We start from the raw sequence: 115,343 nt of genomic DNA, 5'->3' as shown, positions 1-115,343 counted from the left end.
CCTGATAGCGGCGGAGAACTGCTTTCACGCGGGCCACCAGCTCTTTGGAATCGAAGGGCTTTATGATATAGTCGTCGGCGCCCAGCTCCAGCCCAAGGACTTTGTCGAAGATTTCGCCCTTTGCGGACAGCATGATGATGGGCACCTGGGAGCTGGTCCGAAGCTCCCGGCAGACCTGGTAGCCGTCCATGCCGGGAAGCATCAGGTCGAGAAGGATCAGGTTGGGTTTAAAAGAATGAAATTCCCTGAGAGCCGCCTCTCCGTCCCCTACGATTTTTGTGTCATAGCATTCTTTCATCAGGTACAGAGAGATCAGTTCAGCAATATTCGCATCGTCGTCTACAATTAAGATTCTCTGTTTGTCAGCCATGGATAAACCTCCTGTCTTTGCCGGCTGTTATTTGAAGGTTACGATTGTTACACCAGTGTCGCCTTCGCCGAAGTCGCCGAGGCGGAATTCCTGGACATATTTGAGTTTCTTTAAATGCCTGTGGACGCCGGCCTTTAAGGCGCCGGTGCCGCGGCCGTGGACAACACGGACTTTGGGCAGGTGCGCCAGGTAGGCGTCGTCCAGGTACTTGTCGAGAACCGGGATGGCCTCGTCCACGGTCATGCCGATCAGGTTGATTTCCGGCGATACGGAGAAGGACTTGGACATCTTGATTTTTCCGCTTCCCGTGTTCTTCTTGGCGGAATCCAGGCCCGGGCCGGAAACAGACGGCTCGTCCAAAAGCTCCAGATCCTTGATATTTACGAGGGAGCGCAGGATTCCCATCTGTACATAGAGATCGCCCTTGGCGTTGGGAAGTGTGCTGACCGTTCCCTTTAAGTTCATGGAGAGCACTTTCACGCCGTCCCCGATTTTGATCTTTTTCGGGGAAATCATTTTTTTCGGGCCTTTTTCGTTTTTGATGCTTAAATTTTTGTCGACTTTATCAAGCTTTTCCCGAAGCTTGCTGCGTTCTGCCTCCAGTTCTTTTCCGACACCGGAGGACTGTGCTAACTTGTTGATGTTCCGGATGGTCTGGTCGGCCGTTTCCTTCGCTTCCCGGAGAATGCGCTGTGCTTCCTCGTTGGCGTTTCTTAAGAGCTTTTCCTTCCGCTCATCCAGCCGCTCTTCTTTCTGTTCCAGCCGCTTTTTTAAGCCGTTGATCTCTGCTTTATACCGCTCGATTTCCGCCCGCTCGTTTTCAATGGTGACGCGGCTCTGTTCCAGGTTGGCCAAGAGATCCTCGAAGGCCTCATCGTTGGTCTCCAGATGGGTTCTGGCGTCGTCGATGATGTAGTCGGGAAGGCCGAGCTTTTTGGAAATGGCAAAGGCGTTGCTCTTTCCCGGGATGCCGATCAAAAGCCGGTAGGTGGGGCGGAGCGTCTCCACGCTGAACTCACAGCAGGCGTTTTCCACGCCTTCCGTCGTCAGGGCAAAGACCTTTAATTCGCTGTAATGGGTCGTCGCCATGGTACGGCATTTCATGTTGTGCAAAAACGACAGGATGGCGATGGCAAGGGCCGCGCCTTCCGTCGGGTCCGTGCCGGCGCCCAGCTCGTCGAAGAGGCAGAGGGAGCGGCTGTCAGCCTTTTCCAGGATGGAGACGATGTTCGTCATGTGGGCGGAAAAGGTACTGAGGCTCTGCTCGATGCTCTGTTCGTCACCGATGTCGGCAAAAACCTCTTCAAAAACGGCTAACTCCGACCCGTCAAAGGCCGGGATATGGAGGCCGGACTGCCCCATGAGGGTAAACAGGCCGACAGTCTTTAAGGACACGGTCTTTCCGCCGGTGTTGGGGCCGGTGACGATTAGAAGGTCAAAATCCTTTCCAAGGTAGATGTTAATGGGCACCACGGTTTTCGGGTCAAGAAGCGGATGGCGCCCGTCCTTGATGTTGATATAGCCGCGGTTGTTGAACTTCGGGGCGGTGCAGTTATAATGCCTCGAAAGGGCAGCCTTGGCGAAAATAAAGTCTAATTTTGTCAGGACTTCCTGGTTCGTTGCCAGCGGTTCGATATACGGCACCAGCTCCATGCTTAAAGCAGCTAACACCATCTCGATTTCCTTCTGTTCACGGATTTCCAGTTCCCGCAGTTCGTTGTTCAGTTTCACCACGGCCATGGGCTCGATGAACAGCGTGGAGCCGGTGGAGGACTGGTCGTGAACCATGCCGGGGAACTGCCCTTTGTGCTCAGACTTTACCGGCAGGCAGTAGCGGCCGTCGCGCATGGTGATGACGGCGTCCTGAAGGAGCGTGCGGCTGGAATTTAAAATGGCGTTTAACTGGCTGTGGACGCGGTCGGCCGTCAGCTTCATCTGGCGTCTCACATGGCGAAGACCGGGGCTTGCGTCGTCGGCCACCTCGTCCTCGGAGAGGATGCAGCGGGTGATTTCCGCGTTGACGTTTGTGAGGGGCTCTAACATCCGGAACATGCCGTCTAAGGAGTCATCCGGCAGCTCCGATTCGGGATGGCGGCCGTAGTTTTTGGCCCTGGCCGCGCAGGTCAAAAGGCCGCTTACGGAAAGCAGCTCATGGATACTGAGGGAGCTTCCGACCTCCAGCCGTTTTAAGGAATCGCGGATGTCGCGGACACCGGCGAAGGAGAGGCTGCCCTTCTGGCGGACGCGGGTCGCGGCGTCGGAGGTTTCCTGGAGGTTTTCCCGGATCTCGTGCAGGTCGCAGGACGGTACAAGTTCGCGGCACATCTGCTTTCCCGGCTCCGAATGGGCGTATTCCGTAAGTTTCTCAATAATTTTATAAAATTCAAGTGTTTTCAGCACTTTCTGATTCATGCAAATATCCTTTCTGAAAATCCAAAAGTTCCGGCATGCTTGAAGTATAACACATTCCGCAGGAATATCATAGCCATATTTTTGTTGCATAATAGCGGTGGAAACTTTATAATAAAGGATAGTTACCGGCTCCGCCGGTAACTATCCGCTACGCAAACGAAGCGAAGCGGAGTTCGCGGTTCCCGTGGCGTAGCAAACGAAGCGAAGCGGAGTTCGCGTTTCCCGTGGCGCAGCAAACGGAGCGGTGAGGGGTTCGCGTTTCCCGTGGCGGAGCAAACGGAGCGGGAGCGGAGTCCGCCGTTTACGCGGCCGGCCGTGCAGGAAGCCTGCACCGGAAACGCCGTACAGAAAACGAGTGATATGTCCCTGCAAAGGAGAAGCAGTATGACGGATTCACCCAATGAAAAGAAATTTATGAGGGAAAAAATCGTAAAGCCGCCGACGAATTGGCGCAGGATCGCAAGACGGATTCTGGGCCTGGTTCTCATTGCCGCTATTTTCGGCGCAGTGGCGGCGGCGAGTTTTGTGTTTTCCAGGCCCTTTGCGGAGAAGTTTCTCGGAAAAGAGCCGCAGGAAACGAGTATCCCGATTACCATAGAAAAAGACAACGAACCAACGGCCCCGCCTCCCACGGAGACCATGGAGGTCACGACGGAGGCGCCCTCCCAGTCCGCAGCAGAGCGGGAGGAGGTCGAGGAGATTGTTGAGAATGCCATGGCGAAGTTTGCATGGACGCCGGAGAATATCGGAAGACTGAACCAGGCGCTCCGGGAGATCGGCCAGAATGCCGACAAATGCATTGTCACAGTGTCGCCGGTGAAAACACAGGTGGACTGGTTCGACAATCCCGTGGAGACGGCCGGTCAGTATGCCGGCGTCATTTTAGCAGTGAATCCCGGCGAGATTACGATTTTAACCGGGACGGCCGCCCTTGACGAAGCAGATTCCATCCGGGTTATTTTCGGGGACGGAAATGTGGCTGACGGGCAGGTAAAGCAGAGGGACACGGTGGCTGACATGGCGACCATAAGCGTCGCTGCGTCGGGGCTTTCGGAATCCACGAAAAACTGGATCTGCGCCGTGGAACTTGGAAATTCCTATTCGGTCAAGACCGGGGACATGGTGATTGCCGTCGGCTGTCCGGCCGGGCGCGTCCATTCGGTGAAGTACGGTTTCGTTTCTTATGTGGCGAAGGGCGTCCAGGTGGCTGACGGCCTGACGAGGATTCTCTGCGCGGATATTGACTGCAACGCCGGGCAGGGGACATTCCTTTTGAATCTTTCCGGCCAGCTGATCGGATGGGCAACCGAGGAATTTGAGAGCGATGAGAGCCCGGGAACTGCCATGATTGTGCCGATTTCCGAATACAAGGGGACGCTCCAGAAGTTAAGCAACGGGATTTCCATGCCGTATTTTGGAATCATGGGCCAGGATGTCAATGAAACCATGCAGGAAGAGGGACTTCCCGAGGGAATTTACATTACCGAATCCATCGCAGAGGGGCCGGCGTACCGGGCCGGGATCCAGAACGGCGATATCCTTACGAAAATACAGGGAGAAGAGATCGGCTCCATGCAGGCGTTCCAGACATGTTTGGAAGGTCTGGAGAGCGGTGAGACGGTCTCGGTTGTGATCCAGAGAAAAGGGATCGAAGAATATAAAGAAATTGAATATCAGGTTGTCATTGGGGCCAGGTAGCATGCCTGGCTCGGGCCTTGAAGGGAGAATAGTATGAAATTTATTGAAACACTCCGCGAGGGGATGCATGTGTCCGGCGTCTATCTCTGCAAAACAAGACAGATTGCGCTGACGAAGACGGGAAAGGAATACGGTTCCCTGACGCTTCAGGATAAAACGGGAACGGCGGATGCAAAGATATGGGAGCTTGGTTCTCCGGGAATCAGCGATTTTAACGCCATGGACTACGTGTTTGTGGATGCCGACGTTACCGTGTTTCAGGGAAATATCCAGCTCAATGTAAAGCGGATCCGCAGGGCCGACGAGGGGGAATATGTCCCGGCCGATTATCTGCCGGTGACAGGCAAGGACATTAAGCAGATGTACCATGAGCTTAACCAGTACATTACGACGATCCGGAATGAACATCTTAGAAAGCTGGCGGCCGGATTTTTTGTCCAGGACGCGGCGTTTGCCAAGGTGTTTGCCAGCCATTCGGCAGCCAAAAGTGTCCATCACAGCTTTGTGGGCGGGCTTTTGGAGCATACTTTAAGCGTGGTGAAGCTCTGTGACTTTTTCTGTAAGCAGTATCCGCTTTTAAACCGTGATCTGCTTCTTGTGGCGGCCATGTTTCATGACATTGGAAAGACGAAGGAGCTGTCGGTATTTCCGGAAAACGACTATACGGACGAGGGACAGCTCATCGGACATATCATCATCGGCGCCCAGATGGTGCAGGAGAAAATAAACGCCATGCCCGGCTTCCCGAAAAAGCTGGAAAATGAGCTGATCCACTGCATCCTGGCCCATCACGGGGAGCTGGAATACGGCTCGCCGAAGAAGCCGGCCCTCATCGAGGCGCTGGCACTCAATCTGGCGGACAATGCAGACGCGAAGATGGAGACTATGACGGAAATTTTGAAAGGCGCCGGGGACAACGGCGGCTGGCTCGGGTATAACCGGTTTATGGAGAGCAATGTGAGGAAAACCGGGGAATAGAAGCTGAAATAAGGATACGGCAGTTCTTTTTTGGAGAGCGTCGTGTCCTTAAATTTTAGGGAGCGTTTTTTGCGACGGGAAAGTGATGGGAGAACCGGAGAAAAGGGGGATGAAGGATGGAGAAAAAGGAGAAGAGCACATATATCAAGGGCGCCGGTGCATGCATCGTTACAAAATCCATTCTTGACGGGACTTCAAGGCTAAAGTGGATGTTCCGGGAAGACAATGGCATCGGGAACGGCTGGTGTGCCCTCGGTGATTCGGATTCGCAGGCGTATGTGGATGACGCAAAAAATCTTGCGGTTGTGGATTTCAATACGCTTGCCGGGATTGAGCCGGTCGTTTGGGATATCTATTTTATGCCGTATGGAGCCGATCTGGAATTCCGTTCGGATGCGGGCGGCAAATATTTTGTCGATGTGAAGACCGGGGCGGAAATCCGGGAGCCGGTGAAGCATCCGATGGAAGCGGCGTTTGAGAAGAATCTGAAGTTCCTCAATCAAAAGGAGTATCCGCCGGAGTTTTTTACGGGACTGTTCCGGGAAAACGGACGGCTCAGGACGGTGGCCGCGGGTGAGGCTGATTTCCCGTCGGGAACGGTGGTTCTTGCGGATCCGTTGGCGTATCTGGGGACGAAATACCAGACGGTGCTGAAGCGCCGGATCCCTGCCGGAAGTTATCCGGTGGTTCTTTCTGTGATGGAGTCGGAAATTGCAGGCTCCCGGGTGGCCGCAGCGAAGTTTAGGATCAGCGGCAGGGATGTGAAGGCATATGAGATTGCCGAGGCGGAAGGTGTGCCTGGAAAAGCCGCATATACATTTTTCGGCGTAGATACCGGGACGGCCTGCTTTGCGGATGAGGCGGCGTCAGAGGAATTTTGCCGCTTTCTTGAGAAATGGCGTGGGGAAAATCCGGGAAAGAACCTTTATGCGGATTATTTTGAGGAACGGTTCCGGGAGAGACGAGAGGACAAGCCGGGGGATGCGCTAAGAAGATGGGATTTGCTGTGCTGGGCGATCCCGGAAAGCGGGAGACGGCTCGTGATGTTTTCCAGCGGCGTTGGCGATGGCATTTACAGCGGATACTGGGGTTTAGACGCTGATGGGGAACCGGCGGAGCTGATTGTGCCGTTTTTGAATCCGGAGTATTTTTAGCAGGCGGGATGGCATGGAAGAGGGAAGCCGGTGCGTTTGACTTGGCGGCGGCGGACTGTTATACTGGTAAAAAATCGGGCCTGGCCCGGAACATGGAGATTGGTATGGAAATCAGGAAAAACGATAGATTTACGCTGGAAATTGAAGACATGAGCGAGGACGGCGCGGGAATAGGAAAGCTTGACGGGTATATCTGGTTTGTGAAGGACGCGCTGATCGGCGATGTGATCGAGGCATCGGCGATGAAAATGAAGAAAAACTATGGATTTGCCAGGCTTATTAAGGTTTTGAAGGCGGCGCCGGGGCGTGTTCCGGCGCGCTGTGCCGTGGCGAGGCAGTGCGGCGGCTGTCAGCTTCAGGAGCTTTCTTATGAAGAACAGCTTAAATTTAAGGAGCGGAAGGTGTACAACCATTTAAAGCGGATTGGCGGGCTGTCTAATCTGTTTCTGCCGGAAGAGGCGGAAGCGGCAAAAGACGTGCCGGGGGCCGTTTTGATGGAGCCGATCATCGGCATGGAAAATCCGTGGAGATACCGGAATAAAGCCCAGTATCCCATCGGCTATGACAAAAACGGCGAGCTTACGGCAGGATTTTATGCGGGCCGGACGCATACGCTGATTCCCGTGCCGGACTGTGACTGCCTGTTGGGATGCGAGGAAAACCAGGGGCTTTTGCGGGCGATTCTGGATTTCATGAAGGAATATGGGATTTTGGCGTATGATGAGACGTCCCACAGCGGGTTGGTGCGCCATGTGCTTTTGAGAAAGGGCTTTGCCAGCGGGGAGCTGATGGTCTGCATCGTCATCAACGGGGAGCGGCTGCCCCATGCCGAGGCGCTTGTAAAGTGGCTTTCTGCCATGGGCGTGCAGAGTATCTCCTGCTCGGTGAACCGGGAGAAGACGAATGTTATCATGGGAACGCGGATTCTTAACCTGTACGGGCCGGGCTATATTACGGATTCCATCGGGAACGTGAGTTATCGGATCTCGCCGCTTTCTTTTTATCAGGTGAATCCCGTGCAGACGGAGCGGCTTTACGGGACGGCGTTGGAGTTTGCGGGGCTTACGGGCGAGGAGACGGTCTGGGATCTTTACTGCGGCATCGGGACGATTTCATCGTTCCTGGCGCAGAAGGCAAAGAAGGTTTACGGGGTGGAGATCATTCCGCAGGCCATCGAGGACGCCAGGGAGAACGCGAAGCGGAACGGGCTTTCCAATGTGGAATTTTTTGTGGGAAAGGCCGAGGAGGTTCTGCCGGAGCAGTATGAGAAGAACCATATTTACGCCGATGTGATCGTGGTGGATCCGCCGAGAAAGGGCTGCGATTCTGTCTGCCTGGATACGATTGTGAAAATGGCGCCGAAGCGGGTGGTGTATGTGAGCTGCGACTCGGCGACGTTGGCGCGGGATTTGAAGTATTTGGGGGAGAGAGGGTATGAGGTGAGGAGAGTTCGGGCGGTGGATATGTTTCCGGGGACCGGGCATTGCGAGGCCTGTGTCGAAATTCACCGAGCTTAGGAAATGAAAGACAGGGAGCCGGGCAAACTGCGAATGCGTCTGCAAAAAGGGGACAAAAGATGGAATACAGGTATTCACAACTGGACAATGATAACAAAAAATGGTTTCAATCTGATTATTCGGCCAGAAGCTTAGTCGAAATTTACCTGCAAAGCGGCAGTCTGAGAGGGTTATATCCTTTTCAGATAGAATTTGAATATCCTATTTCAGCGATCCTGGGGAAAAATGGGTCAGGGAAATCAACGCTGCTGGCGATGGCATGCTGTGCATATCATAATGGAAAAAACGGCTATACGCCCAGTGACAGGAACAAAAATTATTATACATTCAGTGATTTCTTCATACAGACGGCAGACGAAGTAAAAGTCGAGGGGCTTAATATCTATTACAAAATCTGTCATGAAAGATGGAGAGATCCAGAAAAGAAAACTTTATATGCTGGTATGGGATACCAGCGGAGGTATAAAAACAAAGGAGGGAAGTGGAATAAATATGAAAAAAGAGTTTCGAGAAATGTCGTATTTCTCGGAATCCAGAGAATTGTGCCGCCAAGTGAAAGAAAAACGGAAAAGAACTATTCGGGGAGATTTCAATCTGTAAATTTTCCGCAGGAGACAAAAGAAAAAATTTTGAAAATTGCAAGTACAATTTTGGGAAAAACTTATACCTCCCTGGATATTAGAACCGTGGACAAAAGAAGGCTGTTCGTCGTAGACAGGAAAAATAAGCATTACTCAGGATTTAACATGGGCGCAGGCGAAAATGCGATTTTTTCTTTGCTGATTGAACTATTTGCAGCCGGGAAAAACGCCCTCATTGTCGTTGATGAAATTGAACTGGGTCTGCATGAAGAAGCGCAGAGAAAATTTATATTGGAGCTAAAGAAGCTGTGCAAAGAACTGCACTGCCAGATTATTTGTTCTACACATTCTGGAGCAATATTGGATTTGGTTCCCCCGGAAGGAAGATTTTATATCGAAACGCATGATGAAAAAACAGAGATATATAAAGGGATCTCGACCGGCTTTGCAATGAACCGATTAAGCGGTGGTATGCGGAAAGAGGCGACGGTTTATACGGAAGACCCTGTGGGTCAGGCGGTGCTTGAAGGATGCCTGCCGCAGTCGCTCAGGGAAAGGATCAGCATTCTTCCAATCGGCTCGGATCAAGCTGTTTTAAAGCAGTTAAGCGCGCAGTATCGGGAAAAGAACCATAAATGCATTGCATTTCTTGACGGCGACAAGCGAGTCCTGGATGCTCAGGCGAAGAAACAGGTAATCAATCATTTGGAAGCGAGGGTTGGTTCCGACTTTGATGAGTGGATCAGCAAGAGGCTTTGCTATCTACCGGGAAAGGTCTGGCCGGAAAAGTATTTGTTAGAACTGGCGCTCAATAACACCACTGCCGAGCTGCAAAAGATATGGAAGCTTGGCGATGAATCAGAAGTTGTCGAACAGATTGAACGTGCGCTGCTGGCGGGAAAGCATGAAGAGTTTTTCAGCTTATCAACAGGAATCTCACAAGATATTAACGCCGTGAGACTGGATATCATACGATGTCTGGCTGATAAATGTGAGAATATTTTTCAGTATATCTCTGACAGCATATCGCAGATATTGGATCCATAGGAAGATTGAAATAAAAAGGAGGGGCATCTTTTATTCCATAGCCGCTCGATTTAGGGGAAATAAAAAGGCAGCGGGAACGGCGTTTCACCCCAGAAAACCTACCGCATCAAGCGCATCGACAGCGACTATTTTTCTGAAAATTAAAACGGTATTGCTTGGTATTCCAATTTCATAGGTGCTAAAATAAAGGCGGAAACCGAAATAAAAGCAGATTGTCTCATAGGAATTCTCTCCGTTCTCCTTCAAAAGGAAAAGGTAACGGCGCCGTAGCAGGCAGAGAGATTTGAAGTTATTATGAAGGCGGTGTGAGAGAAGTAGTTCCTAGCAAATTGAAAGAGCTTACAATCCCTTATCAAAAAATAGATGTAGATGATATTGGCATACTAAAAATGGCTGTTTTATGAAAAAGCGCCCACAGAAACGGCTGTGCAAAATAGTCAAGCGATCAAGCAGAGCCTTTCTGAAGGAGAAATTCACGAATTTGCATGTATTCGTGTAAAACCGGCGAAACGAAGGGGAATATAACCCGGAAACATTTCGACTAATCGAAACTAGAGGAAAAACTTCAAAGCCAAAGGAGGCCCATATGAAAGGAATACCCATCACAAACTTTGAAAACCTAAAAATAGGAAGCACAGAAAACACCAAGGCGGGAACGGGCTGCACGGTATTTATCTTTGAAAAAGGAGCGGCCGTGGGTCTTGACGTGAGAGGGGGTGGCCCGGCGTCAGTGGAAAGCGAGCTTTTAAAGCCCATGGCGGCGGCTGAGAAGATTCATGCAATTCTTCTCTCAGGAGGAAGCGCCTTCGGCCTTGAAGCGTCCTGCGGCGTCAGAGAGTACCTGGAAGAAAGGGGCATAGGCTTTGACGTAGGGGTCACAAAGGTTCCCCTTGTGTGCCAGTCCTGTCTGTTTGACCTTGCCGTGGGGGAGATCGGTACGCGCCCTGATAAGGCCATGGGCTATGAGGCATGTAAAAATGCGGAAACAGGCAACTATAAGGACGGCAGCTACGGGGCGGGCACAGGAGCTACCGTAGGGAAAGTGAAAGGAATGGATTTCTGCATGAAATCAGGCATAGGAAGCTATGCCGTAAAGACAGGCGAACTGATGGTGGGAGCCGTGGTTGCGGTAAACGCCCTGGGAGATATCTTCGATTGGAAGACAGGAAAGAAGGCGGCAGGGCTCTTAGGAGAGGACAGAAAGACCTTCTTAGATTCCGAGGAGGAGATGCTTAAGATAAACCAGGTGATTGAGAATAAGTTTGCAGGAAACACAACCATCGGGGCAGTCTTTACAAATGCAGAGTTTAACAAGACAAAGCTCTGCAAGATTGCGGGCATGGCCCATGACGGATACGCCCGCTCCATACGCCCCGTTCACACCAGCGCCGATGGGGATAGTATTTACGCGGTATCCCTGGGAGATGTAAAAGCCGATCAGGATATGGTGGGAACTTTGGCGGCAAGAGTAGTTTCTCAGGCGATCTTAAGAGCGGTGGAGCATGCGGAAAGTGCTTATGGCTTTCCGGCGGCAAAGGAATTAAAAAAGGCCCTGGACGAAAAGCAGGCATGAACCCAAAACAGCATGGGGCCGTCCTGAAAACGGAATATACACAGTATGCTTTTCCGGGAACAGTGATCCGTTGAACCAATGGCGAGGGCATGCCAGGGATAGGGCTGGAGCTGCTATCGAATTTTCAAATCTTAGTGTACGGTCTTTTAGAGCCATTTATGTGTGCCGCCAACTAAAAGGCGGCAGAATGGAGATTAACATGAGCTTACCAAAATACTACGAACTATACATTCCGTTTTTATCTGCCATAAGCGACGGAAAAACTTATTCCCTAAAGGAAATAAAGGAATCCATCACCAGTCAGCTTAAACTCGGGGAAACGGAGCTTTTAGAGCGGCTTCCAAGCGGAAACCAGACAGTTTACGATAACCGAATCGGATGGGCGAGGACGTATTTGAAGAAAGCAGGGTTGATTCAGGCGCCGTCGCGGGCTCATTTTCAGATTACGGAGGAAGGGAAAAAGCTGTTTGAAAGCGGCGCCGTCATCACGGACAAGCTTCTGGCAGAGAAATACCCATCCTTTGCAGAATTCAGGGGAAACAAAAAGACAGCGGGATCGGTTTCTGACGATACAGAACAGGATACGGCCGAAACGCCGCAGGAGACCTTTGAGCGGGTGTATCAAAGCATTAACGGGCAGCTGGCCGATGAACTGCTGACAGAAATCATGGGTCAGTCTCCTGTATTTTTTGAAAATCTCGTGGTAGATTTGATGAAGTCCATGGGATACGGGGACGGATTTGTGACAAAAGCCAGCGGGGACGGCGGCATCGACGGCGTTATCCACGAGGATAAGCTTGGGTTTAACCTGATTTACATACAGGCAAAGCGATGGGATCCCAGCACAACGGTTGGAAAACCGGATATCCAAAAGTTTGCAGGGGCGATGATGGGGCCGCCAAGAGTAGAGAAAGGCCTGTTCATCACAACCGCAAAATATTCCCAGGGAGCGAAAGACTTTGCAGATGCCCAGCATATCATCCTCGTCGACGGCCAGAAGCTTACGGAGCTTATGATCGAATATGGGATCGGTGTATCGACTCAGAAAACCTATCGCATCAAGCGCATCGACAGTGACTATTTTTCCGAAAATTAAAGCCGCATTTCCTGGCCTTCCAACTTCACCTATGCTAAAATAAACATGACACACTGCTGTCATGTTTATTTTGTTATGATAAAGGCGGAAACCGAAATGAAAACAGACCGACTGATAGGAATTCTCTCCGTTCTTCTTCAGAAGGAGAAGATAACGGCGCCGGAGCTGGCGGAGAGATTTGAAGTATCGCGCAGAACCATAAACCGGGACATTGACGCGCTTTGCAGGGCGGGGATCCCAATCTGCACGGCACAGGGTGCAGGAGGCGGAATCCGTATCATGGAGGGCTACCGGATGGATCGGACGCTTCTCACTTCAAAGGAGATGCAGATGATTCTGGCAGGCCTCCGCAGCCTCGACAGCGTAAACGGGAGCCGGTACTGCGAACGGCTGATGGAAAAACTGAAGCCGGGGGCGTCGGAATTAGTATGCGGCAGGGACTCGATCCTGATCGACCTGTCTTCCTGGTATAAGGAGTCTCTGGCGCCCAAGATCGCCCTGATTCAGGAAGCCGTAGAAGAACGGAAACATCTGTCCTTTCACTATTATGCCCCGGGCGGCGACAGCGTGCGGAACATAGAGCCGTATTATCTGGTGTTCAAGTGGTCGAGCTGGTACGTGTGGGGCTGGTGCCTTAAGAGGGAGGACTTCCGCCTGTTTAAGCTGAACCGGATGGACATGCCAAAGAAAGAGGAGAGCGGTTTTGAACCGAGGCAGGTTCCCATGCCGGATCTCTCCAACGAACGGATTTTTCCGGCCAATATCCGTGTGAAGGCGCTGTTTGAGCCGGAGATGAAGTGGCGGCTTATGGAGGAGTTTGGCCCGGGCTGCTTTGAAGTGCAGAAGGACGGGCGTCTTTTGTTCCGGATGGACTATGCAGACGAAGACGCGCTGACGGGGTGGCTTCTAACCTTCGGAGACAGGGCAGAGGTTTTGGAGCCGGTTTCCGTGAAGAAACGGCTTCTGGAAACGGCAAAACGGCTGGTTTCGGTTTACTCGGAATAAAGGAAGGGAGGAATCTATATGGCCCAGAAGGAATTGGCAAAGTATGTGGCAGAGCAGTTGGCACCGTTAGGGGATATCCGGTACATCCCTATGATGGGCGGCTGGCTGTTTTATTATCAGGACAAGCTGATCGGCGGAATATATGGAGACGGCTTTGCCGTGAAAGATACGGCTGCATCCAGGCGGTTCATGCCGGACTGCCGGGAAGAGGTGTGGGAACATACGCCGCCTGCGCTGCTGCCATGTACGATTTTGGAGGACAGGGAGAAACTCTGCGAGATGGTGGCGGCCATGTATCCGGAGCTTCCGGAGCAAAAGAAAAAGAGGAGAAAAAAAGATGGCATTTGATTACAAAAAGGAATACAAGGAGTTTTATCTTCCGGAGAAGACGCCGCAGCTTGTACGAATTCCGAAGATGAATTTTATTGCCGTGAGGGGAGATGGCGATCCCAACGAGGCGGACGGCGACTATAAAAAGGCCATCGGGCTTTTATACGGCATTGCTTTTACCATTAAAATGAGCAGGAAGTCCGGACGTGAAATCCAGGGCTTTTTTGATTATGTGGTTCCTCCGTTAGAGGGTTTTTGGAGCAATATGAATACAGCCCTTATACGAAAGGAAGATTTTCGCTGGATTTCCGTGATCCGGCTTCCGGATTTTGTGGAAAAAGAAGACTTTGAATGGGCGGTTTTAGAGGCATCCAGGAAGAAAAAACAGGATTTTTCCGGGGTGGAATTTCTGACGATAGAAGAGGGGCTTTGTGTCCAGTGCATGCATATCGGGCCCTTTGATATGGAGCCGGAAACGATAGAACGGATGAATCAGTTTATACGGGAACATGGATATGAACCGGATTTTTCAGAAGAACGGATGCACCATGAGATTTACCTCTCGGATGTCAGGCGCGTGCCAAAAGAACGGTGGCGGACGGTGATACGGCATCCGGTAAAAGAAGCAGGAAAAAGATAAAAGAACGCCTCCGGCGCCAGCACATGCCGCATCACACACCCTTTTGTCCATAAAATTCCCGAAAAAAATCCTTGCATCTTCGCTAAGACAGTGCTAAAATCCTAACTGTTTTTATAAAAATTTTATAAACTAAGTATCCCGCATACGGAATTTTCCACGTGGAAGCATACTGCGCAGGCAGCCTTTTTTGCCGCACAAGCCCGGCAAGCGGCACCATGCCTGCATGAAGTGCCAGTTTCCGCCGCAGTGCAATTCTGTCCTGAGGGATTACAGGTTCATAGAACGCTCTTACTTTAACGCGTTAATTCGCCGAGCGCTTTTCTATGGAATTAAGAAATTTATGAGGAACAGGAGGGATCCGCATGGATCAGGCGAGGAACCGCAGCGAACTTTTGGAACGCCTGTTAAAAGGCTACGAGACGTATTTCGACACGGAACGGTTCCCGGCCAGGGAAGACGGCCTGCCGCTTGCGGCGCGGTGCAGCTTCCATGTGCATTCCGAAAAATATGTGCTGGTGAAAAAAGCGCAGCTCTGGGCCGCGGACAGCAATGAATACGTCTTCATTTTTTCCGTGCCGGTCTTAACGGAGGAGATCTTCTCCCGGTGCCTGGACTTTGCTGTCCGGGAGGGCATGAAGGAGATCCACCCGGGCCCGGGCCATATGTACAGCTGCATCAGCCCTGTGTTCCTTTGTGACTCCTCGGAAAAAGAGGGGGAAAAGGCACTGAAACGGTGCCGGATCTACAAAAGCTTTCGTTTTTCGTGGTATGGATGGATGAATGTCCATACGGCCGCCCTGATCCGGGAAGGGAACAGGGTCATTACCAACCGAATGGGCCGCGGCAGCGCGAAGTTTATGAAAGATATATTAAAGTCATAACTCTCAAAGGAGGACATAAGAAAATGAATGCAGTCGTAATTCTTGTAGTTGGAATCGCTGTGCTGGCGCTTGGCTACATTTTCTACGGAAAATGGCTTTCCGAGCAGTGGGGCGTCGATCCGAAGCGGACGACACCGGCTCACGAGCTGGAGGACGGCAACGATTATGTGCCGGCCAAAGCCCCGGTGCTCATGGGACACCATTTTTCATCCATCGCAGGCGCAGGCCCCATCAACGGCCCGATCCAGGCAGCCGTATTCGGATGGGTTCCGGTCATGCTCTGGGTTTTAATTGGAGGAATCTTCTTCGGTGCCGTCCATGACTACGGCGCCCTGTTTGCTTCCATCCGCAACAAAGGCCAGTCCATCGGCGAAGTTATTGCCGAGAGTATCGGCTCCCGGGCAAAGAAGCTGTTTTTAACCTTTTCCTACCTGACCCTGATCCTGGTTGTGGCAGCCTTTGCTTCCATCGTAGCCAACACCTTTAAGGCAACCTACGACGCAAACGGCGCCGTTGATCTGGCAGCCAGCTCTGCCAATGCCACCACGGCCATGATTTCCATCCTGTTTATCGTGATCGCCATCATCTTCGGCATCATGGTTTACCGCAGGAACGCCTCTCTGGTGGTTTCCACCGTCCTGGGCGTTGCAGCCATCATCCTCTGCATGGTGATCGGCTACAACTGGCACCCGCTGTATCTAGACGGAACCGTATGGATGATTATCGTGGGCATTTATATTGCGGTGGCTTCCGTAACACCGGTCTGGATCCTGCTCCAGCCGAGGGATTATTTGAGCTCCTTCCTGCTTTACGGCATGATGATCGTAGCCGTCGTCGGTATTCTGGGCGCACATCCGACCCTGGAAATCCCGGCCTTCACGTCCTTTGTGGACACGGCTGAGTACGGCTCCGGCGTATCCCTCGGAAGCATGTTCCCGGCCCTGTTCGTCACCATCGCCTGCGGTGCAATCTCCGGCTTCCACTCCCTGGTGGGCTCCGGTACGACGGCGAAGCAGCTTGACAAAGAGGCAGACGCCCGCCCCATCGCATACGGCGGCATGCTGATCGAGTGTGTGCTGGCGTTAATTTCCCTCTGCGCCGTCGGATACATCTGGAGCGATTACGTTCCCACAGGAATCAACACGCCTACGGCCGTGTTCGCAACGGGAATTTCCCGCATGTGTGCGACGATCCCGTTCTTAGCCGGTGCAGAAAACGTCATTTACTCCATGTTAATTCTGGCAGTATCCGCCTTTTGCCTGACATCCCTGGATACGGCGACCCGTCTGGCCCGCTACATGTTCCAGGAGTTCTGGCTGGAGCCGGGACAGACCTATAAGGACGCATCCGGCTTCAAAGCCGTACTGACAAACCCCTATGTCTCCACTGGCATTACAGTGGTTCTCGGAATCGCCCTGGGCATGACCGGATACGCAAAAATCTGGGCTTTGTTCGGCGCTGCAAACCAGCTTCTGGCCGCCCTGGGCCTTTTGGCTGTCGCCGCATGGCTCGGCTGCATGGGAAAGAACAACAAAATGTTCCTGTTCCCCATGGCGTTCATGCTGGTTGTCACCATCGTGTCCCTGTGCCAGACCATCATGACAAACTTCGGTGCCATCACCTCCGGCACCATGACCGACGCGGCCATCTGGTACTGGATCCGCTCCGGCCTTGGCCTGCTTCTGGTGATCCTTTCCATCGTGCTTGCGGTGGAGGGCGTCCGCACCATCATGGGACAGAAAAAGACCGCAAAATAAAAAAGAATGGCAAAAACACTGCCGCCGCCGGAACCCGGGCATATCCCGGAAGCCGGCGGCGGCATTTTATATTCTATATGGCATGCAGATAATACCACGGCAGGAACAGCCGGCCGATCCATCCCGCCTCCGGAAAGAACCTCGCCGCATCGGCAAAGACCGGACAGAACAGGAGACTGCCCATCAGGAAAAACGGAAGCAGAGAACCGATCAGGCCAGGCCGTCTGAAAATCAGGCAGAGGAGCCAGGAAAAAAGAAGGACGGCAGCCGCGTAAAACGCCATGGAGAAAATCTCCTCTGCCGGATTCTCCAACTCCCCGCCGGCTGCCAAGGAAAAAAGCCCGGAAAGCGCCGCGAGAACCACAGGCGCCGCCATGGAAGCAATCCGGCATGCCGCGCGGTTCTGCCAGGGAACCGGGACAAAAAGGCCGCGCTTTTGATCGGAAGCCCCGACGGCGGCCGCGTAAATCCCCGTGACATAGACAAAAACGGCCGCCAGCCCTCGGACAGGGAACACGCCGGAACCGGCGTCTGGCGTGACGACCTCGGCATCCACCGTTTCATAGGAAAACCGGAAGGTGCTGCCGTTTTCTGCCCACCTGTCATAAAGCCCGGCCGCTTCTTTGGCCAGCGCCTTCCGTTCCTCACTTCCCGGCTCTCCGGCGAAGTCATAGGCGCTCCCGGATTCCACGTACTGCGAAAAAAGCTCCGGGTCATAGAGGGAGATCAGTTCGGCAAACACCACCTCCTGCGAAAGCTCGGCCGTCACGGTCGTGGGGGCTGAAAACACCCGGATGGCACGCTTATAATCTTTTTTCTCCATTCGCTCCCCCAGGTCAGCCGCGATGACATAGCCGCATTCCGCCCGTCTGGAGGCCACGTCTTCTTTCACCTGCTTTGCGTCCTCACAGGCATAAAACGAAAACATGCCTTCCGCGTCCGTGAGCGCCGCAAGAAGCCGGAAGGAGAGCGCTGTCTGCGCGGATCCGGCCGGCTCCGTGCAGACGGCAATCCGGATCCGATTATCGCCGCTTTTGTCTGCAAGATTTAAGAGAAAAGCCGCCGCCGGAAGAGCCAGAAGAACCGCCAGAAAAGAAAGCCGCTTTAAGTACCTGCGGCAGGAAAGAAAAAACCAGGACACAGCCTGTCTCATCGGTTCCTCACCTCCATCAGCCGGCATCCGCCAAAAAGGATCACCCCAAGGAAAAAGAGCCTGACTAAGACACCCCAGTCCCAGGCGCCCGTTAGAAACACCTTCCCCGCGTCCATCCAGACGGCAGACGGCATATATGGCGCCGCCTTCCGCAGGGCCTCCGGGAGAAAAATCACAGGAAGGAATCCGCCCGCCAGAATATGCTGGCCGATTCCCGCCAGAAAAAGGAGCATGACGCCGCCTAAAAGCGTCCCGGCAAATTCAAATAAAAACACGGCAAATGCCGCCGCCGTCCAGCAGAAGAGCAGGAACAGAAGGAGCGCGGCCGCCGCCGAAAAAAACGTACTGCCGCCAAAATCCGAAAGTGCGGCAAACGGCCCCGCCTGCATGCCGCCTGCCGCGCGGCCAAAATCTCCAAAGTCCGCCGGGAACGGCCGCCCCGCCCACAGGAAGTACGCAGCCCACGAAAGACCGACGACGGCCATATAAAGGCTCCCAAGCCCCAAAATTCTTCCGGCGCAGCGGGCAGACGGCCCGATGCCCGTCCGGGAGAGCTGCTGCTTCATGGCCCGCCCCCATGGAAGCAGGAAGTCGGCCGCCGGAATCGCCAGAAGAAGAAGCGCCAGCACGAACATGCTGATCCCGTAATAAGCGGCAAGCCCCACCTCCCCGGTGGCCGTCACCTCCTGGGAAAAGAAATAGTCCTCCCGCGGCAGGCTGTAAGACAAAAAGATCTCGTTCAGATCCCGCTCCAGCGCCGAAACGGCCTCACGGCGGGCTTCCTCAGAGATCCCGACCGCCTCTCCGGCCGTCCGTATCAGCTCATCCCCCGCGTAAATCCCAGCCTGGGCGGCCCCCAGGGTTTTTGCTCCGGCATCGGTCAGTTCCTTAAAAATCAGGCTTTCCGTCCCGGAATTTTCCGGAAAAATCACCCGGACGGGGATGTTGCTGCCGTCCATGATGCCTTCCACCATCCCCTCAGGGATTTCCATGACGGCAAACAAATTCCCTGCCTCCAGCTCGTTTATGGCATCCTCCCGCTCCATGTAGTGAAAGTCGCAGAGGCTTTTTACGTTGTCGAGGGAAGTAATCATGGAGAGTACCTGTTTGGCAAACGCGTCCCCCTCCGGCATGACGGCGCCGATTTGGATCCGCCTGCTGACAGCGTCCCCATAGAGAAGCTTTCCGAAAAGAAAACCGGCCGTGCCCGCCAGAAAAAGAAGCAGGAGGGCGCCGAAAAGAAGGCGCCCGGCCCGCTTCCAGGCCCGTTTGATTTCCAGAATCCAGAATGTCCCGCAGGGTTTCATGTCTGTCTCAGTCCTTTGCTGTTAAGATAAGTCCGCAGTGCCCACGATCAGGGAGATGAACTTGAAGTAAAGGGATACGAGCAGATTGTTCCAGTCGTCCTCGGTGGCCGCCAGCACATCCATCGTCTCGCCTGCCGGTGCCGTGACTTCCGAAGTGAGCGGGCCGTATGCGAAGTCGCCGCTCACGGTGACGCTCTCTTCCCCGGCGTTCAGAGTCAGCTCGTCAAAGACGCATGTGATCGAAGTCCCTTTTTCGAGCTCTGTGACAATGCCCTTTCCGGCGATGGAAACGGGTGCATCTTCGGGGGATTCCAGCGCAAAATTCAGGTCAAAGTCCCCGGAAGAAGAATCATAGGAGCCGCTCCATACAATCTGAAGGGCGGCGGTGCCTGCCTCCTCAACCTTTAAGACGGATTCGGAAGCCGCCAGAGAGCCGTCATAGCTTCCTGTTTTTTGGAACGTGATGGCCACAGACTCGCCAGCCTGGGAAATCAAAAGCTCCCCGTTCCAGTTTTCCATTAGATAGCTTCCGCCTTCTGCTGTCACACGGAAGGAAAGGTCAGAATTTGCCTCTCCGGACTCCGGCTCCGGAAGAATTGTCGTGGTGCCTTCAAACTGTGCAAGGCGTCCTTTGGAGTCCACATAAACGGTCATATCCACATCCGTGAGCTGGCTGTCGAAAAGCGCGATGAGCTCGTCAACCTCAGCCCTGACGTCGCCGTAATCCTCTTCCAAAAGTTCCTCAGCCGTGAGCACTTCCCCAAGGCTTGAGTCAAGCGTTTCTTCCATTAAAAGGGCGCTCAGCCGGAGCTGTTCCAGATACTGACTGCGGAATTCCTCGTCGTTTAAGAAAAAGTCGGCGGAAGTCCGAAGAAATTCGATCATGGAATCCTTGCTCACATGTACCTGGTAGCCGTCGCAGGACACCTCCTGCCCATCCAGGGTAAACGTGCCTTTTTCGCCCCGTTCCACGGTCAGAGCTGCTTTAAAGCTCTCCTGGGCCTTGCAGCCCGCCTGATACCGCTCGATCAGAGCAGCAAAATCCAACGGGTTCTGGGACACCTGTTCCGCCTGGTCGAAAAATTGATCCACCTGTGCGGCAACTTCTTCGGCATCCTGCCCCTGTTCCGCAAGCATCGGCCCGATGGTCGGGGACGCCGCCAGGCGGTCAGCCAGCCCCTCGCCCAGATCCAGATAAAGCACCGGATCTATTAACTCCGGCGACGCAAACATCAGCTCCCGGCCGCCGAAGTAAAGATTCATGCCAAGAAAATCCATGCCGCCGTAAACGGCCGTCAGATCCATGCCAAGCTTCTGGTTTTCCAAATCAGACTTTGTCTCCAGCCGGAGGGCAGCGCCATTGATGGCGGATGTGTCGATGCCGGTGGAGCCGTCCATCCGGAGCGTCATGCTGGTCTCCGAGTTTTTTGTGCCAAGCTCATTGGCAAACTGGCGGAAACCAAAAATTTTCTCCGACGGGCTTTCCTCACCGGCGTTCATCCACTGGGAAAAGGCCGCAATCACCGTCTCTTTCGGATCCTTTCTGGACGATATCACGGCCGCAGCCGCGCAGACGGCGATGACAGCGACGGCAATCATCGCCAAAAGGATGGTTTTCTTCTTTTTGCCGCCGCCGTCCTGTTCGGGCGTCTCCGGCTCTTTCACCGTCACAGACAGCCCGCAGTTTGGACAAGTCCGTTCCTGATCGTTAAATTCTGTTCCGCATCTCTCACATTTCATCCGCAATTCCTCCCTTTCGTCTCAGATTTTGCTTTTGTAAGCCAATAGAACCGTTCTCTAAAAACAGGAAATCAGCCGTTCCTCCGAAATCCCGGGGTCTTCCCGGTTCAGGATCCCGTCTCTCAGAATAAATAACTTCGTACAGAGTGCCAGCTCTTCCATATCATGAGAGGTCAGGATCACCGTGCCGCCGCCCGCCAGATAGTGCTTTAAATACGCGCGGATATCGGCGCGGCACTTCAAATCCAGGGCGGCCCCCGGCTCGTCGAGAATCAAAACGGGCGCCTGGTTGGAGAGGGCACAGGCGATGCTCAGGCGCTTTTTCATGCCGCCGGAAAGCTTTCCCGCCTGCTTTTTTGCCATGGCATCGACGCCAAGCATGACGGCCGCATCGGACTTCATGGCCGCCTTTAGGCTCCCATGGCCGCCGCGGTACCAGAGGCGAAAATTGTCGCGCACCGTCAGCTCCTCGATGAGCGGATTTTCCTGAGGCACATAGGCCGCACTGTCCGCAAAGACCTTCGGATGGCCGACGGCCTCTTTTCCGTCAAAGCGGATGCTGCCGCCGTCTGCCCTCAAAGCACCGGCCAACACCGATAAAAGCGTGGTTTTCCCGCAGCCGTTCCCGCCGGCAATGCCCACGCATTCGCCGGGTTCGGCCGTAAACGAAATATCCTTTAAAATCCTGGCCCGTCCATAGGATTTTTTGATGCCCTGTACCTCCAGCATACGCACGTCCTCCTGCGTTCCGTTTCCTGTTCCTAACCCTACTATACCGTTTTTATGGAGCGGACGCAAGCGCAGGAGACAAAAAAGTGCGTTTCCCTGCGCGGAGCGGATTTCCGTCTCGGACAGCCTGAAAGGCAATAAAAAAGACGGCCTTCTTTAAGAAGAAAGCCGCCTGCTTTTCAGGGCCCGCTCAAACACGCCGCAGAGCAGTCCGCCGAGGACGATTCCGGCGCAGGACTGAGCCGTCAGGGTGAACAGTTCTCCGAAGGCCACAGCCGTTCCATAGAGCGGGATTTTCACGAGCGTGTACCCGGCCACGTGAAGAATGCCGCCGCATACGGCCCCGACAAGCCAGCCGTATTTATATTTTGGAAGAAGCCGGTACATGATAACGCCCATGACGAGGGCCCAGAGGCCTTTTAATACCATGGTCGGCAGAACCCAGACGGCGTATCCGCCGAGGAAATCCGCGATTCCGGCGCCGAGGCTTCCGGCAAGGACGCCGCGTTTTGTGCCGAAGAGGCAGACCGTCAGGATAATCATGCAGTCGCCCAGGTGGGTGTACCCGAAAGGCGACGGGATTTTGAAGCAATACGTTCCGATGAACACGAGAGCGGCCATGACCCCTGTGTAGGCCAGCTCAGAAGCAGAGTATTTCATGCTGTTTTCTATCCTTTCTATAATAAATTAAAGCCCCATAAAGGCCGCCGCATTCTTATAGAAAATCCGCTCCAGCCCTTCTTCATCGACGCCGCAGGCCAAAATTTTCTGGATTTCGACAGTCGGATGGTGGAACGGCGAGTCAATGCCGAACATGACGCGGTCATGCCCAACAGTCTCGTAGGCATTTTTGATCTGGCAGCTCATGGAGGTGCCGGAGGTCTCTAACCAGATATTCTCATACTTTTTCGCCATGGTGATGGCCGCGTCCACGTAGACGCCGTGGGCATGTCCCATGTGGATCATGACGATAGGAAGGTGCGGATGGCGCTCGGCGAGAAGGCCAATCTGCCACGGGAGCGAAAACGGCGGGTGCCCCGAGTGGATGAACAGGGGCTTTCCGTACTGCTCGCAGAGCTCGGCCGCCGGATCCACACAGGGCGCGTCGGCCGTGTAGCCGTCAAACAAAGACTGGAGCTTGGCGCCGGCAAAGCCCTCGTCCCTGAGATAATGCTCCAGCGCGTCGTAGGCCGGCTGTCCCTCAGCGCAGTTAATCCACATGAGCGGGATGATTTTATCGGGATGCGCGCGGTAGGCGGCAGCCACGTCCTCGTTTTCGTGACAGCCGGACGGGCAGAGAATCGTCTTTTCAATATGGTAGGTTTCCATCTGTTCCAGAAGCCGTTTTGTGTCAAAATGGATGTTGAACGGGCTTCCGAAGGCGCCGATATGGGTGTGGGCGTCGATTTTTTTATGAGCCGTGAAAATTTCCGGCACGATTTCGCCGGACGGGAAAGCCTGACAGTTTTCCGCACAGGTGAAAGAATTGTCCATAAAGCAGTCCTCCTTGTAAAATGTGAAGCTTCATCTGGCACCATCATAAGACAGATATGGCATGATTGAAATATCCAATTTTAGAATAATTGAGCAGTCCAGATGAAGAAAAACAGCCGCTGCCCGCCGTTTATCTGCCCCGTACCGCGAAATTCCCGAAAAAACGTCGAAGAAATCATACCGGAGAACGAAAAAACAGCTTGACAAAACAGCCGCCAGGAATTACCATATTCATAATTAGTTTGAATCTCAAAGTATCTAAAAATCTACACATAAGGAATGAATATGACAGCCAGAATTGCAGGAATCGGTATTTGTGTACCGGAAAACATCATTACGAACGACGATTTGGCAAAAATTGTGGATACAAACGACGAATGGATCAGGAGCCGCACGGGAATCTGTGAGCGGCGGATCTCCACCGAAGACGGAACCTCGGCGTTGGCTGCAAAAGCTGCGAAAAAAGCCCTTGAGGCCGCCGGCGTAAGCCCGGAGGAGATCGACATCCTGATTTTAGGAACGTCGTCGCCGGATTACAATTATCCAAGCGGCGCCTGCGAGGTTCAGGCCGCCATCGGCGCTGTCAATGCAGTGGCGTTCGACATTTCCGCCGCCTGTGCCGGCTTTATTTTCGCCATGGAGATTGTACAGGGCTTTTTCCAGGCCGGCATCTATAAGACGGCGTTAATCATCGGTTCGGAAACCTTAAGCAAGGTGACGGACTGGAGCGACCGCGGCACCTGCGTGCTGTTCGGCGACGGAGCCGGAGCCGCCGTTTTAAAGGCGGATGAAAAAGGCATCATCGACATGATGATGGGCTCCGACGGGACGAAAGGCCCTGTCCTGGCCTGCCAGTCCAGGACGCTTGGGAATTTCCTCACCGGCACGAAGCCGGAGATCGGCTTCATGACCATGGACGGCCAGGAGGTTTTCCGGTTTGCCGTAAAGAAGGTGCCGGAAAGCGTCGAGATCCTTTTAAAGAAGACGGGGATCCCAAAAGAGGAGATCAAATATTACGTCCTTCACCAGGCCAACGAGAGAATTATCGAGGCGGCCGCCAAGAGGCTCAAAGAGCCCATGGACAAATTTCCGATGAGCATCAGCCGGTATGGAAATACTTCTACCGCTTCGATCCCATTACTCTTGAATGAAATGGTAGAACATGGTATGCTAGAACCGGGCGACAAGATTGTCATGTCAGGCTTCGGCGCAGGCATGACCTGGGGCGCCGTTCTTCTGGAGTGGTAGAAAAGCTCCGAATGAAGATAAAAGAATAAGAAAAATAAAAAGTAAAGGAAAAGGAGAACAAAACCATGTTAGAGAGAATGAAAGAATTGATTGCAGACCAGTTAAGCGTAGACGCAGCTACCATCACAGAGGCTTCCTCTTTTAAGGATGACCTTGGAGCAGATTCCCTGGATCTTTTCGAGCTTGTTATGGCTCTTGAGGACGAGTATTCCGTAGAGATCCCGGCAGAAGACCTTCAGCAGATGGCTACGGTCGGCGACGTTATGAAGTACTTAAAGGACAAGGGCGTAGAGGACTAATCTCTGGGCCGCAAAGGGCAGAACTGTGAAAGCGCATGATGCGAAAAAAGGTGCGAGGGCGGGATTTCCGCCCTTCCTTTTAAATTGCAGTATGCATGACAGAATAGAAATCCGGAAAGGCGAGTAATAAAAGATGAAAACCAGAATCACAGAAATGTTAGGGATCGAATATCCGGTCATTCAGGGCGGCATGGCATGGGTGGCCGAGCACCATCTGGCAGCGGCCGTATCCGAGGCCGGCGGCCTTGGCTTAATCGGCGCAGCCAGCGCGCCGGGCGAGGTGGTAAGAGAAGAGATCCGTAAGGCAAAGGAACTGACAAAGAAGCCGTTCGGCGTCAACATCATGTTGATGAGCCCCCACGCAGACGATGTGGCAAAGGTTGTCGTGGAGGAAGGCGTCAAGGTCGTAACGACGGGAGCCGGAAACCCCGGCAAGTACATGAAAATGTGGAAGGATGCAGGCATCATCGTAATCCCGGTGGTAGCTTCCGTAGCCCTTGCAAAGCTCATGGAGCGCGGCGGCGCTGACGCTGTCGTGGCAGAGGGAACCGAGTCCGGCGGACACATCGGCGAGTCCACCACCATGACGCTTGTGCCGCAGGTAGTCGACGCCGTTTCCATCCCGGTCATCGCAGCCGGCGGAATCGCAGACGGAAGAGGCATCGCGGCTTCCTTCATGCTGGGCGCAGAGGCCGTCCAGATGGGCACCCGCTTCGTCGTGGCAAAGGAATCCATCGTACATGAAAACTACAAGCAGAGAATCATCAAGGCCAAAGACATCGATACCGTCGTCACGGGAAGAAGCCACGGCCATCCGGTGCGCGGCTTAAGGAACCAGATGACGAGAGAGTATATTAAGATGGAGAACGAGGGCGCAACCTTCGAGCAGCTTGAACTTCTGACCCTGGGCGGTTTGAGAAAGGCCGTCATCGAGGGAGATGTCAACGACGGAACCGTTATGGCCGGCCAGATTGCAGGCATGGTAAAGAAGGAACAGACCTGCAAGGAGATCATCGAAGAGATCATGGCAGAGGCAGAGCAGTTATTAAAGAGGTAAAATATGGGCAAGACAGCGTTTATTTTTCCGGGACAGGGCGCGCAGTATTGCGGCATGGGCCAGGACTTTTATGAAAATTCAAAGACGGCGAAGGCGGTTTTCGACAGGGCAACAGAGCTTTTAGGCTTTTCCATGCCGGAGCTCTGCTTTGAGAAGAACGACCGTCTCGACATTACGGAATACACACAGGCGGCCATGGTGACGGTGAGCGTTGCCATGATGAAGGTCATGGAAGAACAGGGCTTTCGGCCGGATGTGGCGGCAGGCTTAAGTCTCGGAGAATATCCGGCGCTGGTGGCAGCGGGCGTCATGTCCGCAGACGATGCCATCCTCACGGTCAGGAAGCGCGGGATTCTCATGCAGGAGGCAGTTCCGGCGGGAATCGGCGGCATGAGCGCCGTCCTGGGGATGACAGCAGAACAGATCAATGAAGTTGTGGATCCCATTGAAAATGTCCAGGTGGCAAACTACAACTGCCCGGGACAGATTGTAATTTCCGGCAAAAAGGAAGCCGTGGAGGAGGCGTCTGAAAAGCTTAAGGAAGCAGGCGCAAGGCGCGTCCTGCCCTTAAACGTCAGCGGGCCGTTCCATTCCCACCTTCTCGAGGACGCCGGGAAAAAGCTTGGCGAATATCTGGAAAACGTGACGATCTCGGAGCCGGTGATCCCCTATGTGGCAAACGTGACCGCCCAGTATGTGACGAGCGCGGCCGACGTAAAGCCGCTCCTAAAAAAACAGGTATCGTCCTCCGTCAGATGGCAGCAGAGCGTGGAAACCATGCTGGCCGACGGAGTCGACCGGTTCATTGAGATCGGGCCCGGAAAGACCCTTTCCGGCTTTATAAAGAAGATTGATAAGGGCGCAGCCGTCCTTAATATAGAGAAACTGGAAGATCTGGAAAAACTGAAATAAGGAGAACCCAATGAATCTGAGTGGAAAAGTCGCCCTGGTGACAGGCGCGAGCCGCGGCATCGGCCGTCAGATCGCAGTGACCCTCGCCGGATACGGCGCGGCCGTCATCGTAAACTACAACGGGTCTGAGGCAAAGGCTGCCGAGGCAGTGGAAGAAATCGCGGCAAACGGCGGAACGGCCGAGGCGATCCAGTGCAGCGTATCGGACTATGAAAAAGCAGGAGAAATGATCTCCGGCATCGTAAAAAAATACGGCCATCTCGATATCGTAGTGAACAACGCGGGCATCACCCGTGACAACCTGATTATGAAAATGTCGGAGGAAGACTTCGACGCGGTCATCGACACCAACTTAAAGGGCGCCTTTAACTGCACAAAGCACGTGGCGCGCCAGATGTTAAAGCAGAAGAGCGGCCGCATCATCAACATTTCCTCGGTTTCCGGCGTCATGGGAAACGCCGGCCAGGCAAACTACTGTGCTTCCAAGGCCGGCCTGATCGGGCTTACAAAGTCTGTGGCAAGGGAGCTTGGGAGCCGCGGGATCACGGTAAACGCCGTTGCGCCCGGCTTTATTAAGACCGAGATGACAGACGTCCTTCCCGAGGACGTGAAAAAGGCAATGGGAGAGCAGATCCCCCTTAAGAGATTCGGAGAGACGAAGGACATTGCGGAAACCGTCGCATTCCTGGCGTCTGAGGGAGCCGCCTACATCACCGGCCAGGTGATTTCCGTGGACGGCGGCATGGCGATGTAGAGAAGAAGGAGAAGAAAAAAATGAACAGAGTTGTAGTAACCGGAATGGGAGCCATCACCCCGATTGGCAACGACGTGGAATCGTTTTGGGAAGGCTTGAAAAACAAAAAAATCGGTTTCGGCCCCATCACATATTTTGATACCACAGAATATAAGGCGAAGGTTGCGGCTGAGGTCAAGGATTTTGACCCGAAGCAGTACATGGATCCGAAGGCCGCCAGACGGATGGAGCTGTTTTCCCAGTATGCGGTTGCTGCATCTGCCCAGGCCTTAAAGGATGCCGGCATTGACATGGAAAAGGAAGACCCGTACCGCGTCGGCGTCTGTGTGAGCTCCGGAATCGGAAGCCTCCAGGCCGTAGAGCGCGAATATAAAAAGCTCATGGAGAAAGGGCCGTCCCGCGTCAACCCGCTTCTCGTACCGCTTATGATCAGCAACATGGCGGCCGGGAATGTGTCCATCCAGTTCGGCTTAAAGGGAAAAAGCTTAAACGTCGTGACGGCATGCGCCACAGGCACCCACTCCATCGGTGAGGCCATGCGCTCCATCCAGCACGGCGAGGCAGACGTGATGGTGGCAGGCGGCGCTGAGGCCAGCATCACCCCCATCGGCGTCGCAGGCTTCTGCGGGCTGACGGCGCTCTCCACCTCCGAGGATCCGGCCAGGGCGTCCATCCCCTTCGATAAAGAGAGAAATGGCTTCGTCATGGGCGAGGGCGCAGGTGTCGTAATCCTGGAGTCCTTAGAGCATGCAAAGGCCAGAGGCGCAAAGATTTATGCCGAGGTCGTCGGCTACGGCGCCACCTCCGATGCGTTCCATATCACGTCCCCGGCAGAGGATGGAAGCGGCGCTGCAAGGGCCATGGAAAACGCCATGAACGAGGCAGGCATTAAACCGGAGCAGATCGACTACGTGAACGCCCACGGAACGGCCACCCATCACAACGACTTATTCGAGACGAAGGCCATCAAGCTGGCCCTCGGCGACCATGCATATAAAGTAAAAATCAACTCCACCAAGTCCATGGTGGGCCATCTTCTCGGCGCGGCAGGCGGCGTGGAATTTATCACCTGCGTGAAATCCATCGAGGAGGGCTTTGTCCATGCGACGGCAGGCCTTCTTGTGGACGACCCGGAGTGCGACTTGGACTACACCAAGGGCGACGGCGTGAACATGGACATCACCTACGCCATCAGCAACTCCCTGGGCTTCGGCGGCCACAACGCCAGCCTTTTAGTGAAGAAATTTGAGGAATAAGGAGCAGGGCTTATGGAAATTAAAGATATGATCGAGCTTATGAAGGCCGTTTCCGAAAACGCCCTCACAAGCTTTGAGTTAGAGCAGGGTGATTTAAAAATCACCATGAAAAGAGAGAAAAAAGTCGTAACGCCGACGGTTCAGGTAGTCGGCGCCCCGGCCGTACCGGCTGTACCGGCCGAGCTTTTATCCGGCCAGACGGCAGGCGTGATGCCGGCGGCCCAGACGGCAGATCCGGCAGACAGCGTATCCGGCGGGACAGAGGCAGCCGTATTCGGCGATGTGGCTTCCGATAAAGTCGTCACCAGCCCGCTTGTGGGCACCTTCTATTCCTCTCCGTCCCCGGATGCAGAGAATTTCGTGAAGGTGGGCGACACGGTGAAAAAAGGCCAGGTACTCGGCATTGTCGAGGCCATGAAGTTAATGAATGAGATCGAGAGCGAGTACGACGGAATTGTGGACGCAATCCTTGTAAAGAACGAGGAGGTCGTGGAGTACGGCCAGCCGTTATTCCGCATCCGTTAAGCCGCAGGAGGAAAAACATGTTAGGAATCAAGGAAATTCAGGAGATTATCCCCCACCGCCATCCATTCCTGCTCATTGACTGTGTGGAAGAGCTGGAGCCGGGCGTCGGCGCCGTGGGCTATAAATCCGTGACATACAACGAGCCGTTTTTTGCGGGCCACTTTCCCCAGGAGCCGGTGATGCCGGGCGTCCTGATCGTGGAAGCCCTTGCCCAGACAGGCGCTGTGGCGATTTTGAGCCTGGAGGAAAACAAGGGGAAAACCGCATATTTCGGCGGCATGAACAACGTAAAGTTTAAGAAAAAGGTGGTTCCCGGCGACAGGCTGCGCCTGGAATGCAAAATTATCAAGAGAAAAGGCCCGGTAGGAATCGGCAGCGCTGTGGCGACCGTGGACGGCAAGGTCGCGGTATCCGCAGAGCTCACGTTTATGATTGGTTAGGCTGGTGACGATATGTTTCAGAAAATTCTGATTGCGAACCGCGGCGAGATCGCGGTAAGGATTATCCGCGCGTGCCGGGAAATGGGGATCAAGACGGTGGCCGTCTACTCCGAGGCAGACAGAGAGGCGCTCCATACGCTTTTGGCCGACGAGGCCATCTGCATCGGGCCTGCGCCTTCAACGGAGAGCTACCTGGACATGGAGCGGATCCTGACGGCCTGCGTGGCCATGAAGGCAGACGCCATCCATCCGGGCTTCGGCTTCCTCTCCGAGAACGCCAGGTTTGCGGAACTCTGCGAAAAATGCAGCATCCGCTTCATCGGCCCGTCGGCGGAAATCATCAACAAGATGGGAAATAAGTCCGAGGCGAGAAAGACCATGATGGAGGCCGGCGTCCCGGTGGTTCCTGGAAGCAAGGAGCCGGTGCATACGGCTGAGGACGGGCTTAAGACGGCAAAGGAAATCGGTTTCCCGGTCATGATTAAGGCGTCCAGCGGCGGCGGCGGAAAGGGGATGCGGATCTCCCGCTCCGAGGAGGATTTCGAGTCCAACTTCCTCAATGCCCAGATGGAGTCCATTAAGGGCTTTTCCGACGACACCATGTACATCGAGCGGTACGTGGAGAACCCGCGCCACATCGAATTTCAGATCATGGCTGACAGCTATGGAAACGTGGTGCATTTAGGTGAGAGGGACTGTTCCATCCAGAGGCGCCACCAGAAGGTGCTTGAGGAGTCGCCGTCCCCGGCCATTTCCGATACGCTCAGAAAACAGATGGGCGAGACGGCTGTCCGCGCAGCGAAGGCCGTGGGCTATGAAAATGCCGGCACCATCGAGTTCCTTTTAGATAAAAATAAAAATTTCTACTTCATGGAAATGAACACCAGGATTCAGGTGGAACATCCCGTAACCGAGGCGGTGACGGATCTTGACCTGGTAAAAGAGCAGATCCGCATCGCGGCCGGCGAAAAGCTTTCGTTCTCCCAGGAGGACGTAAAGATTTCCGGCCATGCCATTGAATGCAGGATCAACGCCGAGAACCCGGAGAAAAAGTTCATGCCATGCCCGGGCCTGATTACGGACATCCACCTGCCCGGCGGACGGGGCGTCCGCGTGGATACGGCAGTGTACAACAATTACCGGATCCCGGCGAACTACGATTCCATGATTTTAAAGCTCATTGTCCATGACAAGGACAGGGAATCCGCCATCGCAAAAATGCGGAGCGCCCTCGGCGAGCTGGTGATCGAGGGGATCACGACGAACCTGGATTTCCAGTATGAAATCATCAACGACCCGGACTTCCAGGCGGGAGATGTGGATACGGATTTCATCCCGAGCCATTTTCCGGAGTATTGCAGGTAAATCCTTAGTTTCAGGGCACATGTCCATATAGGAAAGGAAGTTTTCGCATGTTAAAAGACATGTTTAAAAAGACATATACAAAAATTGATACCATTTACCACCGCGGTTCCGACGGCAGGGAAGCGGCAAAGGACGGTTCTTCCCCGGCCATTCCCGAGGGACTGTGGCGGAAATGCAACAAGTGCGGAAAGCCGATCTATACCGAAGATGTCCGAAACAATTACTATATCTGCCCGAAATGCGGCGGCTATTTCCGGGTTCATGCCTACCGCAGGATCGAAATGACCGCTGACGAGGGAAGCTTTGAGGAATGGGAGGAGACCATGCCGGTTTCCAACCCGTTAAACTTCCCGGGCTATGAAAAGAAGCTGGCGGCAGCCAGGGAGAAGACGAAGCTCAACGAGGCCATTGTGACGGGGAAGGCCATGATTGGCGGATATCCGGCAGTTCTCGGCGTCTGCGACGCCAGGTTCCTCATGAGCAGCATGGGGCACAATGTGGGCGAAAAAATTGCCCGGGCCGTGGAGCGGGCCACTGAGGAAAAGCTCCCGGTGATCCTGTTCGCATGTTCCGGCGGCGCCAGGATGCAGGAGGGGCTTGTGTCCTTGATGCAGATGGCGAAGACGGCCGCGGCCTTAAAGCGTCATCATGAGGCCGGACAGCTTTTCGTGAGCGTCCTCACCGACCCGACCACCGGCGGCGTGACGGCCAGCTTTGCCATGCTCGGCGATATTATTTTAGCGGAGCCAAACGCCTTAATCGGCTTTGCAGGCCCCCGGGTCATCGAGCAGACCATCGGCCAGAAGCTCCCGGAGGGCTTCCAGCGTTCTGAGTTCCTTTTGGAGCACGGCTTCATTGATAAGATCGTGAAGCGGGAGGAGATGAAGGAGACCCTGATCCACATCCTGCGGCTCCACAGCAGCGAGCCGGGGCCGGAGGTCTATGCGGAACAGGAGACAGAAGGAAAGGCGGCGTCCGGCGGCATTGGAGCCGGGATTCTCGGCGCGGCAGGCCGCGTCCGCAGGAAGGCCGGGAACACGGCCGAAGGGCCGAAGACGGCCTGGGATTCTGTCCTGCTTTCGAGAAAATCCGACCGTCTTGTGGCGTCTGACTATATTCATGCGCTGTTTGACGGCTTCATGGAATTCCACGGCGACCGGTATTTTAAAGACGACGGTGCCGTTATCGGCGGCATCGCAAGCTTCCACGGGATTCCCGTGACCGTCATTGGCCAGGAAAAGGGCCGCACGACGAAGGACAATATTTTGAGAAACTTCGGAATGCCGTCGCCGGAGGGCTACCGGAAGGCGCTGCGTCTGATGAAGCAGGCAGAGTGCTTCGGGCGCCCGATCATCTGCTTTGTGGATACGCCGGGCGCGTTCTGCGGCATCGAGGCCGAGGAGCGCGGGCAGGGCGAAGCCATTGCGAGGAACCTTTTTGAGATGGCGTCCTTAAAGGTGCCGGTTCTGTCGCTGGTGATCGGGGAAGGCGGAAGCGGCGGCGCGCTGGCGCTGGCCGTTGCCAACGAGGTCTGGATGATGGAGAACGCCATTTATTCCGTCCTCTCGCCGGAGGGCTTTGCGTCGATCCTTTGGAAAGACAGCAAGAAGGCGGATGAGGCAGCCAGGGTCATGAAAATCACAGCCAGGGATCTGAAAAAACTCGGGCTCATCGAACGGGTGATTCCGGAGGAGGTTCCGGCAAGCAAGGAGAGCCTGCCTGCCATTCGTGAAATCCTCGATACGGCCGTGGCAGAATTTTTGGAGACCTACGGCGCCATGGACGGCGAGGCGCTTGCAAATCAGCGGTATGACAGATTCCGGAGAATTTAGGAGAAAACAATGAAACAGAGTATTGGCGGGTTAAAACCTCTGAAAATAGGATGTCTGACGGCCAGGCGCCCGGTCATCCAGGGCGGAATGGGAGTCGGCATCAGCTTATCGTCCCTGGCCGGCGCCGTGGCGAAGGCCGGCGGCATCGGCATTATTTCCACGGCCCAGATTGGCTTTAAGGATCCGGATTTTGAGAAAAATCCCATGGCTGCCAATCTGCGGGCCATCCATACGGAGCTTAAAAAGGCCAGGGAGATCGCCCAGGGCGGCATTTTGGGCTTTAACATCATGGTGGCGACGAAGGAATATGCCCAGTATGTGAAGGAGGCCGTGAAGGCCGGGGCAGATGTGATTATTTCCGGCGCCGGGCTTCCGGTCGACATGCCGAAGTTTGTGGCGGAGGCCGAGGCGGAGCTTAAGGAAGCTGCCGGAAACGCAGCGGAGAGCGCGAAGGCGGTTCGCCGCACGATGATTGCGCCCATTGTCTCGTCCATCAAATCGGCGCTTGTGATCTGCAAAATGTGGGATCGGAAATATCAGACAGCGCCGGATTTTGTGGTGATTGAGGGGCCGTGCGCCGGCGGTCACCTGGGCTTTTCCAGGGAACAGCTCACGGAGTACGGAGCCGATACGCCCGACGTGGCGCAGACCTATGACAGAGAGAAGTACGATCAGGAGATCCGCGGGATCATCGAGACCGTAAAGACCTATGCCGAGAAATATAAAAAGGAGATCCCCGTGATTTCCGCAGGCGGCGTTTTCGACCGCGAGGACGTGATGCACCAGATGTCTTTAGGCGCTGACGGCGTCCAGGTGGCAACCAGGTTCGTGACGACCGAGGAGTGCGACGCGCCCATGGCCTATAAGCAGGCGTACATCGACGCGAAGCAGGAGGACATCGTAATCGTAAAGAGCCCGGTAGGGATGCCGGGGCGGGCCATCAAAAATGCGTTCATGGAAAAGGTGAGCCGGGAGCCGGAAAAGATTACCCACTGCTTCCGCTGCCTGGAGCACTGCGACCCGAAAAACATCCCCTACTGCATCACCAGAGCCTTAATCCGCGCCGCCGAAGGTGACGTGGACAATGCGCTGCTGTTCTGCGGAAGCAACGCGTACCGCTGCACGAAGATTGAGACCGTGCCGGAGGTTATGCGGGAGCTTTGCGGGGAGTAAGGATAAAAAGAATAGGGATTTGGAGAGGACTGCTGTACCTGCGCCTGAGGAAAAGAGGGGGCGGGTGAGGGCAGTCCTTTTTCATATATTGATAATTGGATTGACAAAAACAATCAATTGATGTATTGTATAATCATACAAAATCAGATAAAGAAAGGAGGTACATGGCGAATGCCAAACGAGAATGCTTACAGGGATTCTCGGGAGAATGTGGAGGCGCATCTGGAACGTCTGAGATGTGCATTGAACAGTGAACATTACGAATTAGATATTCTCCCGGCTAAAAAAGGAGAATCTTATACGGATCCATATTCAACATTCTACACGATGCTGGAACTGGGATTCGACACAGAGGATATCAGGGATATCCTGCTGAACCTGACGGCAGAAGATTATATAGAAAATATGATGGACAGCCGAAAGAGCGGCGGTGAAGATTTCCGTGTATTTGGAATCAGCATTGCTGGACGTGAAATTTATATTAAGGAGAAATTAAGGGCGTCAGCTCATGTTTTCTGCATTTCGTTTCATTTTGCAAAGTACAGATTAAAGGAAAGACCATACCAATAAATAAAAAAGAAAATACGGTTTCGGAAGCTTAAATGCTTCCGCAACAGAAGATAAAGCATAAAGTACAAAAAAGAAGAGAACACTTATATAAAGGATAAGGAATACATAGTGGAATCAGGAGGAGAAAAATGCCAGGAAAGGAGTTAAAAAGAATCTCATATTTCTGCCCATTTTGCGGCGAGACACATGAAATTGCAGTTGTGCGGTATATGGCAGAGACAATAATCAAAGGAGAAAAAATAGAGTTTCAGAATACGGTTTATTATTGCGAAAAAGAAGAAAGTGAATTTACTCCGTCGAAGTTATTAGATGAAAATTTATTCCGTGCACGCGAAACGTACAAAAAGAAGAAAGGACTTTTGACCTCAGAGGAGATCAAAGAAATTCGAGAGTTTTATGGACTGACGCAGAAAGAATATGCAAGACTTCTTGGCCTCGGTGATGTTACGGTTCAGCGATATGAGACAAAGTTAATCCAGGATGATACATATGATAAGATGATGCGGATGACGGGAGAAAACCCCAGTTTCTGTCTTGATTTGCTTGAAAAAAATAAGCCGTCATTTAAGCCGGAGCGGTATGAAGAGATCAAGCGGATCATGATTGAAAAGGTAAAGCAATTCAGCGAAGCCTATTTTATCAGAGAAACCATCCGTGCGAAATATGTGGAATTTGATTCGCCGAGCAGCAAAAATGGGTATTGCCGTTTGAATCTTAAGAAGCTGGAGGCCGTTATGGTTTACCTGGCGACCTACATCAAGCCTCTTTACAAGGTAAAGCTCATGAAACTGCTCTGGTATCTCGATGCGGAATATTATAAGAGATATCAAAAAGCGATGACCGGACTTGTGTATCGGCATCTTGCGTTTGGAGCGGCTCCGATTGCCGGAAATGAGCTCATGAAGCTTTCGGGAATCCGGGTGTCTGAAAAGGAGATCGGGGACAGCACGGCATATCAGATTCTGCCAAATCGTGAAGCAGGCCTTGGGGAGTTTACTTTTGAAGAGTTGGAGGTTTTGCAGAAGGTTGTAAAAAAATTTGGAGATTATAAGACAAAGGATATTGTAGATTATATGCATGAAGAATCGGCATATCAAAATACGGAAGATAACCAGATCATAGAATTTTCCGCGGAAAACAGAATCCGAGATTTTTAGCCTGAACAGGCATGTAATAAAAAACCTGCACATATGAACCCCCATCCCCTCATACATTCAAAAGAGGGGGTGGGGGTTTTTGTTAAATTATCTGTGGGCCGGCATGATGGCGGCCGGAATTTTCTGGGCGGCGCTCCACGGGAACATGGACGCGGTCACGAACGGAGCGCTGGAGTCCACGAAGGAGGCTGTCTCCCTGTGCATTACGATGCTGGGGATCATGTCCTTCTGGTGCGGAATTTTAAAAATCGGGGAAAATGCGGGGCTGATCGGCCAGCTTACGAGAAACATGCGGCCAGTCATCCGCTTCCTGTTTCCGAATCTCCCGGCGGATCACCCCGCCGCAAAACATATTTCCACCAACATGATTGCGAACATGCTGGGACTCGGCTGGGCGGCGACTCCGGCCGGCCTGCGGGCCATGGAGGAGCTGGAAAACCTGGAGAAGGAACGGCGGGAAGACGAAAAAAACCGCCCGGGCATCAAACGGGCGGCGCAGCCGGCCGGCACGGCAAGCAACGAGATGTGTACGTTCCTGATTGTCAACATCTCTTCCCTTCAGCTCATTCCCATCAACATGATCGCCTACCGCAGCCAGTACGGCAGCATGAACCCGGCGGCCATCGTGGGGCCGGCGCTCCTGGCGACGACGGTCAGCACGCTGGCGGGGATTGTGTTCTGCAAGATCATGGACAGACGCCGGTGAAAAGGAAGACAGGAAATACGGAGCAGGCCGCCAGGCATCCCGGAAACGTCCGGGAACCGGCGGCCTGTCTGTCATGCCGGCACATCGGAGAATGCTTCACGCGCTGGCCGTCCGTCCCGGCGCATTCCGGACAGTTTCGCAGCCCGGCCTGTTTTTACTGTGGCGTCCCCTTCCTCGCAAGCTGGAGGTCAATGGTGTCGTATATGGTAATCTCCCCGCCGTGGCGGTCAATGGCATGTTCGATTTCTGAGAAAAATTCGTTTCGCTTCTTTTCCTCAATGGCGAGGTGGTCGGAATACGTGCCGAGAAGGGCCGTGTATTCTTTGGCGGAGAATGTCCTGGTGCGGTGAAACAGCCCGCACTGCACGTCAGAAAAGCCATAGTCCAGGGCTTTTTTGGCCAGCCTGGCGGCGTCGGCTTCCGTAAACTCCTCCGGACTTCCTGTCTTTCCCATGTAGATGGCATAGAGCGCCTGGATTTCTTCCGTGAGCTTTGGACGTCCCTTGTCAGCCAGCGGGCGGTTTGCAAAGCGGGCGAAGGCACCGCCGTCTTTTAAGAGGGAAAAGACCTTCGGATAGCCGGTTTCCTCGGGAATCCAGTGGAAAGCTGTGGCAGAAACAATCAGATCATAAGATTCCGGCTCGAAGGACAGTTCTTCAAACTTTCCGGCAGACACGGAAAATCGGGGAAAACCTGCGAATTTTTCCCTGCAAAGCCGGATAAAATTCTGTCCGAATTCGACGGCTGTAAGTCTGCACCCGGTTTCCAGAAACGGGAGCGTGGCCTGCCCGGCGCCGATGCCGATTTCCATCACCTGAGAGGCGGCGGTGACAGGCTGGTACCGGAAGATGGCTTCGTACAGCTCCTTCGGATATCCGGGACGGAATTTCTCGTATGCGGTTACGGCAGTGTCAAAGGTCCATTCATAGCCTTTTGCAGATGATATAAAGCGGCATCTCCTTTCCGTTTTTCGTAGGGATATCTTAGCATGGAGCCGGTTTCGCCGTCAAGGACAGCAGGACAAAACCGGCAATTTGAAATTGGGAATCATTTTCATATTGACAAGAGAAAGGGAATCTTATAAGATGGAAATAGTTTTCATTTTTGGAAACAAAAGGAGATATGCCGGAGAACGAAAGAGAGGAGGGTGAAACGTGCATACAAAAAGACAAAAATTCAGGGCACTGCTGTTGTGTGCGGTCGTTTTCGCCGCCGTATTTTTTTCTGTACTTCTGATTGCCGGGAAAGCCGGCCATGACTGCAAAGGAGCGGGCTGCCATGTCTGCGCTGTCCTCCATGAGGCGGAGCAGGCTTTAGACCAGCTTGGAACCGGCGCCCCGGGGGCGGCGGTATTTCCGTCAGCCGTCATGATTTTGGCGGCGGTGACTGCCTGCGCCAGTCTTTTCGTGCCCTGCACGTCTTTAGTCAGCCGGAAGGTCAGGCTGAATAATTGAAAAACCTCTGAAAACAAGGGCCATTGATCCCTGATCCTGACAGGAACCAGAGTCTTCGCTTTTTGCGGATGCCGGTCTGTCCGGCGTGCAGGAAACCGTGCCGGCGCGCGGTTTCTGCGATATGGGGAGCTGCGTCCTTGTATTTTTGTACCCATTTTTACAAAAAACAAAGTATTTGGAGGTTTTATTCATGAAAAAATTTGGTTTCTTTTTATTGGGCGCAGCTCTTTTTGCCGCCGCCCTGTCCGGATGCAAAAACAGTACAGGAAAGAATTTTATGGAGACGTCTGCGGCTGGAACAGCAAAAACCGCAGATGAGGAGGGAAAAAAGCTTAAAATCGTAGCCACCATATTCCCGGAGTACGACTGGGCCGTGGAAATCCTGGGTGAAAATATGGAACATGCAGATCTGACGCTGCTTCTCGACGACGGTGTGGATCTCCACAGCTACCAGCCGACGGCAGAGGATCTTGCTAAGATTTCCGGCTGCGACCTGTTCCTTTATGTGGGCGGCGAATCGGACGCATGGGCTGAGGCGGCTCTGAAGGATCCGAAGAATCCGGACAGGAAGGTCATAAACCTGCTGGAAGTCCTGGGCGATTCCGTTAAAGAAGAGGAGATCGTGGAAGGCATGGAGGACGGCCACGGGCATGAGGACGGAGAAGTCCATGACCTTATCAGCGATGAAGAGGGGCCGGAGTACGACGAACATGTGTGGCTCTCTTTAAAAAATGCCCAGATATTCTGCACGGCCATCGGAGATGCGCTGGCAGAGCTGGATCCGGACAACGCCGAGGCCTACCAGGCGAACCGGGAGTCCTACAACAACATCCTGGACAGGCTGGATCAGGAGTATCAGCAGGCGGTGGACGATGCCGCGAAGAAAACGCTCCTGTTCGGCGACAGGTTCCCGTTCCGCTATCTGGCTGATGACTACGGGCTTACCTATTATGCGGCTTTCGCCGGCTGCTCTGCGGAAACCGAGGCCAGCTTCGAGACCATTGCCTATCTGGCGGGAAAAGCGGACGAGCTGGAGCTGAGCCACATCCTGACCATTGAGGGCTCGGACGGAAAGCTGGCAGAGACCATTGCGAAAAACATGAACGGCGGTGAGAAGGCCGTGACGGTTCTGACGATGGATTCCATGCAGTCCAAGACGGCAAAGGACATTTCCGACGGCGCCATGTATTATCTCATCATGGAGGACAATCTGGAAGTGTTAAAAGAGGCGTTAAATTAAGGAGGAAGACATGGCGCAGATTACTTGTCAGAATCTTTCTCTCGGCTATGACGGCCGGATTCTTTTATCCGGCCTGAGCTTTTCCGTCCGCGCCGGCGATTACTGCTGCATTGTCGGCGAAAACGGGGCGGGAAAGACGACGCTCATGAAGGCGCTTCTCGGCCTGCTTTCTCCGGCCGGAGGCAGCATCACGGCCGGGGACGGCCTGAAAAAAGAAGAGATCGGCTATATGCCGCAGCAGACCTCTTTCCAGCGGGATTTTCCGGCATCGGTGAGGGAAATTGTCCTCTCCGGCTGCCAGAGCCGCTGCGGCTTCCGGCCGTATTATGGAAGGGCCGAAAAAGCGCGGGCCGCGGATGCCATGGAAAAGATGGGCATCCGCCATCTGGCCGGGCGCTGCTACCGGGAGCTTTCCGGCGGCCAGCAGCAGCGGGTTCTTCTGGCGAGAGCCCTCTGTGCGGCCAGCCGGATGCTGCTTTTGGATGAGCCGGTGTCCGGATTAGACCCCAGGGCGGCTGGAGACATGTACCGGCTGATTGACGGGCTCAACAAAAGGGACGGCCTTACGGTTCTTATGATTTCCCATGACATCAAGACGGCTGTCACGTATGCCAGCCATATCCTGCATATCGGGCCGTCCTGCTTTTTCGGAACCATGGGAGAATACCTGAAGCATGATGCGGGAAAGCAGATGGGAGGCGGCATATGTTAAATGAAATGACAGGCCGGCTGGCTTTCTATTTTGCCTTTCCGTTTGTGCGCCATGCACTGATTGCCGGCATTTTGATTGCATTCTGCTCATCGCTTTTGGGGGTTCCTCTCGTACTCAGGCGGTTCTCCCATATCGGCGACGGCCTTTCCCATGTGGCCTTCGGAGCCATGGCGGCGGCCGCTGTCCTTCGGTTTGCCAGCCCGATGGCGGCAGCCCTGCCTGTAACGGTGTTCTGCGCCGTCCTGCTTCTTAAGGCGGGACAGGGGACAAAAATCCAGGGGGACGCGTCCCTGGCGATGGTTTCTGTCGGCTCCCTTGCCGTCGGGTATCTGCTGATGAACATTTTTTCCGCCGGCCCCAATCTGTCGGGAGACGTGTGCAGCACCCTGTTCGGTTCCACGTCTATCCTGACGTTATCAAAGGGAGAAGTCACTTTATGCCTGGCGCTGTCCGCCGCTGTGGCCGCAGTGTTCCTGCTTTTTTACAACAAGATTTTTGCCGTGACCTTCGATGAGGCCTTTGCGAAAGCTGTCGGGACGAAAACGGATTTTTACAGCACCATGACAGCCGTTATCACCGCCGTCGTCATTGTGCTGGCCATGAACCTGGTGGGCTCCCTGCTGATTTCAGCGCTGGTGGTTTTTCCGGCGCTGTCTGCCATGCGGATGTTTAAGACTTTTCGCTCTGTCACGGTCTGCGCGGCCCTGCTGTCGGTGTTCTGCGCTGCTTTTGGGATGCTGCTTTCGATTCTGGCCGGGACGCCGGTGGGGGCTACGATTGTGGCTGCGGACATTGCCGCCTTCGGCATTTCGTGCCTGATTGGGCGATTGACTCGGAGGTAGGAGTATGAAGATGGCTGCGGCAGCAATATTCCTGGCCGCCCTGGCTTTTCTGGCGGCCGGCTGCGGGAAAAAGGAGACGAAGACGGTTACGGCGGCCGTGGATTATGATCTGACGGTTATGGACAGAGATCTGGTTCCTGCGTTTATGTACCAGATGTATGAAAATCCGGAGGAGTATGAGGGAAAGACGGTACGGATGAACGGCCTTTATTATGTGGGGTACCAGAAAGAGCGGGGAGAATACCATCACTACTGCTATGTCCAGGACACTATGGGCTGCTGCGGTCAGAGTATGGAATTTATCTGGGGAGATGGGAGCCGCCGGTATCCGGACGAATACCCGGCAGTCAACGAACGGATCACCGTACAGGGGATTTTTGAGGCGTACCGGCGCGACGGGAGCCGGGATACGGAAGGGCGGTTAAGAGATGCCGTCCTGGAAATCCGGAGAGAAACAGAAGAATCCGCCGGCAAACCGCTGGTGAAGTAGGGGCGGACATGGTATAATGACCGCAAAGCAGGCATTATACCTGCGCATGCCGGTTTCCGCGCCCGCCGCGGAAATCCGGGCGCTAAAATCCGCCGGAGGCCCCATGGGCGCGGAGCGGACATGGTATAATGATCGCAAAGCAGGCATTATACCTGCGCATACCGGTTTCTGCGTGCACCGCAGAAATCCGGGCGCTAAAATCCGCCGGAGGCCCATGGCCGCGGAGCGGACATGGTATGATAGAAAGAAAACGAGGAGGACACGGTTATGTTCAAGGGAAAAACAGTTGTTGTGACCGGCGGTGCCCACGGGATTGGGAAAGTGACGGCGGAGGAATTTAAGAAGAACGGGGCCGATGTCTGCATCATCGACAAGCGGCCAAACGAATATTTCACGGGAGACCTGGCGGAGGAGGCGACGCTTTGCCGCTTTGCCGAAAAGGTCGTTGCAGAGTACGGCAAGGTGGATTACCTCATCAACAATGCGCTGCCGCTCATGAAAGGCATCGATACGTGCAGCTACGAGGAATTCGAGTACGCGCTGCGGGTCGGCGTGACGGCGCCGTTTTACTTAACGAAGCTGTTTCTCCCGCATTTCGCGCCGGGGGCGGCCATTGTAAATATTTCATCATCCCGCGACCGCATGAGCCAGCCGCAGACGGAGAGCTATACGGCGGCAAAAGGCGGGATTTCGGCGCTGACCCATGCGCTGGCAGTGAGCCTCTCCGGGAAAGTCCGGGTAAATTCCATTTCTCCGGGCTGGATCGACACGGATTTTGCCGTATATGAAGGCGCCGATGCCGTCCAGCAGCCGGCGGGCCGCGTGGGGAATCCGTTAGACGTTGCAAATATGGTACTATATCTCTGTTCGGACAAGGCCGGGTTCATCACCGGCGAGAATATCTGCATCGACGGCGGCATGACGCGGCAGATGATTTATCATGGGGACTTTGGGTGGTCGCTTAAGGTCTGATGAGAGATGGGCGGCTCTGCGGCCGGATAAGGGATGGCCGCGGAGCCGCGACAGCAGAGGAAGTTTCTCTGGCTGCCGTTCCCAGGGAAGTGAAAAATTTCAAGTTAGGTATTGCTAACTAGTCCAGATTGTGCTATACTCTTTTCGCATTGGAACGTCTCCCGCCATCGGCGCGCAGAGAGAAAGGGAGACGTCTGCCCTGCGGTTAGCCAAAACTAACAAAAGACGATACAGAATTTGGAGTAAAGATTATGAAAAATAAATACTTTGCGAAAACAGCAAAGGGCTACGGCGCACTGCTCGTGATTCTGGCGGTACTGCTGATTCTGTCCGGCATAATCGCAATCTCTTTGGGGGCGGTGGATATCCCCATGGCGGACACGATTCATGTCCTGGCAGGCAAGCTTGCGCGGAACGAAAGCCTCTATGCAGAACTGGGGAAGTCCGCCGTGGCGATTGTATGGAACATGCGGGTGCCCCGGGTGCTTTTGGGCGGCTTTGTGGGAGCAGGGCTTGCCGTCTGCGGCTGTGTGCTGCAATCCACAGTCAATAACCCGATCTCGGAGCCGTACATTCTGGGCGTGTCTGCCGGGGCTACTTTTGGAGCCACACTTTTTATCGTGCTGGGGCTTTCTTTGTTCACGGCTCTGGGAGCCTTCACCGGGGCTATGCTGGCTACGGTGATGGTGCTTGCCATCGCCTCGGCCCAGGGCAAAATGACGACCTCCCGCCTCATTTTATCCGGGACGGTGGTCAATGCCCTTTTTTCTGCCTTTTCCAACTTTATTATATCGGTGGCCGGAAATTCGGACAGCATCATGACGATCAAATTCTGGACGATGGGTTCGCTGGCAAATGCCAAATGGGACGGGCTGGCGCTGCCCGCGGCGGTGGTTTTCCTCAGCGGAATCTTCCTGATGACCCAATACCGGGTTTTTGATGCGATGATGTTAGGCGATGAGGTGGCCGTCACCCTGGGCATCAATCTGGGATTTTTCCGCAGGATCTACATGCTGGTCGTTGCCGTCATGACTGGCATCCTGGTTTCAAGCTGCGGCATCATCGGTTTTGTGGGGCTGATTATTCCTCATCTGTCCCGCTCCTTTGTGGGGCCGAACCACAGACGGCTTTTGCCGGCGGCTATGCTGATGGGAGCTATTTTCCTGATCTGGGCGGATGTGTTTGCCCGTATCCTGGTGGAGAATGCGGAACTTCCCATTGGCATTTTTACTGCGCTGGTGGGTGCGCCCTTCTTCATCTATATTGTCACGCAGCGCGGCTACGGGAAGGAGTAAAATATGGATTTGCGAAGTGAAGACGTTCGATATTCCGTTCCGGGCAGGGAGATTTTGAAGGGGATTTCCCTGCGGGTGAGCGATCATGCGTTCCATACGATATTGGGGCCAAACGGCTGTGGAAAAACCACCTTTCTTAAGACGGCTTACCGTGTTCTGACGCCGGATTCCGGAACAGTCTATCTGGATGAAAGGCCAATCCGGACGATGAAAAACCGGGAATCGGCCAAAAGCATGGCGGTGGTGGCGCAGTTCAACAACATGAACTTTGAGACGACCGTGCGGGACGTGGTCATGCTGGGAAGAACACCCCATCTGGGGTTCATGGAGCGGGAACGGGAGCAGGATTTTGAAATTGTTGATGACGCGCTCCGCCGTGTCGGCATGTATGAAAACCGGGACAGGAGCTATCTCTCCCTCAGCGGCGGCGAGAAACAGCGGGTGGTGCTGGCCCGCGCCATCGCACAGCAGCCGAAACTGCTGCTGTTGGACGAGCCGACGAACCATCTGGACATCCGCTATCAGCTTGATATCCTGCGCCTGGTGAAGTCCTTAAAGATCAATGTGCTGGCGGTGCTTCATGATACACAGCTTGCATGTAAATTCAGCGATTGGATTTACCTTCTGAAGGATGGAAAGATCCGTTATTCCGGAAAACCGGCCGATGTCATCACCGCCGAGCACATGAAGGAAATCTTCGAGGTGGACTGCGAGATCCTAACATCGGAGGACGGACAGATTATCATCCGTTATCTATAATATAAGGAAAGGAACGATCAGAATGAGAAGACTTATTGCTATTTTTTGCGTGGCGGCCCTGGCATTTAGCGCCGCCGCGTGCAGCAGACAGACAGAGGCTCCGGCGAGTTCCGCCGCTTCATCCGCAGAGGAGCCGTCAACCTCTGAACAGGCCGAACAGGAGGCGCCGGCCGAAACGGAAGCAGAGAATGGATATCCTGTCACCGTAGTTACCTGGGATGCGGACGGAAATGAAATTTCTCAGACATTTGAGTCCGCCCCGGAGAGGGTCATCGCCAACAATCTTTCCTCCGCGGAGCTGTTGATCCGCCTTGGACTGGAAGACAAAATCGTCGGAATGCTCAACCCGGATAACCAGGTGACGGGCGAGTATGCGGATCAGATTAACGCAATCACCTGGATTGGGGATAAGAAGACCGTCTCAAAAGAAGTAATCGTGGATTACGAGCCTGATATCATTGTGGGGCGAGTCGCCATGTTCACGGAAAGCGGCATGGGCACGATCTCTGATTTGAATGATGTAGAAATCAGCGTGTACGCGCAGGGCGCCAGCATCACGAGCCAGCCGCGTTCCTTAGAGGACGTTTTCAACGATATTTTAAATCTGGGCGTTATTTTTAACGTGCAGGAGGAGGCAGAGGCCTATGTGGAGGAACTGACGGCCCGTCTGGATGCCGTCCATACGGATGATTCGGAGAACGGGCTTAAAAATGCTGTCATTATCTGCAATTTTAAGGACAACAGCTTTGGATGCTATCAATCCGCCTTGCAGGAGAGCATGTTAAATGAGTTAGGCTATACCAATGTGGCCTCCGGCGGTTCCGGATTCTCTCTGGAGGATATGGTAAATATGGCTCCGGAGCTTATCATCTATGTCACGAGCGACAGGAATCAGGAAGCCGATGCCGGTGCAATCGAGGCCATGCAGGAAGAGCCGGTGCTTTCTGAGGTTCCCGCAGTCGTGAACGGCCGCATCGTTGAAATCGGATACGACGTTTTGATGGATTACGGCGCTTCGATTTTTGATGCAATGGAGATCATAAGCGAGGCGGTTCAGTGATGGAAAGCTGCACGGTTTCCGGTTATGAGGTGATCGTCTGCGAGCCTGCCGCCCAAAGTTCCCGGGTGGGCGTACTGCTCAACGATGGGGAGATTGCGGAAAAACTGTCTTCCATGTGTGAAGATGTGTGGCTGTTTGGAGTGGTTCCCCGGGACAGGCTTAATGACTATACGCCGTGGCCCGCGGCGGCCATGCGAAAGGGAGCGCCGGACTTTGGCGGCGGCTGCGAAAGCTACACCGGACATTTAACGGAAGGGGTTCTTCCGCTGCTGTCTGAGAAGTATGGCATTGGGAAATGGATCTATGGCGGCCACTCTTTGGGCGGGCTTGCGGCTGTGTACAGCCTCTACTGTACGGATGCCTTTCAGGCGGTTTTTTCCGTCTGCGGCTCTTTCTGGTACCCGGGATTCCTTGACTTCCTCAGTGAGACGCGGCCTGTGAATACGGGCGCGCAGGTTTATCTGCTCAATGGCGCGGCCGAGGGGGCGAAGCACGATAACCGACTGGCCAAGGCCCCGCTTTTCGCCGCCGGGGCACATGACCGGATCGCGTCCGCGTTTTTGCACACACAGGCTGGCTTCGATCCCTACGGGCACCATGAACATGTCACGGAAAGGCTTTTAAACGCTGTGAATTGGTGTAAATCGCAAATTTAGAAAAAGCAGGCGAGGGTTTGCCGGCGCCAAACTTCCGGTTGACCTTTCTGCCATTTTTTTCTATAATAGTTCTATGACTCGCGGCAGAAGCCGCGGAACCTGTTCCGAAGGACAGAATTTTCAGCCAGACAAAAGCAGACGAAACAAAACACGAAAAGTAAAAAATAGAATTTGCCAGGAAGGTAACGGCATGCCGCAGGCGTGCGCCTTTCTGGCATCTTTTTTGTGCCTGCGGAAAGGCCTGCGCGAAACAGAGCGGGATAGAAGAGCAGCACAGCTTGGGAAAGGGGAAGAAAAGGATGAGACAAAACAGAAAGCATACGGCCATGGCAGCCCTTTTAGCCGCCGCGCTTATGGCCGGGCTTACGGCCTGCGGTTCGGGAAATCAGGGGGGACAGAAGCCAGCCGGAACGGGAAACGCCGGAACTTCGGTACAGTCCGGAGGCAGCCAGAATACGGAGGAAACTACTGCCGGTGGAGAGAATGACTCCGTCATCGTCGTCATGGGCCCGACTTCGGAGCCGGAGGCGGGCTTTGATCCGGCTTACGGCTGGGGCGCCGGAGAGCATGTCCATGAGCCGCTAATCCAGAGCACGCTGACGGTGACGGAAGCCGACCTCACCATCGGCTATGATTTGGCGACGGATATGGCGGTCAGCGAGGACGGCCTCACCTGGACCGTCACCATCCGGGACGATGTGAAATTCACGGACGGCGAGCCCCTGACGGCAGAAGACGTGGCGTTTACCTACAACACACTCCGGGACACCAGCTCGGTCAACGACTTTACGATGTTAAACGAGGCGCGGGCCGTGGACGATGTGACCGTGGAATTTCTTTTAAACCGCCCATACTCCATCTGGCCCTATACGATGGCGATCACCGGCATCGTGCCGGAACATGCCTACGGGCCGGATTACGGGACGAATCCCATCGGCTCCGGCCGCTATATTTTAAAGCAGTGGGACAAAGGCCAGCAGGTAATTTTTGAGGCCAACCCGGATTATTACGGCGATGCGCCGAAGATGAAGCGGGTGACGGTGCTTTTCATGGAGGAGGACGCGGCGTTTGCGGCGGCCATGTCGGGGCAGGTGGATCTGGCCTACACGTCGGCGGCCTACTCGGATCAGTCCATGGACGGATACAGCCTCTTTTCCTGCAAGACCGTGGATAACCGCGGCTTCAATCTCCCGGCCGTTCCGGCAGGTGAGACGGACGAAAACGGCGTGGCTCTCGGAAATGATTTTACGGGCGATATCCTGGTGCGGCGTGCCATCAACCTGGCCATCGACCGGGAGAAAATGATTGAGAACGTCTTGAATGGATACGGTACGGCGGCGTACAGCGTCTGCGACGGCATGCCATGGTACAATGAAGCGGCAGAGACGGAATACGACCCGGAGCAGGCGGCGGCGCTTCTTGACGAGGCCGGATGGGTCATGGGAGCAGACGGAATCCGGGAAAAGGACGGCGTGAAGGCCGGTTTTACGCTCCTTTATTCGGCCGGCGACTCGGTGCGCCAGGCGCTCTCCGCGGAGACGGCCAACCAGCTCGGAGAGATGGGGATTTCCGTGGAGATCGAAGGCGTCGGCTGGGATGTGGCATATGACATGGCCCAGTCCACGCCGCTCATGTGGGGCTGGGGCGCCCATACGCCCATGGAACTTTACAACATTTACCACACAGATTCGGACGGGGATTATGCAAGGTATTCCCCGTATGCGAATGAGACCGTGGATCAGTACATGGACGAGGCGTTAGCCTGCGGAGATCTTGAGGAATCCTATGAGCTTTGGAAAAAGGCCCAGTGGGACGGGACAGCCGGCATCACCCAGGACGGTGATGTGCCGTGGGTCTGGCTCGTGAACATCGATCATCTTTACTGGGTGCGGGACGGGCTTCATGTTGCAGAGCAGAAGCTTCACCCCCACGGCCATGGCTGGTCCATCGTAAACAACGTGGATCAGTGGAGCTGGGAATAGAGGAGGCCTGATTTTGAGAAACAGGAAACAATACGGATTTGCCATGCAGGCTGTCCGCATGGCGATCATGCTGGTGCTGGTGAGCATGCTGGCGTTTGCGCTTCTTGCGGTTTCGCCCATCGACCCGCTCCAGACAAATATTGGTCAGGCGGCCCTCGGCGCCATGAGCGCGGAACAGATTGAAAAGCTTGAGGCCTACTGGGGCGTCGGCGCTCCGGCGGCTGAGCGGTATTTCTCCTGGGCCGTGGATGCGCTTCACGGCGATCTGGGAATGTCGCTCCTTTACAGGCGGCCGGTGGCGGAGGTCATCGGGGAAAAGCTCATGAATTCCCTTGGCCTTCTCTTTGCGGCATGGCTCCTTTCCGGCGTCATCGGCCTGTTTTTTGGCATCCTGGCGGGGCATAAACGAGGCGGGGCGGCTGATAAGCTGGTGACGGGTTATGCCCTCATTGCCGCCAGCACGCCGGGCTTTTGGATTGCCATGGTGCTTCTCATGGTATTTTCCGTCTGGCTCGGCCTTTTCCCCATCGGCTTAAGCGTCCCCATCGGCGCGGCGGCGGAAGAAATTACGTTAGGCGATAAAATTTATCACGCCATTCTCCCGGCGGCGGCCTTGAGCCTCACGGGAATTTCTTCCATCGCCCTGCACACGCGGGAAAAAATGATCGAAGTTATGGAAAGCGATTACGTGCTGTTTGCCAGGGCGCGGGGGGAGTCGGAGCTTTCGATTATCCTGCGCCACGGCCTGCGGAATTTAAGCCTTCCTGCCATCACGCTCCAGTTTGCCTCGGTCAGCGAAATCATCGGCGGCTCCGTCCTGGTGGAGCAGGTGTTCTCCTATCCCGGTCTCGGCCAGGCGGCGGTGACGGCAGGCCTTGGCGGCGATGCGCCGCTGCTTCTTGGCATCACGGTCGTGACGGCAGTTCTGGTTTTTGCCGGGAACCTGGCGGCAAACCTGCTTTACGGCGCCGTGGATCCGAGAATCCGAAAGGGGGCGGCAAGGCGATGAATGGAAACGTGAAACCATACGGCGGCCGCCGTGCCAGGACGCTTGCGCTCCTGTTTCTGGCAGCCGGTTTTCTCCTTTTTGTGGCTTTTGCTGGCTGGGCCTGGCGGGAGGAGGCGTCCGTGACGGATTTTTCCAGGAAAAACCTGGCGCCCTGTGCCGAATACCTTTTCGGCACGGACTGGATGGGCCGTGACATGTTCGTGCGGACGGTGACGGGGCTTTCCATGAGTATCCGCATCGGGCTTTTAACGGCATGTGCGAGCGCCGTCATCGCCTTTCTTCTGGGGCTTATGGCGGCGGTCATGGGAAAGGCCGTAGATACGGTCATCATCAGCCTCATCGACGTGGTGATGGGGATTCCCCACATGCTGCTTTTAATCTTGATTTCTTTCGCATGCGGAAAAGGGTTCTGGGGCGTCGTTATCGGCATTTCCCTGACTCACTGGACGTCTCTTGCGCGGCTCATCCGCGGCGAGGTGCTCCAGTTAAAGGAAAGCCAGTATGTGAAGGCGGCCGAAAAGCTGGGGAAAGGGCGGATGTATATCGCCTTTCATCATATGGTGCCAAATTTGGTATCCCAGTTCCTTACGGGGCTGATTTTGCAGTTCCCCCATGCGATCCTGCATGAATCCAGCATCACGTTTTTGGGCTTCGGCCTTTCGCCGGAACAGCCGGCCATCGGTATCATCCTGGCGGAGAGCATGAAATATCTCGCCATGGGAAAGTGGTGGCTCGCCCTGTTTCCGGGGCTTCTTCTTGTGGCGGTGGTGCTGGTGTTCCACTATATCGGCCAGGCGGTCTGCCGGATCATCGACCCGGGCAGCGTCCATGAATAAGGAGGAGACATGGAGAAAAACAGAAATGAGATTCTTAAGGTGGAACACCTTTCCGTCTTCTTCCGCCAGCATGACAGGGGGCTTAAGACGCGAATGGTTCACGGCGTCGAGGACTTGAACCTCACCATCCATGAAGGGGAGATTGCGGCGGTAGTCGGCTCCAGCGGCTCAGGGAAAAGCCTGCTTGCTCATGCCGTTATGGGGATTCTTCCTTACAATGCTTTTATGGATGGCACCATCCGCTATGACGGGGAAATCCTGGATAAAAAGCGGCTGAAGGCATTGCGCGGGCACGAGCTTGTGCTGGTGCCCCAGAGCGTTTCCTATCTGGATCCCCTCATGAAGGTGGGAAAACAGGTGACGAAAGGGAGCAGGAAGCTGGAAACGGTATTAAAGATGCGCCAGGTGTTTTCCCGGTACGGGCTGGAGCCGGGGACAGAAGAGAAATATCCCTTTGAGCTTTCCGGCGGCATGACGAGACGCATTTTGATTTCCACCGCCGTCATGGAGCGGCCGCGGCTTGTGCTTGCCGACGAGCCGACGCCTGGCCTTCACATGGAGGCGGCGAGGCGCGTCATGGGGCATTTTAGGGAGCTGGCTGACGAGGGCGCCGGTGTCCTCCTTATTACGCATGATCTGGAACTGGCCAGGGAGACGGCCGATAAAATCACGGTGCTCTACGGCGGCCGAACCATCGAGGAAGCGGCGGCCGAGGATTTTTATCATGAGGAACGGCTGTCCCATCCCTACGCCAGGGCGCTCTGCCGCTCCATGCCGGAGAACTGGACGCCAGACGGGGAGCGGCTTTGTGATACGGGCGATATTTTAACGCAGATGAGAGAGGAATTCGGACGATGAGGCTGGAAGCGAGAGAGCTTTCCTTCCGCTATGAAAACGGCGGCAGGCAGATTTTAAACCATGTGGATTTTTTGGCAGAATCCGGCGAGCGGGTCGGGATCATGGCGCCAAGCGGGTATGGGAAGACGACGCTCTGCAAAATCCTGGCGGGCTATGAAAAGCCGGATTCCGGAGAGGTTTTCTTAGACGGGCGGCCCATCGGGGAATATGGCGGCTACTGCCCGGTGCAGATGATCTGGCAGCACCCGGAACTGTCGGTCAATCCCAGGAGACGGCTTTACACGGTGCTTTCGGAGGGCGACTGGCCGGAAGAAGGGCCGGAATTAAGAAAGCGGATCGTGACAGGGCTTGGAATTGAAGAGGAGTGGCTTTCCAGATATCCGTCGGAGGTGTCCGGCGGTGAGCTCCAGCGTTTCTGCATCGCCAGGGCGTTGGGAAAGCGGACAGAAATTCTTTTAGCTGACGAGATTACGACGATGCTCGATCTGATTACCCAGGGGATTATCTGGGATTTCCTGTTGAAAGAGACGAAAAGACGGAACATGGGGCTTGTGGCCGTGAGCCATTCGGAAGAGCTGCTTGAAAAAATCTGCACACGGATTGTGTATTTGGAGGAAGCGGGAAAAACTCAGTAAAACTTGCGGCAAAAATGCTTGCATTTCCTGGGATTTTTTGATATGATATAAAACTGTGACAAACTGTTTTCCTTGCTCCCGTAACTGAAATGCGGGGGCCAGAGACCACAAGGAGGTTAATGAAACTTATGAACAAATACGAATTAGCAGTTGTTCTCAGCGCAAAGCTTGAGGATGACGAGAGAGCAGCCGCACTTGAGAAGGTGAAGGGCTACATCACACGTTTCGGCGGCACGGTTACGGACGTGGAAGAGTGGGGCAAGAAGAGACTTGCTTACGAGATCCAGAAGATGAAAGAGGGATTCTACTACTTCATCCATTTTGAGGGAAATTCCGAGTGCCCGAACGAGGTAGAGGCTCATATCCGCATTATGGAGCCGGTGATCCGTTATCTTTGCGTGAGACAGGACGCTGAATAAAGAAAGAGTGAGTATATGAATAAAGTTATCCTTATGGGCAGATTAACCAGAGACCCGGAGGTCCGTTATTCCCAGGGCGAGCGTTCCATGGCAATCGCCAGGTACACGCTGGCAGTCGACAGAAGAGGCCGCCGCAGCCAGGACGGGGATCAGGGCCAGACAGCAGACTTCATCAACATCGTGGCATTTGACCGGGCCGGTGAATTTGCAGAAAAGTATTTCCGCCAGGGCATGCGGGTTCTTGTCAGCGGCAGGATCCAGACAGGCAGCTATGTAAATAAGGATGGCCAGAAGGTCTACACGACCGATGTGATCGTGGACGACCAGGAGTTCGCTGACAGCAAAGGACAGGGCGGCGGAGACAGCTTCGGCGGAAGCATGGGCCGCAGCGGCGGATATCAGCAGGCGACGAGACCTGCTCCGTCCAGCGCCATCGGCGACGGTTTTATGAATATTCCGGACGGGGTCGAGGACGAAGGACTTCCGTTCAACTAAATCCGACAGGAGGTAATTTGAGATGGCATTTAACAAGGGCGACAGATCTGACTCTTCCAAGGTTAGAAGAGGCGGAATGCATAGAAGAAAAAAAGTTTGCGTGTTCTGCGGTGAGAAGAACGGCGTGATCGACTACAAGGACACCAACAAATTAAAGAGATACGTTTCTGAGAGAGGAAAAATCCTTCCGAGAAGAATCACAGGCAACTGTGCAAAGCATCAGAGAGCTCTTACCGTAGCAATCAAGAGAGCAAGACACCTTGCGCTGATGCCCTATACTTGTGAATAGGGCCTTGTAAAATAAGGGTTTTTGCGGTTTTGAGAAGAGTTTTACTCAAATTTTTACTCAAAACGGAAAAATAAAATTTGAGAGAGAGACCTCGTATGGGAGACCATATGGGGTCTTTTTTGCGTTCCAAAATGTGGGGTTGGAGCATGATTTCCGGGCGATTTGGGCGTAAAAATACCAGAAAATAAAACGTGTTTCATCATGGGGCCGGGAGGTGTGAGAGGGGTGGGGGAGAGGATGGCGGGTAGGGTGGAATAAAGTTGGAGATTGCCAAAGGGAAAGTGGATTGCAAAACTGCTTCAAACATTACTGTCCCAAATGTGGGAACAGCGTCCGGGCCACGAAAGAGGTCAGAATCCTTTGTATGGATTGCAATGAGCAGATGATAAAGGCGGAATAACTGTTTAACAGCACCAATGTTCCACGTATTCCGGGCAAGAGGTAGTTTATTGGTAAAGGATGAAAAATTCCAATAAGCCACTTGAACTTTTCCGTTACATTGAGTATAATATAAGTGAAAAAGAAAACATCCACTCCAAAAGTGGATGCCTCGAAGAATGTTTTTAGTGTCCTAATGGACACCGCCCATCCTGTTGGCCGACAGGGTGGGCATTTTATTTTTTCTTACGTTTATCCCGTTTATCGAGATATGTAAGCAGTGCAATTAACAGTCCGCTCATGGAAATTAGTAAACCTAAAATTCCAAGGACAACCATAATGGTTTCATACGGCGTCATATGCACCACCTCCTCTCATTCACCCTTATTGCTAAGGGCTACATGAACAGAGGCAAGCCACTTCCTGTCGTGGATGTTTTCCGTGAATAAATCTTATCATACCCGAAAGAGATTTCCAACATGAAATGAGGAAATTCGACAGGGCGAACCGCCAGAGTTTGCCGCTTGCCAGTTTAATTCTGAATAGAAATTTCTTTATTTTGCAAGGTTTTCCTTGCTTTTTTATTACTTTATTTTATGGCATTTAAGTAGGTACGACGGCATTTCTTCCCCGCTCTCAAGTATCCATCCATGTATAGCCGTCTCCTCTCTTCTCGTATTTTTCCATCCAGTCCAACCACATGCCCAATTGCCGGATATTCATATCCTTTTCCATCTTCCATTGACGCTTTCGCTGCCATCAGAATCTCGTCATATAATTCTTCTACATTCTCTTTCTAAAATGCAGGTCTTTTCAAGCCTTCTGTTACGTCGTGCAGCCTTCCACTGCATTTTTTCGCCAGAATCTTTGCCAGACGATTTGATAATTTTACAGAAATGCATATTTTAAGACAAGATTCCCGCAGAATCGACTGGAACTTCCCAGTGGATTCTGCTATACTATGCCATATATGCAAGGAGGTACCGAATGTCCTTTTTCGAATCCCTGAATGATAAATTTTTCAATCCCTTCTGCTGCCGCAACCGGGCGGTTTATTTTGACTGTATTTCCCAGCTTATCGAAAAATCAAAGGAAATTCCCGTCCTTTACGAGACGGATGCGCGGAATACGCTGATTCTTTACCTCCAGAACTGCGCCTATTCCCTTGAGACGGAAAATATCGGCGAAGAGATTGGAAACGGCCGCACACCCCAGGAAAATGCCTCAGCAATCCTGCGGTATTTCCGGGCCTGCGGCTGGATTACACCTCAGGAAATCGGCCGCAGCGGGGACAATATTGCCTCCGTGTCAGCCTACTGCCGGAAGCTTATTGATGCCATTCACAAGATCTTTGACGGGGATGCCAACGGCGCCATCACCAATCACATTTTTTCCATGTATGAAATTCTCCGGTCAGCCTTTGGCAAGGACAGCGCCAGAGCCATGCGGCCGTATCTGAATATCCTTGTACCATTGATTGAAAATGAATGCGACTTAAAGAATGAGCTGCTGATTCTCAAGGACAGTATCCGGGAGATCATGCGGGCGGTGATGCGGATGGCAGATGCCAACAGTTTTGGCCAGTATCTGATTAAGGATGAGCTCCTTAGCCGCTTTTTCAACGATTACTTTTTTATCAAGAAGAGCGGCCTGATTCCCTCCTATATTTCTGACATTGACCGGATGCTGCGGAAGCTGCGCCGGTCTGAGCTTTATGACCGTATGATTCAGGAATATATCCGGGTGGCGAATGTGAGTGAGGCGCAGTCCAGGGAAAAAGTGGAGCGGCAGTTTGGTGAGCTGGACAGCTTTATCAATCTGGAATATGACCAGGAAATGAACTATATTGACCGGAAAATCAACACTTATTACAACCTGTATTCTACGCGGATGATGATGGTGCTAAGCGGAAATACAAATCTGGAGCATCAGTTAAACCGCCTTCTTCTTTTCCTGAAGGATATGGACGAGGAGGACCGCGGGGAGGCGATTGGCCGGCTGTCTCAGGCCCACCGCCTGCAAAGCATAGGATACGTGGGACGAAAGTCCTTTGAACGGCGGCGGAAGCGGAATCCGAACCCGAAGAATGCGGGGCTTTTGGCCGATGACCTTACCCAGGAAGAAAAGCAGCGCCTGACCGATGAGCTTCTCACGGAAACACCTGACCGATACAGCATGGATCATGTGGAAAAGCATTTTACGTCTCTTTTGGCCGGCCGGGAGAAGATTACTGTGGAGGAGTGCGGCGTCCATACCCGGGATGATGCCACTATGATTGCCGCCAGCATCATTTATTCGGGGACAGCGGGATTTCCCTATGAGGTGGAGTTTGGAGAAGGCATGGTAGAGACTGAGGCCGCACGAATCAGCCGCGTGACCATAAAGCGAAAAGACAGGACAGAATAGGGGGGCAGGCACAATGGGAGAAATCAATCTGCATATTGCAGTAAAAGAAGAAAACAGCCATTTATTTAAACGGTGCATCCGCAAGCTTTTGGAGTCCACCTTCATCCTGCGGGACAAGGATGAGCGGTTTTATCAGTTTGTCTCCCGTGAATCAAACCGGCAGGATATTTCCGAATACCTGCGGATGATGGGCTTTGACCTGATTCTGGATGATAAGGTTGGCGTATGCATGTTGGTGGCCAGCGAGGAGGACGCGGATGTAGTGGGACTCAAACGGGCCAATGTAGTCACCTTCACCGCCCTTCAGTATCATCTTCTGCTGGTGCTGTGGAAGGTTTATCTGGAGAATCTTGGTTACAGTGAGGGAAATTATGTGACGAAGGGTGACTTAATCGACAAGATCAAATCCTACCAGGTAATCGTAACCCGAACGGAGCTGAATGCCGCCTTTCGCCTGTTCAAAAAATACAGCCTGATTGATTTTGATGATGACGAAGAGGGCGAGGACATGAAGATCCGCCTTTATCCTTCTCTGCAGTTTGGCTGGGATCTGCCCCAGTTTCAGACAGTGGCAGATGAGTACATAAAACGGGAGGCCGAGGAGGACAAGGAACTTCCTGATAAAACCGGGGAAGAGCCTCTTTATCCAGAGGATTTTGAGGAGGAGGGCGTATGATTTTACTGAAAAAAGTACGGCTGATTAACTGGTACGGCTTTTCCAACGAGACGGCGCCCATAGGCTTTTTCACCCTGATTGCCGGCAAAAACGGCAACGGAAAATCCGTGATGCTGGACGCCATCAAGTATGCCGCCTACGGGGATGTGGTGTTCAACAAATCTTCGGAAAGTAAGGGCAGCCGGACACTGTCCTCCTATACCCGCGGGCTTTTGGATGCCACGGCCGGGACCTATATGCGCCCGGCTGACCAGGTGCCCTATGTGTACAGCCACATCGCGCTGGAATACTATGACGATGTGGAAGAAAAATCCTTTATCCTTGGGGCAGTCATCGAGACAAACCCGGCAAATAACTGTCAGACCTACCGCTACGCAGCAGATCGGATGGGTCTGGATCAGATGGCACATACCTACGAAGAGGATGGCGTTGTAATGCCATTCAGCGCCTCCGGCCTCCAAAAAAAATACAAGCTGCTCATGATGAACCGGGAGCAGGGACTGCAGAAATTCCTGCAGATGACCGGCCTCAAATTGAGCCTCAGCCAGCTCTCTACCTATCTGCGAAAGCTCCGGGGAATCATGTCCTATGACCCGGATGCGAAAATTGATCAGTTTATCCGGGAAAGCGTCTTAGAGCAGAGAAACGTGGATTTCGGGAAGTTGATTCAGGCGAAGGAAAACATCAGCCAGCTCAACGAAAGTTTCCAGGTCATCGAGCAGGAGATCGGTGAACTGGACAGTATTCTTAATGAATATGATGTCTGGGAATCGGAGAAAAACCGCCTTCTGGCTGATGATATCCGCATTGTCTACAAAAGGCTTAAGGACCTTCAGCGGGAGATTGCCCGCCAGGAAAATGACCGTACTCTGGCTGCCCGGAGAAAGGACGATCTGGACAAGGAGCTGGAGATTCTCGATGGAAAGAAAAAGGAAATTGACGCCCGTCTGATTCAGGCAAAGGTAAGTCTGGAGCAGTTAGACAGCACCCGCATGATTGCTGAAGAGGAGCGCCGTTACCAGACTTTGACGGCCGAGAAAACGGAATTGACGGAAAAATGCCGGAGGCTGGAGCATTTCCAGACGGTAATCAGCGAGATGCTGGTTCAGCTTTCTGCATCAGGCGAAGACAAAAGCATCCTGGCCTCCCTCTGTCAGCAGGAATATTCCGCTGCAGAAAAAGTATCGGCGGTGGAAAGCTTCCGGCAGAAAACAGAGCAGTTTTACGAAGAGCTGGTGAAACAGATCGCGGGAATTGAGCGCCTTCTTGAGGAAAGAAACCGCGGCCTGGAAAAGCAGCACCAAATCATCGAGGAGTGCAAAAAGCATCGGAATACTTACGCCCAGATCCCCGATTATGTAGGCCTGCGGGATGAGATCAACCGTGAATTCGAAAAACGAAAGATTGCTTCCAAGGCCCAGTTTGCCTGTGAGTATGTGATCGGACTTAAGGATGAGGCCTGGCGTGATGCCCTGGAGGCCTTCCTTGGCCCGCGCCGCTACACGATCCTGGTGGAGCCTCAGTATTACGATATTGCCGATGATGTGCTGAATCGCTCCGAATACCGGTATGCTCATCTGTTTAATACCAGGCTTTTGATGCAGAGGACAGTGGATGTGGAGAAGGATTCCGCCGTATTTCTGCTGGAAATAAAAAATCCCGTAGCAAAGCAGTATTTTAACTTTCAGCTGGGCAGGATCCATGCGGTAAAGCTTGAGGAAGTGAAGCTTTATGAAAATGCCATTTCCCGGGAGGGCCGTGTGTCTGTGGCCATGGACAGCTACTTCCTGCGGTTTGACCGAATTCGTTCCTACTATCTGGGACAGAAAACCTTTGAATTAAACCGTATTCGGGCAGAGCGGGAGATTGAGCGCCTCAATGCAGAGAAAAAAGAGGCGCTCGGGCACAAAAAGGAGCTGGAAGGGCAGAAGAGCAGGCTGGCGCAGAATCGGGAATTTTTCCGTGAATACGATTATGACGCGCATAAGAAGTACCAGGAAGCAGCAAAGCAGGCCAGAGAATCCAAGACCCAACTGGAAAGTCTGAAAAAGGCCCAGAGGAATAACCTGGAATTTATAGAGCTTAACGAATTGGTCGGCCGCCTTACCGATGAGCAGGATGGTGCCCAGAAGGAATGCAGCAGCAGGGTGCAGGAGGCGGCCGCACAGGATACCATAATCCAGCGGTGCGGCGAAAAGATTGCCGCCAGATCCGGCGAGCTGACGATCCAGGAGGAGAAATTCCAGGAATACCAGGTTCAGCATTACAGTCTGGTTCAGCGCACAGTAGAAGCCTACGAAAAATATCTGGAAGCCGGCGGGAAAGGAATTGGCGGCCTTTTGATTGAGGATACGCGAAAGCGAATCAGCCGGAGCATCGAGCAGCATAAGGATGCGCTGATGCAGAAGCAGGCCGAGTACAATGTGCGCCACTCCGAAAACATGCTGCCCAGAGGAACCGAAGGCCGTGAGCAGTACGCGGCCAGGCGTGAGCGGATCTGGATGGACAACCTCCAGGAAATCCGTCAGAAGCTGGAGGAGCAGACCCGGTGCTATGAGGACATCTTTAAAAATGAATTTGTCCTCACGATCCTGAAGTCCTGCGAGCGGGCCAGAGATGACCTGCGGCAGATTAACGGTGAGCTGGCCAAGCTGAATTTTGCGTCCAAGTACCAGTTTGACGTCCATTTCGTCCGGGACGGCTCCGAGTACGCCAAGGTCATCGAGTACGCCCGGTATCTGGATGAGCGGGAGCAGCTTGGAAGCAGTCAGGATGGGCAGATGACCTTTTCCGCAATGATGTCCATATCCGATGAAAAAGGCGAGGAGCTGGAAAAGGAGATGAAGGGCATCATCAACCGGATTATCGAGAAAAACAGTGAGGAAACCATTGCCCGCTTTGCCGATTACCGGAACTATATGACCTACGAGATCCTGGTCAGCAGCCAGATTCTGGATCGGGCAAAGCTGTCACGTCAGACCGGCTATAACTCCGGTGCAGAGGTACAGATTCCTTATCTGCTGATCCTGTCCTCAGCCCTGCTTTTGATTTATAATCAGCGGGTAAATTCCACCCGCCTGGTATTTATTGACGAACCCTTTGCGAAAATGGATCCGGGAAATGTCAAGCTGATGCTGGACTTTATGCGCAGCCAGAAGCTTCAGGTGATTTTCTGCTCGCCTGATAAGACCGAATCCATCGGAAACGAATGTGAGGTCATCCTTCCCGCCCTCCGGGTTCGCATGGACTGTATGCGGCTGGGCATTGTGCAGTTTCATGAGGAAAAGGGGTATGGCAGATGACGAATTACGAAGAAAAGATGCTGGCGGCCCTGGCTGACAAATACAGAAAGAGCAAGAAGGATCAGGGCACTAATGTCATTGCAAGACGGACGAAAATCAGCCCGTCCCTGCTTTACAAGCAGTACAGCCGCAATGACGGCGATCCAGAGGAGATCCAGGCGGTCAACCAGGCGGCTGCCCGCTGCCAGGAAAAAGGCTTCCTCACCTTTGAAACCGCAGGCTTCAGCAATGAAATCGAAAGCATTTATCTGAATGACAGCAAAATCGACGAGATCGAGCGCTGTCTGGAAGAAACCGGACGCTACGAATCCAAATCCTCCAAAAGGCGGTACGTGGAGGGTCTGATTTCCACATACGGCGGCCGTTCTCCCGCAGCAGAGCGGGAATGTGAAAAGCTCCGTCAAAGCCTGGAAAAGAATCGGATTCCACAGAAATATCTCCAGACCGAGGAGCTTCTCAAAGCCCTGGTTTTCATCGAAAATAATGAAGAAAACCTTTATCTGCGGGAAGCCTCCATGCTGATCTACGGCGATTCAAAATACTTAGAGGACAATACCCTTTATCCCGTATGCAGAGTGCTCCGCGATTCCCTTGGTCGTCCCTGTGAGGAAGATGAGCTGGAGGATGAAATTCTGGAGGAGTACCACATCACAAGGGAAAAGCAGAAACTGTGCATCAAGGGAGATGTGGTGCTGCGAACCGGCGGAAAAGATCTGGATTTAAGCGTTCTTAAAGACGGCATCGAATTTTTTGCCGGGCAGCTTAAAGAGTTAGAGCGGATTCATGTCCGCGCTTCGGCGTTTATGACCGTGGAAAATTACACCTCCTGGCTTCGCCTATCCTCTGCCAATCGGGCCGTTTTTTACCTGGGCGGGTATGCCACCCGGGATCAGCGGGACTTTCTCAAAACCATTTACGCCTGTAATCCCGGCCTGACTTTTCTCCATTTCGGAGACATTGACGCCGGAGGCTTTTATATCCATGAGCACTTATGCCGTGTCACCGGTATTCCCTTTCAGATGTACCGTATGTCCCGCGCTGAGCTTCAAGACCCTCGTTTCAAGTCCTGCCTCCATCCCCTGACGAAACAGGACAGGCTGCGGCTTAGGGCGCTGGAAACGCATGCGGTGTATGGGGAAATGGCAGAGTATATGCTGGAGAGGGATGTAAAATTGGAGCAGGAGATTGTCAGTTATTATGAAGATGAAAATGCTGGAAGATGATCAAGTGTGCAGTGTTGTGGTCAAGCGTTTTTGCAACACTTGCGGCTAAAAAATTCCCAAACCCCTCTTGAACTTTAAAGGTATATTGGATATAATATAGATGTAAAGAGAAAACATCCACTCCAAAAGTGGATGCCTCATAGTTTGGATTTAGTGTCCTATCGGACACCGCCCATCCTGTTGGCAGACAGGGTGGGCATTTTATTTTTTCTTACGCGTATCTCTTTTATCGAGATAGGTAAGCAATGCAATGAACGGCCCGCTCATGGAGATTAGTAACTCTAATACTTCCAGAACAACCATAATGGTTTCATACGGCGTCATACACATCACCTCCTTTCACTGCCCCTTATTGCGAAGGGAACCATGAAATGAGGCATGCCACTCCTGTCATGGATGTTTTCTGTGAGTAAAGTCTAACATATCTGGAAGCAAATTTCAACAAAAAAGGAGAGAAACCGACAAAGTCCCATATCTGCTCCGAGGGCATTCCTCAGCTTTCAGAAGTCCCATTTTCCGCTTCCCTGAATGCCGGGATTTTCAGGATGAATTCAGCTCCGTTCCCCGGTTCACTCTGGACATCAATTCCACATTCCAACAGTTCCAGAATGTTTTTTACCATGGCAAGCCCAAGCCCGTTCCCCTTTGTGGAATGGGAGTGATCTGCCTGGTAAAATTTCTCAAAAATCCTGTCTTTTTCCTCGGCAGAAATGCCGCATCCGCTGTCCCTTACCGAAACACGGATAGAAGTTCCATCTGCCGCGGCAGAAATCCAAATGGTACCGTCTCCAGGCGTAAACTTGACGGCATTCGACAAAAGGTTGCTGAACACGATGCCAAGGAGTCCCTCATCGCTGTAAAGGAGAAGCCCCTCCTCCAGGTCTGTTTCCAGATGAAGCTTTTTCTCTGTCATGGCCTGGTCGAAGCCAAGAATGATGCGGGCCATCAGATCGCTCAAATCAAAGCTTGTCCTGCGGACAACGACCTTCCCGTTTTCCAGCCGGCTGATCTGAAGAATGTTCCCCACCAGATTGGAAAGCTGAACCGATGCAAGGCGTATTTTTTCCATGTATTCCTGACTTTCCTGTTCCGAGAGCATGCCGCTTTGCAGAATTGTGACGTAGTTGTTGATGACTGAGAGCGGTGTCTTGAATTCATGGGAGATGTTCGAAAGAAAGTCCTCGCGGAGAACGGTTTTCTTCCCGAGCCGCTCGGTCATGGAATTAAAATCATCATACAGCACTTCAAATTCATCTTTTTTCCCATCCTTTCGCTGCGGCGGGATCCGAACCGTGTAGTCGCCTGCGGAAACCTTCCGCGCCGCCTCATTCAGGATTTCCACCTTCCGAAGCATCACAAAGCGGCGCCAGAAGAGAATTACCATGGAGAGCAGCGTGCTGGCAAACAGGACATATCCGCCGATGCCCAGGGCAATGGCCATGGCTTCCGCCATGGTTTCTTCCTGTCCAAAGGCAGACATGCTGGCATGAAGAAGCGTATAGATTTCCACCAGTGCCGCGCACAGCCCGTTGCAGAAAAGGAATGTGAAGAGGTAGCTTTTGGGAGAAATACTGCTTGCGTTGATCCGGGGATCCTTTGGCCGCCTCATAACAGCACCGCCTTGTAGCCGAGCCCGCGCACGGTTTCAATCCGAAATGCCGTGCAGCCGGAAAATTTTGCCCGGAGGCTGGTGATAAATACATCCACGGAACGCGGCGTGCTCTCATTGTCCAGCCCGTTGTAGCATTCTAAGAGCTGTCCCCTGGAAAATGGGCGCTCCGGGTAGGAAAGAAGCGTAAACAGAAGGCGGAATTCCCGAAGCGTCAGCGGAACCGGCTCCCCGTCCAGCTTTGCTGTCAGCATTTCTTCGTCGAGTTCAAGATTCCCGATGCAGAGGCGTTTCTTGGACGCAATGTGCGCCCGGCGCAAAAGTGCCTCAATTCGCAGGACAAGCTCATCCAGATTGACGGGCTTTACCATATAATCATCGATGCCAAGCTGATAGCCGCGGCGCATGAATTCCATATCGTCATAAGCAGTCATGAAAAGAATCGGAATGTCCGGATCAATCTGGCGCAGATCTTTGGCGAAATCAAAGCCGGATCTTCCCGGAAGCATGATGTCGGAGATCACCAGGTCACAGCGCCTGCTCTCCATGACAAAGAAGGCGTCGTCGGCTCCGGTGCAGCCGGTGACGCTATAGCCCCTCGTTTCCAGATGCCTGCATACGGCATCATTTAAATCCCTGTCATCCTCTAAAACCAGTATATGTATCATTGCAAACCTCCTGCCAGTCTTCTTAAATACCATCTTACCATGATTTTGTTAGGTGTTCGTTAGGAAATTTCCATTTGGCAGATAAAATCTAACCATTTCCAAACAAAGGGCTAACACTCCCCTAACACCACTGCGTTATACCATAATCACGGCCGGAAAACCCGGCAGATGCAGCAAATACAAGTGAAGGAGGATCATATGAAAAAGAGACAGTTTGCAATTTTTGTTTTGGTAGTTGGCAGCCTGGCACTGACAGCGTGCAGCAACATGACAGTTGATGCATCCGTGCCGTCGGAGGAGAGCAGCTATGTGATCGAGCTGGATCCGGAGTACAATGTGCCGACGGAGAAGCTGATTGAGGCGTTTCCGATCACGTACCAGACGCCTGCGGACACGGAGATGGAGAAAAAAATTCAGAACCGCATGCTCAACGGGTTCAACCGGTGGAACATGGGATATGAAGCCTGGGAGCACTGGGGTGAGGTTCTTTACTATGAAGATTCCATTTATAATGTAAACGGCGTGCGCCTGACGCTCCCGGAATACCAGCAGGCCATGAACATTTCCCTAAAATCATCGGATATCCAGATGGGGAACTTCAACAACATGATTTTAAGCGGAGACTGGATGGCAATCCGGTATGAAACCATCAGCACGGACCGGGAGACAGGTGAGACGAGCTATGGCACGACGATGGAATTTGCACGCTTTAAGGATTTCGGAGAAAAAGGCGTGAAAGTCGACGAGGGGTGGGGCGGCGTAAAAAATGCCGGCTATTCCGGGATCATGAATTTCCAGACCGACGAGGAAAAGGCAGCTCAGGAGGCATTTATGGAGGAACTGATTCAGACAGAGCTTCCCGACACGGAAAATCTGGAGGAGAAATACCCGGTTCTCTATCCGACACCCATTGAAACAGAGATCGGAAAGAAGATGAAGGAAGCGATTCTCAATGATTTTGACTGCTGGAACAGCGGATATGATGCCTGGGAAGCATGAGCGGATAGCTTCTATACGGAGAACGCCGAGTACCATCTGGGAAGCGAAGACTATGACGCGGCAGGCCTTAAAGAAGCTGTAAAGGAGACGATTGGTTCGGAACAGCGCGTTCGCATCAACAACATCCTCGTGAGCGGAGACTGGGCCGCCGTCCATTTCTGGTCTGTGTCCACCGATGAAAACGGTAACAAGGAAGCGGCAAACCATATGCAGTTCCTTCATTTCGTAGAGGAAGGCGATCAGGTGAAGGTTGATATGGGGTGGGCGAAGTAGGCAGGCATTTATTATGAAAATTTGTAAGAGAGACCTCGCATGGGAAACCATATGGGGTCTTTTTTACGTTCGTAAATACAGAAATGATATATGATTTCTTACCATTCGTATAGAGAAATGATGGATTTGACAAATTTACAAAACCAAAAAGAGAAAAATAAAGTATTGTACATATAAAAGTTCTCATATTCCATATTATGTCATGCTTTTTAAATGACATAAACATAATATTAGACAACAAATCTTTTAAAATCTTATTTGCCATATATTTAGAATAGCACATCAGACGCAAAACCTCAATAAAAATCAGGAAAAAAATGGTAATTTTTCCAGTTCCAGGCATTTTGCCGCCGTTTTGCCATGCCGGTGCGGCACGCGGGAAAAGGACAGCATCTCATAATATGGATTATCCGGCAGTTGGGGTGAGAGGCCATGAAACAGGATTTAACAGGGCAGAGATTTGGGAGCTTGACAGTTGTAAAAAGAAGCGAAAAAGGAGACTTGAGACATCGGTACTGGGTTTGCCGCTGTGACTGCGGACAGGAGAAAGATGTAGAAGAATCCCATCTGAAAAACGGGCATACGAAGAGCTGCGGCTGTTACCGGAAGAAGGTACGGGCAGGAATTCTGGTGGATATATCCGGCATGCGGTTCGGAACGCTGACGGCGGTCGGGGCTGTACCTGGAAAAGACGGCAGAGAGGATTATTGGCTCTGCCGCTGTGACTGCGGGAACTGGATGGTGTGCCGCAGGGAACAGCTAAAGCAGGGACATCTCAAAAAGTGCGGTTTTTGCGGAGAAAAGAAGGCACCGGCGGATGCAGAAAACGGCAGGCAGCGGATTGAGGGGCGAAAGCTCTATATTAACAATACCAGCGGCCGGAAAGGCGTCTATAAAAAGGGTATGAACCGATGGCGGGCGTCCATTGGCTTCCACGGGAAAGTGTACCATCTCGGTACATTTCAGACATACGAGGAAGCTGTAACTGCAAGGCAGACAGCGGAAGCAATTTTCTGCGGCTGCGCGGCAGGAGATGAAAAAATGGGGAAATAAGAAGTGGAAATTTTTTGGCGTATAGCCAGAAGAGAGCCGCTTTTTATTTATACGGAGGGATGGCCGGAAAAACTGCCTGCGGATTTTGAGGGCTGCCGCCGTAATGCAGGGGAGAAAATCCTCTGGGATAAAATATGATCTGACGGCAGAGAAATATGGCCGTCAGGGGGGAAAGGAGAACCTATGGGTAAAAAGTATTTAGCTGCGTTTCTGGCAGCAGCCCTGATGTTAAACAATGCCATGACAGGCTTTGCGGCAGTCGGGATTGCCGGAAACGGAAAAGGAACCCTGGCGAATGCCGGGGACGCGTTTGGAAACCGTACCCAGGAAACAAAAAAGACGGATTCCGACGCGGCGCAGCCGGAATATGAAGTTACATATTCCGTTCTTCCGGAAGAACTGGAAGATATGGCAGAGGTTGACGGGCCGGATCATGTAAAGGCCGGAGAAACCTTAACCTTCAGCGTTAAGCCGGAGGCTGGAGCGGAAATTGAGAGCGTGACGGTCAATGGAGACGCACTGGAAGGAAGCAGGAGCCTTCTGGGAGGGGAAAGCCGGAAGTATAAGGTAAAAGATGTGGGAACAGACTGCGAAGTTGAAATCACCTTAAAGGAGACAGAAAAAACGCAGGCCGTTCCAAACGTGCCAGTGTCAGCCATCCAGACAAAGGCTGCGACATCGTCAGACGCCGTATGCAGGACAGAGGCAGGCGGTGAGGACACGGAATTCATGACGCTGCAGGAAGCCGTGGAGAAAGCAGACGATGGTGCGGTGATCTATGTGCTCAGGGATTTCACCATGACGAAACCGGCAAGGTTTTTTAATAAGCACCTGACGATCACAAGCGACGGGGACGAGCCGTTTACCGTTACGCGGGGCGAGGACTTTGATATGCAGTCCGATGATAATCGTAGCTGGTACAATCCGGCCATGATTGAAGCAGGCGGAGTTCCGGATTCGATGAATTCTTCCCTTACGCTTGAGAACATCATATTTGACGATGCAGGCAGACATGAGGGAAGCCTTTTCATGCAGGCACCGGTAAGCGATATTTCAAGCGATACCATCGTCCAGGATGCTATCGTTGCCACGTACAATAATACTGCAACGATCACCCTCGGTGACGGTGCCGTCTTAAAGAATTTCGGCGGCATGTCGGCAGTCCGTATTTCCGGCGGCGAGCTTATCATGGAAGACGGAAGCAAGATCATTGACGACAGCATCACGGACAGAGAGAAAGACGGATCAACGGATTTTGGCCCGGCAGGCGCTGTCTGGATGCAGGGCGGTACATTTGAAATGGAGGAAGGCGCTTACATTGGAGGCGCTTCCGAAGACGAATGGATGGTTGGCCGTGCTGTTTATATCGACGGCGGCGAGGTGACATTAAACGGAACGATTTCCCGGATTGAGGGAGACTTGGATATGTGGTATGGAATGGAAGGCGCCGCAGTCCACGTCCGCAACGGCGGAAAAGCCATTCTGGGAGAAACGGGTGTCATCGACGGCATCAGAGGTGAGCATAATACTGGCCGGGGCGCTGTCCGTACAAACGGCGGTGAGAGCGGAGACGAATATTCTTTTGAAGCAAAGGACGGCTCCGTCATGAAAAACGTGGAAGGGATATCAGCGCTTTATTCCAACTACGGAAAAGAACTTTTAAACGGTACGATAGAATTCTGTACAAATGATTACATCATCGGCGGCTTTGCCCAGAATACGACCATCGGCGAGACCGGGGTGATTCAGAACTGTACAGCAAAAGGAGGTGCTGCAAATGCCCTCGTCTATACATCGAATTCCTCCAGGGTCTACATGTACGGGACGGTGAAGGACAATACGTGCAGCCATGCCTTTTATATCATTAACCAGTCCGGCGGAGGCGCCTATCTGGAGATGCATGAACCGGCGGCTGTCACCGGTTCCGGAAGCGGGGACGGCGTTTATATCAATGCTTCAGAGAGCAAATTTGTCATGAACGGCGGAACCATTTCGAACTTTAATTATGGCGTAAACTGCCGCGGAAAGCTAGATACTAATGGCAAGCTTAACAAGCCCAGGCCGGCCACGTTCATCATGAACGGCGGAAAGCTTGTTGATAATAAGACGTATGGGCTTTATTTCCAGGGAATTTCAGCATCAGAATCTATCGTGGATATCGAAGGCGGCACCATTGAGGGAAACGGAAGCGCAGAGATCTACGCTTATGGCGGAAACTCCCGGAATGCGTATGAACGCCTGAAACTGAATGCAGAGACGTTAAAAGGGGCACGCACGGTGAAGCTGTCTCTGGGCACGCTCACCCTGGATGAGAACTATGCAGACGTCATGCTGGGCCAGGCAAGAACAGAAGCGAATGGCAAAATAAAAGAACTGCTTGCCGAACAATATCCTGGCTGGACGGCGGTTGGTTCCAATGCCCTCTGGATTCTTCCGTCCGCACAGGAATTTCACTTTACGATGGACAGATCCTCATCGGTCAGGAAAACCGGCCTCTTCATTGCCTGCATCCCTCTGAATGAAGACGGAACACCAGCGGAAAATGCAGAGCTCCGGTTGGAAGAGATTGAGAATGAGGATGTTCTTGACGTAACCATGAAAGACCTCACGCCGGGAACGCCGTATGCTATGCTATTCGTGAACAACACAGAATACACGCTTTCACCGGATGATACGACGATTTATACCGGCGGCGGCCAGAATAATGAAACGTATGATGACGGCGGATTCCCGATGCTTACGCTGAAAAACAGTCTGGATGCAATAAAAAATGTGGAAATTAACGGGGAAGCAGTGACGGAAAATCCGGAGGAAGCCCTTATCAGCCTTTTCACCGTAAACTATCTGGACGAAAACGGAACCCCCGTTGAGGACGATACGGTTGCCGGTGAATATGAGGCACATTTAATTCTGAAGGATCCGGCCACGAAGATCCGCATCAATGGCAATGATGTTTCCGGGGAAATGGAACCAGGAACGCTGATTGTCCGCCATACGCAGGACATCTCCGAGGCCCAGGATGGGTCGATTACCTATCCGAAGGTGGAGGAGGAGCCGGCGGCGCCGGTTGAACACGCGACCGTGGTGGATCTGAAATACTTAGGATTCCTCTCCTCAACATATTACGTCAACAACGATGCCGAGAGAAAAATTACCGATACCAGCGGCATCTCCCTTCTGGATGACAGCCTCCTTCTCGAGGAAGGCGACAACCGTCAGGAATTGATGGAAGAGCGGGCGGAGAAAGAACTCGGCACCCCGGCATCCGGTAACGGGTATAAGTATGAGTTCCATTATCTTGACCTTGTGGATGCCCACAACGGAAATGCATGGGTTGCTGCAAGCTACGGTTCTGTCGTTTATCTCCCATATCCGGACGGAACGGATGCAAACACAGATTTTAAGCTTGTCCATTACACAGACCTGCACAGGGAATATGGCATCAGCGGCCAGGCAGCCGTGGAGGAGGCGATCCGGAACACAGGAATCGAGATCAAGAGTGCAGAAGACGGAACGCTCCGGATGACAGAGAACGGCATCCGATTTGAGACGGAGCGCGCCGGTTTCAGCCCGTTTGCCCTTGTATGGGAGGTTCCGGCTCACAAGGTGACTGTCAATTACTTTGATGCTGACACAAAAGAGCCGATTCTAGGAATCGCGCCCTATGAGAAGAACGTGGCAGAAGGTACTGCCTACGATGTGACAGATGAGGCGCAGAAGCCGATTCCTGGCTATACCTTCAAAGAGATTGCCGGCGTTTCAGCAGGCACCATGGGCCAGGAGGACATTGCAGTTGCTTCCTACTACACAAAAAATATCACTCCTGAGCCGTATCAATACACAGTCACCGTGCGTTACCTGGACAAAGAGACCGGCGAAGAAATTCATGACCCGTATGTGACAGGCCTGCTGGAAAACGGCGCAGAGTACGACGTGACAGAATACACGGAAATCGCCGTGGAGGGCTATACGAGAAGCGACGGTGAGATCCAGGCCAAAGGCACCATAGACAATGCAAATGTTCTTATCGTGGTTTACTACGAAAAGAATGCCGAACCGTCTCCGGAGCCGGAGGTGAAGACATACACCGTAACAGTCCGGTATCTCGACCAGGAGACAGGAAAAGACATTATGGCTGCCTATGTGACCGGCCCGATCAAAGACGGAGCGGCTTATGATGTGGAAGAAGAGACGGAAGCTGCCGTCAGCGGCTACACAAGAGCCAGGGTTGAGGGACAGGCCAAAGGAACCATCGGCGGTGAAAATGTTGTTATCCGTGTTTACTACACGAAAAATGCGGAGACACCAGCCACCTACACCATTACCATAAGCTACCTGGAAAAAGGGACCGGCCACGAGCTGAAAGCACCGGTATCCCTTGAAAAACCTGCCGGCCAGCCTTACGACGTAAGCGGACAGGCAAATCAGGCAGTCGATGGGTACCGGATTGCCGGTACGGAAGGGGAGGTAAAAGGCGATTCCCTGACGGGCAATGTGGCAATCAAAGTGTATTACGAGAAGCTTGCATCCGAACCGTCCTATGATGACGGGGATGACGATGACAGCGACAGCTCCGGCCGCGTTTACACCGTCGGCTTAAACGGAAACTGGGTGCATGTGGATCCGCAGAACACGAACATCGCCATCCGCACGGCCGTTCCGGAAGGCGCTACACCAGTAACGTCGCCGGAGTACCATCAGTGGAAATTCATTCTGAATGATGGGACGGTACTGAAGAACCAGTGGGCATATGTGAAGAACCCATATGCGGTGGACGGACAGCCGAAGGAAGGCTGGTTCAGCTTTGATGCAGCCGGGATCATGCGCTATGGCTGGTACCTGGATACGGCAGCGGGAAAATGGTACTACCTGCACCGGACGTCCGACGGCATGCTGGGCACGATGATTGAGGGCTGGCACTTCGATGAGCAGGATGGAAAGTGGTACTACTTAAAGCCAGGTTCCGGCGAGATGCTGACTGGCTGGCAGTACATCGGAGGAAAGTGGTATTACCTGAATCCGACGCCGCAGGCGGAGACGTGGAGCTACAACGAAGAGACAGGCGGCTGGACGTACAACGGGACGGCTGCAAGGCCGTATGGCTCCATGTACCAGAGCGAGAAGACGCCGGACGGCTATGGCGTTGACCGTGACGGTGCCTGGGAACCATAAGGAAAAGAACGGAAAGGACGGGCTTCCAAACGGAGGCCCGCCTTTTTCATGGCAAATCTTGTATTTTCCCTTCCGTTAAGCTACAATAAAACCAGTTCATCAACAAAACCCAGGAGGAAAAGGATTATGGATCTCAATCAGGCAAAACATGAGCTGGAGGCGCTCTCCGACAGCCACAAAGAAGAATTTGAGGCCGTCTCGGCGCATATTTTTGAAAATCCGGAGCTGGCCTACCATGAAAAAGAGGCCCAGAAGACGCTTTGCGATCTTTTGGAAAACCACGGCTTTTCAGTGACCCGCGGGGCCGGTTCCCTGGACACGGCGTTTGTGGCCGAGTACGACAGCAAAAAGCCCGGCCCTGTCTTCGCGTTCATGGCAGAATACGACGCGCTCCCGGAGATCGGACATGCCTGCGGGCATAATCTGATCGGCACGAGCGCGGCCGGTGCCGGCGTGATTTTAAAGGAAATCATGGAAAAATACGGCATCGGCGGCAAATTAAAGGTACTCGGGACACCGGCCGAAGAAAACGGAAGCGGCAAGATCACGATGCTCGATGAGGGGATTTTTGAAGGCGTGGACACGGCGCTCATCATGCATCCCAGCGACATGTCCATGGCAGACGACATTTCCTTTGCGGCTGTGAACATGAAATACACGTTTAAGGGCCGGCCGGCCCACTCGGCCGCGTGCCCGTGGAAAGGCGCCGACGCTTTAAACGGCGTAATCCAGATGTTCAACGCTGTGGACAGCCAGCGGGTGCATTTTAAGGACTATACCCGCGTTCACGGGATTATTTTAGAGGGCGGCACGGTCGTCAATATCATCACAGAAAAAGCCGTCTGCATGTTCAACATCCGCGCGCTGGATTTTGACTACTTAAACGAGGTGGTGGAGGCCGTAAACCGCTGTGCAAAAGGCGCTGCGGTCTGCGCCGGCGTCGAGGTGGAGATCGAGCAGTCCGGCTATGCCATCAAGGACGTGAAAAATGACAGGCGGCTGGTGGCGTTAGTGGAAAAGAACATGGACTTCATCGGCGAGCACCATATCCCGCGTGACTTAACCCAGGGCATCGGTTCCACGGATGTGGGCAACGTGACCCATGCGCTGCCGGCAGCCCAGTTCTACATCGGCATCGGCGAGGGCCTCGGCACCCACACGGCCGAGTTTGCCTGCGCTTCCGGCGGCCCGGAGGGAAAACGGGCGCTCCATGCGGCCGTGAAGGTGCTGGCGATGACCGGCCTTGACGTGTTTGCCGGAGAAATGAAATAACAGAAACAAAAACATGCCGCGCATGCCGGAAAAATTCCTGGAATGCGCGGCATTTTGTATTTTTTAGGCTTTAAAACGCAATCCCCTCAAACGCCATCCGTCCGCCGTCCAGCAGAACGCCGCCGCAGCCGTCGTGGCGGTTGTTTCCGCAGACCTGGAAGCGGCCGTCATTTACCATGACGCCGTTTACCATGGTGGACATGGAGAAGCCGCGGCCGCAGGGCAGGAGATTGTGGCCCTTCTCGGCTAAAAGCCGCGCCGTGTCAGGCGTGATGCTGGGCTCGTATTCCAGTCCCTGCTTTTCGGTCAGGCAGTTGATGTAAGCGGCCTGGAGCGCCTCGTCCAGGTTCATGTCAAAGGCCAGCACGTTTAAGAGAAGCTGGAGCGTTCCCGTGATGATGCGGGGGCCGCCGGCTGCACCTACGGATAAAAGCGGCATGCCATCCTTAAAAACGAGTGCCGGGTTCATGCTGGAGAGCGGTGTCTTTCCGCCCTCGATGCCGTTGGCTGTGCCGTAGACAAGCCCCTGGGTTGTCAGGGTACCGGCCTTGGCGCTGAAATCGGAGACGGCGTTGTTCATGACAAAGCCGAAGCCGTCCACCATGACGCCGGAACCCCAGTAGCTTCTCACGGTCTGTGTCTGGGAGATCATGTTCCCGTCCTTGTCGATGATGGAAAAGTGCGTCGTGTTCCCCTCATACTCCTTCGCTTCGATGCCCTCGGAAGCGGAAAATTCCTGCGCTTTTGCGAGGTCGATGCGAGCGGCGCATTCCTTTGCATATTCTTTGGAGAGAATCCGTTCCACATCCACCTTCACGAAATCCGGATCACCCATGGCGACGGAGCGGTCGGCGAACATCAGCTTGATGGTCTCACAGAGAACGTGGAGGTACTCGGCGGAATTGTGCCCCATTGCACGAATATCGAAATTTTCCAGAATATTCAAGATTTGAATAATATGGGAGCCGCCGGAGCTTGGCGGAGACATGGAAACCAGGTCATAGCCCATGAAATTCCCGCGGACAACCGGCCGTTCTTTTGCCGTACAGCCGGTTAAATCTTCTTTCGTGAGGACGCCGCCGCGTTTTTTCACGCATGAAACCATGGCATCGGCCGCCTCACCGTTATAAAACCAGTCGACGCCGTTTTCAGCCACCAGTTCCATGGTGCGTGCCAGGTCAGGATTCGTCACGAGATCGCCGAAGCGGTACTTCTCCCCATTTTTCAGATAGGATTTTCGGAAATCTTCGGAATATTTCGCCGCATGAGCCGTCAGGGCATGGTTCATGGCGCCCTCGTACATGAAGTTGCAGGTGAAGCCGTCCCTTGCGAGGCGGATGGCTGGCTCAGAAAGCTCCTTTAGGGACATGGTGCCGTATTCGCTGTTTAAGCGTTCCAGGGCGCGGTAGAGCTGCGGGGCCGCCACGGCTTTCCCGTCAAACCATTCCCAGGATTCGTCCACATTGCCGTCTGCGTCCAGGTACATGTCGCGGAAGGCTTTTTTCGGCGCAGCGCCGCGGGCATCCAAAGAGAGGGTGCGCCCGGATTTTTTATCGTAGTAGAGGGTAAAACAGCCGCCGCCGATGCCGGAGTGGTAAGGCTCCGTCACACCGAGGACAAGAGAGACAGCCACGGCCGCATCGGCCGCGTTCCCGCCCTTTTGAAGGATTTCCAGACCGGCTTTCGTGGCGTAGTAGCTGTTGGTGCTGACACCGCCCTTTGTGCCCATGATGAAGGGGCGGTAAAGGCAGTGCAGAGGCCGTTCACGGTCAAAAATGAAGGTGTGATCCATAGAAATACTCCTTTCTGCTATCCGTTCTTCCACCGCAGCACCTCCTCCAGCCGCTCCTTCACCGCCTTTTCCTCCCCGCTCTCCGTCGGATGATAATACCGAGTACCCTTTAAGGACTCCGGCAGGCATTCCATGCGGGCCATTTTCTCTTCGGTGTCATGGGCGTAGACATAGCCCTTTCCGTAGTTTAAGTCCTTCATGAGCCCGGTCGGCGCATTGCGGATTACCAGGGGAACCGGCTCCGACAGCATGGTTAAGGCATCGGATTTTGCGTGCTCATATGCCGTGTACACGGCGTTGGAGCGGGGCGCCAGTGACAGATAGATGACGGCCTGGGCCAGGCTTAAATTGCACTCCGGCATGCCGAGGAAGTGGCAGGCCTGGTAAGCGGACACCGTGAGGCTTAAGGCGCGGCTGTCGGCGATGCCGATGTCCTCGCTGGCGAAGCGGATTAAGCGCCTTGCAATGTAGAGGGGATCCTCGCCGGCCTCTAACATCCTGGCGAGCCAGTAAACGGCGGCGTCCGGGTCGCTGTTTCGCATGGATTTATGGAGGGCAGAGATCAGGTTATAGTGTTCCTCGCCATTTTTGTCGTAAAGCAGGGATTTTTTGCTGATGCACTGCTCTAAAATTTCTTTCGTAACGGTCGTCTTTTCGGCGGAGATTTCCCCGTTGGTGACAGCCATTTCCAGCACGTTTAAAGCTGTCCTGGCATCCCCGTTTGCAAAGGACGCAATCATGGAAATCAGCTCGTCGGAAATATCGACGTTCAAGTAGCCGAGGCCCTTGGGGCTTTTTAAGGCATGGTTTAAAAGCTCCGTCAAATCGTCGGTTCCGAGAGCCTGGAGGACGAAGACGCGGCAGCGGGAGAGAAGAGCGGCGTTGATCTCAAAGGACGGGTTTTCCGTCGTGGCGCCGATTAAGATGATGCTGCCCTTTTCCACATAGGGAAGGAAGGCGTCCTGTTGGGCCTTGTTGAAGCGGTGGATCTCGTCCACGAACACCAGCGTCCGCACACCCATCCGGCGGCTGAGCTCGGCCTTTGCCATGACCTCTTTGATTTCCTTGATGCCGCTTGTGACGGCGCTGAAATTGATGAAATCCGCGTTGGTGCGCCTGGCGATGATGCTGGCGAGCGTCGTCTTCCCGACGCCTGGCGGGCCCCAGAAGATCATGGACGGGATGTTGTCCTGGTCGATGAGCTGGCGGAGGATTTTCCCCTTTCCGAGAAGATGCTTCTGGCCCACGAAGGTGTCCAGGGTTTCCGGCCGCAGGCGGCTGGCGAGCGGCGCCGCGGCTTCCTTATAGTCAAACATGGATAACTGTTCCATTTCCATACTGTCACCACCCGATTATATTCTGATTTCATTTTACTATATCCGTGTATTTTCGCAAGATGGAAAATCGGGCAGAATCGGATTGTAAACTAAAATAAAAAAACGTGTTGACAATTTGGGAAAATATGATAGAATAGCCGCAGAATGCGGCAAAGGAGATGCAAAGCAATGCATACAAAAACGACATTGAAAACAAGAGACATTACATATATCGGGATCATGGCGGCGCTTATGGCCGTCTGTTCCTGGATTTCCATCCCGACGGCCGTGCCGTTTACGATGCAGACCTTCGGGGTATTTTTCGCCGTGGGCGCCCTGGGCGGGAAGCGGGGGACGATTGCCATCGCAGTCTACCTTCTTCTGGGAGCCGCAGGACTTCCCGTATTTGCCGGCTTTTCCGGCGGGATCGGCGCCCTCGCGGGACAGACGGGCGGATATCTTTTGGGCTTTATCCTGTCGGCCATGATCATGTGGGCGGCAGAGCGGCTGTTTGGAAAAAGCGCGCCGGTATTTGTAGCCTCGGCCGTTGCGGGATTAGCAGCCTGCTACGCCTTCGGCACGGTCTGGTACATGTTCCTGTACATGCGGGCTTCCGGGCCAGTAGGGCTTATGACAGTCCTTGGCTGGTGCGTAATTCCCTTTATCATCCCGGATCTTATAAAGATCGGCCTGGCGCTCGCCTTAAGCCGCAGACTTTCGCGGGCGATGGAAATTTAAAGAAAATGCCCTCCGGCAGGTAAGCCGGAGGGCATACGTTTTATCTCCGATACAAAACCGAAATCTTCCCAATCTGCTCCATCTCAGACGCAATCCGGACAGCCGGTTCGCCGGTCATGGGATCTTCAATGCCTACGCCGAGAACGGCCGGCCTCTTAGAAAGCAGAGTTTCCGTCATGACCGTTTCCCCGTCCAGAAGCGCCGAAAGCGAGAGGTTCACCGGCGTCTTCCGAATCACCGTCCCGTCAGCATCCATCTCATAAAGATAGACAGGCCAGTCCCAGTAAAACGGCGCGTTCCCGCTGTTTTTCCAGGTAAGGACGACGCGGGTCTTTCCGCCGGGCGCACGTCCCATGGACATTTTGCTGATTTCCAGCCGGTAGCCCAAAGAAGCCAGAACCGCGTCAGCGCTGCTGCTTTTTTCCGTCGGGATTTTCGGCCCTAAAAAGGTCGCATGGGAGCGGGCAAGGAGCGAAAGCGTTTCTTCCAGCCGTTCGTCCAGCAGCTCCTCCATGGGGATACCGCTTGTGAATTCGCCGCCGACCGGCGCTTTCTGCCAGAAGGAATCAATGGCCGTCAGGCAGTGTTCCCCGGTCTGGGAGTAGACGCCGCCGTTTTCCAGCCAGTTAAGCCATTCCTCTGTGGCGTCGGGGTCTCCGGCCATGTCGTTGTAGACACCGGCCGTCCATTCCAGCCCTTCCAAAAAGGGGCGGCGGAGCAAAAGCCTGGCCTCCGGGAACGCGCCGGCAAAGTGCCGGATATACTCTTTCCGCGTATCCGAAAGGGGCATGGGCGGAAGACCTTCGCCCGACTTCACATGCCATTCGCCCCAGTGCCCAAGACTTCCCATCTGCACAAAGCTTACGAAGCCGTCGCCGCCGTACCGCTCCCCGAGAGCCGCGGCGGCCTTTTCATGCGCCTCTAAAAATACGGGATTGTTGTAATTCGGCGCATAGCCCTTTCCATAGGAAATATCATATTGGACGCCATCCCATCCTGTCTTTTCTGCCAGCCAGGCGGGAATGTCCAGATGCGCCTCATCCCCCGGGTCATCGCAGACAAAACGGAGTACGGCATGTTTTCCTTTTGCCCTCCATTCTGAGAGGTGCAGGCGTTCTTCAATCCCCGCCCAGTCAAACACGCCTTCTTCCGGCTCCAGCTCTGCCCAGGTGATTTTTACGAACACCATGGAGGCGGTTTCCGCCAGGGACGGATAATCGGCCATGGCCGCAAAGCCGGTCAGCGGATTTGTGATGGCTCCGGTGAGCGGTTCATAGGTGACGGTGGTTTTTCCGTGGTGCAGCACCGTGGATATGGCCGCTGCGGCCAGGGCGCCAAGACCCAAAATCGTTCCTTTCATGCCTTTCATTCGCATGGCTCCTTATCCGTGATATTCGCCGTTATACTGAATCAGGGTGACATCGGAAACGCCGTCAATGTTCCGGATCTGCTCCGCGAAAAACAGATTGCTGTCCTTACAGAACACCTCCAGCGCCATTTCTGTTTTTTCTCCGCGCATGGTTTTGGACTTGATGACGTATTTCATCTTTCCCATGGCGCGGATGACCTCGTCGCCGGTCTTGTCGCCCTCATAGCGGATGACGGCCACATAAATCCGGCCGCGCTGCTTTCTCGTGTAAAACAGCCAGAGCATGATAATCATGATGGCAGCCGCCGTCAGCGCCAGCGCGTACATGGCGGCCCCGGCCGTGATGCCCGTGGTGATGGCCCAGAACAGGTAGAGGAGATCCATGGGATCCTTGACGGCTGTCCGGTAGCGGACGATGGACAGGGCGCCCACCATACCGAGGGAAATTACGATGTTGGTGCTGATGGCTAACGTCACCATGCAGGTGAGTACGGTCATGCCCACGAGAGTCACGGCAAAGCTCCGGGAATAGATGACACCCTGATAAAATTTCCGATAAACAAGATAGATCAGACACCCCAAAAGGAGTGCTGCCGAAAGGGCGACGGCCGTTTCCGCCAGGTTGTACTGTGTAAAAGCGCCCGACTCCAAAACAGAATTCTTAATAAAATCTCTTATGTTCATAATTGTTCCCCTATTCCTCCCAGTATGCCATGCCGCTAAGATATTCGGTTTTCCTGCGGCAAAGCACGTATTTTGACAAAGCCGTAAACTCTGCGGCCCCCGGCGGGATCAGATCCCTCACGAGGCGCGGCAGAAATTCCGTGAATTTGACCTCCATAACCAGCGTCCCCGGCTTTAAAACCTCAAGGCAGGGCAGCTCGCTGTCGAAAAGATCTGTGGCCAGGACGGCCGCCCGCACATGCTGGTCGAAGGTCACGCGCACAGTTCCCTCGTCCAGAATGAAGGCGTCGCGCTCATAATCCACGATGACCTTCGGCCGCATGACATGGCACATGTGTTCCACATAGAACTCGCGGCAGAGGGGAAATTTGCTGTGAAGCAGGAATTCCCCGTCGCCCTGGATCAGCATTTCGGCCTCCTCCCGGCTTAAAGGCGCCGAATCCTTGTGGATGTAATTGCCGGCTTTCATCTTCCTTTCCAGCCGGATACGGCTGTCGCTGCAATTATACACCCGGATCCGGTACTTTTTCCGGAAGCAGACGCCCATGTCTTTTTCCTCCAGGGCACTGTCCCAGTAGTCGTCGAAATACAGGCTGCGGATCATGTAGCTGCCGCCGCGGCCGTTGGGATCGGGCTTCAGGATTTCTGAAGCCCTGAGCCGCACCGCCGCGTATTCCGGCTCACTGATCAGGTATTTCCACTCATTTCTGTAAACGGGCCTTTCCTTATTCCACATAGACATCTTCCTCGATAGTGCCGTCTTCCAGGACGTAGAAACATTTGATGCCGTAGTTCTTGGCACTTTCCGTTACATAATAATCAAAGGCATTCTGGCGGTACCCAGCATCGTTTATGGCCGTCACCTGGATGAAATACTGGCCCGGCGGCAAAAGCTCCGCTTGGAACTCGTTGAAAACGCCGCTATACTCTGCCAGAGGGTTTTCCATGGTGTAGTTGGCAGAAATTTTGGCCTCGTAGGTGATGTCCCCGCCGCCGAAGTCGTAGGCCGCTTCCCAGTTAAAATGAAGTGCGCCGTCGCGGGCTTCCGGGACATCAATATAAAACGGCATCGGCCTTTTTAAGCTTTCCTGATAGAGCTGATAGTTTATTTCGATTTCGGAGCTGAGAGAGGAGATCACCTGCTCATATTCCTCTCTCGTCAGGGGCGCGTGCTGCACATCCGGCATCTCCCAGAGATAATTTTCCACGACGCCTTCGTACCGGCGTGCCATAGAGTCAATCCGCTCCGGGGAGAGATATCCCCTCAGATCCTCGATAGCAGCGTCGAGAGCCTCCAGGAAGCGCTCTGATTTTAAGCAGCGGCGGAACATCATGTTGCCCCAGTAGTTGCTGATCCCTATCTCCCAGCTTCCATCGCGGGCTGTTCCGCCGAGCTCATGTTCTTTTTGACTCAGCATTGCATCCAGATCCCAGGAGAGAATATACCAGGTCTGGGAGTTTAAGGGGCTGTAAATATAGAAATTCCTGTTCTGCGTATCAATGTTCCCGGTCAGGATATGGAAGGCCATCCAGTAAGTGATATTTTCCATGTCCAGATACTCGTTGATCAGGTCGTCCGGCGAGATGGTATAGTCGTTGACGGCCTCCAAAAGCTCGATCAGCTTGGTATGGTTGTTATCAGCCTTGCATTCCAGGATTGCATCGAAGGCGGCCTGATTGTAATGCGGGTCGTCAACCGGAACAATCACATCCCCATAGCGGTAAAATTCGCAGAAATTGATCTTGTAAAGATGACCGTTGGAATCCAGTCCGTGAGCTTTCATGCCGCGCTTGTTTAGCTGTTCCACCTGCGTGTAAAGACCGTAGTCGTGAAATTCCTCTTCCCCGGACGTCTCATCCTTTACATAGAGATGGACAAACTGGGTTTGCAGGCTCATAAGCTCTTCCCGCCCTTTTAAAAGGTCGAAACCCAGCTTATTCCGAAACCGCAGGCCATCCTGCTGGTGCTTGTTTAAATTGATGGTCTGCTGGTCATTCCAGTAGCCCTTGTTGTCCTTGATTCGGACTTTATAGTTCTTTTGGGAATACCGGCTGGACGTCTGCCCGCGGATCTGTACCGTCGCGTTCGGCACCGTCTCCCCGTATCCGAATTCCCCGGGAAGCGGGCCGGTTTCGTCGCCCACCTGGAGAATCGCCTCCACCTGGTAGCGGTCAACGCCCCACTCCGTATAATCATAGACCGAGTAGGTGTTGATTTCCTCCCAGGAATGGTTTGTCCCCTCGGCCTCGTTGCCGCGGCGCACGGTCAGGTACATGGTGACGACGCTCTCCTCATTGTCATTGGCGTAGAGAAGTTTTTTATCCCGGAGGCCAATGTCGTTGATGGAAGGCGTCTCCGCAATGGAAATTCCGGCAGTCTCCGGAGCCTGGGAAGCTGTCTCCTCCGTTTCCGTCTCAGCCGTATCCATCCCGCCGCAGCCAGAAAGGCTTAAGGCCAAAAAGACGGCCGCAATCCCCTGAAGAAATTTGTATTTTTTCATTCCGTTTCTCTCCTTTCTCCTCCAAGAAGGCAGGAAAGCCGGGTAAAAAATCCGCGCTTTTCCACCGGCAGAACCGGCTGGAGGCTCAGAACATGATAAAAAAGGCTCTTGGTGTAATAGCGGAGCCGGAACCATCCAACCGCAAAAAACAGGGCGCTTCCGGCCAAAAACCCGATGCCGTAGTAGGCCGGGTCAAAAAAGAGGGAGATGACCGTAAAAACCGTGCTGCCGGTGCCGAAGCAAAGGGCGGCAGCCAGGGCTCCCTTATAATCGGTAAAATATAAAAGAATTAAAAGCAGCATGTTCCCGACGGCATAGAGGCCGTAGCCGACGCTTAAAAGCTGGAAATAGCCTTCCATGAGGCTGTTGAAGCCGAGCGGCAGGAGCTCGATGAGAAAAATGCCCAGGGATACCATGAATATGGTTGCATAAAGCTGCTTTCTGGCCGCATAGGAGAGCTCCCGATCCAAAACCTCCAGCATAGTCTCCTGGGCCTCCTCGATCTCCGAGACGGAGCCCTTTTCGTTCAGAAGGCCGTAAAAATTCCGGTATTCCGGATAAAAGTTGACTTCGACGGAGACGACGAAGTTGATGGTGGTTATGAGGCTCCCGACAAAAGCAAAAAGCGCCGCCACATCATGAGAGGGACAGCCGTAAAAAAGCCCCTGGATCTGTTCCCCTGCCGGCCCTGCCCAGACAATCACCAGGTGGGAAAAGAGTCCGAGATTTACAAAGAAACCGACCAGCCCAAGGCTCCCGAACTTGTCAAACCAGCGGAGAAAATAGAATGTGCCCCATTTCCCTTTTAAAGGAAAATATTCCGCAAGAAGGCCGACGTACCAGATCAGCATGATGCCGTAGCCGGCGCAGACGGCAGCCATGAACACGCCCACAGACGGCCCCCAGAGCTTTAAAAACAGGAGGGCAAAGAGGAACGCGGCCACAGCCGACACGGCGAAAGCCGCCAGGATTCCCTTATAATTTTTCACAGCGGTCAGATAATTCATCGCCATCCAGACGACAATCATCTGGCAGAAAAGCAGAAAGCTTAAAATCATAAGATGGAACGGGATCCCGGCAAAAAGCAGGAATACCCCATAAAGCAGGGCGCCGATGGGAAGCAGGAGCACACAGATCCCAAAAAAGGATGGGAGCACCTCCCCGCGTTCGCCCTCAAACAGCGCGTCGGAAATAAAGCGCGTCAGGATCATGGAACAGAGGCTTGTGACGGTCAGAGACGCCAAAAGCGCATACGTCACCATGGCGACAAGCAGGTCGCGGCTGTGCCCGTCCAGGCCGGCGCGGCCGGCCAGAATGAGAATCCCGAGAAGAAGCAGGATCCCGAGGATCATGGGGCCGGTGGTGATGAGCCCGGCATAGCCGTAGGCGCGGATCATGGCGCCGACGCCGCGCTTTCCAAACAGCTTTTTTAACTCGAACCCGATTCCTGCCACTGGCGCATCACCTCCTCGTAGACTGCCCGGTATGTACGGATCATGGTTTCCTTCCGGTAATACTGACGGACGCGTTCCTTTCCTGCGCGCCCCATTAAGAGACGCATATTGGTTTTTCTTGCCATCCGCCCCATGGCATGGGCCAGATCCTCACGCCGCATGGGCGGGACGCAGATGCCGGCCTCGCCGAGCTCGTCGCCAGGCCCGCCTTCCAAAAGCTCCCGGCAGCAGCCCACGTCCGTGGTGACGCAGGGACGCCCGGCCGCCATGGACTCCAGGACAGACAGGGGCTGGCCCTCGGACAGGCTTGTAAGTATCGTGAAATCCAGCTTTTTCATGTATTCAACCACGTCGACGCGCCCTGCAAAAATCAGGTTTTTGAGCTTTAGCTGGTCGGCGAGGCCGTAGCATTCTTCCGCATACTCTTCATCGTCGACGCCGCCTAAAATATGGAGCCTCACGTCAGGCGTGTTCTCAGGCAGGTTCTGCGTCAGCTCATAAAAGGCATAGATCATGGTTTTTATGTCCTTGATGGGCGCCAGGCGCACGACGGCGCCGATGTCGACCCAGCCGTCCGGTTCCTTTAAAGGGATGGCGGCAAACCGCTCAAAATCCACGCCGTTGGGGATGGCGAGACATTTTTCAGGGTCTGCGCCGAGCGCCGCCTGCGTCTTTACCGCATTGGTGAAAAGCCCCGTAACCCGGGAAGCTCTCGCGTAGACGGCAGCCGAAAGCATGTAAAAGAAGCGGATCCACTGGTTTTTAAAAGAGGGCACAACCCATGCGGCCCGGATGATTTCTTCCTCCCGCTCCCTCGTATAAATCCCGTGTTCCGTGAGAATCAGGGGACGGCCGTTTTGGACACTTCCCATGACGCCGAGGATCCCGCCGTAGCCGGTACAGATGGCGTGGTAGAGGTCGGCCTCCGGAATCGGCGTGTTTAAAAGGCGCAGAAGCGGCAGGAACATGGAGCGCAGGGTGTGGAACGCATCGGCAAAGGACACAAAGGGGTACTTTTCGAGACAGAACCGGCGGACAATGTCCAGAAACTCCTGGCTCATTAAAAATCCCTCCGGGCTGATGCGCCCGCTTCGGAAAAGGTCAAAAAGGAGCGGCCAGTCAGGCGCGCCGCCGAATATGAGCTCCTTTAAGGCGGCAAGCTCCTCGGAAGAAAGGGAAAGGCGCTTGTTCCGAAACCGCTTTTTCCCGTTTTCCTGTCCCGGCTCCAGGTCGAGAAAGACCTCATGAACCTCTTTCACCTGCGGCGGCAGTTCATATACAAATTTTCCCCTGTCGTCAGAGCTGGCGCTTATGACCCAGAGCACAAATTCATGTTCCTTCATCTCCTGGATATACTGGTGCATCCAGGTGGACACGCCGCCGTGCACATACGGGTAGCAGCCCTCCAGAATAAGACAGATTCTCATTGGCATCACCTGTTTCGCATAATTTCGATGTCCCGGTCCGTAACCTTTAAAAGGTACAGGCTGTCCGTAAGCTGTGTCAGTTCTCCGCCTTTGACCTCGCCGAGGCTTCCTTCGTTGACACGGATCATGAGCCAGGCCTCATCACGGACGCCCTCGGCTGTGATGTAGAGCGTTTCCTCTTCCGGAAGCTTCCAGAGCCGCAGGGCGCAGTACTGGCGGACGGCTTCCGACATCTGGCTTCCCGTCAGGCGCCGGATGGACGGTACACTGCCGTAAAGCCAGTCAAAGTAGGCTGTCATGCGGCCTTTTAAATATTCCCATCCCAGCGCGGCGCCGCGGTCTTCATCCAGAAGGTCATCGGGATGGACGAACTGGGAATTGACAAAATGCAGGTTCAGTTCGGAAAGGGCTGCAATCCGCATGTAGTCGTCGACATTGAAGCCGGAGATAATACGCGGCGTCTCTGCAATACCGTCCTGGGCAATCTCGAATTCCTGATCGTAGGCGGATTCTCCCGGAAGATAGACACTGGCAATGGAAGTGATGTTTGGGAAATCATTGCCGAGAACCTGCCGCCCTTCCGGCGAAAGGACGTTGGAGGGCGGGACGTACACATGGAATTCCTCCTCCGGATACAGTTCCTTTGAAAAGGAGAGAACCTCCGTGAGGGCGGAGACCATGGCCTCCCGGCTTTCCCAGGCGTTGTAGCCCAGGTCTTCTTCATATTGGAACGTGTCGAGGCAGAGCGGCTGATGGTTATAGCCATGGATTCCAAGCTCGCCGCCCTTTACGAGAATCATGTTGCCGAAATATCCGTAATCCGCTATGTCCTCGTTTCGCGGAAGCCCGATTCCCGTGTGATCTTCGTAGGTCTCAATAATCAGGCCTGTATAGCGGAGCCCATACTGATCCTGGATTTTTAACATATCGGGCCACCATACGCTGGAATAAAAATTCCCGATAGACATGCCGTAGTCCCTCATGACATATTCCCCGTTCCCGGAGGGGACAGGGGAGGGAAAATCATCAATATAAAAGACAGAGCCGTTGATGACAGGGTAGACGGCGATGTCCTCAAGAAGCGTGTAGGCGGAGCTGTAAAAGCCGCGGTAGGCCTTTTCGTAAAAGCCCATGTTTACCATGACAAACTTTCCGTCCCCGAAATCTGCGCTCCAGATTAACGGAAGGCCGGTTGTGCCTTCGCTCGCATATATTTTGCAGTCGTCCCGGACGCGGAGCCCCAGGGCCGACTCGTAGCCGTCGTCGATGGGATAGACGCCGTCGCCGCCGGCCATGAAGCCGTCTGCAAGGGCGATGGAGTCCACCCGGGAATATTCATAGCCCATCTCCATAATCCCGAACCGCTGGGACAGGAGATCCATGACGGGCGTCCGCTGAAGGGACATCGGGAACATGGCGCGCCCGCCGCCCTTTACCCAGCCGCTTAATTCTGTGATATGATCCCGCAGGCACTCCAAATCGCTGAGAGCGAAGACGGCTGTCTCATAAGAAGAAAGCTCCAGGGAGAGGCCGTCTGCCGCGTCTGTCTCCTGATAGCTTACCCGCATGTCGAGAAGCACCTGGCGGAACTCTTCCATAAACGTCATGCTTTCAGGCTGACTGGAATCGCAGACCACCAGGCAGGTATGTTCTTCATCCACGTCTTTTTCCGTGTACTCCCGCGGGCCGAAGGCGCCCGGCGCGCGGTTCTCCCCTGGCGTATAGAAAATGCCGCGGCGCTGGAACAAAAAGAAGATTCCGAGTCCCACAAAACAGAGGAAAATCCCGAAAAGCTGTCCGAAATGCCTGACTTTATGATCCAATTCGCTTCCCTCCATTCCAGAAATCCGCAATTTCCCTTCCGGCAGCCGAAAGCTTCATGGAAGCCTCTGCTTTTTTAAGCAAGGCCCGGACGCCGTTGCCGTCACCCTGGCGGGCACAGGACTCGATTTGCAGCATCCAGGTTTCCTCCCGGCCGGGATAGCGTTTCTCCATCGCATCAAGGACACGGTCTGCCTGTTCATATTCGCCGAGAACCATATGGTTTTTTGCCTTTTTGACATAGAGCTCATAACCGGGGGCAAAGGCCAGCTCCTTTTCCAGAAGCTTGCCGTACTGAACCCGCTGCATGGTAAGAAAGGAGCCCTGTCCGATTTTGTTGCCGAGATATTCCTCCAGACACCGGCGGTAGTCGGAGATCAGCTCATGATTGTTCTGATCGTGGGCGTAGGCCCGCTCAAACTGCTGGAGCTTTAAGTCGTATTCCTTGGAAATTTCTGCCATGGCAGTGACGGCGTAATGGACAACCTCCACATCCCGGTCCTGTCCGGCCAGACGCAGGGAATCCATGTACTCTTCCGGGTTTTCCCCGACAATCCCCATCATGACAGAGCGTGTCACCTGCGGATCGTTGATGGCAAGCGCCTCGCCGAGGGGAATGATGAAGGAGGTGTCATGGACATCCGCCTCCAGGTGCGGGCGTCCGGAACCGTCGAACCGCTGAACCTCCACCTCGCTCTGTTTTGTCCCCGTCTTTTTCCGCACGCACATGAAATGGAGCATGAGGACAGAAATTTCGCCCCAGACAGGCAGAAAAAACGCGCAAAGCACAAAAGCAGCCGGCGCCTTTAAAATACCGGGGCGCGTCAGGGCTGCCAGGATCAGACAGCACAGGATATGTAAAAGCAGGAAAAACCACAAAAATAAGTCTGTCATCGCTTTAAAAGTACCTCCCGATCCTTCCACTGAACGAGGCGGCAGTCCAGGCCAAGGCTTTCCAGCCGTTTTAAAACAATGGCGTCGCCTGCCGCATCCGACTGGGAAAGCAGAAGGAAATATTCGCCCTCGCCGCCCATGCCGAGAAGATCGGAATCGCGGATCCGGCCTTCGAGAAGGCGGCTGATTTCCTCCGGCGTCCGGCTGTCGTAAAATCTTAAAAGGCTGTAAGAGGAGACGCCCTGTTCCGTCAGCATGTGGTTAAGCTGGAGCTGCCGGAGGAAGGCTTCCTCGTTCATGATGATGGTATCCCGGATGTAGCTGTGTTCCTGGATTGCCGTCTGGTAGTCCCAGGCACGGCAGAGCCCGTCCTGGATGAGGCCGCAGAGGATGGAGAACAAGTTTACATAATATAACGTCATCTGGTTGTATGGTACCTGGTAGAGCATTATAAGCAGGATCAGCTTCCCCTCCCGGTTCCGGACGCCGGCCACATACATGGGGAAGTCGAAGGACAGCTCCCGGTTGACCCACACCTCATTTTTCTTCAGGGTCTCAAGAACCTCTCCGTATTCGTCCATACGGATGGATTTTTTTAATCTTGTATGGAGCTGCGGCGAAGATACCTCGAGCCGGGCGAATGCTGCGTCCTCTCCGCGGAGAGAATAAAACGCACAGTTTTCCGTATCCATGACGTCCTCGAGGATGGCGATGGCATGGGAGTAGATTTCCCTTGGCTCCAGGGTGTCTAAGCGGCGGACAACCTGGAAGATTTTCCCGAAGCTGTCGCGGCTGGAAATGATCTGTTTCTTATACTGATCCTTGTATTTTACGGCTTCCTGGTAGAGCTCCAGAAGGAACATGTATTTTTCCTCGAGGAGCCGCTTTTCAGCAGCCGAATTTTTTATGGTGTCCCGGTACTTCTGGCTCACATGGCCGCAGATGGCACCGGTTACGAAATACATGGTGAACGGGAGCCAGTTGATAGGCTGATAAAAGACAACCTGCCAGCTAAGGCCGGTTCTGGCGTAAGAGAGGCCGACCGCGATAGTCGCCAAAAGAGCGGCAGTAGTTCCGGCAGTCATACCGTATATGCTGCCCATGAGAACGACAAACAGCAGACGCAGATCTACCATGTTCCAGGTGGAGGTACCGTATATGGTATTCATGAGGACTTCCACGAGGATCCAGAGAACGGCCATTTCCGCCCCGATGACAAGCGGCTTTCTGGCGCCCAGAAGGCCGGCGGCCCGCTTCATAAGCGATACCTTTTTCGGGGCGTAGGCTGCCTGGAACTGGGCGAATAAGTCAGGAAGCGCTTCTGCGGGATCTTCCTTTGCAAACCAGCCATAGGTGCGCCGGACGAAATCATCGGACGGCACTTCAGGACGCGCAGTCTCTGAAAATTCCGCCTGGCTGGCGCCCGTTACGGTCTTTATCTTCCAGGCGAGAAGGCCGAAGGCGCGAAGACGCGAAGACGGCAGAGCCATGATATCCCTGCCGGCCTCCCATCGGTCAAACAGAAGGGAAAGGAAGGAGGGAATCTCGGCGGCCGATAAAAAATTCGTCTGCTCCCGGAAGGCTGCGCCCATGACCAGCGGTTTCCCGGAAACGGCCTGGGTAAAGAGCCGGTAAAAATAATCGCCCGGCAGATCGGCGCGGTATAAGTAGGGGCAGCGGATGATGCGGACGGAAAGACCGTCCTGCTCTTTATAATGAAGGAACAGGCTTTCCTGGGCGCGGACAGAAATCCCCTCGTCGGTCTTTGCCGGCCCGGCAGAGGCGGTGCTCAAAAAGACCACCTGATCCGTTTTAAACTGGACGCAAAGCTTCAGGAGTGTCTGGATCTCCTCAAGCCTGGAGTTGGCTTTCCCAAGAAAATTCAGATATTCCGACACATAGATGACCTTATCAAAATGGTAGGTTTCAAAAAGCCGCTTTAAATCCTCCAAAACGAGGTTTTCGGCCAGGATGACACGTTTTTCTTCCAGCGCCTGCGACAGCTCTTCCCGCCGCCAGAGAGCACTGTTTCCTGCAACGAACAGACTCAAGGTTCCACCTCCCGCCCGTAATAGCTATGGCTTGACGATTTAATTTGCCAGAGCCTTAAAGTTCCAAAACATTATAACAAATCCCGGGGGGGGGGGTGCAAGCGTTTCGCGCAATTAGGCAATAATCTCCATAAGCTTTGCGAAAGTGTTCTGAAAACATGTTGGACTGCGGTAGCTTGCTATATATTCTTTCGTTTTTCCCTTGACAATCCCCCTCTGCATTGATTATGATAGTCATGAATTTGTCATATATTGTCATGTACTTATTATAGAAAACACTTCGCCGGCCATCCGGATGCGGAAATGGGCCGGCTGGACGTATTTTCTGTTTTTTTGTTCCGAGAGGAGAAAAGATATATGAATCAGATCCATGAGTCGCTAAATGCCGTACTTCCGGAAATCATCGCCATGAGCGAGGACATCTACTGCCATCCGGAGCTGGGCTTCAAAGAATTTGAGACGAGAAAGAAAGTCATCGCAAAATTAGAACAGGCCGGGATTCCCTATAAGGACGCGGCCTACACCGGGCTTACGGCCTGCCTGGATTCGGGAAAGCCTGGCCCAAACATCGGCCTGATCGCCGAGTTTGACGCCGTCCCGACCCTTGGGCACCCCTACGCCAACGAGGGCGACTACGCGGCCCACACCTGCGGCCACTACGCCCAGATCGGCGTAATGTTAAGCCTGTTTTTGGCCATAAAGGAATCGGACATGTTAAAGGATCTCTGCGGCAAGGTCACGCTTCTCGTGACGCCGGGAGAGGAATTCTGCGACATGGATTACAGAAAGAGCCTGATTGCCGAGGGAAAGCTTCATTACCCGTCCGGCAAGCAGGAGATGATTGCCACAGGCGTCTTTGACGACATCGATATCATGCTGTCCTGTCACGCCATGGGCATCGACATGGAAACCTACCACGCAGAAATCGGCGCAGGCTTAAACGGCTTCATCCAGAAGCGGGCCATTTTCTACGGAAAGGCCACCCACGCCGGCGCAAATCCCGAGGGCGGCGTAAACGCCTTAAACGCGGCGAACCTCGCCATGACCGGCATCAATTTCCTGCGGGAGACCTTTAGGGCCGAGGACGCCATCCGCGTTCATTTTGTCATGCAGGAGGGCGGCCAGACCGTCAACACGGTGCCGGCCAGGACGCAGATTGAGATGTATGTGCGGGCCAAAACCGTGGACGCCATTTTCGAGACAAACGCCAAAGTGAACAGGGCCCTTCGGGCGGGCGCCTTAGCCATTGGCTGCGGCCTGGAAATCCAGGACACGCCGGGCTATTTCCCGCTCCATCAGGATGAAAACCTGACGGAATTCGTAAAGACCCACATTCTCAAATACATGGAACCGGAAAAAATTGCCCAGGGAACCCACGGCTTTGCCTCCGGCGACATGGGCGACATTTCCCTCATGTGGCCGACGGTGGAAATCGGCATCGCAGGCTTTTCCGGCACGATCCACGGAAAGGATTTTAAGACGGCCGACGAGGAACAGGCCTACCGGGTTCCGGCCCACTACTTTGCCGACACGGTAGAAGGGCTTTTAACGGACGGCGGCGCGGCGGCATGGAAGATTAAAGAAGCCTTCCGGCCGGTGATGGACAAGAAAAACTATCTGGAAAAACTGGATAGTTTGAATAAATCAACTTATTATGAAAAGGAGAATGACTGATTATGAAAAAGAGATTCTTATGCGGCGCTCTGACGATGGCCCTTGCAGCGTCCATGCTGTTTGGATGCGCGGGAAGCGACGAAGAGACAACCGCAGCAGCAAGCGCGGCTGAGACCACCGAAGCATCGGAAGACAGCAAGGCGGCAGACGGCACAGAAGCAGCCGAAGAGGCAGCAGAAGCCACCGGCGAGAAGGTAAAAGTAACCCTGATGGTAACAGGTTCCTTCGGCGACAAGGCGTTCAACGACTCCGCACAGGCCGGTATGGAGAGACTCCAGAACGAGATGAGCGACCTGGTGGAAGTAGAAATGATCGAGATGGGCAACGACAAGACAAAGTTCGAGGGTTCCCTTCTTGACGCTTCTGAGACAGATACAGACATCATCATCGTCGGAACCTGGGATATGAAGGAAGTCCTTGAGACGGTTGCTCCCGATTACCCGGACAAGAAGTACATCATCTTCGATACGGATGTGGACTATACCTTAGACGACTTAAGCAACGTATATTCCATGAGCTACAAGCAGAACGAGGCTGCCTTCTTAGCAGGCGTCCTGGCTGCAAGCGTAACGTCCTCCGATATGGAATTTGCAAATGAAGATGCCGTAATCGGCTTTGTAGGCGCAAAAGACACGGCTGCCGTTATCAACGACTCCGCTGTCGGCTATATCGAAGGCGCTCAGTTCGTAAACCCGGACATCCAGGTGAAGGTTTCCTACGTTGGTTCCTATGTGGATTCCGCGACGGCAAAAGAGCTTGCCCTGACTCAGTATTCTTCCGGCGCTGACTGCGTATTCGTAGCTGCCGGCCCGGCTTCCGTAGGCGTTATCGAGGCAGCAGCCGAGAGCCAGAAATACGTCATCGGCGTTGACTCCGACCAGGCTCTTGCATACGAGGGCGAGCCGGAAGAGAACTTCATCATCTCCTCTGCCATCAAGGGCGTAGGCGACAGCATCTTTAACTCCATCCGGAGACATATCGACGGCGAGCTGCCCTACGGTGAGTATGAGATCCTCGGCCTTACGGACGGTGCAGTCGGCCTTGCAGACAATGACATCTATCAGACCGTTGTTCCGGAGGACATCCGCCTTGCAGTCATCGACGCAGAGTCCAAGCTCCTTGCAGGCGAAGTAACGGTTGACAGTGCATACGGCATGGATGAGGCCACCCTTAAGGGAATCATTGACGGTGCCCAGTAATAAGGACATATAAAGAATCAGACTGCCGGCGCAGATCTCCTGTTCCCCTGGAGGGCAGGAGATTTGCGTGCATTTAGGAGAAAGGAAAGATGTTATGGAGCAGGGGAATATCCTGGAAGCACGGAATATCACGAAGGTGTATCCCGGCGGCGTTGTGGCGAACCACAACGTAAACCTTGAGGTCAGAAAGGGCGAAATCCATGCGCTTGTGGGGGAGAACGGCGCGGGAAAATCCACGCTGATGAAAATGCTGTTCGGCATGCTCTCGCCCACCGAGGGCCAGATCTTTGTGGACGGGAAGGAAGTACACTTTTCTTCCTCCAGCGACGCCATCGCAGCCGGCCTCGGCATGGTGCATCAGCATTTCATGCAGGTGCCGTCCATGACCGTGGCGGAGAACCTGATCCTTGGGGCGGAGACAGGCGGCCGCCTTAAGGTGGACAGAAAAGAGGCAGTCCGCATCACGACGGAGCTGTCGGAAAAATATAACCTGAAGGTAGAGGCGCAGGAAAAGGTCGAGGACATCTCCCTTGCCATGCGTCAGAAATTAGAAATTTTAAAGGCGTTATACCGCGGCGCCCACATCCTGATCTTAGACGAGCCGACGGCAGTTTTAACGCCCCAGGAGACGGAGGAGCTCTTTGAACAGTTAAAGCTTCTCCGGGAAAACGGACATACAATTATTTTCATTTCCCATAAGCTCAACGAGGTCAAGGCCCTCTGTAACCGCATGACGATTTTAAGAGACGGGCGCACCATGGGAACCTACGAGATTTCCGACCTGGACGAGCACGAGATTTCCCGCCTGATGGTGGGCCGCGACGTGAGCCTTGACATCGAAAAGGACGAAGCGGATTTCGGAAAAACCGTCTTTTCCGTAAAAGACCTGGTTTATGCCGACCAGTTTGGAAAGACAAGGCTCGACCATGTGTCCTTTTCCATCCGTGAGGGACAGATTTTAGGAATCGCCGGCATCGACGGAAACGGCCAGTCGGAGCTTGTAGAGACCATCGTCGGCACATTAAAGCAGCAGAACGGGACGATCTCCCTAAACGGAAACGACCTCTCCCATGCGCCGGTGTTAAAGCGCCAGGAGGCCGGGATTTCCCATGTGTCCGAAGACAGGATGAAGTACGGGACGGCCCCGAAGCTCTCCCTGGAGGACAATGCGATTTCCAAGGTCTACTATACGGACAAATTAAAGTCCCACGGCCTCATCGACAGCAGAAAGGTGACGGAATTCACGAAGCGGATCCTCGATGAATTCCTTGTAAAATACGATAATTCCAAGCAGTCCGTCTCCGAGCTCTCCGGCGGAAACGTCCAGAAGCTTGTGGTGGGCCGCGAGTACGATTATGATCCCGAGCTTTTAATCATGAACCAGCCGACCCGCGGCATCGACGTGGGCGCCATCGAGTTCATCAGAAAGCGGATCGTGGAGATGAGGAAGAGAAAGAAAGCGATTCTTCTGGTTTCCGCCGACTTAAGCGAGGTGCTCTCCTTAAGCGATACGATCCTCGTCATGCATGAGGGGCGGATCGTGGGCTATATCGACGACGTAAAACATACCTCCGAGAATGAGCTGGGCCTTTACATGCTTGGCGTCAAGGAGGATTCTAAAGAGAGGATCGGAGGTGCATACCATGAATAAGAAGTTTACCGTTGTCCGTCTGGCATGCGCCTTCGCCATTGCCATTGCCATCTCCGTGGCGATTATTTTCGCCATCAGCGAGGAGCCGGTGACGGCCATCTACAACCTGTTTTTAGGGCCGCTCCAGTCGAAGCGCCATTTCTTCAACGTATTCGCCAGCAGCGTGCCGCTTATTTTCACGGGACTTGCCCTGGGGCTTGTCTTTAAATCGGGAAACTTTTCCATGATTGCCGATGCCTGTCTCTATACGGGCGGCGTCGTGACGGCGGCCATGGCCATCAAGTTAAATCTCCCGGCAGGCGTCCATCCCATTGTTATCATGGTGACGGCAGCCATTGTGGGCGGCATCATCGGCAGCATCCCGGCGCTTCTCAAGGTGTTTTTCCACACCAACGAGCTGGTGACGTCCCTGATGTTAAACTATGTATTCTTTTACCTCGGTATCTACACGGTGACGAAGTACCTGGCAGACCGCGAGGCCGGCACCTTCGCCTCCTTAAAGTACCAGAGCACGGCTTCCCTCGGGACGCTCATTGAAAAGACCGACTTCCATGTGGGCTACCTGATCGCCATCGGCGTCGTGATTCTGCTGTTTATTCTCGTCTTCAAGACGAAATTCGGCTACGAAATCCGGATTTCCGGAAGCAACCCGCAGTTTGCGAAGTATTCCGGCATCAACACGGCAAAGGTCATCATCTTTACCCAGGTGATCGCCGGCGCCGTCGCAGGTCTCGGCGGTTCCGTGGAGCAGATGGCCATGTACCAGCGTTTCAACTGGCAGGATTCCCCGTCCTATGCGTGGGACGGCGTCATCATCGCAATCCTTTCCGGCAACAACCCGAAGATGGTTCCGTTTGCGGCCTTCTTCCTGGCCTACATCCGCGTGGGCGCTGACTTGATGTCCCGCCGGTCGGATGTCCAGAACGAGCTGGTTTCCATCATCCAGGCCGTGTTGATTCTGTTTGTAACCGCTGAACGCTTCATGGCAGGCTGGAAGCAGCGCCAGGAGGCCAAGAAGGCACTTGGAGGGGAGGCATAACTATGAATGTGATTCAGGATATTTTTGGTACCTTAAGTCTCCCGGAGTTCTATTTCGCCATGTTCCGAAGCGCGACTCCGGTGCTTCTTACGACACTCGGCGCCATGATCGCGTCAAGATCCGGCACCAACAACATCGCCTTAGAGGGCACGATGCTCATTTCGGCCTTTGTCGGCGTTGTTGTCAGCGCCTTCAGCCAGAGCGCATGGATTGGCTTTTTGGGGGCTGTGCTCGCTGGCTTTGTCATCAGCAACATTTTGGCGTACTTTGTTTTGAAGCTCCATTCCAACTCGGTTATTTCCGGTATCGCCCTCAACACGTTTGCGTCCGGCGGGACGATTTTTGTCCTCTACCTGATTACCGGGGAAAAGGGTGCGTCCACGTCCCTGCCGTCCTTAAAGCTTCCGAGCCTTACGATCCCGGTGGTGAAAGACATCCCGGTCATCGGCGCGGTGCTTTCCGGACACCACATCCTGACATACGCGGCGCTGATTCTGGTGGCGGTTGTCTGGTACATGTTTAAGTACACGCGGCTCGGCATGCATATCCGCGCCGTCGGCGAGTCGCCGGAGGCGGCGGAGTCCGTAGGTATCCCGGTGGGACGCGTGAAATACATCGCACTGAGCCTTAGCGGTATCCTGACGGGCATGGCAGGCGCATTCCTCTCCATGGGATATGTGGGCCTGTTCTCCTCCGGCATGACGGCCGGCCGCGGCTACATCGCCCTGGCAACCCAGGCCATCGCCGCGGGGAACGCGGTTGTCGGCATGCTGGCATCGCTCCTTTTCGGCTTCTGCCAGAGCCTTGCCAACTACCTCCAGTCCTCCAGCATCCCGCTCCAGTTTATCCAGATGATGCCGTACCTGATTATCGTCATCGCCTACACGGTTTACTGCGCCATGGTGGAGCACAATAAGAAAAAGAAACAGATGAAGGCGGCTGCCGGGAAGTAGGGCGGCCGAAGGAGGAAAAGCACTTTCACACAGCCAGGCGCGCGATTTGGCGGTGCGGAAGTGCTTTTTGGCATACGGCGGAATTGACTTTCCGAAGATATGATGATATTCTGGAGCGGAAGGTTTTGTGAAAATGATATCTTAAGAAAGGATGGAAGGCGATCTTCCCAGACGGGCTCTGATGCTGGTTCAGGAATGGGCTGAAAAAAATCAGGAAGAATTACTGAAGATATGGAATACACAAGAATTTAGGGAACTGCCGCCCTTAGAATAATGCCACAGAGAAAGAGGAGGTCATGCGATGTTTTATAAAGTGCAGAGTGTAACTCCTGAAGAAAATTTTATTTTGTCGGTAGTTTTTGCAGACGGGGTAAGAAAAAAATACGACTTGAAGCCGCTGTTTGAGAAGTGGCCGGTTTTTCGGGATCTGAGAGATATAGCCGGATTGTACAGGCAGGTAAAAGTGGATATTGGAGGTCTCGGAATCAGCTGGAACGATACGATTGACCTGGCGGCCGAAGAACTTCGTGTGAACGGCATAGAAATCACAGACCCAAAATAAACAAACGGAGGAAACGAGACAATATGAATCATTTGATAGAACTTCATTTACATTTAGACGGTTCCCTGCGGCCGGAGACGGTTTGGGAGTTATCGAAGGAGCAGGGGATCAAGCTTCCGGCAGAGAGCCTTGACGAGGTTCGTCACCAGATGCGGGTGCCGGAAAACTGCAAAACACTGGAGGAATATCTGGAGCGGTTCGACCTGCCGCTTCTTGTGCTCCAGAAGCCGGAGGCCATCGAGCGCGTGACCTTTGAGCTGACGGAAGACCTGGCAAAATCCGGTGTGGACTATGCGGAGATCCGCTTTGCGCCGCTGCTTTCCGTAAAGGAAGGCATGAGCCAGGACGAGGTGGTAGAGGCGGCCATCCGCGGCGCGAAGCGCGGGATGGAGAAATATCCGCAAATCCGTGTGGGGCTGATCCTCTGCTGTATGCGCGGGGACAAAAATCAGGAGCTTAACATGGCAACCGTGGAGACGGCGAAAAAATACCTGGGCGACGTGGTATGCGCCGTGGACATCGCCGGGGCGGAAGGCCTGTTCCCGACAGAGCTTTTTAAGCCGGTGTTTGATAAGGTAAACGAGTACGGGCTTCCGATGACGATCCACGCCGGCGAGGCGGCAGGCCCCGAGAGCATGCGGACGGCGCTGTCTTACGGGACGAAGCGCATCGGCCACGGCGTCGCGGCAGTGAATGACGAGGCGCTCATCAGGGAGCTGATTGAAAAGAACGTGACCTTAGAGGTCTGCGTTTCCAGCAACTACCACACCAAGGTGGTGCCGTCCATGGAAGAGCATCCGATCCGCCGCCTGTTCGACATGGGCGTGCACGTCACGGTAAATTCCGACAACATGACGGCGTCAGGAACAGATATCCATAAGGAAATCGGGATTTTAAAGGATGTGTTCGGGTTTACGGAAGCGGAGATCGAAAAGCTGGAAGAATATGCCTGGGAGGCCAGGTTTTTGAAGGAATAAGGGAATATAGATACGGATTGCATAGAGAGCAGGGCAGATGGGAGTGAAGAAGAATGAGCGTCGAACATGGCCTGACCCCTTATGAAACCAGGGAAATCCTCTTTTACAAGACTGATAATGGAGAGGTACGAGTGGAAATCCTGCTCTTTCAGGAAAATCTCTGGCTGACACAGGCAAAAATGGCGGAATTGTTTGAGGTACAGAAAGCGGCCATTTCCAAGCATTTGAAAAATATTTTTGAATCCGGCGAACTAAGCGAGGATTCAGTTGTTTCCAAAATGGAAACAACTGCGGCAGACGGCAAGAGATATCAAACGAACTATTATAATCTGGATGCCATAATTGCTGTGGGGTATCGTGTGAACTCAAAAAAAGCAACCATGTTCCGCATTTGGGCAAACAGGGTCTTAAAAGAGTTTATCATCAAAGGCTATGTGATGGATGACGTACGTCTGCGGGAGCCGGAGAACTTTTTTGGCAAAGATTATTTTGAAGAACAACTAGAGCGTATCCGGGATATACGGGCCAGCGAGAGAAGGTTCTATCAGAAAATCACGGACATTTATTCCCAGTGCAGTGCCGACTACGATGTGGAGAGCCCCATCACAAAGGAGTTTTTCTCCACAGTGCAGAATAAGCTCCACTATGCAGTGACCCACCATACCGCTGCTGAGATTGTATATGGCCGTGCAGACAGCACCAAGCCCAACATGGGGCTGACCACATGGAAAAACGCCCCCCAAGGGCGCATTCGCAAATCGGATGTCATCGTTGCTAAAAACTATTTGAACGAATCAGAAATGCGTAACCTAAACGAGATCGTCACTATGTATTTGGACTATGCGGAGAGGCAGGCCCGCCGGGGAAATGTTATGTATATGGCTGATTGGGTCAAACGGCTTGACGCATTTTTACAGTTCAACGAGGAAGATATTCTGCACGACAAGGGCAAAGTAACCGCAGTCATTGCCAAAGCCTTTGCCGAGAAAGAGTTTGAAAAGTTCCGGGTGTTGCAGGACAGAGCCTATCGGAGCGACTTTGACAAGCTGCTTGCAGAAACTTCGGATGACCTGATTTAATGATTCTGTGTGCGGCATCAATCTCCACAGGACAGGGAGACAAAAAGCTGGATGCCATTCGCGGTACTGAGAGGGGAATGGAGAACTATCCAGGGATCCGCGTGAGCTGATTCTCTGCTGCATGTGCGGGAACGAATATCCATAAAGAGATCGGGATTTTAAAAGAATAAACAGAATAAATGTAATTGCAGAGGGAATCCTTTCTTGGGAGAGGGAGCCCTCTGCTTTTGTTTGAGACTGATGGAGATTCTAAAAGACGAGGGCATTGACATCTTGGAGCGAGCAGTATGGCAGTTGATTCCGCGGTAAAGAAATAGTATAATGCCGATATAAATTAAGGCCAATTGGGCAGCAATTGAGTGATAAAACAGGTGTTGAATCCCAAAATCAGGCGATTGAAATGCGGGAAACAGGCGGTTGGAGAAAAAAACAGGTGATGGAACAGCGGATCAGCGCGCGGAATTTCAATCAGACAATAAAGACAAAAAGTTGATTCTGTTTTATAAAATCACGGAGCCGCTTGTATAAGCGCTTACCAAACCATCTAAAAAATAAGCTTCTGCCACAAGAACAGGGCAGTCCCAAAGTTATGAAAAAACTAGGGACTGCCCTATTTTAGCATGGATCGGCAGGAATTTCCGCCATTTTTATATGCCGTCCAGGACTCCTCTATATCATTTGAAGCTGATCTCCCGTCGGGAGAAATGCTATACTGAAACAACAGGAACGCAGTCCGGCCGCAGCTCAGATCGTTTCCGAGGAACAGAGCTCTGCCAGCGCCGAAAGATCGGTCACGTGGATTTTTCCGCGGGCGGTGGAGATCAGATTCCTCTGGCGCAGGGCGGAGAGACCCCTGGTGAGCTGGATCCGGCTTAAACCTAAAAGCTCGGCGAGTTCTTCCTGGGTCATGTCGATAACGGGCCCGGAGCCCGCCGGCTGGTTGACAGCCAGAAGATACAGGAGATTGCAGATTTTTACGAAAGACGAATTGTATTCCTGGTGCACGGTTTCAAAAAGCAGTCGGTTAATATACATGGCATGCCAGTTCACCACCTGTTCGCTGAGGGCGGTGTTGGACTCAAACATCTGCTGGAACTGGGGGAGCGTAAACTCCAGAACCTCCATGTCAGACAGGGCCACCGTGATGAGGGAAAGCTCGATTTTAAAGTCCTGATTCCGGTAGCCGGGAAAAACCGTGCCCGGCCCGTGGAAGCTGATGATTTTGCGGCGGCCGGTTTCATGGTCGGCGAAATGGACAGCAGTGCCGGAAATAATATAGTGGAGCTTTTCGTAGGGCTCTCCCGGCGCCCACAGGTAATCGCCCCGGCGGAACGTCCGCCGGACATGGGGCTGCGACAGGAAATAGTCATAAAACGGCCGGAAATCCTCAGCAAAAAAATAGCGCGGCGTCAGCACGCTGCCACCTCCAATTTGTAAATTACTGCATTTTTAGTATAGCATCAAAGACGGCATTTTTCAATCACCCGGAGAACGGGAACCAGGAGGAGAAGATCATGAAAATTGTTGTATTGACGGGAAGCCCGCATAAAAACGGGACGTCTGCCCTGCTGGCAGACAGATGGATTCAGGGAGCCAGGGAAGCGGGGCATGAGGTATTCCGCTTTGACGCGGCTTTTGAGACGGTGCACCCGTGCATCGGCTGTGATGCCTGCGGCTGCGGGACGCACCCCTGTGTATTCCAGGACGGCATGACAAAGCTTTACCCGGAGCTTGAGAAGGCAGACATGGTGGTGTTCGTCACGCCGCTTTACTATCACGCCATGTCGGCGCAGCTTAAGGCAGCCGTGGACCGTTTCCACGGAATCGACGACAAAATCCGCGGCACGGCGAAAAAAGCACAGCTCATTGTGACGGCGGCCAGCCGGGAGGAACGGATCATGAACGGTGTCGTCGGGAGCTATCGGGAGACGCTTCATTACCTGAAATGGCAGGATATGGGAACCTTGCTGGCTTATGGCTGCTATACACGGGAGGCAATCGAAAAGACTGACTATCCGGAACAGGCATATGAGATGGGAAAGGCGGTCAGATGAGAATGAGACAGGAATTTACATATCTAAACCGTCCGATTTCTGCCGGCGGGAAAACCATAAAAAACAGGATTGCAGTGCCGGCGATGGCCGATTTCGGCATGACGGAAAAGGACGGACTTGTGAATCAGCGCCATCTGGAGCGGTACGGGGCTTACGCTGAAGGCGGCGCCGGGCTGGTGATTATTGAGGCGTGTGCAGTTTCTAAGCTGGAGGAGCCGCGGAATACCATCGGCGTGTATGAGGACGGATGCATGGACGGGTTAAAACGGCTGGCAGAGGCGGCGAAAAAGAACGGTGCGGCAGCCCTTGTCCAGCTCATGAATACCGGGCTTTCCGCCATGCCTTACAGCAGCATTGCGGAGATTCCCGAGCAGGAATTTAAACAGTACCATGACGATTTTATCCAGGCGGCCATCCGATGTCAGAAAGCTGGTTTTGACGGCGCGGAGCTCCATGCGGCGCATGGCATGTATTTGAACCGGGTAATTGAAACAAGTACGAGGACTGACGGCTACGGCGGGGCGTTTGAGAACCGCATCCGTCTTCTGAGAGAGTTGATTTGTGAAATCCGTGAGACCTGCGGAAGCGGCTTTCTGCTGGCTGTGCGCTTCGGCAATCGGGATCCGGAGGAGCTGGTGCAGACGGCGCAGGTGATCCAGGAAGCAGGCGGGGACCTTTTAGACGTTTCCACAGGCATGGGCAGTTATATAAACGTCCCGCCGTCGTTTGCATTTGACGGAAAACTCTATGCGGCATCGCTTGTGAAGCAGAAAAGCGATCTTCCGGTGATCGGCGTCGGGAATATTTTTACCGGCGAACAGGCCGAACAGGCGCTGGAGGAAGGCCTTGCGGACATGATTGCCGTGGGGCGCGGGCATCTGGCAGATCCGGCATGGGCAGGAAAAGTGCTTTCCGGGGAGAATCCCGTTCCCTGCCGCCGGTGCAGGAGATGCCTGTGGTATGTGGACGGCCGGAAATGTCCGGCTGCAAGGGAAAGGAGAGAGCAATGAAACGCAAAGTAAAAATTACAGTAATCAGACGTGAATATTATCAGGAGCTGGCAGACCGCTTCCTTGTGAACCCGGGGACCGGAAAATGTTCCCTGTTTGAGGAAGGCCAGGAGTTTATTGTCACGAAGGAAAATTATGACAGGTTCCCTTATGAGAACAAATTCTGCATGGCAGCATGGGACATTATTAAAATCAAGGTGTATTCTGCCCTTCAGGGAGGGAATTTCTATTGGGAGGGCTGGATGAAAGATCCGAAGGAGCAGATTCTCTGCTGCGATGACGGGGTTCGGCCGGTTGTATTTTTGCTGGAGCGGATGGAGGAAGAATAGGCATGGAAATACTGCTCATAAACGGAAGCCCGAGAAAAGACGGGCATACGGCCGCGGCGCTGTCTGTTGTGGAGAGGCGGCTTAAGGAACATGGGTTCAGAACGAACCTTTTTCAGATCGGGAACCAGCCGGTGCGCGGCTGTATTAGCTGCGGCGGCTGCCGCGGGACGAACCGGTGTGTGTTTGAAGACGACGGCTGTGTCCGGCTGACAGAAGAAATCCTGGCTGCGGACGGGATTGTTGTGGGAAGCCCTGTGTACTTTGCCGGGCCCAACGGGGCTTTGTGCGCTCTCCTTGACCGGGTCTTTTATTCCACATGCACCAGGAGCCAGCTTTTTCATGGAAAGCCGGGCGCCGCGCTCGTCACCTGCGAATGGACGGGAGGGACGGCGGCCCTTGACCGCCTGCACCGGTACTTTGTGCCGTGCCAGATGCCTGTGATCGGAAGTCTCGACTATCCGGTAATTACAAAAAAAGCCATAGAGAATCAGGAGCCACATGCGATCCAGATTCTGGAAACTCTGGCGGACAATATGGCCGGACTCCTGAAAAAGTAAGTGTTTGTCCCCTGGGATAAGCCTGCCGTTTCTCTTTTCCCCTGGTTGCGATACAGGAATGGATGTGGTAAACTGTTAGGTGAGCAATGAGCGGAGGGGAACATGGCCGCGAACAAGCCATGACGGTGCGGAGACCGACGCACCGCCAGGGGCCGCAGTGCCGTGCCTGCCGTTCTGCAAGCCGCTAAAGACCACCGGCCGCATACCGGCCGGCTGCCTGCAAAGGAGAAAGACAGGGGAGTTGCATTGGAAATTAAGACAGGATTGTCTCTTCAGACAAAACAGATACTTTCTCAGGTGCAGATGGAGTCGCTCAATATCCTGAGTATGTCTGTAACAGAGCTTCAGGAGTTCTTACAGAATGAAGAAATTGAAAATCCGCTGATTGAATATTCGGCGGACGGCCGCCCGACAGAGATGCCGGTGGCCTACCGGGATTCTGACCGGTTTTATGGGAGCCGTTCCGGGGATGACTCCGGCGACCAGGAGCTTTACCAGATCGAGGACGGCACGGAGTCTGTGGAGGAGCTGATTTATCCCCAGCTTCGATGGAAAGAAATGGGGGATAAAGAGAGGGCCATTGTGGATTTCTGCGTCCAGTCGTTAGAAAACAGTGGATATCTTCTCGTATCCGCAGAGGAAATCGCAGAAGCGCTTTCGCTGCCGGTTTCTCTGACGGAGGAGGTACTGGGGCGCCTCAAGATGCTGGAGCCCAGGGGGATTTTTGCCTCGGGGTTAGAGGAATGCCTGCTTCTTCAGATCAAGGGCATGGAAAAGGAAGAACTCTTAAGCCGGATTATCAGCGGGCATTTAAAGGACATTGCCGAAGGCCGGATCAGCGCCATTTCCAGAGAGCTGAAGCTTACGTCCATGGAGGTGCGGAAGCTGATCCAGGTGATAAAAGGGCTGAACCCGCGGCCGTTAAACGGATACGGGCGGGAACGTGCCCAGTACATTTTCCCGGACATCCTGCTGTCCTGCCAGAACGGCCAGTGGACGATGGAGTTCAACGACAGGCGCGTCGGGAATGTGCAGATCAACGAGTTTTATGTCCGGATGATGGAAACGGCGCAGGATCAGGAGCTGAAAAACTATTTTGAAGAGAAGTTAAAGCGGGCGCGCTTTATCATGAATGCGCTTGACCAGCGCCACAAGACGCTCCAGAGCATCACCGAGGGCATCATCAACCGCCAGTCCGGCTATCTTCTCGGCCGGGAGCCATTAAAGCCCATGACATTAGAGGAAATTGCCAAAGAAAAGGACATCCATAAGTCCACCGTGAGCCGTGCCATCAAGGACAAATACATTCTGGCACCGGCCGGCTGCATCCTGATCCGCGATTTGTTTACCAGCGGCGTCCAAACCGGGGACGCAGGAGAGATGAGCCGGAACGCGGTGAAAGAGAAGCTGAGGGAGCTGGTGGAAAAGGAAGATAAGAAAAAGCCGTTCAGCGATGAGCGGCTGGCACAGCTTCTGGAGGAGGACGGGATCCTCGTCTCCAGACGAACCGTCGCCAAGTACCGGATGGAGCTGGGAATCGGCGGCGTGTTCCAGAGAAAAGCTTAGAAAGAAGAGGGAACGGGATGAAGCGCAACGAAGCAAAACTCCATGCAGGGTCAGCAGCCTGCGGTGTCTGCATGGAGTAGGAAATGCCGCAGAAACATGCTGGCTTTGCCGCCTGAAGACAGTTTGCAAGGAGGAGGCCTGCATGAAATATGTCAATGCAAAAGCAATTCTTCCCGATGCGCTGGTAAAGGAGCTCCAGGGCTATATCCAGGGTGGATACCTTTACGTCCCGGCAAAAGCCGGCCGGCAGAAGCGGTGGGGCGAGGTTTCCGGATCCAGAAAGGAGCTTGCGGCGCGCGATGCCGAAATCACGGCAGCATACCGGGCCGGCGTTTCCGTGGAGGCGCTGGCAGAGAAGTATTTTTTGTCGGTGCACGGCATCAGGAAGATTTTATATCGGAAGTGACGGGAAAGACTGGACACAGATTCAGGCAGAGAGACGGCCGTTTTAGAGCGGCAGGCCCTCTGCCTTTTGACGTTTCGGATACAAATCGTTTCGGTACCGTCTGGTAGATAGAAAAAGCGCCGCGGCTGCGCTACCATAAAAGAAAAAAGGAGGCATGATGTTATGTGCATCAGATTTTTGTATCATGGCGATGACGTGATTACCGGTTTCAACTTCGACATCGACCTTTCCGTATGGGATCATAAGGTCATCGTGGAAAAAGACAGATTTTATATCGGCATCCTGCGTCCCGACGGCATCCGCCATTCCTACCACGGCGTCAGCCGGAACGGGAATGCCGGGACGCTTCTCTATGTGCAGGGGAATCCGGCCGGTGCATACCGGAAGGACAGCCGCTGCATGACCATAGCAGACCTGACGGAACAGTTTATCAGGGAAAAAATAAGCTTTGATGACGCGCTCCAGATCGTAAGGGAAAAAGAGATTGTCTATGCGCCGGACGCCACGATGCAGGCCATGCTGTCCGACGCCCGCGGCCGCGTTTTGGTGGTTGAGCCGGGCATTGGATTTCTGGAAGAGAGCGGCCGTTTCTCCCTGATTGCCAACGACTCCCTTCTGGCGCGGAAAGGGGCAGGCGGTGCGGCTGCACTGGGCGCCGGCCCGCTTCCAGGGGATGACCGATACGAGCGGGCAGAGGCAATGCTAAAGGGATATGGGGAGACGTTTGCCGTATTTGACGGGTTTTCGGTACTCCGTGCTGTCAGCCAGGAGGGCATCTGGGCGACCCGTGTTTCCTTTGTCTATTCCGCCGCGGAACATGCCGTTTACTGCGTGGAAAACAACCAGTTCCAGTCGGTTTCCAGATATGAATTTTCGTAAGGGGGAGAGTGCATGAATCCGGAAAAGATATATCCGCGGGAGGGCGACAGGGAAACGGTTTACCTGAAAAATGTGGTGACGGATCCTGGAATCCAGGTGGGGGAGTTTACCATGTACAACGATTTTGTCCATGATCCCAGGGAATTTGAGAAGAAGAATGTGCTGTACCATTATCCAGTCAACAAAGAAAAGCTGGTGATCGGGAAATTCTGTTCCATTGCCTGCAGGGCGAAATTCCTTTTTAACAGCGCAAATCATACGCTTTCCTCGCTTTCCACATACCCGTTTCCCATCTTCTTTGACGAATGGGGGCTGGAGAAATCGGATGTGGCGGCGGCATGGGACAGGAAAGGCGACATTGTGATTGGAAATGATGTCTGGATCGGATATGAGGCGGTGATCCTGGCCGGCGTCACCATCGGGGACGGGGCGGTAATTGGCGCCCGTGCCGTTGTGACAAAAGATGTACCGCCTTATGCCATCGTGGGCGGCGTGCCGGCCCGCGTGATCCGCAGCCGGTTCCCGGAGGAGACGGTAAAGGCGCTTCTCAGGCTAAAGTGGTGGGACTGGCCGGCGGAGCGGATTCAGGAGAAATTGGCGGAGATTCGGGAGGGGGGATTTGAAGGCAGGAATTTTTCCGGAATGGCATAGAGAAACCACGATATTTTCTCTAGTTTCTGTCCCTATGTTCGCTTCGCAAGCGGCAAACCGAGGGAGAACTGGCAGGCTTCCAGGAGACGCTTTGAAACATCGAAAATTGAATTGTCCATAGCGGGAAAATGCGCTATAATTCCCGCATGGGAAACCAGAGAGCCGAAGGCGGCTTACCCTCCATTCACCGGAGGGGCAACCCTCCAGACTGATGAGGAAAGGAGGGCGAACCAATGAATGTTACATATTCTGATCTTATTCAGTTTTGTATATTTGTTGTTGCCCTTGTGGGTCTGTGTTATCAGATTTTCAAGGGAAAGAAATAGCCGCCACTATTCGCAGTAGTGACGGCTGACCTTGTAAAAGGTTAATGCGTTGCTGTCGAGGGTAGGCTGCCTCTCTGGCTTTCCCTTTTCTATTATCAATATAGCATATCTGGCGGGGAGGTTCAAGACTTTTCTTCCCGAGTTTGCCACTCCATGTTACTGCCAACAGCTTTGAAACCCTGATTCTTGCTGATATTTTTAAGATTGTTGTCATGAATTTGAAGTAGGTATATAGTATTCCGCTCTAATCCACATAAAATAGGGTTTTGTGAGTGTTAAAAAATCGAGAAATTTCATTTGGGTCATAAATGTAAGACGATCACACATTATTCATAAAATATTTAATGTGTGAAACTCCCGTGTAAGCAGAGAGAGGTCTGGATATAGGAGTAATTCTGTTTTTACACTGGTAATGGCAAATAAGGAACATTTGACATTTATGGTGGACGAGCCAGGCATTTTTTTATGGTTGTCTTATAATATCCGCTTTGCGAATCGCAGAAGACAAGCGAAGCCGCACTTGACAAAATGCGGATTTCTACTATAATGAAATTAGAAAGGGCATTGCCGATAAGCGGTTAGCCCTAGAAAGTTATAGTATCAAAAATATTTCTGAAACCGCTACTTGCCAGGGTGGCGGTTTCTGCTTTTTACTATAATCGTTACGGTAAACCGCCCGATATGTAAAGTAATTCGCATGGCCTCACCCCCCTTCGGGTGATGTGGCTAACCGCCTACCGTATTTATCGCAATGCCCTTGCCCCTTGCGGGGTAATATCCATTCTAACCAAAGCGGGAAAATTTGTCAATGAAAGCTGAATGAAACTATGTCTGCATGCCGTACACCTGTGTGCTCGTTTTCCTGCGGTGAAGCCTGCGAACGCGGTATTATTTCGGGGCATGGCTATATAATTTTTTGTAAAAAATGCAGAAAAAGAGCTTGCAATTTAAGCATAAATGTGCCAAACTATATAAAAATAAAAAGCCCTCTGGAGGAAAAACTTCGTCCGGGGGAGAAAAAAGCGTGCCTTCTCTGGATGGATACAGAGGAGGTTTTTTGTATGAAAAAACGCTTTATTACATTAGGATTGGCGTCGGCGCTGTGTCTCGCCAGTTCCATCGTTTCCATGGCCGATAAGGAAAATACGAATCCATATCTGGAAATTCTTACAAACGGTCATGAAGAAAATGGATTCTGCAATATGAAAGAGGACGGAAGCGGCGATGGATGGAGCTTTGATGCGGACTCGCAGACGCTGATTTTAGACGGGATTGATGCGCAGAATATCCAGCTTTTTAATTCTGAGGAGCCGATTACGATTGAGCTGGTCGGTGACGACAACCAGCTTTCCATGGGGATTTTCTTTAAAACAAAGGGCGACGTAACGATCTGCGGCGACGGCACCCTCAATATCGGCGGAAACTGGCTTGGAACGCTTAATATTGGAGACGAGGTTACCATCGAAAGCGGTACGATTATATCAAAAAATCGAATTTGGCTGAACGGCGGAAAGCTGCACATTGACGGCGGCACCGTATCCATCGACGTAAGTGAAAATAGTTCGTATGCCTTGATGGGAACGACGTATGAGTACGATGACGCCCTGACAATCACGGACGGCGTTTTGACACTTCACGGAGAGAAAGAAGCGCTTTCCCTGAACCACAACGCCGATCCCTACGATTCCTATGGAATTCATGAAGGCGTGGCTTTTACCGGAGAGGATGGAGAGGAACTTTACTTAAAAGTTGAGCAGCATATTATGGTGGATTATGAATATTACACGTCCACCATCAGCGACGAAGACGGAAATCCCGTTACCTATGCAGAGCTGACGGCATCCGATTCCACAACAGAGCCGATCATCATCTGGGATCCGTCCGTGGGTGAGCAGGAAAAGCCGAAGCCGGAAGAGCCGGTAACGAAGCCGGAAGAACCGGTGACAAAACCGGAAGATCCGCCGGTAGCGACAGACTCGGACGCAGATGAGAAACCGATAGCGACGGACTCCAACGCCGAGGAAAAACCGGATGACGATAAGCCGTCTTCCGGCGGCAGCTCTTCCGGAAGCAGCTCTTCCGGAAGCCGTTCCGTCCGTGCATCCACAACAGCCTCCAAGCCGGTAAATCCCGTATATTCTGCGGCCACAGCCGTCGGCGGGACATGGAAATGGGATGAAAACGGCTGGTGGTTCGCCGGAAACGACGGAAGCTATCCGAAGAATGAATGGGCGGAGCTCACATGGAACGGACAGACAGGCTGGTATTATTTCAATGCCGACGGATACATGCAGACCGGCTGGCTGAAAATCGGGGATAACTGGTACTTCTTCCATGACATCTCCGACGGAATGCAGGGACTCATGTACACCGGCTGGCATGAAATTGACGGAAAGTGGTACTACTTCAACCCGGATCCCAAGAGCCCGGTTCCGATGGGCGGCATGTTTACAGACTGCATGACGCCGGACGGCTATTATGTGGATAAAGACGGCGTTTGGATTTCGTAAGGGGAGAGAAAAATAGAGAAGACGAAAACCAGACGCTAAAAACAGAAAAATGGCGGAGAAGACATCGACGTGTCCCTCCGCCACTTTTCTACTTTTCTCTCTTTTTCTCCGCCTTCGCCGCAAACCTCTCATTGTTGATGACAAACCGCTCATGCCGGCCTTCGCCGATTTTCCCTTTCGCATCAAACGCAGCCACGTGGAAGACGAGGCGGCGTCCGTCGATTTCCAAAAGCTCGCTTTCGCAAAAGACCTTCATGCCGAGGGGCGTGGGGGCGTCGTGGGTGATCTGAAGCAGCGTCCCGACGGTTCCGTCGCCGTCCTCCAAAAACGGGGCGACGCTTTTCCAAGCCGTCATTTCCATAAGCGCCGTCATGGCCGGCGTTGCGAACACGTCAAGCGTCCCGCTGCCCATGGCCTTCGCCGTATTTTCCTCTGTCACCATGACTTCTTCGCGTCCCTTTATTCCAATCGTCAGCATTCCTTTGTACCTCCAATTTCATTTCCTGTCTCATTTTTAAAGCTGAAACGGCACCAGACCGCCGTTTTTCGATTTCAGTATAAAATACTTCCGATGGAATTGCAAGAAGAAAGCCATGTATGCTATACTTATGGTATGAGTCCGGATGCGGCAAAGCCCCGAAAAGGAAAAAACGCGTCCGAAAACGGCAAGGAGGCCCTGGGCACGATGATCTTTATCGGCGGAATCACGCAGAAAACAAAAGAACTTCTTTACCAGGCGGCCGCCATGGTATGCGGCCGGTGCGGGAGATACGGCAGGTACCAGGTTTACATGACGTACATGTGCCTGTCCCTGTTTTTCATCCCGGTTTTTAAATGGAACCGCCGCTACTACGCGAAGACCACCTGCTGCGGGACGCTCTACGCCCTGGCGGAGGACGTGGGACGGCGGATCGAGCGCGGCGAGGAGCTGGAAATCCGGCCGGAGGATCTGACCCTTTTGGAGGACGGCCACAATCCGCCTGCATGGGAGACGAGGGAGCGCCGCTGCCCTGCCTGCGGCTTTTCCACCAGGGAGGACTATGAATACTGCCCGAAATGCGGCCAGAGACTTTTGTAACAGAAAGCATGACAGGAGGTCAGAAAAGCCCATGAAAATCACATACATCCATCACAGCGCATTTCTCGCGGAGACGAGCCATGCCTGCCTGCTGTTTGACTATTTCGAGGGAACGCTGCCGGAAATCCCGGCGGAAAAGCCCCTCTATGTGTTCGCCAGCCACCGCCACCCCGACCACTTTTCCAAGGTGATTTTTGACCTGGCGGACGGCCATCCCGACTGCACGTTTGTGCTCTCCTCGGATATCTGGAGAAAGCGGGTGCCGGACGGCCTAAAGGAGAAGACCGTTTTTCTGGCGCCGGGAGAAAAGCGGGAGATCGGGGGAATTACAGTCGAAACCTTCCGTTCCACGGACGAAGGCGTCGCCTTCTGGTGTACGGCGGACGGAAAGGAAATCTACCATGCCGGTGACTTAAATCACTGGTACTGGGAAGGCGAGGAAGACGAGTGGAACCGGAACATGACAAAGGCCTACCGGGAGGAAATCGAAAAGATGGCCGGGCGGACGGCTGACGCAGCGTTTCTTCCGCTGGATCCGCGGCTGGAACAGTGGTTTTATCTGGGCATCGACGATTTCATGAAGGAGGCCGATGCGAAAGCCATTTTCCCGATGCATTTCTGGGGCCAGTTCGACGTGGCATCCAGGTTAAAGGCGCTTCCCTGTTCCGAAGGCTATCGTGATAAAATCGTGGAAATTTCCAAAGAAGGACAGCAATTTGAGCTTTAAGAAGGAGGACAATATGAATTTTCAGTTTGCGCACAACAATTTCAACGTCATGGATCTGGACAAATCTCTGAAATTTTACGAGGAGGCCCTTGGGCTTAAGGAAGTCAAACGGAAAGAAGCTGAGGACGGAAGCTTCATTATCGTCTATCTCGGCGACGGGACGACGCCTCATAAGCTGGAGCTGACCTGGCTCAGGGACTGGGAAAAGGACCATTATGACCTGGGCGACAACGAGTTCCACCTGGCTTTCATCACCGACGACTTTGAGGCGGCCCATGCAAAGCACAAGGAAATGGGCTGTATCTGCTTTGAAAACGAGAAAATGGGAATCTATTTCATCACGGATCCCGATGACTACTGGCTGGAAATCGTGCCGAAACGATAAGGAGGAAAACTTTATGATGCTGATTAAAGGCGGACGGATCGTGGATCCGAAGAACGGAATGGATCAGACGGCAGATCTTGTCATTGAGAACGGAAAAATCAAGAAAATCGGGACAGGCCTCGAGGACGGCAGCTATGAGACCGTCATCGACGCGTCCGGCTGCGTGGTTGCGCCGGGGCTTATCGACGTTCATGTCCACTTCCGCGATCCCGGACTGACTTATAAGGAAGACATCCAGACAGGCGCCGCCGCGGCGAAAAAGGGCGGCTTTACGACGGTTGTCACCATGGCGAACACGAAGCGGCCGGTGGACAGCGTGGAGACCTTAACATACGTCCTGGAAGAGGGAAAAAAGACGGGAATCAACGTGATGTCGGCCGCCTGCATTTCCGTCGGTATGAAGGGACAGGAGCTGACCGACATGAAGGCCTTAAAGGAAGCCGGGGCTGCCGGTTTTACGGACGACGGAATCCCGATCATGGACGTGAAGCTTGTGAAAACGGCCATGGAACAGGCAAAGGAGTTAAACGTGCCCTTAAGCTTCCATGAAGAAGACCCGGCGTTCATCACGGAAAATGGCATCAATGCCGGGGAAACGGCGAAAAAGCTTGGGATCACCGGCTCGCCGGCGTTAGCCGAGGACTCGCTCGTGGCCCGCGACTGCATGATTGCGCTCCACACCGGCGCCGCCGTGAACATCCAGCATATCAGCTCGAAAAACGCCGTGAAGATGGTGAAGCTTGCAAAGGAGCTGGGCGCAAACGTGACGGCCGAGGTGACGCCGCACCACTTTACGCTGGATGAGACGGCAGTTTTGGAGCACGGCGCCATGGCGAAGATGAACCCGCCGCTTCGGACGGCCGCCGACCGGGAGGCCATCATCGAGGGCATCAAGGACGGCACCATCGACATGATTGCCACCGACCATGCGCCTCACAGTTCGGAGGAAAAGGCCGCAGAGCCCATGTGGAAAGCGCCGAGCGGCATCATCGGCCTTGAGACGGCCCTTGCCCTTGCCGTGACGAATCTGGTAAAGACAGGACATCTGACGATGTCAGAGCTCATGGAAAAGATGAGCTTGAACCCGGCAAAGCTTTATCATTTTGACAAGGGCACCCTTTCGGAAGGCGCCGATGCGGACATCGTGATCTTTAACGAGGACGAAAGCTGGACGGTTACGGAGGACGAGATCGCGTCCAAATCCTGCAACACGCCGTTTTTGGGCCAGACCCTTTACGGAAGAGTCAAATACACCATCTGCGGCGGAGCCGTGGTTTACGAGGATAAGAGATGAAAACATACGAAATGATTCTATTTGATGCCGACGGGACACTTCTCGACTTTGCCAAGGCAGAGGATCGCGGAATCGAGTCCCTCCTTGCGAGATTCGGCGTGCCTGTTACGGCGGAGAACAAAGAAAAATACAGCGTGTTAAACAAAAGCTACTGGCAGCGGCTCGAGAAAGGGGAATTTACCAGGGACGAGATCTTAGGCCTGCGGTTCGAGGACTTTTTTGGAAGCTTCGGTATCACCGTGGACGGCCGCGAGGTAGATCGTCTTTACCGGGAAACCCTTGATACGTCCTCAGACCTGATTGAGGGAGCCGAGGAAATCCTTACCTATCTGAAGGAAAAATATAAGCTTTACATCGTGACAAACGGCGTCGCCACCACCCAGAACCGCCGCCTCGGCGATTCCGGCCTGAAAAAATACTTCGACGGCATCTTCATTTCAGAGGAAGCCGGAGCCCAGAAGCCCCAGGAGGAATTTTTTGAATACTGCTTCCGGCACATGGGACGGCGGGACGTGGAAAACATGCTGGTGGTCGGCGATTCCCTGACCTCGGACATCCGCGGCGCGAACCGGAGCGGCATCGACGCCTGCTGGTACAATCCGAAGGGCGAAGAGAATACGGCCGGCGTCAAGGTGGACTACGAAATTCACGATCTTTCCGAGCTTAAAAAGATTCTCTAGGAAAACGGAAATTTCGCTCCCTGGCTATTGACAAACGTCGTGAGAGTATATATAATAAGGCTTTCCCATATAGAAACTGAAAACTTGACATGTTGAGGGGTGGATATTTTATGAACAAAAATACGACAGATATTACATTGTCTGCTTATTTCAATGACATCGTGATCGGCTATTATGAGGACGAGGGGCTTGTAAAACAGTTCGGGAAACAGCTTGGCTTTGACGTGGATCATGACATGTTCATGGCAGTTTCATTCCTGTATCCGTCCGATGTCAATGTGACGGCTGAGGACAGAGAAAAACTGAACGCACCGGCGGAAAAGGTCATCGAGCTTTCCGAGATCAACAAAAAAATCCAGGGAAAACAGATTATCACGTGTGATGCCGGCGTCTGCGCGATCCTGATTACCGAGGACAAGGCGTCCATGCGCCAGGTTCTTGACAAGGTGAAAGAGATTGTCCCGGCGGAAGTGGAGAAAATCCCTACGGACAAGCGTGTCCGCGTGGGTATCGGAACCATCGAAGGCGGAATCAAGGGAATCAAGCATACCTATTATAATGCACAGGATGCCGTAAAGGCCGGCGAAATCTTCAAGAAAGACCGTACCATCCTGGAATACATGGGCATGGAGATTTACAGCAGCATCAACCAGATGGTTGTAAACTTCGGCGACCGCCTCACAAGAACCGTGCTCCAGCAGCTCGGCGATACGGAAAAGCGTGTGCTCTCCAAGTATTATAAGTGCAAGGAAGACATCGCCCTGACGGCGGAACAGCTCGGCATGAGCGAGGATGAGGTGAAGCACAGCCTGGCTCAGGTAAAGCTCAACACAGGCCTTGACGTAAACGATACGGAGGACAATTTCAAACTCCATTTCATCACAATCGCAAAGAAGGTTCTCGAGAACGACGAGAGAATCAGAAAAAGCAGATAAAAAATTCCGGCAGGCGGAATGCCGCGGCCGGGTACGGAAAGAGGCGTCTCTTCAAATTGGAGGCGCCTCTTTCTTGCATTTTCCCCCGTCATCCCTTATACTTAAACCGATACCTGCAAGAGATTTTAAGAATGCAGGCGGCGGCCAGGCCTTATGCCTGTGCCGCAGAAAGGAAACTGTCATATGAAAACCATGTTGGAGCGCGGAGCAGGGCTTCTGATGCCCATTTCCAGCCTGCCGTCGCCATACGGAATCGGAACCTTCGGGAAAAGTGCCTATGAGTTTGTGGACATGTTAAAAAAAGCCAGGCAGAAATACTGGCAGGTGCTGCCGGTGGGGCCCACAAGCTATGGGGACAGTCCGTATCAGTCCTTTTCTGCTTTCGCAGGGAACCCATATTTCATCGACCTTGATATCCTTATGGAGGAAGGGCTTTTAAAAAAGGAGGAAGTTGACGCCTGCTACTGGGGGGAAGACCCGTCCCAGGTGGCTTACGACGCCATTTTTTATTACCGCTTCCCGCTGCTTAAAAAGGCATACGCCCGCAGCGAATTTAAGGAGGAAGAGGGCTATGAAAAATTTTGCCTGGAAAACTGGTTCTGGCTCGGTGACTATGCCTTTTATATGGCGTTAAAATTCCATTTTGACAACAAAGAATGGCTGGCCTGGCCCGAGGATATCCGCTTTAGGAAGCGGGAGGCCGTGGAAAAGTACCGGGAGGAATTAAAGGACGACATCGACTTTTTCAAATTCCTCCAGTACCAGTTCTTTAAACAGTGGAAGAAGCTTCGTACATACGCCAACGAGCAGGGCATCCGGATCATCGGCGACATCCCGATCTATGTGGCTCTCGACAGCGCCGATGTCTGGACGCATCCGGAACTGTTCCTTTTGGACGAGGAGAACCTGACGCCGGTCAAGGTGGCAGGCGTGCCGCCGGATGCCTTCAGCGAGACCGGCCAGCTCTGGGGAAATCCGCTGTACCGGTGGGATGTCCAGATTAAAACGGATTTCGCATGGTGGAAGGAGCGGATGAAGGCCTCGGCCAGGCTTTACGACGTGGTGCGGATCGACCATTTCATCGGCGTGGTGCAGTATTACACGATCCCTTACGGCGCAGAGGACGGGAAGCTCGGCGAGTGGAAGAAAGGCCCCGGAAAGCTTCTGACGGATGCCATCAATTCCGTCGTGGGCGAGACGAAGATCATCGCAGAGGATCTCGGCGTCTTTAACCCCGATGTGAAGGCGCTTCTCGAGGAAACCGGCTACCCCGGCATGAAAATCATCGAATTTGCCTTCAGCGGCGACCGGTTCAACGAGCACCTGCCCCACATGTATTCGCCGAACTCCGTCGTCTACGGCGGAACCCATGACAACGAGACTCTGGCCGGATACTTTAAGCCCGAGGCGCGCCAGTGGTGGGAGCTTCAGTATATTTCCGATTACATGGGCGTCGCCCACCAGTCGGAGGTGGTGGACAAGGTGTTCTTTACGGCGTATGCGTCGGTGGCAAGCGTCGTGGTGTTCCAGGTGCAGGATGTGTTAAAGTTAGACAACCGGGCCAGGATGAATACGCCGGGCACAGTCGGGAACAACTGGCGCTGGCGGATGACGCCCGGGCAGTTAAAGCAGGAGCATCTGGACAGGCTTTCCTGGCTGGTGGATACCTTCGGGAGATTTTAAGGAGGCAGGCGGATTGGCAAGCGTGAGCGATCTTTTGAAAGTGCCGGCGCTTAAGGGGATCCGGGTTGCGGCCGGAGAGAAAGGACTTGGCCGCCGCGCCGAGCATGTGACCGTTATGGAGGTGCCGGACATCAAGCGGTGGTTAAAGGGAAACGACTTTTTAATTACCAGCTTTTATTCGGTGCGGAAAAGCGAGGAGGAACAGTGCGCCCTGATTCGGGACCTGTCCGATACCTGCTGCTGCATTGCGGTGAAAACCGGGAAATATGTGGCCTCGCTGGCGGAGGGTGTGCGGAAAACGGCGGACGAGTGCGGCCTGCCGCTCCTTGAAATCCCCTTCGAGCTTCCCTATATCGACATCATGATTAACGTCATGTCGGTGCTCATGGAAGAGGAAGGAACCTCCGTGATCCTGGAAAAGTACATCAAGGACATCATCTATGAGAATTACAGCGATGAGACTTTGATTGTGGAGCGGGGAAGGCTTTTTGGAATCGAGGCCGACAAAAACTGGTTCTGTGCCTTAAACGTGGGCGTGTCCCCGAAAGAGGCGCCGGCCGGTCTGCGGTTCTTGAGCAAGCACCTTCAGCAGTTTTTAAAGGATTCTCCGTCCGTGCGCGGCTGTTACAAGCTTTCCCTGGAAAATGGATTCCTGCTTTTAATGGAAACGGCAGATAAGCCAGCCCTGGAAATTCTCGCCGGCCGGCTTTTGGAGGAAGAGGCGGAAAGAGCCATGGAGGCGAGCGGCCTTGCTTCCGTTTCCTGCGGCCTCGGTTCCGTGGAACAGGGCCTTTCGGGAATCCGCGGTACCTACACGGCTTCCTTCCGGGCGAAAAAGACGGGAGCCCTGCTGTTCCCGGGCAAAAATTATTATACCTGGCAGGAGATGCAGCCCTTCTGTACGCTGGAGGAAGTGCTGTCCCAGCGCGGCACCAGGGTATTTGCCGGCGCTCTTTCCATGGTGAAAAACAGGGAAATCCTGGACACGCTGACGTGCTATTACGAATGCGACGGACGCATGGAGCTGGTGGCGGAGCGGATGCACACCCACCGGAACACGATCAAGTACCGCCTGCACCGTCTCCAGGAGCTTACGGGCCTGGATTTAAAGAACCCGAAGGACAATTTTAAGCTCTATCTGGCCGTCCTGGCGCGGAAGCTTCATTCTGCCCAGAGAAATTGTCAAAATGGACAAAAAAACGAAGAAAAAGTTTGAGTGACAGGACAAAGTACACAAGCCCCCGAAACGCTATAATAGAGCTATCAAAGAATAAGGGGGCGGTCCTATGGAACACCGGATCG

Annotated in this window: 105 protein-coding genes (2 of these 105 cut by a window edge); 80 read left to right on the top strand and 25 right to left on the bottom strand. The window is 53.5% G+C overall.

Translation table 11 applies throughout. The features are described 5' to 3' along the window. Both KE531_07305 and KE531_07300 read right to left on the bottom strand, forming a co-directional pair. Positions 1-370 carry the 5' portion of a response regulator transcription factor gene (locus tag KE531_07305; protein ID MBR9953432.1) on the bottom strand. 347 nt of this gene lie to the left of the window's left edge, so the window shows 370 of its 717 coding nt (coding positions 1-370); it begins with the start codon at positions 368-370; its stop codon lies beyond the left edge, outside the window. Positions 371-397: 27 nt separating this feature from the next. Beyond that, a complete protein-coding gene (locus KE531_07300; GenBank protein MBR9953431.1) occupies positions 398-2,782 on the bottom strand; it encodes an endonuclease MutS2 in 2,385 nt (794 codons plus the stop codon). Positions 2,783-3,166: 384 nt separating this feature from the next. Here KE531_07300 and KE531_07295 point away from each other — a divergent pair, with 384 nt between their 5' ends. The 12 genes from KE531_07295 to KE531_07240 all read left to right on the top strand — a co-directional run bounded on the left by KE531_07295 (position 3,167) and on the right by KE531_07240 (position 17,039). Beyond that, entirely contained in the window at positions 3,167-4,480 is a 1,314-nt protein-coding gene (locus tag KE531_07295) for a trypsin-like peptidase domain-containing protein (protein ID MBR9953430.1), read from the top strand. 33 nt (positions 4,481-4,513) lie between these two features. Further along, positions 4,514-5,458, top strand: coding sequence for an HD domain-containing protein (locus tag KE531_07290; GenBank protein MBR9953429.1), 945 nt, complete (start codon positions 4,514-4,516; stop codon positions 5,456-5,458). A 116-nt stretch (positions 5,459-5,574) separates the two neighbouring features. Next, a complete protein-coding gene (locus KE531_07285) occupies positions 5,575-6,612 on the top strand; it encodes a DUF2185 domain-containing protein (GenBank protein MBR9953428.1) in 1,038 nt (345 codons plus the stop codon). A gap of 104 nt (positions 6,613-6,716) precedes the next feature. Next, positions 6,717-8,129, top strand: a complete 1,413-nt coding sequence (rlmD, locus tag KE531_07280) for a 23S rRNA (uracil(1939)-C(5))-methyltransferase RlmD (GenBank protein ID MBR9953427.1) — start codon at positions 6,717-6,719, stop codon at positions 8,127-8,129. Between the two features lie 59 nt (positions 8,130-8,188). Continuing rightward, positions 8,189-9,757 (top strand): AAA family ATPase, encoded by a 1,569-nt coding sequence (locus KE531_07275; protein ID MBR9953426.1) that lies wholly within the window; start codon positions 8,189-8,191, stop codon positions 9,755-9,757. A gap of 586 nt (positions 9,758-10,343) precedes the next feature. Continuing rightward, positions 10,344-11,330, top strand: a complete 987-nt coding sequence (locus tag KE531_07270) for a P1 family peptidase (protein MBR9953425.1) — start codon at positions 10,344-10,346, stop codon at positions 11,328-11,330. Positions 11,331-11,529: 199 nt separating this feature from the next. Beyond that, a complete protein-coding gene (locus KE531_07265) occupies positions 11,530-12,426 on the top strand; it encodes a restriction endonuclease (GenBank protein ID MBR9953424.1) in 897 nt (298 codons plus the stop codon). A 96-nt stretch (positions 12,427-12,522) separates the two neighbouring features. Then, complete coding sequence (locus tag KE531_07260; protein ID MBR9953423.1) at positions 12,523-13,431, top strand: YafY family transcriptional regulator; 909 nt, start codon at positions 12,523-12,525, stop codon at positions 13,429-13,431. Between the two features lie 18 nt (positions 13,432-13,449). Then, positions 13,450-13,779, top strand: a complete 330-nt coding sequence (locus tag KE531_07255; protein MBR9953422.1) for a transcriptional regulator — start codon at positions 13,450-13,452, stop codon at positions 13,777-13,779. Next, positions 13,769-14,401 carry a GyrI-like domain-containing protein gene (locus KE531_07250; GenBank protein MBR9953421.1) on the top strand — a complete coding sequence of 211 codons (633 nt, stop codon included), beginning with the start codon at positions 13,769-13,771 and terminating at the stop codon, positions 14,399-14,401. The genes KE531_07255 and KE531_07250 overlap by 11 nt, the downstream gene beginning before the upstream one ends. A gap of 362 nt (positions 14,402-14,763) precedes the next feature. Beyond that, entirely contained in the window at positions 14,764-15,282 is a 519-nt protein-coding gene (locus tag KE531_07245) for a hypothetical protein (GenBank protein MBR9953420.1), read from the top strand. A gap of 23 nt (positions 15,283-15,305) precedes the next feature. Beyond that, the gene (locus tag KE531_07240) at positions 15,306-17,039 is read left to right on the top strand and encodes a carbon starvation protein A (protein MBR9953419.1); all 1,734 of its coding nucleotides are present in this window, start codon (positions 15,306-15,308) and stop codon (positions 17,037-17,039) included. A 73-nt stretch (positions 17,040-17,112) separates the two neighbouring features. On the opposite strand, the gene KE531_07235 is transcribed toward KE531_07240, so the two are convergent. The 6 genes from KE531_07235 to KE531_07210 form a co-directional block, all read right to left on the bottom strand. Continuing rightward, entirely contained in the window at positions 17,113-18,192 is a 1,080-nt protein-coding gene (locus KE531_07235) for a hypothetical protein (GenBank protein MBR9953418.1), read from the bottom strand. Next, on the bottom strand, positions 18,189-19,499 hold the full coding sequence (locus tag KE531_07230) for an ABC transporter permease (GenBank protein ID MBR9953417.1): 1,311 nt from the start codon (positions 19,497-19,499) through the stop codon (positions 18,189-18,191). The genes KE531_07235 and KE531_07230 overlap by 4 nt, the downstream gene beginning before the upstream one ends. Positions 19,500-19,520: 21 nt before the next feature. Next, positions 19,521-21,239, bottom strand: coding sequence for a zinc ribbon domain-containing protein (locus tag KE531_07225; protein MBR9953416.1), 1,719 nt, complete (start codon positions 21,237-21,239; stop codon positions 19,521-19,523). Positions 21,240-21,296: 57 nt separating this feature from the next. After that, positions 21,297-21,968 (bottom strand): ATP-binding cassette domain-containing protein, encoded by a 672-nt coding sequence (locus tag KE531_07220; protein ID MBR9953415.1) that lies wholly within the window; start codon positions 21,966-21,968, stop codon positions 21,297-21,299. A gap of 156 nt (positions 21,969-22,124) precedes the next feature. After that, entirely contained in the window at positions 22,125-22,628 is a 504-nt protein-coding gene (locus KE531_07215; GenBank protein ID MBR9953414.1) for an ECF transporter S component, read from the bottom strand. 27 nt (positions 22,629-22,655) lie between these two features. Next, on the bottom strand, positions 22,656-23,462 hold the full coding sequence (locus KE531_07210) for an amidohydrolase (protein MBR9953413.1): 807 nt from the start codon (positions 23,460-23,462) through the stop codon (positions 22,656-22,658). A gap of 285 nt (positions 23,463-23,747) precedes the next feature. On the opposite strand from KE531_07210, the gene KE531_07205 reads away from it, so the two are divergent. From KE531_07205 to KE531_07140, 14 genes are all read left to right on the top strand, one after another. After that, complete coding sequence (locus tag KE531_07205) at positions 23,748-24,710, top strand: ketoacyl-ACP synthase III (GenBank protein ID MBR9953412.1); 963 nt, start codon at positions 23,748-23,750, stop codon at positions 24,708-24,710. A 65-nt stretch (positions 24,711-24,775) separates the two neighbouring features. Then, a complete protein-coding gene (gene acpP / locus KE531_07200) occupies positions 24,776-25,009 on the top strand; it encodes an acyl carrier protein (GenBank protein MBR9953411.1) in 234 nt (77 codons plus the stop codon). 133 nt (positions 25,010-25,142) lie between these two features. Continuing rightward, complete coding sequence (gene fabK / locus KE531_07195; GenBank protein ID MBR9953410.1) at positions 25,143-26,066, top strand: enoyl-[acyl-carrier-protein] reductase FabK; 924 nt, start codon at positions 25,143-25,145, stop codon at positions 26,064-26,066. A 3-nt stretch (positions 26,067-26,069) separates the two neighbouring features. Further along, the gene (fabD, locus tag KE531_07190) at positions 26,070-26,978 is read left to right on the top strand and encodes an ACP S-malonyltransferase (GenBank protein ID MBR9953409.1); all 909 of its coding nucleotides are present in this window, start codon (positions 26,070-26,072) and stop codon (positions 26,976-26,978) included. Between the two features lie 10 nt (positions 26,979-26,988). Next, a complete protein-coding gene (gene fabG / locus KE531_07185) occupies positions 26,989-27,732 on the top strand; it encodes a 3-oxoacyl-[acyl-carrier-protein] reductase (GenBank protein MBR9953408.1) in 744 nt (247 codons plus the stop codon). Positions 27,733-27,752: 20 nt separating this feature from the next. After that, positions 27,753-28,988: a beta-ketoacyl-ACP synthase II gene (fabF, locus tag KE531_07180; protein ID MBR9953407.1), complete on the top strand. Its 1,236-nt coding sequence runs from the start codon at positions 27,753-27,755 to the stop codon at positions 28,986-28,988. 12 nt (positions 28,989-29,000) lie between these two features. Continuing rightward, positions 29,001-29,513 carry an acetyl-CoA carboxylase biotin carboxyl carrier protein gene (gene accB / locus KE531_07175; protein MBR9953406.1) on the top strand — a complete coding sequence of 171 codons (513 nt, stop codon included), beginning with the start codon at positions 29,001-29,003 and terminating at the stop codon, positions 29,511-29,513. A gap of 17 nt (positions 29,514-29,530) precedes the next feature. Beyond that, positions 29,531-29,953, top strand: a complete 423-nt coding sequence (fabZ, locus tag KE531_07170; GenBank protein ID MBR9953405.1) for a 3-hydroxyacyl-ACP dehydratase FabZ — start codon at positions 29,531-29,533, stop codon at positions 29,951-29,953. 12 nt (positions 29,954-29,965) lie between these two features. After that, complete coding sequence (locus tag KE531_07165; protein MBR9953404.1) at positions 29,966-31,318, top strand: acetyl-CoA carboxylase biotin carboxylase subunit; 1,353 nt, start codon at positions 29,966-29,968, stop codon at positions 31,316-31,318. A gap of 47 nt (positions 31,319-31,365) precedes the next feature. Next, the gene (locus KE531_07160) at positions 31,366-33,150 is read left to right on the top strand and encodes an acetyl-CoA carboxylase carboxyltransferase subunit beta (GenBank protein ID MBR9953403.1); all 1,785 of its coding nucleotides are present in this window, start codon (positions 31,366-31,368) and stop codon (positions 33,148-33,150) included. Positions 33,151-33,171: 21 nt separating this feature from the next. After that, positions 33,172-34,323 (top strand): nitronate monooxygenase, encoded by a 1,152-nt coding sequence (locus KE531_07155; protein MBR9953402.1) that lies wholly within the window; start codon positions 33,172-33,174, stop codon positions 34,321-34,323. A gap of 171 nt (positions 34,324-34,494) precedes the next feature. Then, positions 34,495-34,893 (top strand): type II toxin-antitoxin system MqsR family toxin, encoded by a 399-nt coding sequence (locus KE531_07150; GenBank protein MBR9953401.1) that lies wholly within the window; start codon positions 34,495-34,497, stop codon positions 34,891-34,893. Positions 34,894-35,021: 128 nt separating this feature from the next. Beyond that, positions 35,022-36,050, top strand: a complete 1,029-nt coding sequence (locus KE531_07145) for a DUF4065 domain-containing protein (protein MBR9953400.1) — start codon at positions 35,022-35,024, stop codon at positions 36,048-36,050. A gap of 79 nt (positions 36,051-36,129) precedes the next feature. Continuing rightward, positions 36,130-36,756 carry a nucleoside recognition protein gene (locus tag KE531_07140; GenBank protein ID MBR9953399.1) on the top strand — a complete coding sequence of 209 codons (627 nt, stop codon included), beginning with the start codon at positions 36,130-36,132 and terminating at the stop codon, positions 36,754-36,756. Between the two features lie 154 nt (positions 36,757-36,910). On the opposite strand, the gene KE531_07135 is transcribed toward KE531_07140, so the two are convergent. Then, the gene (locus KE531_07135) at positions 36,911-37,702 is read right to left on the bottom strand and encodes a class I SAM-dependent methyltransferase (protein ID MBR9953398.1); all 792 of its coding nucleotides are present in this window, start codon (positions 37,700-37,702) and stop codon (positions 36,911-36,913) included. A 208-nt stretch (positions 37,703-37,910) separates the two neighbouring features. On the opposite strand from KE531_07135, the gene KE531_07130 reads away from it, so the two are divergent. The 18 genes from KE531_07130 to rpsR all read left to right on the top strand — a co-directional run bounded on the left by KE531_07130 (position 37,911) and on the right by rpsR (position 52,759). After that, the gene (locus KE531_07130; protein ID MBR9953397.1) at positions 37,911-38,210 is read left to right on the top strand and encodes a hypothetical protein; all 300 of its coding nucleotides are present in this window, start codon (positions 37,911-37,913) and stop codon (positions 38,208-38,210) included. A 190-nt stretch (positions 38,211-38,400) separates the two neighbouring features. Continuing rightward, complete coding sequence (locus tag KE531_07125; GenBank protein ID MBR9953396.1) at positions 38,401-39,450, top strand: zinc ABC transporter substrate-binding protein; 1,050 nt, start codon at positions 38,401-38,403, stop codon at positions 39,448-39,450. A 10-nt stretch (positions 39,451-39,460) separates the two neighbouring features. Beyond that, a complete protein-coding gene (locus KE531_07120; protein MBR9953395.1) occupies positions 39,461-40,162 on the top strand; it encodes an ABC transporter ATP-binding protein in 702 nt (233 codons plus the stop codon). A gap of 5 nt (positions 40,163-40,167) precedes the next feature. Then, the gene (locus KE531_07115; GenBank protein MBR9953394.1) at positions 40,168-41,004 is read left to right on the top strand and encodes a metal ABC transporter permease; all 837 of its coding nucleotides are present in this window, start codon (positions 40,168-40,170) and stop codon (positions 41,002-41,004) included. A 4-nt stretch (positions 41,005-41,008) separates the two neighbouring features. Further along, complete coding sequence (locus KE531_07110; GenBank protein MBR9953393.1) at positions 41,009-41,494, top strand: hypothetical protein; 486 nt, start codon at positions 41,009-41,011, stop codon at positions 41,492-41,494. Between the two features lie 267 nt (positions 41,495-41,761). Next, positions 41,762-42,466 (top strand): SDR family oxidoreductase, encoded by a 705-nt coding sequence (locus tag KE531_07105; protein ID MBR9953392.1) that lies wholly within the window; start codon positions 41,762-41,764, stop codon positions 42,464-42,466. A gap of 251 nt (positions 42,467-42,717) precedes the next feature. After that, entirely contained in the window at positions 42,718-43,761 is a 1,044-nt protein-coding gene (locus KE531_07100) for an iron ABC transporter permease (protein MBR9953391.1), read from the top strand. A 3-nt stretch (positions 43,762-43,764) separates the two neighbouring features. Further along, complete coding sequence (locus KE531_07095; GenBank protein ID MBR9953390.1) at positions 43,765-44,520, top strand: ABC transporter ATP-binding protein; 756 nt, start codon at positions 43,765-43,767, stop codon at positions 44,518-44,520. Between the two features lie 22 nt (positions 44,521-44,542). Next, a complete protein-coding gene (locus tag KE531_07090) occupies positions 44,543-45,580 on the top strand; it encodes an ABC transporter substrate-binding protein (protein ID MBR9953389.1) in 1,038 nt (345 codons plus the stop codon). After that, entirely contained in the window at positions 45,580-46,236 is a 657-nt protein-coding gene (locus KE531_07085; GenBank protein ID MBR9953388.1) for an alpha/beta hydrolase, read from the top strand. The genes KE531_07090 and KE531_07085 overlap by 1 nt, the downstream gene beginning before the upstream one ends. A gap of 299 nt (positions 46,237-46,535) precedes the next feature. After that, positions 46,536-48,218 carry an ABC transporter substrate-binding protein gene (locus KE531_07080; GenBank protein MBR9953387.1) on the top strand — a complete coding sequence of 561 codons (1,683 nt, stop codon included), beginning with the start codon at positions 46,536-46,538 and terminating at the stop codon, positions 48,216-48,218. A 67-nt stretch (positions 48,219-48,285) separates the two neighbouring features. After that, entirely contained in the window at positions 48,286-49,227 is a 942-nt protein-coding gene (locus tag KE531_07075; GenBank protein ID MBR9953386.1) for an ABC transporter permease, read from the top strand. Next, positions 49,224-50,063: an ABC transporter permease gene (locus KE531_07070; GenBank protein MBR9953385.1), complete on the top strand. Its 840-nt coding sequence runs from the start codon at positions 49,224-49,226 to the stop codon at positions 50,061-50,063. The genes KE531_07075 and KE531_07070 overlap by 4 nt, the downstream gene beginning before the upstream one ends. 9 nt (positions 50,064-50,072) lie before the next feature. After that, entirely contained in the window at positions 50,073-50,921 is an 849-nt protein-coding gene (locus tag KE531_07065) for an ABC transporter ATP-binding protein (GenBank protein ID MBR9953384.1), read from the top strand. Further along, positions 50,918-51,556, top strand: coding sequence for an ATP-binding cassette domain-containing protein (locus tag KE531_07060; protein ID MBR9953383.1), 639 nt, complete (start codon positions 50,918-50,920; stop codon positions 51,554-51,556). The genes KE531_07065 and KE531_07060 overlap by 4 nt, the downstream gene beginning before the upstream one ends. Before the next feature lie 128 nt (positions 51,557-51,684). Next, a complete protein-coding gene (rpsF, locus tag KE531_07055) occupies positions 51,685-51,975 on the top strand; it encodes a 30S ribosomal protein S6 (protein ID MBR9953382.1) in 291 nt (96 codons plus the stop codon). Between the two features lie 15 nt (positions 51,976-51,990). Then, on the top strand, positions 51,991-52,470 hold the full coding sequence (locus tag KE531_07050) for a single-stranded DNA-binding protein (GenBank protein MBR9953381.1): 480 nt from the start codon (positions 51,991-51,993) through the stop codon (positions 52,468-52,470). 22 nt (positions 52,471-52,492) lie between these two features. After that, entirely contained in the window at positions 52,493-52,759 is a 267-nt protein-coding gene (gene rpsR, locus KE531_07045; protein MBR9953380.1) for a 30S ribosomal protein S18, read from the top strand. 967 nt (positions 52,760-53,726) lie between these two features. On the opposite strand, the gene KE531_07040 is transcribed toward rpsR, so the two are convergent. Next, the gene (locus tag KE531_07040) at positions 53,727-53,897 is read right to left on the bottom strand and encodes a hypothetical protein (GenBank protein ID MBR9953379.1); all 171 of its coding nucleotides are present in this window, start codon (positions 53,895-53,897) and stop codon (positions 53,727-53,729) included. A 227-nt stretch (positions 53,898-54,124) separates the two neighbouring features. On the opposite strand from KE531_07040, the gene KE531_07035 reads away from it, so the two are divergent. From KE531_07035 to KE531_07020, 4 genes are read left to right on the top strand one after another with little or no spacing between them, the layout of a single operon-like run. Further along, positions 54,125-55,543: a chromosome segregation protein SMC gene (locus KE531_07035; GenBank protein MBR9953378.1), complete on the top strand. Its 1,419-nt coding sequence runs from the start codon at positions 54,125-54,127 to the stop codon at positions 55,541-55,543. 13 nt (positions 55,544-55,556) lie between these two features. Beyond that, positions 55,557-56,219, top strand: coding sequence for a DUF4194 domain-containing protein (locus KE531_07030; GenBank protein ID MBR9953377.1), 663 nt, complete (start codon positions 55,557-55,559; stop codon positions 56,217-56,219). Then, a complete protein-coding gene (locus KE531_07025; protein MBR9953376.1) occupies positions 56,216-59,521 on the top strand; it encodes a hypothetical protein in 3,306 nt (1,101 codons plus the stop codon). Before KE531_07030 ends, KE531_07025 begins: the two co-directional genes overlap by 4 nt. After that, positions 59,518-60,744: a DUF2399 domain-containing protein gene (locus KE531_07020; GenBank protein MBR9953375.1), complete on the top strand. Its 1,227-nt coding sequence runs from the start codon at positions 59,518-59,520 to the stop codon at positions 60,742-60,744. The genes KE531_07025 and KE531_07020 overlap by 4 nt, the downstream gene beginning before the upstream one ends. 493 nt (positions 60,745-61,237) lie before the next feature. Here the strand turns inward: KE531_07020 and KE531_07015 are convergent, their stop codons facing one another. Beyond that, complete coding sequence (locus KE531_07015; protein ID MBR9953374.1) at positions 61,238-62,353, bottom strand: HAMP domain-containing histidine kinase; 1,116 nt, start codon at positions 62,351-62,353, stop codon at positions 61,238-61,240. Next, positions 62,350-63,021, bottom strand: a complete 672-nt coding sequence (locus KE531_07010; protein MBR9953373.1) for a response regulator transcription factor — start codon at positions 63,019-63,021, stop codon at positions 62,350-62,352. The genes KE531_07015 and KE531_07010 overlap by 4 nt, the downstream gene beginning before the upstream one ends. Positions 63,022-63,219: 198 nt before the next feature. Here KE531_07010 and KE531_07005 point away from each other — a divergent pair, with 198 nt between their 5' ends. The 4 genes from KE531_07005 to KE531_06990 all read left to right on the top strand — a co-directional run bounded on the left by KE531_07005 (position 63,220) and on the right by KE531_06990 (position 71,790). Next, positions 63,220-64,020, top strand: a complete 801-nt coding sequence (locus KE531_07005) for a nuclear transport factor 2 family protein (GenBank protein ID MBR9953372.1) — start codon at positions 63,220-63,222, stop codon at positions 64,018-64,020. A gap of 705 nt (positions 64,021-64,725) precedes the next feature. Then, on the top strand, positions 64,726-65,346 hold the full coding sequence (locus KE531_07000) for a hypothetical protein (GenBank protein MBR9953371.1): 621 nt from the start codon (positions 64,726-64,728) through the stop codon (positions 65,344-65,346). 183 nt (positions 65,347-65,529) lie between these two features. Next, positions 65,530-70,518 (top strand): MucBP domain-containing protein, encoded by a 4,989-nt coding sequence (locus KE531_06995; protein ID MBR9953370.1) that lies wholly within the window; start codon positions 65,530-65,532, stop codon positions 70,516-70,518. A gap of 126 nt (positions 70,519-70,644) precedes the next feature. After that, positions 70,645-71,790, top strand: coding sequence for a M20 family metallopeptidase (locus KE531_06990; GenBank protein MBR9953369.1), 1,146 nt, complete (start codon positions 70,645-70,647; stop codon positions 71,788-71,790). A 70-nt stretch (positions 71,791-71,860) separates the two neighbouring features. Here the strand turns inward: KE531_06990 and ggt are convergent, their stop codons facing one another. Together ggt and KE531_06980 are read right to left on the bottom strand one after the other, a co-directional pair. Then, the gene (gene ggt / locus KE531_06985; protein MBR9953368.1) at positions 71,861-73,582 is read right to left on the bottom strand and encodes a gamma-glutamyltransferase; all 1,722 of its coding nucleotides are present in this window, start codon (positions 73,580-73,582) and stop codon (positions 71,861-71,863) included. Between the two features lie 17 nt (positions 73,583-73,599). Beyond that, positions 73,600-74,913 (bottom strand): replication-associated recombination protein A, encoded by a 1,314-nt coding sequence (locus KE531_06980; protein ID MBR9953367.1) that lies wholly within the window; start codon positions 74,911-74,913, stop codon positions 73,600-73,602. Between the two features lie 174 nt (positions 74,914-75,087). Here KE531_06980 and KE531_06975 point away from each other — a divergent pair, with 174 nt between their 5' ends. Then, positions 75,088-75,636 carry a biotin transporter BioY gene (locus KE531_06975; protein ID MBR9953366.1) on the top strand — a complete coding sequence of 183 codons (549 nt, stop codon included), beginning with the start codon at positions 75,088-75,090 and terminating at the stop codon, positions 75,634-75,636. Between the two features lie 40 nt (positions 75,637-75,676). Here KE531_06975 and KE531_06970 read toward each other — a convergent pair whose 3' ends face one another. Genes KE531_06970 through KE531_06930 form a run of 9 tightly spaced genes read right to left on the bottom strand, consistent with a single transcriptional unit; the run spans position 75,677 to position 87,837 of the window. Beyond that, positions 75,677-77,005: a DUF4832 domain-containing protein gene (locus tag KE531_06970; protein MBR9953365.1), complete on the bottom strand. Its 1,329-nt coding sequence runs from the start codon at positions 77,003-77,005 to the stop codon at positions 75,677-75,679. A gap of 12 nt (positions 77,006-77,017) precedes the next feature. Continuing rightward, positions 77,018-77,689, bottom strand: a complete 672-nt coding sequence (locus tag KE531_06965) for a DUF4956 domain-containing protein (GenBank protein MBR9953364.1) — start codon at positions 77,687-77,689, stop codon at positions 77,018-77,020. A gap of 10 nt (positions 77,690-77,699) precedes the next feature. Further along, entirely contained in the window at positions 77,700-78,425 is a 726-nt protein-coding gene (locus KE531_06960) for a polyphosphate polymerase domain-containing protein (protein MBR9953363.1), read from the bottom strand. After that, a complete protein-coding gene (locus tag KE531_06955; GenBank protein ID MBR9953362.1) occupies positions 78,415-80,190 on the bottom strand; it encodes a CotH kinase family protein in 1,776 nt (591 codons plus the stop codon). Before KE531_06955 ends, KE531_06960 begins: the two co-directional genes overlap by 11 nt. Continuing rightward, a complete protein-coding gene (pelG, locus tag KE531_06950) occupies positions 80,187-81,644 on the bottom strand; it encodes an exopolysaccharide Pel transporter PelG (protein ID MBR9953361.1) in 1,458 nt (485 codons plus the stop codon). Before pelG ends, KE531_06955 begins: the two co-directional genes overlap by 4 nt. Then, positions 81,620-83,071, bottom strand: coding sequence for a GT4 family glycosyltransferase PelF (gene pelF / locus KE531_06945; GenBank protein ID MBR9953360.1), 1,452 nt, complete (start codon positions 83,069-83,071; stop codon positions 81,620-81,622). Before pelF ends, pelG begins: the two co-directional genes overlap by 25 nt. Before the next feature lie 5 nt (positions 83,072-83,076). Further along, positions 83,077-84,894 carry a DUF2194 domain-containing protein gene (locus KE531_06940; protein MBR9953359.1) on the bottom strand — a complete coding sequence of 606 codons (1,818 nt, stop codon included), beginning with the start codon at positions 84,892-84,894 and terminating at the stop codon, positions 83,077-83,079. Continuing rightward, positions 84,884-85,786, bottom strand: coding sequence for a hypothetical protein (locus tag KE531_06935; GenBank protein ID MBR9953358.1), 903 nt, complete (start codon positions 85,784-85,786; stop codon positions 84,884-84,886). The genes KE531_06940 and KE531_06935 overlap by 11 nt, the downstream gene beginning before the upstream one ends. After that, positions 85,783-87,837: a hypothetical protein gene (locus KE531_06930; protein MBR9953357.1), complete on the bottom strand. Its 2,055-nt coding sequence runs from the start codon at positions 87,835-87,837 to the stop codon at positions 85,783-85,785. The genes KE531_06935 and KE531_06930 overlap by 4 nt, the downstream gene beginning before the upstream one ends. 357 nt (positions 87,838-88,194) lie before the next feature. On the opposite strand from KE531_06930, the gene KE531_06925 reads away from it, so the two are divergent. The 9 genes from KE531_06925 to KE531_06885 all read left to right on the top strand — a co-directional run bounded on the left by KE531_06925 (position 88,195) and on the right by KE531_06885 (position 96,971). Then, on the top strand, positions 88,195-89,511 hold the full coding sequence (locus KE531_06925; GenBank protein MBR9953356.1) for an amidohydrolase: 1,317 nt from the start codon (positions 88,195-88,197) through the stop codon (positions 89,509-89,511). Positions 89,512-89,513: 2 nt separating this feature from the next. Continuing rightward, a complete protein-coding gene (locus KE531_06920; GenBank protein ID MBR9953355.1) occupies positions 89,514-90,710 on the top strand; it encodes a BMP family ABC transporter substrate-binding protein in 1,197 nt (398 codons plus the stop codon). 94 nt (positions 90,711-90,804) lie between these two features. Next, the gene (locus KE531_06915) at positions 90,805-92,361 is read left to right on the top strand and encodes an ABC transporter ATP-binding protein (GenBank protein MBR9953354.1); all 1,557 of its coding nucleotides are present in this window, start codon (positions 90,805-90,807) and stop codon (positions 92,359-92,361) included. Then, positions 92,354-93,400 (top strand): ABC transporter permease, encoded by a 1,047-nt coding sequence (locus KE531_06910; protein ID MBR9953353.1) that lies wholly within the window; start codon positions 92,354-92,356, stop codon positions 93,398-93,400. The genes KE531_06915 and KE531_06910 overlap by 8 nt, the downstream gene beginning before the upstream one ends. Positions 93,401-93,402: 2 nt before the next feature. Next, the gene (locus KE531_06905) at positions 93,403-94,353 is read left to right on the top strand and encodes an ABC transporter permease (GenBank protein ID MBR9953352.1); all 951 of its coding nucleotides are present in this window, start codon (positions 93,403-93,405) and stop codon (positions 94,351-94,353) included. 151 nt (positions 94,354-94,504) lie between these two features. Then, positions 94,505-94,627 (top strand): DUF4160 domain-containing protein, encoded by a 123-nt coding sequence (locus KE531_06900; protein MBR9953351.1) that lies wholly within the window; start codon positions 94,505-94,507, stop codon positions 94,625-94,627. A gap of 27 nt (positions 94,628-94,654) precedes the next feature. Further along, complete coding sequence (locus KE531_06895) at positions 94,655-94,915, top strand: DUF2442 domain-containing protein (GenBank protein MBR9953350.1); 261 nt, start codon at positions 94,655-94,657, stop codon at positions 94,913-94,915. Between the two features lie 23 nt (positions 94,916-94,938). Next, positions 94,939-95,892 (top strand): adenosine deaminase, encoded by a 954-nt coding sequence (gene add / locus KE531_06890; GenBank protein MBR9953349.1) that lies wholly within the window; start codon positions 94,939-94,941, stop codon positions 95,890-95,892. 53 nt (positions 95,893-95,945) lie between these two features. Next, positions 95,946-96,971 (top strand): virulence RhuM family protein, encoded by a 1,026-nt coding sequence (locus KE531_06885; protein MBR9953348.1) that lies wholly within the window; start codon positions 95,946-95,948, stop codon positions 96,969-96,971. Positions 96,972-97,715: 744 nt separating this feature from the next. Here the strand turns inward: KE531_06885 and KE531_06880 are convergent. After that, positions 97,716-98,387, bottom strand: a complete 672-nt coding sequence (locus tag KE531_06880) for a Crp/Fnr family transcriptional regulator (GenBank protein MBR9953347.1) — start codon at positions 98,385-98,387, stop codon at positions 97,716-97,718. Between the two features lie 98 nt (positions 98,388-98,485). Here KE531_06880 and KE531_06875 point away from each other — a divergent pair, with 98 nt between their 5' ends. The 9 genes from KE531_06875 to KE531_06835 all read left to right on the top strand — a co-directional run bounded on the left by KE531_06875 (position 98,486) and on the right by KE531_06835 (position 107,259). Next, on the top strand, positions 98,486-99,025 hold the full coding sequence (locus KE531_06875; GenBank protein ID MBR9953346.1) for a flavodoxin family protein: 540 nt from the start codon (positions 98,486-98,488) through the stop codon (positions 99,023-99,025). Further along, positions 99,022-100,035: an NADH:flavin oxidoreductase gene (locus KE531_06870; protein MBR9953345.1), complete on the top strand. Its 1,014-nt coding sequence runs from the start codon at positions 99,022-99,024 to the stop codon at positions 100,033-100,035. The genes KE531_06875 and KE531_06870 overlap by 4 nt, the downstream gene beginning before the upstream one ends. Continuing rightward, the gene (locus KE531_06865; protein ID MBR9953344.1) at positions 100,032-100,364 is read left to right on the top strand and encodes a TIGR04076 family protein; all 333 of its coding nucleotides are present in this window, start codon (positions 100,032-100,034) and stop codon (positions 100,362-100,364) included. The genes KE531_06870 and KE531_06865 overlap by 4 nt, the downstream gene beginning before the upstream one ends. Before the next feature lie 2 nt (positions 100,365-100,366). Continuing rightward, positions 100,367-100,921 (top strand): flavodoxin family protein, encoded by a 555-nt coding sequence (locus tag KE531_06860; GenBank protein ID MBR9953343.1) that lies wholly within the window; start codon positions 100,367-100,369, stop codon positions 100,919-100,921. Between the two features lie 246 nt (positions 100,922-101,167). Further along, entirely contained in the window at positions 101,168-102,487 is a 1,320-nt protein-coding gene (gene rpoN, locus KE531_06855; protein ID MBR9953342.1) for an RNA polymerase factor sigma-54, read from the top strand. Positions 102,488-102,629: 142 nt separating this feature from the next. After that, positions 102,630-102,893, top strand: coding sequence for a hypothetical protein (locus KE531_06850; protein ID MBR9953341.1), 264 nt, complete (start codon positions 102,630-102,632; stop codon positions 102,891-102,893). A 162-nt stretch (positions 102,894-103,055) separates the two neighbouring features. Then, positions 103,056-103,772 carry a conjugal transfer protein gene (locus KE531_06845; protein MBR9953340.1) on the top strand — a complete coding sequence of 239 codons (717 nt, stop codon included), beginning with the start codon at positions 103,056-103,058 and terminating at the stop codon, positions 103,770-103,772. 12 nt (positions 103,773-103,784) lie between these two features. Continuing rightward, positions 103,785-104,423, top strand: coding sequence for a CatB-related O-acetyltransferase (locus tag KE531_06840; protein MBR9953339.1), 639 nt, complete (start codon positions 103,785-103,787; stop codon positions 104,421-104,423). 1,387 nt (positions 104,424-105,810) lie between these two features. Beyond that, on the top strand, positions 105,811-107,259 hold the full coding sequence (locus KE531_06835; protein ID MBR9953338.1) for a hypothetical protein: 1,449 nt from the start codon (positions 105,811-105,813) through the stop codon (positions 107,257-107,259). 88 nt (positions 107,260-107,347) lie between these two features. Here the strand turns inward: KE531_06835 and KE531_06830 are convergent, their stop codons facing one another. After that, entirely contained in the window at positions 107,348-107,737 is a 390-nt protein-coding gene (locus tag KE531_06830; protein MBR9953337.1) for a thioesterase family protein, read from the bottom strand. A 207-nt stretch (positions 107,738-107,944) separates the two neighbouring features. Here KE531_06830 and KE531_06825 point away from each other — a divergent pair, with 207 nt between their 5' ends. The 9 genes from KE531_06825 to KE531_06785 form a co-directional block, all read left to right on the top strand. After that, entirely contained in the window at positions 107,945-108,337 is a 393-nt protein-coding gene (locus tag KE531_06825; GenBank protein ID MBR9953336.1) for a zinc ribbon domain-containing protein, read from the top strand. 31 nt (positions 108,338-108,368) lie between these two features. Next, the gene (locus tag KE531_06820; protein MBR9953335.1) at positions 108,369-109,064 is read left to right on the top strand and encodes an MBL fold metallo-hydrolase; all 696 of its coding nucleotides are present in this window, start codon (positions 108,369-108,371) and stop codon (positions 109,062-109,064) included. A gap of 13 nt (positions 109,065-109,077) precedes the next feature. Beyond that, the gene (locus tag KE531_06815; GenBank protein ID MBR9953334.1) at positions 109,078-109,449 is read left to right on the top strand and encodes a VOC family protein; all 372 of its coding nucleotides are present in this window, start codon (positions 109,078-109,080) and stop codon (positions 109,447-109,449) included. Between the two features lie 16 nt (positions 109,450-109,465). Continuing rightward, positions 109,466-110,743 (top strand): dihydroorotase, encoded by a 1,278-nt coding sequence (locus tag KE531_06810; protein ID MBR9953333.1) that lies wholly within the window; start codon positions 109,466-109,468, stop codon positions 110,741-110,743. Further along, entirely contained in the window at positions 110,740-111,423 is a 684-nt protein-coding gene (locus KE531_06805; protein MBR9953332.1) for a YjjG family noncanonical pyrimidine nucleotidase, read from the top strand. The genes KE531_06810 and KE531_06805 overlap by 4 nt, the downstream gene beginning before the upstream one ends. 110 nt (positions 111,424-111,533) lie before the next feature. Further along, positions 111,534-112,358 carry a hypothetical protein gene (locus KE531_06800; GenBank protein ID MBR9953331.1) on the top strand — a complete coding sequence of 275 codons (825 nt, stop codon included), beginning with the start codon at positions 111,534-111,536 and terminating at the stop codon, positions 112,356-112,358. Between the two features lie 183 nt (positions 112,359-112,541). Next, positions 112,542-114,041, top strand: a complete 1,500-nt coding sequence (gene malQ, locus KE531_06795) for a 4-alpha-glucanotransferase (protein MBR9953330.1) — start codon at positions 112,542-112,544, stop codon at positions 114,039-114,041. Positions 114,042-114,054: 13 nt separating this feature from the next. Next, complete coding sequence (locus tag KE531_06790; GenBank protein ID MBR9953329.1) at positions 114,055-115,257, top strand: PucR family transcriptional regulator ligand-binding domain-containing protein; 1,203 nt, start codon at positions 114,055-114,057, stop codon at positions 115,255-115,257. Positions 115,258-115,327: 70 nt separating this feature from the next. Then, on the top strand, positions 115,328-115,343 hold the 5' end (the start) of the coding sequence (locus KE531_06785; GenBank protein MBR9953328.1) for a hydantoinase/carbamoylase family amidase. It continues 1,208 nt past the right edge of the window; the window shows 16 of its 1,224 coding nt (coding positions 1-16); its start codon is at positions 115,328-115,330; its stop codon lies beyond the right edge, outside the window.

Source organism: Eubacteriaceae bacterium Marseille-Q4139 (genome assembly GCA_018223415.1).
GTDB lineage: Bacteria > Bacillota > Clostridia > Lachnospirales > Lachnospiraceae > CABSIM01.
This window is presented reverse-complemented; position numbering and strand designations above follow the sequence as displayed.

Bases quoted from the DNA above. Each gene is read 5' to 3' on its own strand.
- KE531_07145 (MBR9953400.1), top strand. From the start codon at position 35,022: ATGCCAGGAAAGGAGTTAAAAAGAATCTCATATTTCTGCCCATTTTGC.
- KE531_06910 (MBR9953353.1), top strand. From the start codon at position 92,354: ATGAATAAGAAGTTTACCGTTGTCCGTCTGGCATGCGCCTTCGCCATT.
- KE531_06925 (MBR9953356.1), top strand. From the start codon at position 88,195: ATGAATCAGATCCATGAGTCGCTAAATGCCGTACTTCCGGAAATCATC.
- accB (MBR9953406.1), top strand. From the start codon at position 29,001: ATGGAAATTAAAGATATGATCGAGCTTATGAAGGCCGTTTCCGAAAAC.
- KE531_07070 (MBR9953385.1), top strand. From the start codon at position 49,224: ATGAATGGAAACGTGAAACCATACGGCGGCCGCCGTGCCAGGACGCTT.
- KE531_07010 (MBR9953373.1), bottom strand. From the start codon at position 63,021: ATGATACATATACTGGTTTTAGAGGATGACAGGGATTTAAATGATGCC.
- KE531_06970 (MBR9953365.1), bottom strand. From the start codon at position 77,005: ATGAAAGGCATGAAAGGAACGATTTTGGGTCTTGGCGCCCTGGCCGCA.
- rlmD (MBR9953427.1), top strand. From the start codon at position 6,717: ATGGAAATCAGGAAAAACGATAGATTTACGCTGGAAATTGAAGACATG.
- KE531_06965 (MBR9953364.1), bottom strand. From the start codon at position 77,689: ATGAACATAAGAGATTTTATTAAGAATTCTGTTTTGGAGTCGGGCGCT.
- KE531_07265 (MBR9953424.1), top strand. From the start codon at position 11,530: ATGAGCTTACCAAAATACTACGAACTATACATTCCGTTTTTATCTGCC.
- KE531_06800 (MBR9953331.1), top strand. From the start codon at position 111,534: ATGAACAAAAATACGACAGATATTACATTGTCTGCTTATTTCAATGAC.
- KE531_07080 (MBR9953387.1), top strand. From the start codon at position 46,536: ATGAGACAAAACAGAAAGCATACGGCCATGGCAGCCCTTTTAGCCGCC.
- KE531_07125 (MBR9953396.1), top strand. From the start codon at position 38,401: ATGAAAAAATTTGGTTTCTTTTTATTGGGCGCAGCTCTTTTTGCCGCC.
- KE531_07120 (MBR9953395.1), top strand. From the start codon at position 39,461: ATGGCGCAGATTACTTGTCAGAATCTTTCTCTCGGCTATGACGGCCGG.
- KE531_07105 (MBR9953392.1), top strand. From the start codon at position 41,762: ATGTTCAAGGGAAAAACAGTTGTTGTGACCGGCGGTGCCCACGGGATT.
- acpP (MBR9953411.1), top strand. From the start codon at position 24,776: ATGTTAGAGAGAATGAAAGAATTGATTGCAGACCAGTTAAGCGTAGAC.
- KE531_06885 (MBR9953348.1), top strand. From the start codon at position 95,946: ATGAGCGTCGAACATGGCCTGACCCCTTATGAAACCAGGGAAATCCTC.
- KE531_07160 (MBR9953403.1), top strand. From the start codon at position 31,366: ATGTTAAAAGACATGTTTAAAAAGACATATACAAAAATTGATACCATT.
- rpsF (MBR9953382.1), top strand. From the start codon at position 51,685: ATGAACAAATACGAATTAGCAGTTGTTCTCAGCGCAAAGCTTGAGGAT.
- KE531_07260 (MBR9953423.1), top strand. From the start codon at position 12,523: ATGAAAACAGACCGACTGATAGGAATTCTCTCCGTTCTTCTTCAGAAG.
- KE531_07270 (MBR9953425.1), top strand. From the start codon at position 10,344: ATGAAAGGAATACCCATCACAAACTTTGAAAACCTAAAAATAGGAAGC.
- KE531_06980 (MBR9953367.1), bottom strand. From the start codon at position 74,913: ATGGAACAGTTATCCATGTTTGACTATAAGGAAGCCGCGGCGCCGCTC.
- malQ (MBR9953330.1), top strand. From the start codon at position 112,542: ATGAAAACCATGTTGGAGCGCGGAGCAGGGCTTCTGATGCCCATTTCC.
- KE531_07040 (MBR9953379.1), bottom strand. From the start codon at position 53,897: ATGGCAGCGAAAGCGTCAATGGAAGATGGAAAAGGATATGAATATCCG.
- KE531_06810 (MBR9953333.1), top strand. From the start codon at position 109,466: ATGCTGATTAAAGGCGGACGGATCGTGGATCCGAAGAACGGAATGGAT.
- KE531_06995 (MBR9953370.1), top strand. From the start codon at position 65,530: ATGGGTAAAAAGTATTTAGCTGCGTTTCTGGCAGCAGCCCTGATGTTA.
- rpsR (MBR9953380.1), top strand. From the start codon at position 52,493: ATGGCATTTAACAAGGGCGACAGATCTGACTCTTCCAAGGTTAGAAGA.
- KE531_07295 (MBR9953430.1), top strand. From the start codon at position 3,167: ATGACGGATTCACCCAATGAAAAGAAATTTATGAGGGAAAAAATCGTA.
- KE531_07225 (MBR9953416.1), bottom strand. From the start codon at position 21,239: ATGAAATGTGAGAGATGCGGAACAGAATTTAACGATCAGGAACGGACT.
- KE531_07060 (MBR9953383.1), top strand. From the start codon at position 50,918: ATGAGGCTGGAAGCGAGAGAGCTTTCCTTCCGCTATGAAAACGGCGGC.
- KE531_06955 (MBR9953362.1), bottom strand. From the start codon at position 80,190: ATGAAAAAATACAAATTTCTTCAGGGGATTGCGGCCGTCTTTTTGGCC.
- KE531_06990 (MBR9953369.1), top strand. From the start codon at position 70,645: ATGGATCTCAATCAGGCAAAACATGAGCTGGAGGCGCTCTCCGACAGC.
- KE531_06825 (MBR9953336.1), top strand. From the start codon at position 107,945: ATGATCTTTATCGGCGGAATCACGCAGAAAACAAAAGAACTTCTTTAC.
- KE531_07275 (MBR9953426.1), top strand. From the start codon at position 8,189: ATGGAATACAGGTATTCACAACTGGACAATGATAACAAAAAATGGTTT.
- KE531_06815 (MBR9953334.1), top strand. From the start codon at position 109,078: ATGAATTTTCAGTTTGCGCACAACAATTTCAACGTCATGGATCTGGAC.
- KE531_07085 (MBR9953388.1), top strand. From the start codon at position 45,580: ATGGAAAGCTGCACGGTTTCCGGTTATGAGGTGATCGTCTGCGAGCCT.
- KE531_06875 (MBR9953346.1), top strand. From the start codon at position 98,486: ATGAAAATTGTTGTATTGACGGGAAGCCCGCATAAAAACGGGACGTCT.
- KE531_07215 (MBR9953414.1), bottom strand. From the start codon at position 22,628: ATGAAATACTCTGCTTCTGAGCTGGCCTACACAGGGGTCATGGCCGCT.
- KE531_07210 (MBR9953413.1), bottom strand. From the start codon at position 23,462: ATGGACAATTCTTTCACCTGTGCGGAAAACTGTCAGGCTTTCCCGTCC.
- KE531_07230 (MBR9953417.1), bottom strand. From the start codon at position 19,499: ATGAAACCCTGCGGGACATTCTGGATTCTGGAAATCAAACGGGCCTGG.
- add (MBR9953349.1), top strand. From the start codon at position 94,939: ATGAATCATTTGATAGAACTTCATTTACATTTAGACGGTTCCCTGCGG.
- pelF (MBR9953360.1), bottom strand. From the start codon at position 83,071: ATGAGAATCTGTCTTATTCTGGAGGGCTGCTACCCGTATGTGCACGGC.
- KE531_07000 (MBR9953371.1), top strand. From the start codon at position 64,726: ATGAAACAGGATTTAACAGGGCAGAGATTTGGGAGCTTGACAGTTGTA.
- KE531_06935 (MBR9953358.1), bottom strand. From the start codon at position 85,786: ATGACAGACTTATTTTTGTGGTTTTTCCTGCTTTTACATATCCTGTGC.
- KE531_06920 (MBR9953355.1), top strand. From the start codon at position 89,514: ATGAAAAAGAGATTCTTATGCGGCGCTCTGACGATGGCCCTTGCAGCG.
- KE531_07015 (MBR9953374.1), bottom strand. From the start codon at position 62,353: ATGAGGCGGCCAAAGGATCCCCGGATCAACGCAAGCAGTATTTCTCCC.
- KE531_06905 (MBR9953352.1), top strand. From the start codon at position 93,403: ATGAATGTGATTCAGGATATTTTTGGTACCTTAAGTCTCCCGGAGTTC.
- KE531_07100 (MBR9953391.1), top strand. From the start codon at position 42,718: ATGAAAAATAAATACTTTGCGAAAACAGCAAAGGGCTACGGCGCACTG.
- KE531_06975 (MBR9953366.1), top strand. From the start codon at position 75,088: ATGCATACAAAAACGACATTGAAAACAAGAGACATTACATATATCGGG.
- KE531_07285 (MBR9953428.1), top strand. From the start codon at position 5,575: ATGGAGAAAAAGGAGAAGAGCACATATATCAAGGGCGCCGGTGCATGC.
- KE531_07245 (MBR9953420.1), top strand. From the start codon at position 14,764: ATGGATCAGGCGAGGAACCGCAGCGAACTTTTGGAACGCCTGTTAAAA.
- fabD (MBR9953409.1), top strand. From the start codon at position 26,070: ATGGGCAAGACAGCGTTTATTTTTCCGGGACAGGGCGCGCAGTATTGC.
- KE531_07065 (MBR9953384.1), top strand. From the start codon at position 50,073: ATGGAGAAAAACAGAAATGAGATTCTTAAGGTGGAACACCTTTCCGTC.
- KE531_07220 (MBR9953415.1), bottom strand. From the start codon at position 21,968: ATGCTGGAGGTACAGGGCATCAAAAAATCCTATGGACGGGCCAGGATT.
- KE531_07075 (MBR9953386.1), top strand. From the start codon at position 48,286: ATGCTGGTGCTGGTGAGCATGCTGGCGTTTGCGCTTCTTGCGGTTTCG.
- KE531_06915 (MBR9953354.1), top strand. From the start codon at position 90,805: ATGGAGCAGGGGAATATCCTGGAAGCACGGAATATCACGAAGGTGTAT.
- KE531_07095 (MBR9953390.1), top strand. From the start codon at position 43,765: ATGGATTTGCGAAGTGAAGACGTTCGATATTCCGTTCCGGGCAGGGAG.
- KE531_07300 (MBR9953431.1), bottom strand. From the start codon at position 2,782: ATGAATCAGAAAGTGCTGAAAACACTTGAATTTTATAAAATTATTGAG.
- fabK (MBR9953410.1), top strand. From the start codon at position 25,143: ATGAAAACCAGAATCACAGAAATGTTAGGGATCGAATATCCGGTCATT.
- KE531_07290 (MBR9953429.1), top strand. From the start codon at position 4,514: ATGAAATTTATTGAAACACTCCGCGAGGGGATGCATGTGTCCGGCGTC.
- KE531_06870 (MBR9953345.1), top strand. From the start codon at position 99,022: ATGAGAATGAGACAGGAATTTACATATCTAAACCGTCCGATTTCTGCC.
- KE531_06850 (MBR9953341.1), top strand. From the start codon at position 102,630: ATGAAATATGTCAATGCAAAAGCAATTCTTCCCGATGCGCTGGTAAAG.
- KE531_07150 (MBR9953401.1), top strand. From the start codon at position 34,495: ATGCCAAACGAGAATGCTTACAGGGATTCTCGGGAGAATGTGGAGGCG.
- KE531_07165 (MBR9953404.1), top strand. From the start codon at position 29,966: ATGTTTCAGAAAATTCTGATTGCGAACCGCGGCGAGATCGCGGTAAGG.
- KE531_06895 (MBR9953350.1), top strand. From the start codon at position 94,655: ATGTTTTATAAAGTGCAGAGTGTAACTCCTGAAGAAAATTTTATTTTG.
- KE531_06865 (MBR9953344.1), top strand. From the start codon at position 100,032: ATGAAACGCAAAGTAAAAATTACAGTAATCAGACGTGAATATTATCAG.
- KE531_07020 (MBR9953375.1), top strand. From the start codon at position 59,518: ATGACGAATTACGAAGAAAAGATGCTGGCGGCCCTGGCTGACAAATAC.
- KE531_06860 (MBR9953343.1), top strand. From the start codon at position 100,367: ATGGAAATACTGCTCATAAACGGAAGCCCGAGAAAAGACGGGCATACG.
- KE531_06840 (MBR9953339.1), top strand. From the start codon at position 103,785: ATGAATCCGGAAAAGATATATCCGCGGGAGGGCGACAGGGAAACGGTT.
- KE531_07250 (MBR9953421.1), top strand. From the start codon at position 13,769: ATGGCATTTGATTACAAAAAGGAATACAAGGAGTTTTATCTTCCGGAG.
- KE531_07205 (MBR9953412.1), top strand. From the start codon at position 23,748: ATGACAGCCAGAATTGCAGGAATCGGTATTTGTGTACCGGAAAACATC.
- KE531_07090 (MBR9953389.1), top strand. From the start codon at position 44,543: ATGAGAAGACTTATTGCTATTTTTTGCGTGGCGGCCCTGGCATTTAGC.
- KE531_07050 (MBR9953381.1), top strand. From the start codon at position 51,991: ATGAATAAAGTTATCCTTATGGGCAGATTAACCAGAGACCCGGAGGTC.
- KE531_06820 (MBR9953335.1), top strand. From the start codon at position 108,369: ATGAAAATCACATACATCCATCACAGCGCATTTCTCGCGGAGACGAGC.
- KE531_07110 (MBR9953393.1), top strand. From the start codon at position 41,009: ATGAAGATGGCTGCGGCAGCAATATTCCTGGCCGCCCTGGCTTTTCTG.
- KE531_07035 (MBR9953378.1), top strand. From the start codon at position 54,125: ATGTCCTTTTTCGAATCCCTGAATGATAAATTTTTCAATCCCTTCTGC.
- fabG (MBR9953408.1), top strand. From the start codon at position 26,989: ATGAATCTGAGTGGAAAAGTCGCCCTGGTGACAGGCGCGAGCCGCGGC.
- KE531_06835 (MBR9953338.1), top strand. From the start codon at position 105,811: ATGAAAAAACGCTTTATTACATTAGGATTGGCGTCGGCGCTGTGTCTC.
- ggt (MBR9953368.1), bottom strand. From the start codon at position 73,582: ATGGATCACACCTTCATTTTTGACCGTGAACGGCCTCTGCACTGCCTT.
- KE531_07240 (MBR9953419.1), top strand. From the start codon at position 15,306: ATGAATGCAGTCGTAATTCTTGTAGTTGGAATCGCTGTGCTGGCGCTT.
- fabF (MBR9953407.1), top strand. From the start codon at position 27,753: ATGAACAGAGTTGTAGTAACCGGAATGGGAGCCATCACCCCGATTGGC.
- KE531_07025 (MBR9953376.1), top strand. From the start codon at position 56,216: ATGATTTTACTGAAAAAAGTACGGCTGATTAACTGGTACGGCTTTTCC.
- KE531_07115 (MBR9953394.1), top strand. From the start codon at position 40,168: ATGACAGGCCGGCTGGCTTTCTATTTTGCCTTTCCGTTTGTGCGCCAT.
- KE531_06845 (MBR9953340.1), top strand. From the start codon at position 103,056: ATGTGCATCAGATTTTTGTATCATGGCGATGACGTGATTACCGGTTTC.
- KE531_07030 (MBR9953377.1), top strand. From the start codon at position 55,557: ATGGGAGAAATCAATCTGCATATTGCAGTAAAAGAAGAAAACAGCCAT.
- KE531_06960 (MBR9953363.1), bottom strand. From the start codon at position 78,425: ATGTGGAATAAGGAAAGGCCCGTTTACAGAAATGAGTGGAAATACCTG.
- KE531_06805 (MBR9953332.1), top strand. From the start codon at position 110,740: ATGAAAACATACGAAATGATTCTATTTGATGCCGACGGGACACTTCTC.
- KE531_07235 (MBR9953418.1), bottom strand. From the start codon at position 18,192: ATGAGACAGGCTGTGTCCTGGTTTTTTCTTTCCTGCCGCAGGTACTTA.
- KE531_06900 (MBR9953351.1), top strand. From the start codon at position 94,505: ATGGAAGGCGATCTTCCCAGACGGGCTCTGATGCTGGTTCAGGAATGG.
- KE531_06830 (MBR9953337.1), bottom strand. From the start codon at position 107,737: ATGCTGACGATTGGAATAAAGGGACGCGAAGAAGTCATGGTGACAGAG.
- fabZ (MBR9953405.1), top strand. From the start codon at position 29,531: ATGTTAGGAATCAAGGAAATTCAGGAGATTATCCCCCACCGCCATCCA.
- KE531_07255 (MBR9953422.1), top strand. From the start codon at position 13,450: ATGGCCCAGAAGGAATTGGCAAAGTATGTGGCAGAGCAGTTGGCACCG.
- KE531_07005 (MBR9953372.1), top strand. From the start codon at position 63,220: ATGAAAAAGAGACAGTTTGCAATTTTTGTTTTGGTAGTTGGCAGCCTG.